The organism is Halobellus rarus (assembly GCF_024494595.1).
Taxonomy (GTDB): Archaea; Halobacteriota; Halobacteria; order Halobacteriales; family Haloferacaceae; genus Haloquadratum; species Haloquadratum rarum.
Genome location: NZ_JANHDI010000015.1, coordinates 1 through 112498, shown reverse-complemented (window position 1 = coordinate 112498; position 112498 = coordinate 1). Strand labels below are relative to the sequence as shown.

Genomic DNA, 112498 nt, shown 5'->3' with positions numbered 1-112498 from the left:
GCCGAAGAGGTTCCGCTCCTCGGAGACGTGCACGAACCCGCGGTCGACGATGTCGCTCGCGGCGATGCTCGTGACGTCAGCCCCGAGGACTTCGACGCGGCCGCTCGTCGGCGTGAGGATGCCCGAGAGCGTCTTGAGGAGGGTCGTCTTGCCGGCCCCGTTCGGCCCCACGATCGTGACGACCGAATCGTCGTCGCGGACCTCGAGAGAGAGGTCCCACAGAACCTGTAGATCGCCGTAGTGGACGTTCAACCCGTCGACGTCGATCAGGTTCACGATTCGACCTCCCCGAGATACGCCTCGGTGACTCTGTCGTCGGATCGGATCTCTGCCGGCGTTCCGTCCGCGATCTTCTCGCCTTGGTTGAGGACGATAATTCGGTCGGTGACGCTCATGATCGCCTCCATAATGTGTTCGATCCAGAACACCGACACGCCGCGCTCGTCGCGTGCGCGTTCGAGCGTTCGGGTGATCTCGTCGATCTCGGTCGGGGTCAGCCCCGCGCCGATCTCGTCGACGAGGATGAGCTCGGGCTCGGCCGCGAGCGCCTTCGCGAGCTCGAGCTGCTTTCGGTCGGCGATCGTCAGGCCGCCGGCCTCCTCGTCCCGTCGATCGTCGAGCCCGACGAACGCGAGCGCTTCTCGGGCGCGGTCGGTCGCCTCCGTTTTCGAGACCGACTCGTCGGTGCCGAAGATGGCACCGATCATCGCGTTGTCGAGGACCGTCGATTCGTTGAACGTCCGAACCGCCTGAAACGTTCGCGCGATCCCCAACTGGGCGACCTCGTTGGGCGTCTTCCCGATCAGTTCGGTGCCGTTGAACGTGATCGAACCGGTGTTTGGCGGGTGGACGCCGGTGACCGTGTTGAACAGGGTCGTCTTGCCGGCCCCGTTCGGCCCGATCAGCCCGACGATCTCCTCGTCGTCGATAGAGAAGTCGACGTCGTCGACAGCGACCAGACCGCCGAACTTCTTAGTGACGTTGGTGGCGGTTAACACGATCCGAGATTGCTGACGATTCTACATAAATAATTCGGTGACGTGGGGAGTAAGACTATCCACAATATTTATGGATACCCTCAAACGATGCAGATGTATGTTAGCAGAGGGCTTAGAACTGCTTATCGACGGCCTCGCGAGGGGTGTGATCCTGTCCCTGTTCGGACTCGGTATCACGCTCGTGTTCGGGTTGGGCGAGATTCTCAACCTGCTCCTCGGCGTATTCGCCGTCGTCGCCGTGATCGCGTGTTCGATTCTACTGGGAACGGTACCGGGGCTGGTGTTCGCCGGACTGATCGCCGTGGCACTGGTCGCGCTCTTCGCGCTGGTGTTAGACCGGACAGTCATTTCGCTGGTGTACAGAGAGGAGGGAGAAGACCGGATCCTGCTCGGGATCTTCGTCACGCTCGGACTGTCGCTGTTCTTCGAGGGACTGCTCTTCATCTACTACCCGGGGGGCGTGTTCCTCGACGTCGGCGTCCCGTCGATCACCCTCGCGGGCGCGAGCCTCACCGGGTCCTCGGTCGCGGTGATCGTGGCCGCGGCGGTGTTGTTCGGACTCATCTATTACTTCTTCAATCACACGTACCTGGGGATCGGAACGCGGACCGTGATTCAGGACGAGACCGGTGCCGTGCTCTGTGGGATCCCGCCCCGAAAGGTACAGGCGATCGTGTTCGTTCTGAGCGCCGCCATCGCGGGCGTCGCCGGCGTGTTCTACGCGCTCGATGCGGAGGTCACCCCGGCGAGTTCGTTCACGTTGACGTCGTTCGCGATCATGGTGTCGATCGTCGGCGGCGTCGACAGCATCTCGGGAACCGTCGCGGCCGGAATCGTCCTCGGATTCATCATGACGATCGCCGGGGCCCTGTTCGGATCGTACTTAGCGACCGTCACGCTCTTCGCGGCTGCGATCGCCGTGCTGATCTATAAACCGGAGCAGATATCATGAACGCCAACAACCCACTCTCGTCGATTCGCAGTCAACTGCCAGTCATCGCGGTGTTCGCCGCACTCCTACTGGTGCCGCCGCTGTTTTTCGATCCGTCGACCACCTACATCTCGCGGCGGTTCATCACCGTGATGACCTTCGCCATCTTCGCGATGGCGCTCAACATCATCTTCGGCGAGACCGATCAGTTGATCCTCTATATGGGAGGGATCGCCGCACTCGGGACGTACACGACCGTCCTGACGGCGCAGCACTTCGCCGTGTCGCCGTGGCTCACGCTCTTCGTTGGGGCGTTTGTCTCCGGCGTGTTCGGCGGGCTCATCTGCTATGTGGCCGCCCGTCGGCAGTTCACCGTGATCGTCCTCGCGATCGTGACCTTCGCGTTCCAGATGATCATTATGGAGGTGATCGTCGGCCTCCGAGACATCACCGGCGGAACCACCGGGATTCCGTTCCGCGATCTCGACCTCCCGGCCGTCGAGAGTGCGCTCGGAATCGGTCCGTTCGCGGTTCAATTCTACGTACTCGTCGGGGTCTTCGCCGTCGTGTTCGCCGTGTACACCTGGTTGACGAACTCGAAGTACGGCCTGGCGTTCGCCGCGATCCGGCAAGACGAGTTCGCGGCTCGCGCGACGGGCATCGACGTCATCAGGCTGAAGGTGTTCGCCGGCTTCCTCAGCACGTTCATCATCGGGTTCGTCGGACCCTTCTACGCGCAGACGACGGGAATCGTGATCCCGGGGCTGTTCAGTTTCAACGGCGTCGACGTGCTCGTGCTGATCATCCTCGTCCTCGGCGGTCTCCGGTCGCGGTTCGGTCCGCTCGTCGGCGCGGCCATCGTCATCTACCTCGACAACCTGCTCTCGCAGTTCGGTCAGTGGCGGACGGTCACGTTCGGACTGCTCCTCACGTTCCTGTTCATCTACTTCCAGGACGGGATTCTGCCGATGGCGCAGACGATGTACGAGGAAGGCGGCGTCCGCGACCGACTCGCGGGACTCCGAAGCGGCGAGTGAACGGATCCAGACGGGGGGAGTGAACCCGCTTTTTCGACGCGTCGCCCCTCGGTGGCGTCGATCGGCGCTGTTTGGCTGTTGGTAGCACACCGATACTTTCATTATCTGCGATTCGAACTCTTATACGATGACCGCTGATATCGAGAGCGTTGCGGTTCTCGGAGCCGGGAGTATGGGCCACGGCATCGCGGAAGTGGCCGCCATCGCCGGCTACGACGTCGTGATGCGAGACATCGAGGAGGAGTTCGTCGAGGACGGCTACGAACAGATCGAGTGGAGTCTCGGCAAGCTCGCGGAGAAAGGCCAGATCGACGAGGACCCCGACGACGTACTGGCGCGGGTTTCGACGACGGTCGATCTCGCCGACGCCGTCGACGACGCGGACCTCGTGATCGAGGCCGCACCGGAGGATCTAGAGCTCAAGCGAAACATCTTCGCCGAGGTCGACGCGGCGTCCGGAGACGAGACGATCATGGCGACGAACACCTCGAGTCTCCGCGTCGGCGACATCGCGGAAGCGACCGACCAGCCCGAGTACGTCTGCGGGATGCACTTTTTCAACCCGCCGGTGAAGATGGACCTCGTCGAGGTTGCCTCCGGCGAGGAGACCGATCCCGCTGTCGTCGACGCCGCGGTGGCGTTCGTCGAATCGCTCGATAAGACGCCGATCCGCGTTCGAAAAGACATCCCCCAGTTCGTCGTCAACAACGTCCTGACGCCGTATATGGGTGAGGCCGGCTTTATGTTGGACGAGGGCGACGTCGAGATCCAAGACGTCGACGCCGCGATGGTGTTCCAGCGCGGCTACCCGATGGGGCCGTTCGAGCTCAACGACTTCGGCGGCCTCGACATCTTCACGCACTCGCGAGACCAGTGGGATCTCCCCGTCCCCGGGTCGATTCGCTCCCGAGTCGAGGCGGAGAACCTGGGACGGAAGACGGGCAAGGGCTTCTACGACTACGAGGACGGCAACGGGGTCGACTACGAACCCACCGACGGAGAGGGGATCGACACGCTCCGAATCGAGGCGCGGATGATCAACGAGGCGGCGCGACTCGTCGGCGACGACGTCGCCGACCCCGAGGACATCGACATCGGAATGCGCCTCGGCGGCGGCCTCCCCGAGGGGACGTGCCGAACCGCGGACAAGCTCGGTCTCGACAGGGTGTTGGAGAAGCTGGAATCGCTCCACGAGCGGACCGGCGCGGAACGGTACGAACCCGACGACTACCTCGTCGAACTCGTCGAGGCGGGCCACACCGGCGAGAAAGCAGGCAGGGGGTTCTACGACTACAGCGACGGCGGGCCGTACCACTTCATCTCCCACGAACTGACCGACGAGGGCGTGCTCAACGTGGTCTTCGACCGCGAGGAGCGACTCAACGCCTTCTCGACGGATATGTTCGACGAGGTGAGGCGGGTCCTCGAATCGGCCGACGAGGACGAGGTCGCCTGCGTCGTCTTCGAGGGCGCGGGCGAGCGCGCGTTCAGCGCGGGCGCGGACATCACCGGCTTCACGACCGCGGAACCGACCGACCTGGCGGGCGTCGACGAGACCGTTCAGGCGATCTACGAGTACCCCCGTCCGACCATCGCCAAGATCGACGGCTTCTGCCTCGGTGCGGGGCTGGAGATCACCCTCGCGTGCGACCTCCGCTACGCCACCGAGGGCTCGACGCTGGGCAGCCCGGAGATCGACCTCGGGCTGATCCCCGGCGGCGGCGGCACCCAGCGACTCGTCCGACTCATCGGCGAACCGCGGACGAAGGAGATGGTCTACCGCGGGATGCAACTGTCCGCCGAGCGCGCCGAGGAGTGGGGCATCCTCAACCGGGCCGTCGAGGCCGAGGAGTTCGAAGGGCTGATCGACGACGTCGTCGACGACCTTTCGAACGGCCCCCAGACCGCGCTGGAAGTCGCGAAGAACGTCATCCAGGAGGGGCAGAACGCGAGCCTCGATACCGGCCTGACGCTGGAGAGCCAGGGCTTCGGCCTGCTCGCGACGACGGACGATATGCTCGAAGGCGTGGCGGCGTTCAACCAGGATCGCGAACCCGACTTCGGGGGCGAGTGAGATGACGCGAAACGTCGGTATCGTCGGCGGCGGGCACACGAAGTGGGGCGTCCGCGAGGCGAGCTACAAAGATCTGATCCAGGAGGCCGGCAAGGCGACCTTCGAGGACGTGCCAGACGTCACCCCAGAGGACATCGAGGGGCTCTTCGTGGGCTCCGTCCAGCCGGAGCGGTTCGCCTTCCAGACGCACGTCGCGCCGATGGTCGCGGAACTGCTCGGCGTCGACGTCGACAGTATGATCGCGCGGACGGAACTCGCCTGCGCGAGCGGGCAGGCCGCGCTGCGCTACGCGTGGCTCGCGATCGCCGCCGGGCAGATCGACACGGCGCTGGTGCTCGGGGTCGAGAAGATGAACCTCCCGCGGGAGTACACTCCCGAGGCGCAGACCAGTATGGCCAACGTGATGGATCGGGAGTTCGACGGCGTCAACGGCTTCAACGCGCCGCCGTACTTCGCGATGATCGCTCAGCGGCACATGCACGAGTACGACACCACGCGCGAGCAACTCGCGCAGGTCGCCGCGAAGAACAAGACCCACGCCGCCAACAACGCGTTCGCGCACTTCCAGAAGGAGGTGTCCGTCGACGACGTCTACGACTCCTTCGAGCTGTCGCCGCCGCTGTGTCTGTACGACTGCAGCGGCGTCACCGACGGCGCGGCGGGGCTGATCCTGATGAGCGAGGAGAAGGCCCGCGAGGTCACGGACGAGGCCGCCTGGATCACCGGCAGCGGCCAGACGTGTCTCGGCAGCAACTCCATCAACAACCTCCCGTCGATGTCGGCGTGGCCGCAGGCGACGAAGGCGGCCGAGCAGGCCTACGAGCAGGCCGGGATCGACGACCCCGTCGCCGAACTCGACGTCGCGGAGGTCCACGACTGCTTCTCGATCAGCGAGATCGTCGAGTACGAGGACCTCGGCTGGGTCGAGAAGGGCGAGGGCGGGAAATTCATGGAGGAGGGCCGCAGCGAACTCGACGGCGACATCGCCGTCAACCCCCGCGGCGGGCTGCTCGGCTGCGGACACCCGCTCGGGGCGACCGGCGTCTCGCAGGCCCTGGAAGTGTTCAACCAGTTCCGCGGGACCGTCGAACCCGAGCGGCAGGTGCCGGACCCGGAAACGGGGTTGATCCACAACCTCAGCGGCAGCGCCTCGGTGCACAGCGTGATGACCCTCGCGCGAGGTCGACTATGAACGAGAACCAGGGAGACAACGCAGACGACGAGCGGACGGAGCGAGCCGCTCCCGACCAGCGGGCGGGAGTGGAACCGATCACCGACGGCGGGACCGACAGGGACGTCGTCGAGATCCCGAAGACGATCGAGTTGCCTCGACTGCTCGACTTCTACGAGCTACAGAACGCGGAGACGACGGAGATCGTCGAGTTCTACGACAACCTCCGGGACGGACAGTTGACGACGACAGAGTGCCGCGAGTGCGGCGAGTTGCACTTCCCGCCGCGGATCGTCTGTCCGGAGTGTCGAAGCGAGGACCTGGAGTACGTCGACCTCCCGCACGAGGGAGAGCTGTTCGCCTTCTCGACGGTTCGAGCGGGCGCGCCGATGGGGATGGAAGACGAGGTCCCGTTCGTCACGGGCATCGTCGACCTCGGCGACGTCCAATTGTCCGGTCGGATCGACGACGCGGAGTACGACGACCTCGAGATCGGCGATCCCGTCGAGCTGAAGATCGTCGAGATCGACGGCCCGGTCGACCACGAACGGGTTTTTTACCGATTCGAGCCACAGGAGTAGGCAGATGAAAGACTACGAACTCACGATCACGAAGTTCCTGCAACGGGCGGTCGATCTCTTCGACCACAAGGAGATCGTCTCGAAGCTCTCGGACGGATCGATCCACCGCTACACCTACGCGGACGCCTACGACCGGATCTGTCAGCTCGCCCACGCGCTCGACGACTACGGCCTCGAAGGGGGCGACCGCGTGTCGGTGATGGCGGTCAACCACTACCGCCATTACGAGTTGTACTTCGGCCCCTCCTGCAGCGGTCGGAGCATCCACACGACGAACCACCGACTGCCCGAGCACCACCTCGTCGAGATCATCAACGAGGCCGAGGACCGGATGCTGTTCGTCGACCCCGAGTTCCTCGACACCGTCGAGGCAATCGCCCCAGACCTCGAGACCGTCGAGCGGTACGTCGTGCTCGACGACGAGGTCCCAGACACGGACCTCGACGAGGTCGTCGACTACGAGTCGTTCATCTCGGGGTACGACACCGAGTACGACTGGCCCGAACTCGACGAGGAGCGGGAGTTCGCGCTGTGTTACACCTCCGGCACGACCGGCCTCCCGAAGGGCGTCCAGTACCGCCACCGACGGATGTTCCTCCACACGCTGGTGCACGGCCACGTCGACGTCTTCGGCGTCGGCGAGAACGACACCGTGATGCCGGTCGTCCCGATGTTCCACGTCAACGGCTGGGGCTTCCCGTACTCCGGGACGTTCTACGGGTCGAAGCTCGTGCTCCCGGGTCAGCACACGTCTCCGCAGGCGGTCGCGGACCTGATCGACGCCGAGGACGTGACCGTCGCCGCGGCGGTGCCGACCGTCTGGATCGAGATGGACAGCTATCTCGAATCGACCGAGGGCGAACCGCTCGACACCCTCGATCGCGTTCTCACGGGCGGGAGCGCCCCGCCGGCGTCGCTGATGCAGAAGTTCGAGGAGGTGTACGAGGCCCCGATCTACCAGGGCTACGGGATGACCGAGGCGTCGCCGCACCTCGCGAACACCTTCGAGACGACGGAGATGCAGGGGCTCCCCGAGGAGAAGCGCTACGAACTCAAGCGGAAGGCCGGGATTCCCGCACCGGGCGCGCGGATTCGGCTGCGTGACACGGACGGCGAGCCGGTGCCGCACGACGGGGAGACGCCCGGAGAGATCCACGCGCGGTCGCCGTGGCTCACCGACGGCTACTTCAAACGACCCGAGGCGAACGAGTCGTCGTTCTCCGAGGACGGGTGGTTCAAGACCGGCGACGTCGGCACCATCGACGAGTACGGGTACCTCGACATCGTCGACCGCATCGACGACGCGATCAAGAGCGGCGGCGAGTGGATCTCCTCGGTCGAACTGGAGAACTCCCTCATCGACGCCGAGGGCGTCGCCGAGGCGGCCGTGATCAGCGTCCCCCACGAGAAGTGGCAGGAGCGCCCGGTCGCCTTCGTCGTGACCGACGATCCGAGCGTGGACGAGGAGACGCTGCGGGAGCATCTGCTGGAGACGTTCCCGAAGTGGTGGCTTCCAGACGTATTCCGTTTCGTCGATGAGATTCCGAAAACGACGACCCACAAGTTCAACAAGAAGAGCCTTCGAGACCAGTTCACCGACGAACACGGTTCGCTTCCGCTAGAGAACTGATTCCGAGGATCCCGGACAGATATTCCTGATAAACGACACTACCGAAAAAAGATATGCAATCAGATATACTCTCAGAAACGGTCGTCCCCGAAGCGGCCCGAGAACCGAAAGACCGTGCGCGGGCGTTCGCCGAAGCGCAGATGGCCCCCGTCGCGGCCGAGTACTTCGACTCCGGGGAGTACCCCGTCGACGTCGTCGAGGCCGCGCACGACGCGGGACTGGTGGCCCAAGAGATAGACGCCGAATACGGCGGTCCGGGCCGTTCGCTCGACGAGATCGTCGCGACCGTCGAGGAGTTCTTCCGCGCGGACGCGGGGCTCGGACTCGGAATCGTCAGCCAGAGTTTCGGCACCGAGATCCTCCAGGAGTTCGGCACCGAGGCACAGAAGGAGGAGTACCTCCGCGCGGTCGCCGAAGGCGAGAAACGGACCGGAATGGCCATCTCCGAACCCGACACGGGTAGCGACCTCGCGGGAATGGAGACGAGCGCCCGCCTCGACGGCGACGAGTGGGTGCTCAACGGAGAGAAGTACTGGATCGGCAACGGCGTCTCCGGCGATTACATCACCGTCTACGCACGGACAGAGGAGAGCGACGATCGCCACAGCAACCACTCGCTGCTCCTCGTCCCGACCGACGCACCGGGCTACGAGGCGGAGCCGATCCCCGAGAAGATGGCCTACCGGGCCTCCGAGCAGGCGCGCATCGTCTTCGACGACTGCCGCGTACCGGAGGAGAATCTCGTCGGCCAGCGCGGTAACGGGTTCAAGATGGTCGCGGAGTTCTTCAACACCGGTCGAGTCCGGGTGGCGGCCCACGGGATCGGCCTCGCGGCCGCCGCCATCGAGGAGGCCTGGGAGTTCGTCCACGGACGGGAGGAGTTCGGCCGACAGGTTGCGGACTTCCAGTCGGTCCAGCACGACCTCGCGGAGATGCGGATGGAGTTCGAGAGCGCCCGCGCGCTGCTGTGGCAGGCGGTCGACCACGTGATGGCGGGCGAGGACGCCGAGCGGTGGGCCGCGATGGCGAAAGCGAAGGCCACCGAGGTGGCCGCCGAGTGCGCGGAGACGGCGATGAAACTCCACGGCGGACGGGCGCTGCTGAACGACGAGCGGGTCACCCGGGTCTACCGCGACGTCCGGATGCCGATGGCTTACGAGGGCGTCGGCGCGGTCCAGCGCGACCTCATCTACCGGAACTACTGAGCGGCGTCGTCCGCTCGGCATTCTGTCGAACCGAAACGCTCGTCCGACCGATTGCGGCCTGTCGGAGACGACGATGGCCTGTGCGGCACTGCCGCTGTGGGAGTCGGCTGCGGCGTGAAAAAAGACGAAGTCCGTGGATGATGCCCTGCTCAGTAGTTGCCCGTCGCCGCGATCGGCGGGGCGTCGTGGGGGCCGTACGGCGCGTCGTCGAGGTACTCGCCGGCCGACTCGAAGTGGTCCGCCAGCGACGCGGCGACCTCCTTGCGGAGGACGGTGACCGGGGTGTCGCCCTGCAGGTAGTCCAGGGCCTGTCCTGCGGCGTCGATGTTGTACTCCGCGGCGCGTTCGCGGCGGGCGGCGTACAGTTCGACCTCGTTGCGCGCGACGGCGTCCCGTCGGGCCCGTGCGGCGACGGCGACGGCCGAGGCGGCCTCGTCGGCGTCGGCGACGCAGGAGTTCATCCCGCGGGCACCGAAGGGAGCCAGCAGGTGCGCGGCCTCGCCGGCCAGGAGCACGCGGCGGTGCTCGTCGACGAACGAGTCGGCGATGACCTGGAGGAACTTGTACGTAGAGGTCCACTGGATGTTGTCGACGTACTCCTCGCCCATGATCTCGCGGACGAACTCGCGCATCTGTTCGTCGCTCGCGATCTCCTCGGGATCGTCGTCACCGAGACACTGGATGTCGAGCCGCCAGCCGCCGGAGAAGGGCACGAGCATCACGTTACGGCCGCCCGCCTCGGGCGCGTCGTAGTGGAACAGCCGTTCGAACGGGATGGGTTCCTCCTCGATCGTGTTTCCGTCGAGCGTCTCCACGTCGACGATGATGAAGGAGTTCTCCGACTGGTCGCCCTCGAACTCGGAGCCGATCTCGTTGCGGACCGCCGAGCCGCCGCCGTCCGCGCCGATGAGGTACGGTGTCTCCCACTCTCGACCGTCGGCCGTCTCGACGTGGACGCCGTCGGGGGTCGACTCGACGGACTCGACGCCGGCATCCCAGTGGATGTCGATGCCGAGTTCCTCCAACGCCTCGTGCATGTACTTCTCGGTGGTGACCTGCGGGAGGCTGGTGAAGTGGGGGAACTCGCCGCTGCCGCCGGGGTTGTCGTAGGTCCGCTTGAAGACGTCCTTGCCGCGCCAGACAGTCCGGCGGGTCGGCCAGACGAGCCCCTCGTCGACGAGGTCCTTCCCGAGACCCGGGTAGTTCCGTTCGAGCGTCTTGAGCGTCGATCCGTGGACGTAGATCGCACGGCTCCCGGCGCGGTCGCGGTCCTCGGAGTCGGCCTCGAGGATCGCTGCGGGAATGCCACGTGCGTGCAGCGCGAGCGCCGCGGTCATCCCGGTCGGCCCCGCACCGGCGACTAACACTGGTTGGTCGATGTCAGTTGAGCTCATCGTGTCTGTTCGTACCTTGCCACACGTACCTCATAATCGTTGTGGTTGCATCGGCTGGAGACCGTCGAACGCGGCGGTTCCGACGGTAGAGCGGTCGCTCAGCGAATCCGATTCGAACGCCGGCGGACGCAGATTCGGTGTCAGTTCAGCCCGAGTTTCTTCGCGACCCAGTGGTCGCGGGCGGCGAAGACGAACTCCTCTTCGTCCTCGAAGTTCGTCGTCTCCGCGATGAACTCGTCCCACTCGTCGCGGGGGACCCGGCCGAGCTCGTCAGCGGAGGTCGCCTCGGAGGGACTCGCAGCCACCATCTCGTCGAAGGTGTCGAAGTCGGTGTTCTCGGTCATAAACGTCTCGTCGAAGACCTCCTCGAGCGGTACCTCTTCGTCTTTCTCGACGACGTCCCGGGGATCCGGCAGGTCATCCGCCGCTTCGGCAGCCTGTTCCAGATTTGACTGTCGCGCCATACTCGGGTCTTCGACGTGCGGTACATAAATCCTTGCGGTACGTTGGTGTGCCACCCGCAGATGCGTCGTGGAGCCTGAAACCGTAGCGAGGGAGGACCCCTGCTGCAGCGCCGGACCGTTCCTCCTCGCGTCCGCGGTCACCACCCCCCGGGCGTCGAAGGGTTTTCTACACCGCCGAGTGTGCATCGGGTATGCGATATTTCGAGGACGTCGAGGTCGGATCGACCGCGGCGTTCGGATCCTACGACGTGACGGCCGAAGAGATCAAAGAGTTCGGTACAAAGTACGACCCGCAGCCGTTTCACACCGACGAGGAGGCCGCCGCAGACTCCTTCTTCGGCGAACTCGTCGCCTCGGGCTGGCACACGATGGCGATGTGTATGCGGATGATCGCCGAACAGCCCGAGCCGCTCGCGGCGCTGGCCGGCGTCGAGGTCGAACACATCCGGTGGCGAAAGCCGGTTCGACCGGGCGATACGTTGCACCTCCGCACCGAGGTACTGGACAAGCAACCCTCGACGAAACACGGCGACCGCGGCTACGTCACCACAGCGGGAGAGGCGGTCAACGGTGACGACGAGGTCGTCACGACGTTCGAGGTCGTCGCCCTCGTCAAGGGCAGGGCGTACGACTGACAGTCGGCGGGTTCGACCGGTCGGCTCGGCCGGTGGGTTCGATATCATTCGTGAAAACCGGGCGAATCAGTTATGTAGGGACACGATGGACTCGTTCGCAATGGCAACCCAAAACCCGGTTCCCGAAAACGCCACCCTCGCTCCGGACCTCCCGGAAGGGATGAGCGACACTGAGCGGTACAAAGCCGAGCGCGACCACTGGCGTCACATGTTCGACCAGCTCGCCGCGGAGTTCCCGGAGCCGATCATCGTCGTCGACGACGACGGTCGGCTGACGCACTGGAACGAAGAGCAGGCGTCGTTCGTCGGTCTCTCGGCCGAGGACGCGCTGGGTCGCGAAGCCCACGAAGTGATCGGGACCGAGGACGTGACCGAGACCCTCGCCGAGAAGGTCGCACGCACCGGCGAGACGATTCGCGAGACGGAAGTACGAACGATCACCAATACCGACGGCGAGAAGGGACACGGCCGAGCGATGGGGGTCCCCCTCACTGGGCCCGACGGATCCGTCGCCGGGGCCTTCGAGGTCCTCTATCAAGTAACGGACCTCGTCGAACAGCGCCAGTCGATGCAGAGCGTCCAGCAGCAGGTGCGCGAGGACTTGGAATCGAATGTCGGGGAACTGGAGGCGGCGTCCTCACAGGTCACCGAGAACGTCGACGTGATCGCCGAGGTCGCAGAGCAGGAGGCCGAACACGTCCGCGAGGTCGACGACGAGATCCAGACGTTCAGCGCCACGACCGAGGAGGTGGCCGCGAGCGTCGAGACGATAAGCACCCAGAGCGCAGACACCGCTGACCTCGCTACCGACTCCGAGGAGTCGACGACCGAACTCCTGCGGACCGTCGAGGACGTCGCGAGCGCGAGCGACCGGATGGCTTCGGACGCGGAGAATCTCGCCGACCGGGTCGAGGAGATCGACGAGGTCGTCGCTCTGATCGACGACATCGCCGACCAGATCAACATCCTGGCACTGAACGCATCGATCGAGGCCGCTCGGGCGGGCGACGCGGGAGAGGGCTTCGCCGTCGTCGCCGACGAGGTGAAATCGCTCGCTTCCGAGTCGAAGACGGAGGCGGATCGCATCGAGGGACTCGTCGAGTCCATCTCGGAGATCGCGAACGACACCATCGAGGGCATCGAGCAGACGACCGAACAGGTCGAGGAGATCGAGACCCAGATCGAGGCCGTCAACGAGAACCAACGCGAGATCCAGTCGTCGATCGCGGACGTCTCGGACCAGCTCGAACAGATCGCGACGGCGACCGACGAGCAGGCGACGAGCGCGGAGGACATCTCGGCGATGCTCGGGACGACTGTCGAGGGCGTCGAACGGATCGCAGACGAGGTCGCAGAACTCGCCGCGGCGAACCAACAGCAGACCGAACAGGTCGCAGAGATCAGCCGGAGCGTTACAGCGCTCGAACGGAACCTCGACTCGGCGATCAACAACGAGTAGCGGTCGGTCGGCCTCGAAAAGCGTAGTCGGCTGTCCGTTCTCTCCGAACGAACAGTCGGAGATTCCTTACTCTTCGGTGCTCCCGCAGACGAGCACCGGACGGTGTGTACCGAGGATCACGTCCTGGGTGACGCTTCCGAAAAGCGCCTTGCCGGCGGGCGAGCGCTTCCGGCCGCCGACACAGATCTGATCGACGTCCTGCTCGTCGGCGTACCGCAGGATCTCGTCCGCCGGTGAACCGCTGGCTTCGAGGAGTTGAACGTCGACGCCGGCCTCCTCCAGTCGGTCGGACGCCTCCCGGACCGCTTCGACCTGCTGGACGGACGCCCCTTCGGGATTGTCCCCGAACACGTGGAGGATGAACACCTCCGCACCGGTGGCCGTCTCGACCATATCCTCGATGGCGTTCGTCTGTGCGTGCGACTGCGCGATGTCGTCGTCGAGTGCGAGCAGTACTCGGACCATACGCACACTCCTCCGGCCACCTACTTATATTTCCGCGCCGATTCCAGGAACTGTGGCGGTGACCGTTCGAGTGGTCGGCGATCGATCGCAGAGAGACGACCATTCCGTTCTATGAAGTCGAACAACCGGTCGGTCCACCGCCCTCCGACGGCCGGCCAACGACCGAGGGACAGTGAGATTAATCACCGATGCCGACAGTTACCTCGTATGTTACGTGCGTTCGAAGGTACGGAACCGGCCGTCGCGAACGAGGCGTTCGTCTCCGAGATGGCGTACCTCGTCGGGGAGGTCGCGGTCGGCGCCCGGGCGAGCGTCTGGCCGTTCGCCTGTCTCCGCGGACACGGAACGGCGGTGACGGTCGGCGAAGAGACGAACGTGCAGGAGTTCGCGATGCTTCACGGGGCGACGCTCGGCGACGCCGTCACGGTCGGCCACGGAGCAGTCGTCGACTACGCGGACGTCGGTGACCACACGCTCGTCGGAATGCAGAGCGCCGTACTGGGAGGGGCGACCGTCGAGGACCACTGTATAATCGCCGCGAACGCGGTAGTACGGAAAGATCAGACGGTTCCGTCGGAGCACCTGGCGTACGGCACGCCCGCCGAGACGCGACCGTTGACCGACGGACAACTCGCACAGATCGATCAGACCCACGAGACGTACGTCGAACTGGCCGCCCGGTTCCGTGATGCGGGACTGGATACTCGCGCGGTCGAATGATCGACACAAGTCTATTCGATGATGTCGAACGGAGGTTGTCGGGACGTTCGGCAACGTCCACCGGGAAGCCCAATGGCGTAGTCCGTTCGCCCCGGTCTCCCGAGCCACCGGTTATTTTCCATCTGAAAATCCGACGCGGTCGTGGTAACATCCGTACGGTTGTTATGTTTCCTACGGATCAGAGTGTATTCGATACTGTCGAACACTGTACTGCAGTCTCGTCGACTACCGGGTGGATATACCGGTCGAACGTACACGACAAATACTTGTTTCCGGTTCGAAGAGTACGCGTATGGGAAAGAAATCGGGGAAAAGTCAGGGGATCAAGTCCGACGAGACGCTGTTCGACGTCGTCGAACTCCTGCGACGCCTCGACGGGGCTGGGGTCACCGAGCTCGCAGACCGCCTCGGCATCGCCAAGAGCACCGTCCACGGGCACCTGACGACGCTCGTGGAGCGCGGTTTCGTCGTCAAGCGGGGCGGGGAGTACCACCTGGGGCTCCGGTTTTTCCAGTACGGCCAGTACGTCCGCAGTCAACTCGAAATATTCCAGTCCGGCCTCGCCGCCGTCGACCGGATCGAGCGAGAGACCGGGGAGATGTCGTGGCTCATCGCCCACCAGAACGGGAAGGCGATCTACGTCTACGGGCGCGGGGGCGACAACGACATCAACGTCAACACCATCCTCGGGACGCAGGATCACATGCACTACAACTCCGGCGGCAAGGCGATTCTCGCCCACTTGCCCGAGGCGGATGTCGACCGGATCGTCGAGCGACACGGACTGCCCGCCCGAACCGAGAACACGATCACCGACCGGGAGCGACTCGACGAGGAATTAGAACAGATCCGCGAGCAGGGCTACGCGCTCAATCTCAGTGAGGACTTGGAGGGGATACAGGCGATCGGCGTCCCGTTGACCGTCGATGGGGACGTTCAGGGCGCGTTGAGCGTGGCGGGGCCCGCACACCGGATGTCGAAGGAGCGCTGTGAGGGCGAGATCCTCGAGCACCTGCGGGCAGCCACCGACGAGATCGACCTCACGATCGCGTATCGGTGATTCGATCAGCCGCTGATCGAACCGGAGAGCGCGTCGAAGGCGCGTTCGGCGACCGCGACCCCCGCACACTGCGGATCGCATACAGACAGAAAGAGCAGTGCGGCGAAGGCGTACGTCAGCGCCATTTGAACCCGGACAGCGCGCTCGGGGGGCAACTGGACCGTCGCGAGGAGACACGCGACGGGAACGGAGGCCGCGCCGACGGCGAGCCCGGGAGAGACACTGAGGAGTCCCGCCGCTCCGGAGAGCCCGACGCCGACGGACGCGGCCGCCGTGAGCAGGAAGATGCCGGCCGCGATCCGCTCTGCCCGCGCCGCTCCGAACGCGACCGGAAGGGTCCGTTTGCCGATCGACCGATCGAACGATTCGTCGAGGCGGTCGATACCGACCTTGATTCCCGCGAGCAGACCGGCGACGAGCGCGGCGACGGCGGCGACGGTCCCGGAAACTGTCGCCTGCGCCGCGTGAGCACCGATCAGGGCGACGCCGATTCCGATCGGATAATCGACGGTGACCGTCAGCGGATGCCGGTCGAAATAGGGAGCGTGCAGGAGCGCGAGTCCGAGCAGCAAGAGCGTCGAGAACGCCGGGATCGGTCCCGAAAGAGTCGCCAGAATAGCGGAGAGCACGATCACGGCGGCGGACCCTAGCCGGATTCCCCCGCGGAACGTCGCCACGGAGAGCCGCGGGGCCTCTTCGCCGCGCAGATGGCCGTCGACGAAGCCGTCGCGGAGGTGCGCGACGAACAGGGCCAGCCCGACGGTGCCGGCGTGGAGGGCGGCAGTGCCCCACTCGAACTCCGCGGCGGGTGCCAGCGTTCCGCCGTAGGCCGATATCCCGACTGCGGGGAGCATAAACGTGGGCCGAACGTACGCGAGGATGCCAGCGATTCCGTCGCGCACTCGTGCCATATCGCCTCGGTACCGCCCGATCTGTAATAAATTCGCCGTCGTCGCTGTCCCCTCCACTGGCGGGCGTCCCGTCTCCTGACGACGTTTTCAATCTCACAAGGCTAGCATCCTGATATCGACACGTCCGTCGACAGGAACCGCATCACGAATCGTCACCGATCAAAACAATTAATGCTGCAGTTGGCCTGTTGATGCCTAACACGAGACTATGAAACTAGGAGATGCCCTCGCGCGCTCGGCCCGCTGCTATCCCGACAAACCGGCGCTCGTAACCGACGACGGCCGTTCGTTCACGTACGCCGAACTGGACGACCGGAGCACACGACTGGCGAACGCCGTCACCGAACGGGTCGGGACGGAGCGGTTCGCCGTGCTCGCGATAAATCACTTCTCAGCTATCGAATCGATGTGGGCCGGGAACAAGCGCGGCCTCGCGACGGTGCAACTCTCCTACCGGGCGACGGTGAGTGAGTTACAGCAGATGGCCGACACCGCGGAGGCGGAGGCGCTGGTCTTCGACGACCACAACGTCGACGACGCCCTCGACCTCCTCGATCGCGGCGCGTTCGACGCAGCCCTCCACGCCGGCGACCGCGACGTCGACCACGAGGCCGTCGAGTCCTACGAGGCCGTCCTCGACGACTCGGATCCGAGCCTCGACGGGTCGCTGCCGGCCGACGACGAGTGCGCGGTGCTGCACACCAGCGGGACCACGAGCGTCCCGAAGACCGTCGCGTTCGACCAGGATCAGCTCTGGTACGGCGCGGCGCAGGTCATCATGGAGCACGGCATCGACGAGACCGACACCGCGCTTTGCACCTCGCCGTGGTACCACATGGTGACGACCGACGCGTGGCTGTATCCGCACTTCGTCGCGGGCGCGACGGTCGTCCTGCACTCGACGTTCGATCCGGAGGAGGCACTGGACCTGATCGAGACCCACGAGGTCACGGGGCTGCTCGCCGTGCCGACCCAGCTGAAGGCGCTCAACGACATCCAGCGCGGGGCGGAGATGCCCTACGACACCGACACGCTGTCGTACATCCGGACCGGTGGGGCCATCGTCACGGAGAACCTCATCGAGGAGACCCACGAGCACCTCTCAGAGCACGTCTACAACACCTACGGGATGACCGAGGCGGGGCCCGACCTCTCCTTCGCACACCCGAGCGTCCAGGAGGAGCATCCCGGAACCATCGGGAAGGAGTCGTTCACCTGGGAGATCCGCGTCGTCGAGACCGCGCCCCTCTCGGAGGACCCCGACCCCGACGCCACCGTCGACGCCGGCGAGCGCGGGGAGATCATCGCCCGCGGTCCGGGGATGTCCCACGAGTACATCGACAACGAGGAGGCGACCGAGAAGTCCTACTTCGACGGCTGGCTCCGCACCCGCGACGTCGCACGGATCGACGAGGAGGGCTATCTCTACATCGTCGATCGCGTCGACAACATGATCAACAGCGGCGGCGAGAACGTCTACCCCGCGGAGGTCGAACGCGTCCTCGGTAACCATCCCGACGTGGCAGAGGCCTGCGTCTTCGGCCTCGACGACGAGGACTGGGGACAGGTCGTGACGGCCGTCGTCGTCACAGAAGACGGCGTGGAACTCACGGAAGACGAACTCGAGGAGTACTGCCTCCAGCACGACGGCCTGGCCGACTTCAAGCGTCCGCGGGCGTACGCGATAACGGACGAGGAACTCCCCCGCACCGACACGGGGACGATCCAGCGTGAGGACCTCGTCGAGAAGTACTTCTCGTAACGAGGGCTGCGGATTTTCTATTTCAAAACACGCTCGTCGGTCGACTGTGGCGGAGGTGTCCTCCGAACGACACCGACGGTGTTCAGAACAGGAAGGTGAACATCGCGATCTGAATCGGCAGCAGGAACACGAGCGTCGCGACCGTACAGAGTCCCGCCATCCGGCTCAGCTCCATCGTGTCGACCACGCCGAGCCCGAGCATCGCGACCAGGACGGCCGACTGGTACGGGAAGAAGTACGCGTTCAGCGCGACGCTCTCGATCATCGCGACGGGGACGAGCGGGATCCCCGCGCTCGTCGCGAAGGAGACGAAGACGGGCGTGATCACGCTCGCGACGGCCATCCCCTCCATCACGAACGCCAGCGACATCGAGACGACGACGACGAACACTAAGACGAGCGGCAGCGACGGATCGCTCGGCAGGTACGAGAGCATCGTGTCGGCCGCCAGGTCGGTGAACGCGGTCTGCTGGAGTCCCTCGGCGATGGCGAAGATCGCGCCGAGGAAGAAGAGGATCGAGAAGTCGGTCTCGCCGATCGCCCCGTGGTCGATGACCCCGATCCGGGGGGAAAACGACAGGAGCGCGACGACGACCGCGCCGAAGAGCGGGTGGAGCCCGTGGACGAAGTCCGTCGCCCAGACCGCGACGCCGACGAGGAGAAAGAGGAGCATCCGCCGCTCTTTGGGCGACGCGGAGACGGATTCGAGGCCCTCGGGGACGTCGATCGCGTCCGGGTCCCGGGGGCGATACAGGAGATACGTGACGGCGACGACGACGACGACGCGGCCGACGCCCATCACCGGGCCCATCCAGAGCGTCCACTCCGTCCAGGTGATCGCCGGTCCGCCGCTGGACTCGACGAGTCCAGTCACGATGATGTTCGCGAGCGAGCCGGTCAGAATGCCGGACGCTCCGTAGTAGGTCGCAAACAGCGGCCCGAGAAAGATCCCGATCTTCGCGCTCCGCTCGGTGAACAGGTCGCCGAGGGATTTGAGGATCGGCGCGAGGATCAGCACTCGCACGAGCGAGGAGGGGACCAACACCGCGAGCGCCAGGCTCCCGACCGAGAGGACCACGAGCAGGTAGCGGTAGACGGCGACGGCGTCGGTGGCGATCCGGTCCGGCATCCGGTGCAGCGAGGTCCGCTCGACGAGGCCGGCCAGTCCGCTCGCGGTCGCGGCCTCCCCGATGAGGAGCCCGACGACCACGAGCCACGTCGCGGGCGACTGGAAGCCGGTCAGCGCGAGCTCCGCCGAGAAGCCCACGCCGATCAGACCGATCCCGATCAGCGCGGTGAACCACGGGTCCACCGGCGACCCGATCCACATCGCGACGCAGAACAGCGTGATCGCGAGCATCCGAGCGGCCTCGGCCGACAGCGGCGCGAACTGGAGAACCGCACCGGCGACGAGGACCCCCGCGGGCAGGGCGAGCCAGGAGGGATCCACCGGGAGCGCCCCGCGAGCACGCGCCGGAATTCCATCAGTCATCGTTCGTGTCCGTCGTGTCACCGTGGACCACAATAGGGATGTCGATGCGTCCGCAGTGTGCGAATCATAAGCCGAACCGGTTCGGTTCTGACGGTATACTTTAACATCCGTGCCGGCGTATCGACGGCCGATGACCGACACCGATCCGACCGTGACGGAGATCGCACCGGACGTCTACGACATCACCGTGAAAGAGGCCCCCGACGCCCGCTGGCGCGTCTTCTGCGTCGACGGCGAGACGCCGACGCTCGTCGACGCCGGCTTCGAGGACACCGTCGACGTCGTCGCCGCCGCGCTCGACTCGCTGGGTATCACACCCGAACGGATCGTGATCACGCACGGCGACCCGGACCACGTGGGCGGACTGGCGGGTCTCGTCGAGCGCTTCGACTTGGAGGCGTGGGTCCCCGAGGGCGTCGACGTCGACGTCGCGGTGGATCACCGCTTCGCGGACGGCGATCAAGTGGGGCAGTTCACGGCCGTGCACGTCCCGGGTCACACCGACGCGCATCACGCACTCGTCGACGAGGCGACCGGCGTCGCCGTCCTCGGGGACGCGCTGTTCGGTTCGGACGCCAGGGGACTTCCGGCGGGGCACTTCGTCCTCCCGACGGCGCACTACTCTGCGGACGTCGCGGTCGCCGACGAGTCGCTCGCCCGGCTGCTCGACTACGAGTTCGAGATCGGCCTCGTGTACCACGGTTCGAGCGTGACCGAGGGCGCGAGCGAGAAGATCGCGGCGTTCGTCGATTTCGCCGGAAAGCGGTAGAGAGTCGAAAAAGCGCGTCGTTCGGAGCTGACGACCGACTTCAGCTCTCGGCGATCGCGTCCGAGAGGTCCTTTCCGGCGTGTTCGCCCAGGTAGGCCTCGATGACCTGGTCGTCGTTCTGGATCTCCTCCGGCGTTCCCTCCGCGATGAGTTTCCCGTTGTCGAGTACCATCACGCGCTCGCTCACGGTCATCAGTGCGCGCATCACGTGGTCGATGAGGAACACCGTTTTCCCCTCGTCGACGATGTCGCCGACGAGGTCGATGATGCCTTCGGTCTCCTCGGGATCGAGTCCGCCGGCGACCTCGTCGAAGAGGACCATCTCGGGATCGGTCGCGAGAACGCGGGCGATCTCGAGGCGCTTGAGTTGGCCGACGCTGAGTTCCCCCGTGTCGGCGTGCATCTGCTCTTCGAGTCCGACGAACTCCAGCATCTCCGCGGCCCGTTCGCGCGGATCGTCGAACTTTCGCCCGCCGAACGACGCGCCGACGGCGACGTTCTCGAGGAGCGAGAGGCTCCCGAACGGTCGGACGATCTGGTGGGTCTTCGCCAAGCCGCGGTGACAGATCTCGTGTTGCGTCTCGCCGGTGATGTTCTCGCCGTCGAAGAACACCTCTCCCTCCGTCGGCGGGTGAACGCCGGTTATCGTCCGAAACAGCGTGCTCTTTCCGGCCCCGTTCGGACCGATGAGCCCGACGGCCTCGCCGCGCTCGACAGTGAAGGAGACGTCTTCGATGGCGACGACCCCACCGAACTTCTTCGTCAGCCCTCGACCTTCCAGTAACGTCATTATCGATCGATATCCAACCCACGATGATAAACTTACGGAATAGTCGAGCAGACTCCGTGAGTCGGAGTAACCGGTCGCGGTCGGTATCACGGAACGTCCGCCTCCGGCCGAAACGCGTCGGTGGGAAGTCGACTGCGGGGGAAAACGCTTTGACGGTATTCGGTTTACGTGAGACCGTGACTCTCAAACAGCTCTTCGAACCCTCGGGGATCGCCGTCGTCGGCGCGTCGGCGACCGAGGGGAAGATCGGGTACGAAGCGATGGCGAACGCCGCGGAGTTCGACGGGCCGGTGTATCCGGTGAACCCGTCGGCCACGGGAGAACTGTTCGGGTCGGAGTTCGTCTCGTCGGTGACCGAAATCGACGGCGACGTCGACCTCGCGCTCTGCTGCGTTCCAGGGCCTGCCACGCCGGACGTACTGGAGGAGTGCGGGGAGGCGGGCATCGGTGCGGCCGTCATTTACGCCAGCGGGTTCGCCGAGGCCGGCGAGGACGGCGAGAAGCTACAGGAGGCCATCGTCGAGGTCGCCAGGGAGTACGACATCTCGTTGCTCGGGCCGAACACCAGCGGCTTTCTGGTCCCCGGGATCGACCTCCGGTGTACGTTCGCCAGCGGTGCCGAGGAAGTCCCACCGGGGAACACCGCGGTCATCGCCCAGAGCGGCGGGGTCGCACACGTCCTGGCGTTCCAGTCTCGTCGGCAGGGCCGCGGCATCTCCGCGATGGTCGGCCTCGGGAACCGGGCCAACGTCGGCTTCGCCGAGACCGTCGAGTACTTCGACGGCGACGACCGGACGGACGCCATCGTCCTCCACGTCGAGGGGACAGACGACGGCCGAGGCCTGCTCGAAGCCTGTCGAGAGAGCGACACACCGGTGATCGCGTACAAGGTCGGCCAGTCCGACGTCGGCGACTTCGCGGAGTCCCACACGGGGGCGCTCACGGGCGATCACGAACTGTACACCGCGGGCTTCGCCCAGTACGGCGTCCCGACGGTCGACGCCACTGACGACCTGCTGGACGCCGCTGCGGCGCTCGGGAACTCCCCGACTCCCGACGGCCCGAACGTCGGAGTCGTCACCGCCCAGGCCGGACCGGGGATCATCATCACGGACCGCATCCAGCGCGCCGGCGGGCGGCTCCCGGAGCTGACCGAAGCGACCCAGGAACGCGTCGACGAGATCCTCCCCGGGATCACCTACGCCGACAATCCCGTCGACACCGGCCGACCGATGCCCGAGTTCGGGGATATCGTGACCGCCGTCGCCGAGGACGACCGGATCGACATCGTCCTCGTCTACGAACTGTTCGAGGCGGCGCTCGGCCTGCCGGTCGACGCACTCGACGGTCTCGCAGAACGCGTCGACAAGCCCGTGCTGTTCGCGACCGAGGGCATCGAGGAGGCGCTGGCCGGCCAGCGCGAGGAGCTGAAAGACGTCGGCGTGCCGTTCTTCGAGACGCCCGAACGCGCGGCCGACGCCGCCGGCGCGCTCGCTCGCTACGCGCAGTTGCACGGCGGCGACCGCGTCGCTGACGGCGGGTCGATCCCCGCCGGAGCCGTCGCCGACGGTGACGTGTCTGCCGGAGCCGGTGCCGACGGTGACGTGTCTCCTGGCGTCGTCGACGAGGAGGTGGCAGCCGATGAGTGAGTCCCTCCCGGACCCGATCGCCGCCGCTCGCGCCGACGGCCGCGACACCCTGACCGAGGCCGAGGGGAAGCGGCTCCTCGCGTCGGTCGGCGTCGACACGACAGCCTTCGAGGTGTGTTCGGACGTCGACGAGGCGGTCGACGCGGCCGATCGAATCGGCTATCCGGTGGTCGTCAAGGTGTCCTCACCGGACGTCACGCACAAGAGCGACTGGGCCGGCGGCGTCGGCGTCGCTGTCGGACTCGACACCCCCGAGACGGTCAGAGAAGCCGCCGAGGCGATCTTCGACGCCGCCTCCGAGCGGGGAATCGAGGCCGACGTCCTCGTCGAAGAGGCGATGGATCTCGAGCGCGGCACCGAGGTTATCGTCGGCGGGGTCCGCGACCCGTCCTTCGGTCCGGTCGTGCTCACCGGACTCGGCGGCGTGTTCACCGAGATATTCGAGGACACCAGCCACCGGATCGCACCGATCGACGCCGAGGAGGCTCGCGCGATGATCGAGGAACTGCAGTCCGCGCCGCTGCTCTCGGGCTACCGCGGGAGCGACCCCGCCGACGTCGGGAGCCTCGCCGAGGCGATCGCGTCCGTCGGCGATCTGGTCGACGACTACCCGATCGCGGAACTCGACGTCAACCCAGTTCTTGCGACGACCGATGGAGTGATTGCGCTCGACGCGCTGGTCGTACTCGAGGAACGATAATGTACGAACGCACCTGGACGGTCCGGTTCTCGGACACCGACCCGCACGGCATCGCTCACTACCCCCGTATCGTGGACGCGCTCCACGAGACCTCGGATATGTTTATGCAGGAGATCGGCTACCCGTTCTGGGAGCTCACGGAGAACTACGACTTCGGGTTCCCGCTCGTCGATATGCAGTTCGAGTTCAAGGCCCCGCTCCACGCGGGCGACGACGTCCGGATGACGCTGACCCCGGATCCGAGCACGCGGGCCGTCAGGTTCGAGTACGAAGCGTACAACGGCGACACGCTGGCCTTCTCGGGGTACGAACAGCGTGTCTGTGCCGAAACCGGCGGCGGCGGCGCAGTCGAGATCCCCGACGAGATCCACTCGAAGTTCGTCGAGTACGCCGAGGAGTAATCACGGCGAGCGGACGCGACGGCTCTTTCGGACCGCGGGCGGAGTCGCGACGCCGACTCGTTCCGCGATGGAGGCGGCCGCGGTCGGTCGATAGGGTACCGATGGCGGACAGTCGGCACTCGCTCGCGAGGACTTCTCCAGCGGCGTTGCCGCCGGTTCCGCGCCGTCCTCTTGCTCCCCGCGCCGACGTGCCGAGCAACCGCGATCCGGCGCGGGGTCGTTCTCATCGCACAGCGCAGGTGGTCCCGTCTTCGTATATAAACCCTCGACCGGGAGCGTCGAGTCTGGCGATACGCTTTTAGGAATTACGCGAGTAGCGTGTGGTATGGCGGAGTTCGAGAACCCGTACGCAACCAATGATCCGTTCGTCGAGGCGCACTTCGACTGTCTGAACTGCGGCGGTAAGCTCTGGGAGTACGCGATTCAGCGACAGATGGTGTGTGAGGAGTGCCGGTCGCTCTTCAGCACCGAAGAGGTCTTCGAGGCGCAAGCCACAGAGACCGCCGAAGCGACCGCATAAGTAGCGCGTCCCGTCGTCGTCCCGTTCAGGGTTCACGGCCGTTCTGAGGGGTATCTACGTCGTTCTGTGGCGTGCGGGCGTCCAACACACTTATTATCGAGTTTCACGAATAATCGCGTATGGCACAGCAAGAGCCAGAGGAACTCCTAGAGATGAGTTCCAACACCCGGGACATCCTCGAGGAGCACGACCTCCGTCCGCTCTGGGAAGTCGAAGACGAGATGGGGACCGTCCTCGACGACCCCGAGGCGGACATCTGGAAGTGGGACGACATCAAGGAGTCCATCGACGCGATCGAGCGCGACGTGCCGATCGCGGACCTGCCGCCGGGGTTCCAGCGGCGAGTCGCCGTTCCGATCAACACGGCGAACGCGATCTCGAACACCATCTACGTCGGAATCCAGACGGTTTCGCCGGGCGAGACCGCGCCGTCACACCGCCACGGGGCGAACGCCCTGCGATTCACCATCGACGGCCACGAGGACATGAAGACGGTCGTCGCCGGTGAGGAGTTCCCGATGAAGGACAACGACCTCATCACGACGCCGCAGTGGGAGTGGCACGACCACGTCAACGAGAGCGACGAGACCGCCGCGTGGCTCGACGTGCTCGACCTCCCGCTCGTCCTCGACTCGCTGAACGCCAAGAACACCTTCGAGTACCACGAACTCGAACGGCAGCCGGTCACGAAGAGCCAGGGCTACTGGGCCTCCCAGTACGGCCGCGGCCGCGCGGAGGAGGACCTGAAGGAAGACGGGATCCCAGGTCCCTTCGAGGGGAACCAGGAGCCGACGCCGCCCTATCGCTTCCAGTGGGCGGAGATGGTCGAGTCGCTGCACCAGCGCGCCGACAACAACGACCCGAACCCGAACGACGGCTACAGCCTCTCGTACGTCAACCCCGCCAGCGGCGAACCGCCGCTGTTCCCGACGATGTCGTTCCGCGCGCAGTTGATGCAGGAGGACACCGACCCGCACTTCCACAACATGACCGAGGTGTTCTTCGTCATCGACGGCGAGGGTATCACCCACATCGGCGACGAGGCCTTCGAGTGGAGCCAGTGGGACATCTTCATCGTCCCGCCGGACGAGATCCACCACCACGAGCCCCACGGCGAGGCGACGCTGCTCGCGATGACCGATCGGCCGGTGTTCGAGGCGTTCAACCTCTACGCCGAGGCCGAACCGTCGTCGTAGTCACGGCCCGAATTCCGCCGCCAGGGTCGTCTGCGAATTTGTGCTCTGCGCTCTCTACTGTCCGAAACGAGAGTGGCTGGCATACCGCTTCTGGACCATACACTTTTATATTCCATTATAATTATTGTGTCACACGGTATGGCTCGTGATGACACCTCAATTCGACGACGGACGTATCTAAAGGGAGCCGGAGCGACCGGCACACTTGCGATCACCGGTCTCGCCGGTTGTACGCTCGGCGGGGGCGGCGACGACGGCGGTGACAGCGGAGACGGCGGCGGCGATAGCGGTGGGGACAGCGGCGGCGATAGCGGTGGGGACAGCGGCGGCGACACGACGCCGCTCACCATCGCCGGGACCGTTCCGGAGACGGGGAGCTTCTCCTCGCTCGGCGAAGACCTCCGACGCGGCTACGAACTCGGCGTCGCACGGATGAACGACGAACTCGACCGCGACGTCGAACTCATCCTCCGCGACGACGAGAGCGACGCACAGACGCTCCGCGAACAGCTCCAGGCCATCGTGAGCAACAACGACGTCAATATGATCTGGGGGAGCTTCTCCAGCCTGCTCGTCACGGCCGGGAGCGCCTTCGCGGAGAACCAGGGGCTTCCGTTCCTGGGGATCGCGTTCGCCTACGAGGCCCCGCACCGCAACGACAACTACGAGTGGACCTTCTCGCCCTTCCCGAAGTCCCGCGACGTCGCCCGCTCGACGCTCGGGACGCTCGAACTGATCGAGGAGGAGGAGCGCCCGACCAACGTCGGGATCTGGGAGCCGAACTCCGGGTGGGGCGAAGAGCAGGCCGACTACTGGGAGGACACGCTCAGCGAGGCGGGCTACGACGTCGTGATGCGCGAGGTCTTCGAGCTCGGTTCCTCGGACTTCTCGACGCTCATCTCGCAGGCGCAGAGCAACGAGGTCGAGGTGCTGCTCTCGAACCCGTCGCCGCCGGGCGGCATCACCGCGGTCAACCAGATGCGCGACAGCAACTGGGCCCCGAAGATGCTGAAGTTCGTCCGCGGCGCGGACCCCTCCGCCTGGTGGTCGGCGCTCGGCGAGGACGGCGCGTACGCGCTGATGTGTCCCGGCTGGGTGCCGGGGCTGACCGGCAACGGAAACGCGGCGCTCCGGGAGGCGTTCTTCGCCGAGTACGACATCGAGGCCGAGTACATGCCCGCGAACGTCGGCGGCTCGTACAACCTGACGCAGGTCGCCCAGCAGGCCGTCGAGGCGGCCGGATCCGTCGATCCCACGGCCGTTCGCGACGCGCTCCGGAGCACGGAGTTCGAGACCGTGATCGGCTCGTTCACCTTCGAGGAGAACGGGCTGCCCACCGAGGGCGAACTGACCGCGCCGACCGGTCAGTGGTGGGAGGGCGCACAGCGGCTCGCGTTCCCGGACACCGACTCCGAGCGCGCGATCGACTTCCAGTACCCGATCCCGCCGTGGAGCGAGCGATGACCGGCCGGACGGATAGCAGACACGCCTAACGATGGTCGCAACCGACCTCCTCACCCAGTCGGTAATCAACGGTCTGCTGCTCGGGGGCATTTACGCCCTCGCAGCCCTGGGTCTCTCGCTCGTCTTCGGTATTATGGACATCGTGAACCTCGCGCACGGCCACATGCTGATGGTCGGCGCGTACATCGCGATCCTCGTCTTCGCGGCGACGGGAATCACGCCGCTCGTGGGGATGTTGCTCGCGATGGTCCTGATGTTCGGACTCGGCGTGCTGCTGCAGAAGGTGCTGTTGAAGCACGTCGTCGACGAGGGGATCGAACAGCCGATCATCGTGCTGTTCGGTCTCGCGTTGATCCTGCAGAACCTCGGTCGCGTGCTCCTCGGCGGCGACTCCCGAACCGCCGATATCGGACTCCCCGGCAGCGGAATCGACATCGGGATCGCCTATATGTCGTTCCCGCGCACGGTGACGTTCGTCGTCAGTGTCCTGCTCATCGTCCTCACCTGGGCGTTCCTGCAGTACACGAAGACCGGACAGGCGATCCGCGCGACCGCGCAGAACCGAACGGCCGCGAAGTACATGGGGATCAACACCGATCAGATCTACGTCATCACGCTCGGTATCGGGACGGCGCTGGCCGGCGCGGCCGGCGCGCTGCTCTCGATGCTGTTCCCCATCGACCCGTACGTCGGGTGGTCCTACCTGCTGAAGACGTTCGCCGTGGTCGTCCTCGGCGGCGTCGGCAGCGTGCTCGGCACGCTCGTGGGCGGCCTCGTATTGGGCGTCTCCGAGAACCTCGGCGCACTGTACCTCGGCGGCGGCTACCGCAACATCGTGAGCCTGCTCATCTTCCTGGGCGTCCTGCTCGTCAAACCCGAGGGCCTGTTCGGTAGCTCGGGGGGTGGTGAGTAGTGGCGCTCCTCGAGAAGGCACCCGGCGAGACGCTCGCTACGGATCGCCGCGTCCTCGGTGCGGCAGCCCTCGTCGTGCTGTGGCTGCTGACCGTGCCGTTCACCACGACGGACTCGCTGACGGGGCTCGTCCTGACCGGCCTCGTCTTCGTGATGCTCGGCGTCTCCTGGAACCTGCTCGCCGGCTACGCCGGGCAGATCTCGCTCGGCCACGCCGCGTTCTTCGGGATGGGCGCGTTCGTCTCCGCGTGGTTGACGACGCCGTCGGCCGCCGGTTTCCCCGCGTCGATCCAGTTGCCCATCATCCCGGCGCTCGTGGTCGGCGCGCTGGCGTCGGCGCTCATCGCCCTTGTGATCGGGCCGATCATCTTCCGACTCACCGGCCACTACTTCGCCATCGGGACGCTCGCGCTCGCGGCCGTCATCGAACTCATTATGCTCGACCGCCGAGATCTAACCGGCGGCGCGACCGGGTATTACGTGCAGGGTGACCTCTCGCTGAGCGAAACCGTCTCGCACGGCGACGTGATGTTCTTGCTCACGCTCGTCGCGACGATCGTCACGGTGGTCGTCACCTACCTGATCGTCCGCGGGCCGACCGGCCTCGGGATGAAGGCGATCCACGACGACGAGGACGCCGCGAGCAGCCTCGGCGTCAACCCGCTGAAGTACAAGATGTACGCGTTCGTCGTCTCGTCGTTCTTCGCGGGACTGGCCGGGGCGCTGTACGGCCACTACACGCTGTACCTCAATCCCCAGTCGACGCTCGCGGTGACGTGGACGATCGACTCGCTCGTCATCGTCATCCTCGGTGGAATGGGAACGTTCGCCGGGCCGATTCTCGGCTCCGGACTGTTCCTGCTGCTCGACAACGGGCTTTCGGCGGTCGTCGGCGGGTTCTCCTCGGCGGTGGAGGGGATCTTGATCATCCTCTTCATCATCTTCCTCCCGAAGGGACTCTACGGAATCCTCAAGGAGTACCTCGTCGAGGAGACGGGCGAAACCGACACCGCCCACGACTGAACCGGGTCGGTCTCTCTTTTTCGTATCCGCTGTGAGAAAAGCTGGCGTAGTCGTGGCCTACGCGCCGAGGTAGGATTCTTCGACGCGCTTGTCCTGTGCGAGTTCTTCTGCCGTCCCCGACAGCGTGATCTCGCCGGTCTTTATGACGTAGCCGCGGTCTGCCACGCGGAGCGCGTTGTAGATGTCCTGCTCGACGAGGAGGACCGTCGTCCCCTCGTCGTTGATCCGCTGGATGGCCTCGAAGACGTCGTCGACGAGCACCGGTGCGAGTCCGAGGCTGGCCTCGTCGAGGAGCAGCAGGTCGGGGTCGCTCATCAGCCCGCGGCCGATCGCGAGCATCTGCTGTTCGCCGCCCGACAGCGTCCCGGCTTGCTGCTTTGCTCGCTCTTCGAGGCGCGGGAAGATATCGTAGACGCGTTCGAGGCGCTCGTCCATCCCGCTCCGGTCGAGGTAGGCACCCAGTTCGAGGTTCTCGCGGACGCTGCTCTCGGTGAACACCTCGCGTCCCTCCGGAACGTGGGCGACGCCCTTCGCGACGACGTCCTCGTGCGGCATATCGCCGATCGACTCCCCCTTGTATCTGATCTCCCCATCCGTCGGGGAGAGGTCCCCACAGATCGTCTTCAGCGTCGTCGTCTTCCCCGCGCCGTTGGCCCCAAGCAACGCCACTGTCTCGCCTTTCTCGACGGAGAGGCTCACGTCCCAGAGGACCTGCACGTTGCCGTACGCGACGTCTATCGAATCTACTTCGAGCAGTGACATCGATTGCCACGTGGTACGTCGGCGGCTTTCTTAAGCCTACCTTTCGGGCGGCGTCGGATCGAGGCGAGCGAGCGACTGACGGCCGTATCCAAAAGCGTACACTCGTTGCTATCGGCGGCGTTCCCGCGTCGCGAGCGAGCCTACTCCTGGCCGCCCTTCGTGACGTTGGCGTCGGCGTAGGAGACGTCGCGACCCGTGACGTCGACGGTCATCGAGCCGACGTCCTCGATCTCGGCGTCGATGGTGTCGCCGTCGTGGAGCTCGCTCACGCCTTCCGGCGTCCCCGTCGTGATGACGTCGCCGACTTCCAGCGTCGCGCCGAGTGACGCGTACTGCACGACGTCGGCGCACGTGTAGACCATATCGCCGGTGTTCTCGTACTGGCGGCGCTCGCCGTTCAGTTCCAGTTCCATCTGGAGGTCCTGCGGGTCGTCGATCTCGTCGGCGGTGACGACGCACGGCCCGATGACGGTGAACGTGTCGTAGGACTTGCGGTTCGAGCGGTCCTGATCGCCGCGCAGCGAGATGTCGAGCAGGATCGTGTACCCGAAGATGTGATCCCAGGCTTCCTCGGCGGAGACGTCCTTGGCCTCCTCGCCCATCACGAACGCGAGTTCGACCTCGTGGTCGGTCCGGCGGTCGTTGAACGGCAGTTCGATCCCGTGGTCGGGACCGACGACGCTGGAGGGGGCCTTCAGGAAGTAGCCCTTGTCCTTGATCGAGAACCACTCTTCCGTGGTGATGTCCTTGTCCGCGATGGCCTCCTCGATGTGGTTCTCGTAGTTCAGCGGCGCGGCGATGACTTTGCCCGGTCGCCCGACGGGCGAGCCGATATCGACGTCCTCGACGTCGTGGTCGGGCTCTTCGTCCTCGTATTCGGAGGCGTCGTAGTCGCCCTCGATGTACTCGACGAGCGGTTCGTCGCCGTCGAGTCCGAGGCGGTCCGAGAGGTCGATGACGCCGGTGCCGTCGTCGGTGAGCAGTCCGAGCTGATCGTCGTCGTAGCGGACGAATCGCATACGGGAATCATCGGCGGAATCCGTGATAAAAGATGCCTTTCGGCGCGACCGTCGGATCGAATCCGAGGAGTGCCGGCGGCAAGCGCCCGGCCTACAGGTAGCTCTCCGTCCGCGAAAGTTCGACGTCGCTCGCGACGTCCTCGCGGAAGTGCTCCGAAAGCGACTCCAGCGTCCAGCCGTCGGGACTGACGCCGACGGCCTCCATCGCCGGATCGGAGAAGACGCCGACGCGGTCGCCGCCGGCGTACAGCGTACAGCCCGTGATGTCCTCGGCCGCCTCGCTGGCCAGGTAGGCGACGAGCGGGGCGACCTTCTCGGGCGGCATCTCCGATTCGGTGTACGGCCGGTGTTTCTCGGGCACCGTCTCGGTCATCCTCGTGTACCCGTTCGGCACCAGGGCGTTCACCCGAACGTTCGAGCGGACCAGTTCGTTCGAGACCGAGCGGACCATTCCGAGGATGCCGGCCTTCGCGGCGGCGTAGTTCGCCTGTCCGAGGCTTCCGCGCGCCGCTCCGGCGCTGACGGCGAGATACGAGCGCTGGCGGTCGAAGCCGCCGTCGCCGTCTTCGCCGTTGCTGCCATCAGCGTCGCCGTCTTCGCTGTCACCTCCGTCGGCGTTCTGTGTCTCACTCGTCTCCCGCCAGTGCTTCGCCGCCGCTCGAAGCGGCGCGAACTGACCGGTGAGGTTCGTGTCGATGACCTCCCGCCAGTCCTCTTCGGTGAGTTTGTAACTGATTCCGTCACGGAGGATGCCCGCGAAGTTGCAGACGAAGTCCACGCGACCGTGCGCCTCGACGGTGTCCGCGATCAGGCGCTCCGCGTACTCGAAGTCGCTCACGTCGCCAGGGTGAGCGGTCGCGGCTCCGCCCCGGTCGCGAATCTCGGTCGCGACCTCCTCGGCGACGGACGCGTCGCTACCCGTTCCGTCGACCTCGCAACCGAGATCGTTGACGACCACGCGAGCGCCGTGTGAGGCCAGTTCGTGGGCCGCGGCCCGTCCGAGGCCGTTGCCCCCGCCGGCGACGATACAGACCGTCCCGTCTACCATCTCAGAACGGGAACTCACGCGGCTCGTGCTGCAGCGAGATCCACTTCTTCTCGGTCACCTCGTCGAGGAAGTCCGTGGAGTTGTAGCCGCCGAGGCCCGAGGCCTTCGTGCCGCTGAAGGGGACGTGCGCCTCGTCGTTGATGCCCTGATCGTTGACGTGGATGTTTCCGGAGTCGATCCGCTTGGCGATCTGGAGCCCCGTCCCGATGTCGCCGGCGTGGACCGAGCCGGCCAGGCCGTACTCGGTGTCGTTCGCCATCTCGACGGCCTCGTCGACGTCCGAGAACGGAATCACGGGCGCGATGGGACCGAAGTGCTCGTTGCAGGCGGCCGCCATGTCGTTCGTGGCGTCCGAGAGCACCGTTGGCCTGACGACCAGCGAGTCCTCGACGCCGTCGAGTTCGACCGTCTCACCGCCGGTTTCGAGCGTCGCACCAGCCTCGATCGTCTCCTCGACGAAGCCGAGCATCTGATCGCGCTGTGACTCGTTGATGATGGGTCCGAGGACGACCTCGTCGTGAGCACTGCCGGCGGGGAGTGCCTCCGCGCGCTCGGTCAGCCGCTCGACGTACTCGTCGTAGACGTCCTCGTGGACGAGGTGGCGGTTGATCGAGATGCAGACCTGACCCTGGTGGATGAACGAGCCGAACACCGCGGCGTCGATCGCCTGATCGAGATCGGCGTCCTCGGTGACGATGTGCGCGTTGTTGCCGCCGAGTTCCATCGCCGGGACCGCGAGGTTCTCCGCGGCGAGGCCGGCGACGTGCTGGCCGACCTCGGTCGATCCGGTGAACGCGACGACGTCGCTGTCGGAGTGACCGGCGATGTGGTCGCCGATCTCTGACCCCTTGCCGGTGACGACGTTGATCACGCCGTCGGGGAAGCCGGCCTCTTCGGCCAGCCGAGCCCAGACGAGTCCGCCGACGATCGGCGCGTCGGTCGCCGGCTTGACGACGACCGAGTTACCGGCTGCCACGGCGGGGGCGAGCGCCCGGGCCGTGAGGTTCAGCGGGAAGTTCCACGGCGAGATGACCGTGACGACGCCCTCGGGTTCGCGGTAGACGATGTTCTCCTTGCCGGGGATGTTCGAGGCGGCGGTCTCGCCCTTCATCCGTCGCGGGAGCGTCGCGGCCTCCGCGAGGTGGTCCTGCGTGATCTGGACCGAGGTCTCGCCGACGCCGTGGATGCCGCCGATCTCGGTCGTGATCAGATCGATGACCTCCTCTTGGTGCTCGTCGAGGGCGTGGATGAGACCCTGTACGAGTTCCTCGCGCGCTGCGGGCGGCTGTTCGCCCCACTCCTCCTGCGCCTCGACGGCCGCCTCGTAGGCGGCGTCGACGTCGCCTTCGGTCCCGCGGGGTACCTCTGTGACTACTTCCCGCGTGGACGGGTCTTCGACGGGCGTGGACTCGCCGCTTTCGGATTCGACCCACTCACCGTCGATATAGAGTTTGTTCCAGTCCGCGTCGATGCTGTATCGTGACTGGCCTTCGAGTGCCATACGTCACACTTACCGTGATTCACTAATGAAAGTTTGGTCAGATTGCGGAGTTTACCGGTAGTAGCCGGGTTACACCGATGATATTGGGGTTCACTGGGGGCGCTTTTTTGCTCCCGCGACGAGAGAAAACACTAAACGGTGCTGGTGACACGCTCTGATCGAACGACGGCGTCGCCGGCGGTCCGGATTCGGGCGACCGGCGCTCGTGACACACTGGTATGACTGACGTGCAAGACTCCGCGCTCGACTCGCTCACCAGTTGGCTCATCGTCGCGCTAGGCGTACTCCTGCTCGTGCTCGTCTGGGGTATCGTCTTCACGTTCACCGTGTACTCGCAGGCGCTGGAGAGCGCGTTCGGACTCACGAGCCTTCGGGTCTCGTCGGTCTTCTCGATCACGACGGCGGCGTTTTACGTCGCCGGCGGCGCGATCGGCGTCGTCATCGCCCGGGTGCCGCTGCGGCCGGTCGTCGCGGCCGCCGGTGTCGTCTTCGCCACGGCCGTCGCGCTGTTGCAGGTCTCTGCCTCCTACCCGGGACTCGTGCTCGCGTTCGGACTGCTCGGGACGGCCGGCGGCACGGTGTTCGTCGTCGTCATCTCGCTCGTCCCACAGTGGTTCGACGAGTACCAGGGCCGGGCGATGGGAGTCACGATGACCGGAAACGGGCTCGGCGTCTTCGCCCTGCCGCCGGTGTGGCTGTGGCTGCTCGAACGGACCTCGATCAGGGGAGCGTTCGTCGTCGTCGGCGGAGCGACGGTGGGTGTCATCCTGCTCGCGAGCCTCCTGTACCGTCGGCCGCCGGGGCGGCGAGGAACGGACGTCTCGCCGGTCGACTCGACGTGGCTCCGGTCGAACCTGACAGATCGCGCGTTCCTGGCGTCGCTCGCGGGGTTTGCACTGATCTGGAGTTGGTACTTCGTGCTCTCGGCGGACTTCGTCGGCATCCTCACGGAGAACGGCATCCGTCGGACGCTCGCCGCCACGGCGTTCGGGATCGTGGGCGGCGTGAGCGTCGCCGCCCGCGTGGCCAGCGGGGAGTTCGCCGACCGGATCGGGATGCGGGTGACGCTCGCCGCGGGCGTCGCCCTCGCGGCGCTCGGGATGGTCGCGCTCCCGCTGGTGACGACGCCGCTTCCGATGTACGCGCTGCTCGTGTGCTTCGGCGTCGGCCTCGGTGCGGTCGCGCCGCTGTTCTCGCCGATCATCATCGAGCGGTTCGGTCCGGCGAACGCGACCGCTATCGTCGGCATCTTCACGGTCGCGGAGGCGACGACGGCGTTTTCGATTCCGATCGTGCTGAACGTGCTGACGGGGATCACCGGTGGGTACGCCCCGCCGCTGGTCCTGATCGGCGGCCTGACGCTCCTCGGCGCGTGGCTGTTCTATCGGGGGACGGCCCCACAGGCGGGGTGACGCGTTCGCGGCGGTTCTGGGGATGTGGCTCCGTGGCCGCGGCTCACGGCGACTGTGACAGTCCTCGTCAACGGTGGCGAGCAGTCGGCACCCGCGCCAGTGCGCCCGCTGGATCCAGCGAACGCGACCGTACCCCGCACCGGTGTGCCGAGCAACCGCGGAGCGGTGCGGGGAAGCACTCAGGTCACGGGGGCGTTGGCCCCGGTATCGTACATAAACCCTCGGCGGGTGCAGAAAGGCAGTTCCGTCGGCGCCGACTCGGTTATCGCCCGTTCGCCAACCCGGCCGCGAGCGCCTCGATCGGCGTCGGCGGCTCTTCTCGATCCGCGTCGCCGTCGGGCAACAGCGAGCGGTCGACCGTCGCCCCGAGATCGTTGAGTTGAGTGCGGCAGGACGCGCCGGGCGCGACGACCGACTCCGCCTCGCTGTCGTCGACCTGGCCTTTCAGGGTGTCGCCGATGGCCTGACTCATCGCGCGGTGTTCGGCCTCGTAGCCGAAGGAGCCGGCCATCCCGCAGCACCCCGAATCGAGCGGGTCGACGCGGTAGCCGGCCCGGCGGAGGACGCCGACGGCGTGGTGGTCCTTCTTCGTCGCCTTCTGGTGGCAGTGGCCGTGGTAGGCGATCGAGCGGTCCGGCGTCTCGAAGTCGATCGCCTCGTCGAGCCGGAAGGTGTCGAGGTACTCGCAGACTCCGTAGCTGTTCGCCTGGACGGTCTCGACGTCGGATCCGGAAAGGAGGTCCCCGTAGTCGGACTGGAGCATCACCGCGTCCGAGGGCTCGGCGACGACGACGTCCCACCCGTTCTTGATCCGCGGGGCGAGCGCGTCCACGGTCTCTTTCGCCGTCTCGCGTGCGATGTCGAGGTACCCCTTCGAGAACGCGGGACGACCGCTGTCGGTCACGTCGGCGACGTCGACGTGGACGCCGGCGGCCTCCAGGACCTCGACCGCGGCCTTCCCAACGTCGGGGTGGCTGTAGTTCGTGTAGGTGTCCGGAAGCAGAACGACGTGTCGGTCCGCCTCGCCGACCGTGACGCGGGAGCCGCCGCGCGCGTCGAACCAGTCCTGCAGCGTCTCGCGCTCGAACGTGGGGAGCGTGCGGTCGCTGGCGATGCCGATCGTGCGCTCAAGCACCGTGCGTGCGCCGGGAACCTTCGCGGCCCAGTTCGAGACCGGCGCGAACGCGCTGCCGACTTTCGCCAACGTGTCGACGTTCGCGAACAGCTTCGAGCGGAACGAGGAGCCGTGTTCCTCGTGGTGGGCGTGCGTCACCTCGGCCTTCAGCTTCGCCATATCGACCTCGCTCGGGCAGTCGTTCGCACAGCCCTTACAGCCGATGCAGAGGTCCATCACCTCGGTGACGAACTCGTCGTCGGTGGGATCGTCCGGGAGGTCGCCGCTCATCGCCTGGCGGAGCATGTTCGCCCGACCGCGCGTCGCCTGGATCTCCTCGTCGGCCGCGCGGTAGGTGGGGCACATCACACCGCCTTCGGTCTGCTGGGTGCGGCAGCCGCCGCAGCCGTGACAGAGTTCGACCATCCCCTGCATCCCGTTCTCGTTGTCCCACACCAGCGCCGAATCGAACCCGGCCTCGAACTCGTACTCGGGGTCGAATCGGAGGTTCTCCGTGAGCGAGACGTCGCCGCAGACCTGCCCCGGATTCAGGAGCCAGTCGGGGTCGAACGCGGTCTTGAGGTCCCGGAACGCCTCCCAGAGCTGATCGCCGTACAGCTTCCGGTTCCACTGGGTCCGCGCGCGGCCGTCGCCGTGCTCCCCGGAGACCGAGCCGCCGAGTTCCACGACGAGGTCGGTGACGGCCTCGCCGATGGCCTGCATCGCGTCGAGGTCCGTCTGCGACTTGGTATTTATGAGCGGGCGGACGTGCAGGACGCCAGGGCCGGCGTGGGCGTAGAAGGACGCGAACGTGTCGTGTTCTTCGAGGACCGACTGGAACTCCGTGACGAACCGGGGGAGGCGCTCCGGCGGGACGGCGCAGTCTTCGAGGAAGCTGATGTGCTTGGCGTCGCTCGTCCGGCTCAGGAGGATCGGGAGGCCGGACTTCCGGAGCTTCCAGAGCTCCTTTCGATCCTCGTCGTCGTGGGCCTCCAGGGCGTCGAAGGCGTAGCGGTCGGGATCGGCGTCGGAGGCCGACCCGCTCTCGTCGGCGTCTCCGCCGTCGCCCCAATCGGGGACGCGGTCCGCCAGGAGCTTCTGCACTTTCTCGCGGCCGTCCGCGTCGCTCTCGGCGTAGAACTCGACGAGGAGCGCCGCCTCCGTGCGGTCGGGGAGCTTTCCGGCGACCTCCTCGAACTCGCTCGTGTTCGACGCCAACTCGATCAGCACGTCGTCGATGAGCTCGACCGCCGCCGGGTCGTGTTCGAGCACGTGAACGACGTCGCTGACGGTGTCGACGACGCTGTCGTACGTCAGGAGCGCGACCGATTTCGCCTCGGGAAGCGGCTCCAGGGAGACGGTCGCTTCCGTGACGACCGCGAGCGTGCCCTCCGAGCCCGCGAGCAGATGCGCGAGGTTGACGACGCCCTCCTCGCCGTACTCGCCCTCGGCCTCGGCGACGAGTCGATCGAGGTTGTATCCGGAGACGTTCCGCTTCATCTCGGGGTAGCGCTCGTGGACCTCCTCGGACTGCTCGTCGAGGACGGCGACGACGCCCGCGGCGACCCGGGCCTCGGCGTCACCGTCGGGGTCGGCGCGCTCGCGGAGTTCCTCGATCGCGACCTCGCCGAACGTCGCGACCGTCCCGTCTGCGAGGACGACCTCCGCCTCCTCGACGTAGTGATCGGTCTTCTCGTAGACGAGCGAGTGCGCGCCCGTGGAGTTGTTGCCGATCGCCCCGCCGATGGCGCTGCGGTTGCCCGCCGCCGGGTCCGGGCCGAACGTCAGGCCGTACTCGGCGGCGCGGTCGTTGAGCGTCGCGAGCACCGTCCCCGCCTGGACGTGCGCCTCCCGGGCGTCGGAGTCGACGTCGTAGACCGAATCCATGTAGCGCGTGAAGTCGAGGACGACGGCCTCGTTGACCGTCTGGCCGGCCAGGCTGGTGCCGCCGCCGCGCGGGAGCACCGGGATCCCCTCGTCGGCGCAGTAGGAGACCACGCTCGCGACGTCCTCGGTCGAGGTCGGGAAGACCACGCCGATGGGGGTCACCTCGTAGGCGCTGGCGTCGGTCGCGTACATCTGTCGGGTGTAGGTGTCGAAGCGGACCTCGCCGTCGACACGCGGTTCGAGCGCGTCGACCAAGTCGGGTCGCTCGACCGACTCGGAGACGTACTGGTAATCCGATCGGTCGTCTCTCGCCGGTGCGGCGCGGGCTACGCCGCCGTCGGGAACGGCATCGCTGTCGCGGTCAGGCATATACGTACTACTGTGTGTAACTATCACTTATACCCCCCGTTGTCGGTCACCGAAGCGGGGAACTGGGCCCCCGATGAGGAACCGTTATGCCGCTCGATTCAGTCAGATATGGTACCGTGACACAGACTGACCGAACCTCGGCGGAGCGACTCCGGTGGCTGACCGAGCAGTTGCTCGTCCGTGACGCCGACGTGCACGCGACGACGGTCGCCGCGCTCGCCGAGGAGGGCGACGAACGCGTCGTCCCCCACCTCGTCGAACTGCTGGTGATCGACAGCATCGCGAACGACTGGGAGCGGTTCGGCTTCCCCGCCGTGCTCAGAGACCGCGATCCGCCGCGCTACCTCGAACTCCCGGAGGTTCGCTGGCCGGGCGTCCGCGGCGCGCTCGCGGACCTCGCGGAACCGGACTTCGACTCGGATCACGCGTGGGTCGAGTGGGAGACGTGGTACTCCCAGCAGGACATCGACCCGCTGGCGGGGTTCGACGAGTGGAAACTGCGGTTGTACCGCTCGTACCTCCCGCCCGTCGGCGGCCTCCTCGACTGCGAGCCGAGGGCGTTCGATCTGCAGGGGATCCGGTGGGGCAACACCGATCGCTCGTTCCTCGCCGCGATGAACGCCCCGACGTTCGTCCCCGGCGACGCCGTCGACGCGAGCACCGACGCGAGCGACACCGACGCATCTGATGGCGACTCCCCCGAACGCTACCTCGAAGACGACCACCTCGTCTTCGGTTTCGAACTCGAGGGGACGGCCTACGCCGTCCCGCGGTGGGTGCTGTTCCCGCACGAACTTCTGAACGCCGAACTTCAGGGGGTCCCGGTGAGTCTCACCTACTGCACGCTGTGTAACGCGCCGATCCTCTACGACCGGCGGGTCCCGACCGGTGGCGGAGCGGCCGCCGACGGGGACGAAACCGAGGGGCTCGGCGGATCCGACGAGACCAGCGAGGCCGGCGACGTGGACGTCCGGACCTTCGGCAGCACCGGGATGCTCGCCTCGGGCAACAAGGTGATGTACGACGAGGAGACCGAGACGCTGTGGGACCAACACGCCGGCACGCCGATCGGCGGCGAGACGCTCGAATCGGACCCGGACCTCTTCCTCGATCAGTTCGCCGTCACGCAGACCGAGTGGGGCGACTGGAAGGCGGAGTACCCGGACACGCTCGCACTCGACGTCGACACGGGCTACGGGTACGACTACTCGTACTACGACGGCAACGTCGACTTCTTCGAGCACTACTGGAACCGCGAGGAGATCGTCCAGCCCGGCGTGCGGCGCGAGGAGGGGCCGCTCCCGGAGAAGGCGTCCGTGTACGGGATCGTCGACGACGACCCCGACGAGGTGTGGGTGATCTCGATCGACGACCTGCGCGAGCGCGAGAGCGGCCTGATCGAGGGCGAGATCGCCGGCCGCGACGTCGTCGCCCTGCTGGATGCGACGGGCGACGTCGCCGTCTACGAGTCCCCGCCGACGCCCGTCGAGCGCGTCGAAACCGACGACGGAATCGCGCTCGTCGACGAGACGGGAACGGAGTGGCAGGTGGCGCGGAACGAACTCCGCTCGGCGAGCGACGAGACGCGCGAGCGGCTCCCCGGTCGGCACGGCCTCTGGTTCGCGTTCCGCACGCACTACGAAACGGCGCACGTGCTGGAGTAAGCATACTCACAAACTTATTAATAGTTTATATACGTACACTGAAGCGTATCTGTGCACGATCTCGAAGAGACTGACGGCTTACGGGTTATCTATACTGTATCCTGATGGGTGAATAAACTATATATCTGTTTTTCACACCGGCGAGTAGGAGCAACGACAGCGGGTCCGAACGGCTCAGTTCCGATCCGCCAGCGCCGCTTCGAGGTCGTCGATCAGTTCCTCGTTGCCGACGTACACCGGCGTCCGCGCGTGGAGGTCGTCCTTCTCGACGTCGAGCAGCGATTGTCGGCCGTCCGAGGACGCCCCGCCGGCCTTCTCGAGGATGTAGCCGACCGGATAGCCCTCGAACTGCACTCGGAGTTTGCCCTCCGGCGCGTTCGTGAGCGTCGGATAGCCGAAGATGCCGCCGTAGGTGAGCACCTGGTTCACGTCGCCGATCATCGCGCCGCCGTACCGGAGTTTCATCGAGGGATCCGACTCGACTTCCGAGACGTACTCCTCGAACTCCTCGACCCAGTGGGGGACCCGACCGCCGAAGCCGTACACTGAGGGGTCATCGGGGAGCGTCAACTCCTCGTGGACGACCTGATAGTCGCCGCTGTCGTGGATGAGGTACTCGGTGACCGTCTCCTTGTTCGCCCGGGCGACGGCCATCGTCGTCGTCGCCCCGTAGAGGACGTAGGCGGCGGCGACGATGTCCCGACCCGACGCCGGCAGATCGTCGTCGTAGATGGCGACGATGGTCCCCATCGCGGCGTTGGGTTCGAGGTTCGAAGAGCCGTCGAGGGGGTCGACGCAGACCGAGAGACCCGAGCCGACGTCCACGCCCGAAGCCCGCTCCTCGCTGGCGTAGACGCCGACGTTCGAGATGGAACCGATCCGCTCACAGAGGAGTTCGTCGGCGTACACGTCTGCGGCCTTCTGCTCCTCGCCGGAGGGGTTCGTGCCCGCGACTGCGACGCGACGGCCCGGAAGACCGCGACGGACCTCCGGGGCGGTGCGCGCGACGGCGTCGAGGACGTCGTTGACGGTCTTTTGGATCGATTCGGCATCGGTCGGCGCGGAATTTTCTTTCGTAGCCATCGGAGTACTCGTGTCAGTAACGGGGGTATTCGTTAGTTGGATATGCGGTGACTATATACATAAACTCTTTGTTGGCGTATCTCCGGATTCGTCCGTCTAACCGCCGGAAAACGGCGTACTAATCGGCTATACATTCCATTCGCTCCAATACATAAATATTTACTCGAAAAGTTAATAGTGATCTCGAAGCGCGGTATCGACGTCCTTCTCGACGTCGACCGTCACTCGTGTTCGCGCGCGAGTCGACACCAGGTCTCGACGCGGTCGCGGTCCAGTTCGAGCGCGTCTGCGACGCTCTCGGGGTCGGCCGTCGCGAGCCGCCGGACCGACCCGATGCCCGCTCGGCGCAGCGTCGCGGCGGCACGCTCGTCGACGTCGTCGAGCGCCGTCACCGGCGTCGGCACGCTCTGTTCTCGCCAGGCCGACTCGGCGTCGATGCCGGACCGCTCCACACGGTCTTCGGACTGCGCTGTACCGACCCCGTCACCGGTTCCGTCGCGCCACGCGGCTTCGCCGGCTGTCTCGGGAGTTTCGCTGTCGCTCGCCGGTGTCTCCTCGGAGCCGGTCCGCGCCCGCCAGGCCGCCTCTGCCTCCGTCGCGTCCCCGGACCCGTCGGTCTCGGTCGCGGCCGACTCTTCGGACCATCCGGACGACGCCGCGATCCACGCCCGTTCGTCGTCGTCGAGGCCGCGGACCTGCGTGGAGCGTCGGTCGAGGTCCGTCCCGCCCCCGTCCAGCGACCACGACAGCGAGTGTTCGCGCCTGATCTTGGCGGCGACGCCGGGGTTGACGCCGGCTTCCTTCAGGTCTCGGTAAGCGATCCGCTTCTCGACGAGATCGGCGAGCGACACCCGGGAGTCGCGGAGGGCGGCCGCGCTCTTCGGCCCGACGAACCGGAGGTCCTCGAAGCGCTCGGGTTCGTTCGACTCCTCCTCGGTCTCTGTCGGTCCCGCGTCGTCCGTTCCCTCCTCACCAGTGGTCTCCTCGTCGGCTTCGCCGGCGTTCCCAGTCTCGATATCGCCGGCGTCGGGATCGTCGCTGGAGACGGTGTTCCACGGGAGCGGGATATCGAGGTCGTCGTCGCCGCGGTCGGGGACCGCTGCCCAGTCGGATCCCTCCTCGGCGGCCGCGTCGCTTTCGCCCGCGTCGAGCGCGCCTTCGCCCCCCTCGTCCTCGGTCACGCTTGCCTCCGTTCGGTTGTAACTCCACGGTGGAGAACTTCATACTGTCGACTGTATAGTGTCACCAGATGACACGCCACCGGGAAAACCGAGGCACAACCCGTATCAGAATCGATACCCGGCGGTCAGGTTTTATTCCCACCGGATCCGTGGCGCTGGATAATGACGATGATACGCGCCGAGGGGCTCCGCAAGACCTACGGCGACTTCCCCGCCGTGGTCGGCAGCGACTTCGCCGTCGAGGGGGGCGAGATCTTCGGCATCGTCGGCCCGAACGGTGCCGGGAAGACGACGACGCTGAAGATGCTCTCGGGGCTGGTCGAACCGACCGACGGCGTCGCCGAGGTGGCCGGATACGACGCCGGCGACCCGGAGATGCGTCGGAACCTCGGGTTCCTCCCCGAGGAATCCCCCCTGTACGAGGATATGACGCCGCGGTCGTACCTGCGTTTCTTCGCCGATCTCTACGACGTCCCGCGCGCGGAGGCGACAGAGCGGACCGAACGGACGCTGGACCGCCTCGAATTAGCGCACAGAGAGCGCCGCCTCGGCGATATGTCGAAGGGGATGAAGCGGAAGGTAGCCATCGCCCGCTCGCTGGTCAACGATCCCGACCTCCTGATCTACGACGAACCCGCGTCGGGGCTGGACCCGCTGACGACGAACTACGTCCTCGAGTTCACCCGCGAACTCGCCGATCGGGGCAAGACCGTCGTCTTCAGCGCGCACAACCTCTATCACGTCGAGAGCGTCTGCGACCGGATCGTGATCATGAACCGCGGGGAGATCATCGCCCGCGGGACCGTCCCCGAGATCCGCGAAGAATACGGCGAGACGACATACCACGTCTTCACGACCGTCCCGGTGGAGGGCTCGGAGCCAGACACGTCAGCGGGGAGTGCCACCGTCGAAGCTGGGCGTCACCGAAGCGTCGTGTCGGATATGGCCGCCGTCGATCGGGTTCGCGAGCGGGCCGCCGCCGACGGCGGCGAGGTGGTCGACATCCGGACGCGAGAACAGAGCCTCGAAGACATCTTCCTCGACCTCGCCAGCGGGACGACGCCAGAAGCCGGTTCCGAGCGTGGGCGACAGCAGACAGAACCGTCGGCGGACGGCGTCCGAGCGCCGTCGGGGGGAGAGCGGCCCGAGACGGAGACCGTCCAAGCGACACCGGAGGGTAGTCGGACCGAGCGGGACGGGGGCAGCGAGCGGTGAAGCGTTCGCTTCGAGACCACCTCTCGTCGATCCGCCGAATCGCCCGCTGGGAAGTGTCGCGCTCGGCAGGGATCGTCGACAGACGGACGGCCGTTCTGGGTGTTCTCGCGCTCCTTCTGGCCGGTACGATCCTCGGAGCCGGGCTGCTCGGGGGCGGCGTCGCGCTCGATCGGGACGTCTACCGCGTGGGCGTCGCCGCCGACAGTCCGTACCGTGCACCGGTCGAGCGGAGCGTCGCCCTCGACGCTCGCTCCCCCGACGCCGACGCGCTCCGCGACGGCGACGTCGAGGTGCTGATCCGGGACGGGGAGTTCCGCGCCGTCGACACGCCGAAGGGTCGCGCGGCGCTCTCGGAGCTCCGATCGGCCGTTCGGAGTCACAACTTCGAGCAGATGCGCGGCGAGGAGAACGGCTCCGCGGCCTTCCCCGTCGTGACCGTCCTCCAGTACGTCTCGCGCGACGACACGCTACCCGACGAGGCGTTCGCCGACGACGGCGGCGACGGCGAGGTCGTCGTCGGTTCCGGCGGGGACGGCTCCGGCGGGGACGGCTCCGGCGGGGACGCAGACGGGAGCGGCGACGGCGACGACGCGGCGGCGACGGGCGGCGGGGGCGGGCCGCTGGGCGTGCCCGCGCTCTCGGGAATCAACCCCCTCGGCGGCGGGGGCTCGGGGTCGCCGGCGGAGATCCAGCCCCCGTTCCCGTTCGGATCGCTCGTGCTCGCGTTCGTATTCCTCGTCCCGATGAACTTCGTCGTGCAGGCGTACGGCAGCACGATGCTCAACGAGCGGATCAACCGCCGCGGCGAACTGCTGCTCGTCGCGCCCGTCTCCCCGGGCGACATCGTCGCCGGAAAGACGCTGCCGTATCTCGTCGCGATGATCGCGCTCACGGCGCTCATCGCCCTCGGGGTCGGCGGGAGTCTCGTCTCCGTCGCGGCCGTGCTGCCGATCGCGCTCCTCTTCCTCGCGGCGACGTTCGCCGGGGCGATGTTCGCCCGGTCGTTCAAGGAACTCACCTTCGTCACGGTCACGGTCTCGGTCTTCCTGACGGCCTACACGTTCGTCCCGGCCATCTTCGCGAACGTCACGCCGATCGCGCTCATCTCGCCGCTGACGGTCGTGGTTCGCGATCTCCAGCCGCTGGAATCCGTCTCGTCCGGCGCGTTCGCGTTCGCGACAGCGCCCTTCGTCCTCTGTGCGGGCGTGCTGTTCCTGCTCGGCATCGGTATCTACCGCGAGGAGGACCTCTTCACACAGCGCGCGGTCCCGCTGAAGCTTCTGGACGCGCTCGACGCCCGCGTGTCGCGTCCGCGGGACGTCGCGGTCCTCTCGGGGCTGTCGATCCCGTTCGTGTTCGTCGCGGAACTGCTCGCCGTCGCCGTGCTGTTCGCGCTACCCGTCTCGCTCACCGTTCCCCTGCTCCTCTTCGTCGTCGCGCTCGTCGAGGAGGTCGCGAAAAGCCTCCATATCTACGCCGCCTTCGAGAGCGGGACGTTCCCGCGCGTCCGACGCGTCGCCCTGGTGCTCGGCGCGCTCTCGGGGCTGGGCTTCTTCGTCGGCGAGAAGTTCACCGCCGTCTCGCAGGTCGTGGGGCTCCCCGAGCTGGCGCTCGGACAGGCCGCCTTCGCGCCGTCCGGCATCGGCGTGTTTTCGGCGGCCGGCCTGCTGTTCGCCCCGCTCGTACTCCACGTCGTCACCGCGGGCCTGACCTCGCTCGGTGCGATGCGCGACCTCCGGTGGTACGGCGTCGCGTTCGTCGGCAGCGTGGCCGTTCACACGGCTTACAACCTCACGGTGGTGAGCTACTTTGGTTGACCGCCCTGACCCGCACGGAGGAGAGCGCCGAGACGGTCGTCCGAACCGAGATGATCGTCCGAGCCGTGACGATCGGCCGAGTCGAGACGATCGACCAGATCCACAGCCGGGAGCCAGCGGGCGAACGCGGACCGATCCCCGGATCACGATCGCCGGCCGCGAGTTCAACAGCCTGCGGAAGGAGAAGACCATCCTCCTTGCGCTCGCGCTGCAGCTGTTCATCGCGGCGTTCTCGTCGTTCCTCGTCGTCGGCCTCGTCTCGCTGTACGACCCGGGACAGGTCGAGGGCTACGAGGTCGACGTCGCGGTGACGGGCGACGCCTCCGAGGAACTGATCCGGGCCTCGCGGGAGGTCCGCGGCGTCGACGCGGAGTTCTACCGCTCCGAGGAGACGGCGATGCGGGCGTTCCACGAGTACCGGGCGACCGGCGTCGACGCGGTGCTCGTCGCGGAGACGCGCGACGACCGGGTGTTCGTCAGGGCCGTCGCGCCCGACTCGAACGTCCAGACGACGATCGTCGTCGTCCAGTTGCGGGACGTGGTCCGGTCGTTCGAGCGGGCCGAGCGGACCGATAGAGCGGCGTATCTCGACTCGCTGCCGCTCGAACTGCCGCCGGAGGCGTCGTCCAGTCCGTACTTCGGGTTCACGTACACGGTGTTGCTCCCGCTGTTGCTCTTCCTCCCGGTCTTCATCTCGGGCTCCGTCGCCGTCGACTCGCTGACCGAAGAGATCGAACGCGGGACGCTCGAACTGCTGCGGGTCGCGCCCCTCTCGCTGACGGACGTCGTCGACGGGAAACTCCTCACGGCAGCCGGGCTCGCACCGGTTCAGGCCGCCCTGTGGATCGGTCTCCTCGAACTCAACGGCACGAGCGTCGCGAACGTCCCCGCGCTCCTCGCGCTGGTCGCGGCGCTCGCGCTCCTGATCTGCGGGCTGGGGGCCGCGCTCGCGCTCCTGACGCCCGAACGGCGCGCGGCGCAGTTCCTCTACTCGATCGCCGTGCTCTTCGTCTTCGGCGGCACGGCGCTACTCCCGAACGGGCCGATCAACGCCGCCGCGCGACTCGCCATCGGCAGCGGCGGAGTTGCCGAGTACCTCTCCGTGGCCGCCGTGGTCGTCGGTTCGGTCGTCGTCTATGGTGCGCTCCGCCACCTCGTCGCACGGCTCGACGCCGACGACTTGGCGTGAGGCGGTCGGGCGCTCCGGAAACGGTCGGCCCCACCGGAAGCAGTCGGACGCTTCTTCGAGGCGCGGGCGCTATCCCGTCCGGTCGAAGCCGGAACGCACACAAGGCCTGGTCCAGAACTGAGTCCTATGGGACTCGGAGGCACGGCGAGGAAGCTCCAGAAAGTGACAGATATGGCCGAGGACGTCTACACGCGGCTCAACGACCTCCGCGATCAGATCGTCGAGATGCGTGAGACGACACAGGAGACGAGCGACCGCGTCGACCGACTCGAACGGGAGAGCGCGGAGATGCGCGCCCTCCTGGAAGCGCTCGCAGAGAAGGAGGGAATCGACGTCGAGAGCGTCACCGCCGACGCCCACATCGTCGAGGCAGAGGAATCCGGCGACGACGTCGAGAGCGAGGAGGAAGCGGCAGGGAGCACAGGCGAAGACGAGTCGAAATCTGTGGCGGCTGGCGACACCGAGTAGTCGGCGCGAAATGGAGGATTACGTTCGGTTATCGAACGAATCGTTCTCTGTGGCGTGATAGGGACTTGTCCCCGATGATCTCTGTCGTAGGAGTCACAATCACCAGTGAGAGATCACAACAGTCCGTATGAAGCGGCCGAAGTCGCGGGTCTACAAGCTGTGGGCCCTCAGCTCTGCTCGTACAACCCGTGCAAGAGACGAGTCGGGTCTGTCCCCCGGTCGCTGTGTTCACTCGGTTACTCAAAATCCTTATTGAAGTGACAATATCACCTATTCAAATAATTTCATCGCGTATCTTATAAGCGTGATCCGAAAGTGTCGCTAGAAACAACTATATTAACTGACGAATCTATCGGCGAATTCGCCGGAACGCTGCGTGGGTCGATCGTCCGGCCGGACGACGAGGGATACGACGAGGCACGGTCAGTCTGGAACGCGACGGTAGACAAGCGCCCCGCGCTTATCGTCCAGTGCGCCGGCACCGCAGACGTCATCAGTGCGGTGGCGTTCGCAAAGGAGCATGGGGTCCCTATTTCAGTGAGAGGCGGCGGCCACAACATCGCTGGCAGGGCCGTCGAAGACGACGCCCTGATGATCGACCTGTCGCCGATGAACGCAGTTCGCGTCGATCCGGACGCGCAGACGGCCCGCGTCGAACCCGGTGTCGTGCTCAACGAACTGGACCACGAGACCCAGGCGTTCGGTCTCGCCACGCCGGTCGGATACAATTCGACGACTGGTGTCGCCGGGCTCACACTCGGCGGCGGTTGGGGATGGCTCTCGCGGAGGCACGGATTGACTGTCGATAACCTGATTTCGGTCGACGTCGTCACCGCGGCAGGCGAACTCGTCCACGCGAGCGAGACCGAAAACGAAGACCTGTTCTGGGGTCTCAGGGGCGGCGGCGGCAACTTTGGGATCGTCACGTCCTTCCAGTTCCAACTGCACGAGGTCGGTCCGACGGTGTTGTCCGGGCCGATCGTCCATCCTTTCGAGGATACAGCAGCCGTCCTCTCAGAGTATCGGGAGTTCACTGCGACGGCCCCCGATGACGCGACAGTGTGGTTCGTCATCCGGCACGCGCCACCGCTGCCGTTCATCCCCGAGGAGTGGCACGGCCGGAAGGTACTCATCTTGGCGGCGTTCTACGCCGGCGAGATGAGCGAGGGCGAGACGGTACTCCAACCGCTACGCGATATCGGGGATCCGATCGTCGACGCGGTCGGACCGCACCCGTACGCGGGCTGGCAACAGGCGTTCGACGGCCTCGCCCCGGCCGGAAACCGGAACTACTGGAAGTCCCACAACTTCGTCGAGATGACTGACGGCATGATCGAAAACTTCGTCGAATACGGGGAGACGATCCCCACCGAGGCCACCGAAATCGCCTGCGCCCAATTAGGCGGTGCGATAAACGACGTGGGCGTTCAAGAGACCGCTTACCCCCACCGCGACGCCGAATTCACGATGGTCCTGCACACCCAGTGGACTGATCCGGAGAGGGACGAGGAGTGTATCGCGTGGGCCCGGGACGTGCACCAAGCGATGGCTCCCCACGCGACCGGCGGCGTCTACGCCAACTTCGTTCCCGAGGAGGTCGGCGACCAACAGGCCGCCTACCGCGAAAACTACGACCGGTTGGTCGAGGTGAAAAACCAGTGGGACCCGGAGAACCTGTTCCGACTCAACCATAACGTCGAACCGACGAATTGACGTTCTCCCACGGCTGATGCTGTGAGTTTTCTCCTTGAGACTCTATAACTGATGTAGTTTTCTCCTTGCGACCCTATAACTGATGTCGGGACCGAAACCTACTCCGCGAGACGTGCGTGCTCGACTTTCATACACTTGTCCTGGACGAACTTGAGATCCGCGTCCGCCGCCCGTTCGCCGGCCTCGTCGTCGGTGATGCCGAGTTGGAGCCACACCGAATCGACGTCGCCGACGGATCCGTGTCGCTCGATCGCCTCGTCGACGATCCCACCGGCTTCGTCGCTCGGCCTGAACACGTCGACGATATCGATCTCGACGTCCTCGGGCACGCCCGCGAGCGAGTCGTAGGCGGTCTCGCCGAGGATCTCGTCGGCGAAGGGGTTCACCGGGACGATCCGATACCCGTTGCGCTGGAGGTATGCGGGGATGTCGTGGGCGGCCTTCCCGGCCGTGGTCGAGCAGCCGACAACCGCGACAGTCTCGGCGTCCAGTACCGCTCGGAGGTCGTCGTCGTCAGTAATCGCCATACTTGAGCGGATGTCCGGCAAACGTAAAATACTGCTGCGGCAGTGGGGACAGGGCGCACGCCTCGGGGGGCGCAGACGCGTCGTCAGCCGATCGTTCCGACGAACGGATCGCCGTTTTTCGTGGTCGCCCGGCGACGTTATCTGGCGTTCCGACCGAGCAGCACGTACAGGAGGAGTCCCAAAATCGGGGCCAGAAAGACGACGACTGCCCAGAGGAACGCGGGGTGCGTGCTGTTCTTCTTCGCGTCGGTGTACGTCCACACGATCATCGCGATCCCGACGAGCAGAAAGAGGAGTCCGATCGCCACGCCGACCGCCCCGACGGCACCTTGAAGTAGCACGGTGGAGGACATACCGGTCTCGACGGAATTACGCCGAAAATAGCTTCTGGTTCTCGGTGGTCGGAACCGGGCCACTGCGGCGTCGGAACCGTCAGTCGCCCGCCAGCCGAACCGACGGTTCGCCGTCCTCGTAGGTCGTGACGATGCCGTCGAACAGCTGTTTCAGCGTGTTCATCGTCTGGTCGTCGTGGGCGCTCGCGTCGATGGCGAACACGCCGAGGCCGTCGACGCTCTGGATCCGGCCGGTGAACACGTGGAGGAAGCGGAACACCGTCTGCAGGTCCGCGTACATCAGAAGCGTCGACAGCGAGTGCAACATCACGCGGTTCCGCTCGATGCCGCGATCCTGGTAGAAGGCCTGCAGGAACTCAGAGAGTTTGATCCCGATCCCCGTCATATCCACCGGTGAAGAGGTGTATTTGATCCGGTCGTCGTCGCGGACGTCGCCGACGCCTTGCTGGCGTGTGACGCAGTCGACGACGGCTACCGGCCGGTCTTCGTACGCGGTCCGCTTCGCGAAGTCGTTCAGCACGCGATCGGCTCCGTCCTTCGTGGTGACGATGATCGCACCCTCGTCTTGGTCGGTTCCCGAGGCCAGGATGTCCAGACAGAGGGACCGTTTCCCCGACAGCGGCGGCCCGCTCACCAGGATGTTCGTCCCCGGAGGGACCTCTCTGTCGAGGTCCGGGCCGAGGTCATACATCCGGGTTCCTCGGCGTCGAGCCGGCTGCAGGAGCGACAGTGGTCGTTCGATGGATCGACTCGCCGGGAGTCATTTGACGAGTATACCATACTGGGTGCACATAATATTCTTTTTGATTGTGGTGGGTTTCCTCGCGAGAAACTCCGCTACCGGATCCACGTTCCCGCCGGACGGTTTCTGCCCCAAACCAGGCCGTGAGGTGTCTGTTCGGCGACGCACTCAGCGTCGATACTCACAGGATTCCGACGATCTCGACGGCGCGTCCGGCGACGAACGCGGCCGCGGCCAGGAACATCCCGCGTTTCAGTCGCCGCTGAGCGACCGACGGCGTCGAAAACGACGCCCGAACCGCCGCGAGCATCACGCCGTCCGCCGGGAGCACGAGCAGCAGATAGACGATCCCGAGAGTTCCCATCAGAAACGGGACGGCGCTCGCGACCACGGCGACGCCCATCACGACGGCACCGGCTCGCAGCGCCGCCCGCTCGCCGGCGACGATCGGAAGGGTTCTGAGGCCCTCCTCGCGGTCGCCCGAGACGTCCTCGACGTCCTTGACGATCTCGCGCGTCAGCGTCGCCAGCGCGGCGAGCGCGAACAACACCAGAACGGCGGGGTCCGCGAGTCGGGCGACCGCCGCGGCACCGAAGAGGAACGTCGATCCGGTCAGATACGCGACGACCGCGTTTCCGACGCCCGGTAGTCCCTTGAAAACCTCCGTGTACGCGACGAGCGCGAGGAGGTTCACCACGGCGATGGCGATCGCCAGGAGCGGCAGGGCCAGCGCGGCGACGACGGCACCGAGGAACAGCGCGACGCTGAACGCGAGCGCCCCGCGGGCGGAGACCGCCCCGCGAGGGATCGGCCTGTCGGGGCGGTTGATCCGATCGATGTCGCGGTCGAAGTAGTCGTTGACCGCGTTGCCCGCGGCGGTCGCGAAGACCGTCGCCGCCACGGCAGCGACGACCGCGATCGGGTCCGAACCGACGCCGGCGGCGACGAACGCGCCGGTGAACGTGAGCACGCCCGCGGCGACCGCGTTCCCGGGACGCGTGAGTTCGAGCAGCCCGCGAACGGTCGCTCGGTCCGGACCGGATGTGGCCATACCTGTCCGGTGACCGCGGCTTCGAGATAAAGGACGCGGACTGGACCGCACTCTCCCCTCCGCCGTTCGCTGCGCCCCAATCCTTAGGCCGATGTCGGTGGTAGCAGACGCAACGAGATCCCGGGCGTCGGCAGACCCACCGCTCGCGACGGCCGAGGCGGATTCCACCGCTCGCGACGCTTCCCCGGCGGTTTCCAGACCGATGACTCACGACTTCCACCCGCGGACGCCCGTCGATTCCCACCACCCCGGCCCGCCGCGGTTCGTCCACGTCGGGGAACCGCTCCGCGATCCGATCTTCGTCCTCGGGGCCGACACCACCGGGACGGGCGTCGAGGTCGCGGCCGGACCGACCGATCGGGACGGCCTCGCACCGCGCGTCCCGGAACCGCGACGAACCCCCGAACCGTACGCCCGGGACGACTTCGAGTGGGACGTCGTCTCCACTCCCGCCGGAAGCGACGGCGACGTGCTGTCTTTCGCCACGTCGACGACGCTACCCAGGTACGATCACGGCCTCGACCACGTCGCCGAGTTCGAAGCCGACGTTCCCGGAGAGTACGTCCTCGCGCTCGACGCGCCGGACGGCGTCCACGAACTGACCGTCTTCGCGTTTCCCGAACGCGAAACCACCGGATCGCGGCCGCGGCTGGAGCTCGATGGGCGGTTCGATTCGTCGACCGAGCAGTTTCACGTCGAATCGAACGCCGCGCTCGCCCCGGAGAGCGGCGTGGCGATCGAGGCTCCGGTCGTGGTCTTCCTGGCGGACGACCGCGACCCGCTCGCGGACGACTCGATCGAAACCGCGGCGGACGGCCGGTCCGCGACGGTCTCGCTCGACGCCCTCGACGGCGAACGGGGTCGAATCCACGCGGCGGCGTACGACGGCCGTTGCGCGAGCGTCCAGGACGTGCTCGAACTGTCGCCCGACGGGGCGGTCGAACGTCCGAACCGGCCTCCGGAGTGGCTTCGGGACGCGGTCCTGTACCAGATCTTCCCGCGTTCGTGGGCCGGAACGCGCGGTGAGACGACGTTCGAGACGCTGATCGAGGGCGACGAATCGACCGGGGCGCGGGGGGTAGAGTACCTCTCGCGACTCGGCGTCGACGTCGTCTGGCTCACGCCGGTCGTCCCCGCGGTGAGTCCGACGCGGGAGTACCCGCCCGGCGGCCCGCACGGGTACGGAACGACCGACTACTTCGACATCGCGCCCGACCTCGTGCCCCCGGGGACAGATCCGCTCGACGCCTACGGCGAGTTCGTCGAGGCCTGCCACGAGCGAGGAATCAGAGTCGTCTTCGATCTGGTGGTCAGTCACGCGGGGCTCGGAATCGACGAGTTCGCGTCGTCGATCGCGTGGTCGACCGGAACGATCCCGGACGACGGCGATCTCGACGGGTTCCGGATCCTGCAGTGGAACGAGGACGCCCGCACGTTCGACTGGTGGGACCGCGCGGACGTTCCCCGATTGGCCCCCGACGGCACGACCCTCGAAGCGGCCCCCCGTTCGACCGGTTTCGCGGGCAGTCGATGGATGCCGAACTGGAACTACGACAACGTCGCGCTGCGGGAGTACGTGCTCACAGTCGCGGACTTCTGGTCCCGCGAGGTCGGCGTCGACGGCTTCCGGTGCGACATCGCCTTCGGCGTCCAGCACGGATTCTGGAAGGAACTCCGGGAGCTGGTCAGGGCGAACGACGGCGAGTTCGTCCTGCTCGACGAGGCGATCCCGAACGATCCGGCCTTCTCGGCGTCGGAGTTCGACGTGCATTGCGACACGACCGGGTTCACCGACGCCGCTCGGGACGTCGCTCGCTCGCGCTCGGTGGGGACGGACGATAACGGGGGCGAGACCGCGTTCGAGGCCGCCCGCAGATCACACCTCGACTCCACCGACAGCCCGCACCCACAGGACCTCGTCGAGGCCGTCCTCGACCGCCGGGAGCAGGGCCACCCGGACTACTCTCTGCTTCTCAACAGCATCGAGAACCACGACGAACACCGCCTGCTCAACGCCGCCGCGGTCGATCCGCTGGATCCCGACCACGACGACCTCACGGAGTCTGCGTGGGAGCGCGCTGCCGCGCTCCAACGGGCGTGCTTCGCTGCCGCCGTGACGCTCCCGGGAATCCCGACCGTCTACTACGGCGCGGAGCGGGCGATCAGCCGCTACGGGACGGGACGCGTGGACGAAGGCGACGACGCCGACGACCGCGGCCTGAAACCGAGTGGCGACGTCGATCCCGCGGCCGACGTCCGCCCCGGCGGCCGACAGCGGGCGTTTATGAACTGGAACGACTACGACGAGGACCACTTGGCGTTCTACGAGCGCCTGATCGGTCGCTACCACGACCTCGACGCGCTTCACACCGATGCCGGGATCGAACCGCTCGACCGGCCGACTGACGCGGCCGCGACGCTCTTCGTCCGGGACGCGAGCGACCCCGACGACGCCGACCCCGAACGAGTGCTCGTCGTGCTCAACTTCGAGGCCGAACCGATCCTGGTCGACCTCCCCGACAGCGTCGACGCGACGAATCTGTTAGCCGGCGTCGACGCGACGAACCCGCTCGGAGGCGACGGCGAACGGGACGGGCACGGGTCGACCGCGGCCGTCGGAACGGTCGGCGTCTTCGAGGTCGAAGGGTCGCTCGACGAGACGCCCGCCGTTCGGCGGGCCTCGAAGGAGCGGTAACGGACGGCTACGGGACGCGGGAATACCTCGTTTGAGAGCGGTCGCCCCCCGGCCGAACGACTTTGTCCGCTGCGCACGCTGTTTCTGGTATGAGTTCGCCCTTCGAACGCTCGGAGGTCCGCAACGGTATGGGGATCGGGAGCGCTCTGATCATCGCGTTCGTCGCGTTCACGTTCTTCGAGGGCACGACCCGGTGGCTCCTCCTCGGCGTCGCCGTCGTCGAATTGGTAGTCGTGCCGCGGGTGTTGAGGGGGGCGTAGCGACTGGCGCGGCCCCGTGTTTTCACGACGTTCAGTAAAAAGAGCCGTAGGAGAGATTGTGAACCACGGTCGGAGCAAAGCTCCTCCCTGGTTCAAATCCTCCGTGGCTTCCGCTGCTCACCGTGGTTCGCAGTAGAAAGCCGGTGGAGGGATTTGAACCCTCGGCCTATTCCTTACGAAGGAATCGCTCTGCCAGCTGAGCTACACCGGCGCGGTCGTCGAGACGCACTCGTCCGTACTGCGATGAGTAAGAAAAGGCTTCCGAATCAGCGTGCGGTGAGGCGAACGTCGAGACAGACGTTGTACTCGTGCGGGGCGTACGAGCGCACGACGCGCTCGGTTTCGACCGCGACGTCGTAGTCGGCGTCGGCGTCCGCGACGGCCTCGCGGATGGCGCGCTCGCCCGGGCCGAACGGGTCGTCCTCGTGCTGGATGTCGTAGTAGTGGAGGACGCACTCCTCGCCCGCGAGTTCGACGGCCGTCTCGAGGAAGTCGCCGGCGCTGTGCGGGAGGTTCATCACCAGTCGATCCGCCCAGCCGGCGTACTCCTCCGCGAGGTCGCGGACGTCGCCGTGGATCGCCGTCACGCGGTCTTCGACGCCGTTGCGACGGGCGTTCTCGCGGAGGTACTCCACTGCGACCTGATTGAGATCGCAGCCGACGACCGCCGCGCCGCGGCCGGCCATCGGGACCGCGAACGGGCCGACGCCGGCGAACATGTCGATCACCCGCTCGTCGCTCGCGACCTGCGAGATCACGCGGTGGCGCTCGGTCGCGAGCCGCGGCGAGAAGTACACCGCCGCGATGTCGAGGGCGAACTCGTAGCCGTACTCGCGGTGGACCGTCTCCGTCGACTCGCCGACCAGGACGTCCCACTCGCGCACCCGAAGTTCGCCCTTGACTTTCGAGGCTCGATTCACCACCGTCCGCGCGCGGAGGTCGGACTCGACGATGGCGTCGGCGATCCGGCGCGCCCGCTGGGTGTCGTCCTCGTCGAGGATCACGACGTCGCCGAGTCGCTCGTAGGAGGGTTCGAACCCCAGCAGGTCCGCGGGCGTCGTCTGCGTCTCGCGAGCGGGGACGTCGCGGTCGACGACCTCGTATTCCTCGGGGACCGCATCCGGGTCGGCCACGGGGATGTAGAGGTCGCCGGACTCGACCGTGATCTCGTGCTCGCGGTCGACGAGGTCGCGATCCGCCAGCGCCGTGCGGGTCGCCTCGCCCTCGCTGGTCGGGACGCGGACGCAGGGAACTCCCATACTCGGGGCTGGCGAGCGACGGGAGTAAGCGTGACGTTTCCCGGCTCACCGGGAGGGGACGACGAGCACCGGCGTCTCCGAGAGGCGGACGACCTTCTCCGCGACGCTGCCGAGGACGAACCGCTCGACGCCGGTCCGGCCGTGCGTGCCGAGCACCACGAGGTCGGCGTCCGCGTTCTCGCAGTAGTCCACGATGGTTCGGTGCGGGATGCCGTGGTCGACCGTCTCGGAAGTCCGGACGCCGGTCGATTTCCCGCGTGCGACGACGCGGTCGACCGCCTTCCGTGCCGCCTCCTCGTGAGCCGCGACCGTCTCGCTCGACCGGATGCGGCCCTTCGGGACGACCGACAGCGCGTGAACGACGGCGTCGAACTGACCGGCCAGATCGACGCCCAAACGCTCGGCGGGTTCGGCTGCCTCGCTTCCGTCCGTCGGCACGACGATGTCCTCGTAGGGGCGTGTTCCGGTTGCATCCGTTCGCACGGTGAGCACGGGTACCGGCGAGAGGCGGACGACCTTCTCCGCGACGCTGCCGAGGACGAACCGCTGGAGTCCGCTCCGTCCGTGCGTCCCCATCACGACGAGGTCGATTCCGTCGTCCGCGACCGCGTCGAGGATCTCCTCGTGGGGGAAGCCCACCTCGACTGTCGTACTGGCTTCGACGTCGGCGTCCCGAACGCGGGCCGCCGCGTCCTGGACGATTCCCTCGAGTTCCACTTCGACTTCCTTGCGCTCGACCACCGTGGAGAGCACGTACGGATCCACCACCGAGAGGAGGTGGATCTCGGCACCCACCGCTTTGGCGAGGGACACCGCGTGATCGAGCGCCGAGTCCGCACTCTCGCTTCCGTCGACCGGGACCAGGATTCGTCGGAGTTCGACGGCCGCGTACTCACTCATATCGGGGGCTTCGCGTGGCATCGAAAAAAATCCGACCCATCCGAGGGTCCGGAAATCCTTCCCCGTCCGAACGCTCGGAAGCCGCCGCTCGGCCTGGTCGGTCTCTCCGCGCGGTAGACTCATCACCGGAGCGATCACTCAGCATCGAAGCCGTCACTCGACACCGACCGTCCGCTCGACGCGGAACCGTCACCGACCGTCGCAACCCGTCTCGCTGTCGACGCGGTCGAGATACGACTCGACGGCCGCGGCGGCCTCCTCGGGATCGGTGTGACTGTCCCCGAGGCCGACCTCCAATCGACGCCACTCGGCTCCGTCGCGGACGAAGACGTCGACCCACCAGTACAGCGACAACCCCCTCGAGAACTCGACGAGGCGGACGCGGTGGTCGCCACCGTCGCTCTCGTACACCGTCGTCTGGTCGCGCGAGCGCGCCGACCACCCGGCTGGAAGGTCCACCTCGTAGGGATCCGTCGGCTGTGTGTCGCTCCCCTCGATTTCGATAGGGCCGTCGATGTCGACCGAGGGGGCCTCTTCGACCGAAGAGGCCTCGTCGCCGACGAACCGGTCCGAAGAATCGATCGCGCTCTCCTCGTGGCTCATCGGAGTCACTCGTCGGTGGCGGTCCCGGGATTTGTAGCTCTCGGTTCGTCGCTCGAGGCGGCGGGAGATCGGAGGATCGATCGGGAGGAGTTGGTGACGACGAGCAGGCTGCTCGCGCCCATCGCGACGGCGGCCAAGAGCGGGTTGAGCAGGCCGGCGATCGCCAGCGGGACCGCGACGAGGTTGTACACAAACGCCCACCCGAGGTTCTCCCGGATGCGGCGGTGGGTCCCGCCGGCGACGTCGAACACGTCCGAGACGGCGTCGAGCCCGCGGTCGACGATCACCGCGTCGGCCGCGCTGCCGGCGAGGTCGGTGCCGGAGCCGAGCGCGATCCCGACGTCCGCCGTCGCGAGCGCCGGCGCGTCGTTCGAGCCGTCGCCGACCATCGCGACGGTGCCGCGAGCGCGGAGCCGACCCACCGTCTCGGCCTTCGCCTCCGGCGGCACGCCGGCGAACACCTCGTCGACGGCCTCGTGACGTTCGAACTGTGCCGCCGCCCGCTCGTCGTCGCCGGTCAGGACGACGATCTCTCGCCCCGCTCCGAGGTCGGTGACGACGGCGTCCCACTCGGTCCGCGGCGCATCGCCGACCGAGAGGAGGGCGCGCGCACGTCCGTCCCACCCGACGAAGGTCGGCACGCTCCCGTCCGCGCGGATCGCTTTTGCTGACATCGCGAGGTCGTCGGAGACCTCCATGCCGCGCGATTCCAGAAGCTCGGGGTGGCCGACGGCGACCTCTGTCTCCCCGTCGGCGTCCGCCGCCCGGCCGCCGCAGTCCGTCAGGTCGACGCGTCCCGTCACCCCCTTCGGGTGCGAGGCGGCGTCGCGTACCTCGGGGAGCGCGTCCGGGCCGGCGTCGACGACCGCCGCGGCGATCGGGTGCGAGTCGTACCGCTCGACCGCGGCCGCGAGTTCGAGCGCCACACCGACGTCGGCGTCGCGATCACCGAGACTTCCCTCGGCTTCGCCGCCGTCGGGGTCATTGAAGCCGTTCTCGACCTCGCCGCCGTCGGGCGCGGCCCCGACCCGGGACGGCGTTTCGGTGTCGCCCGGACGGCTCCCGCCGACGACGTCCACGACGCGCATCCGGCCGTCGGTCAACGTCCCGGTCTTGTCGAAGACCACGACGTCGGCGTCAGGGACCTCCTCGAAGACGGCGTCTGACCCGACGACGATACCCGCGTCGGCGGCGTCGCGGACGCCCGCGGCGACGGCCAGGGGAGTCGCGAGCCCCAGCGCACAGGGGCAGGAGACGACGAGCACGGTGAGCCCGGTCAGGATCGACCCCGCGAGCGGCGTGCCGGTCGCGAGGAGGCCGACCGTGGTCAGCGCCGCGAGCGTCAGGACGAGCGGGACGAACACCGTCGCGAGCTTGTCCGCGAGGCGCTGGGCCCCCGAGCGCGAGGACTGGATCTGCCAGAGCCGTTCGACCAGCCGATCCAGCGTGCTGTCGGCGCTCTCGCCCACTTCTACGGTGATTGGATCGTCGGTGACGACGGTCCCCCCGAGGACGTCGTCGCCGGCGGTCCGACGGTCCGGCAGCGACTCGCCCGTGACGAGCGACTCGTCGATCGCGGCGCTCCCCTCGACCACGACGCCGTCGACGGGGATCCGTTCGCCCGGTCTGACGAGCACCCGGTCGCCGGACGCTAGGTCCTCGACCGGGACGGTCTCCGTCGCGCCGTCCGCCGCGAGCCGGGTCGCGTCGTCGACGCGGGCGCTCGTCAGGTCCGTCAGCCGACTCGCCGCGCCGCGTTTGATCCGGTCCTCGTAGTAGTTGCCCAGGGTGACGACGAGCACGATGGCGACGCTCACGTCGAAGTAGACGTGCGTCCGTCCGACGACCATCGCGCCGACGCTGAAGACGTACGCCGAGACGGCAGCGAGGGCGACGAGGAGGTCCATGTTCGGCTGCCCCGCGCGGACGCTGACGTACGCCCCGCGGAGGATCGGGTAGCCGGTGTAGAACAGCACGATGGAGGACATCACCCAGACGTTCCCGAGGACGTAGAGGCCGTCGAAGCCGCCGAGGTCGACGAGCGGTTCGAAGCCGAGGTAGGTGGGGTACAGGAAGACGGCGTACCAGACCATCACCATCATCCCGAAGACGCCGCCGCCGATGAGGAACGACGCCAGTCCCGACCGGTCGTCTTCGCCCGTCGCCTCCGGGTCGCCGACGTCGTACCCGTAGCGGTGGAGGTGCTGGCCGAGTTCGTCGACGTCGGTGCGCTCGGGATCGTAGGTGACAGAGAGCATATCCGTCGCGTAGGACGCCTCGGCGGCGTAGACGCCGTCGTCGCTCGCGGCGGTGGACTCGATGAACGTCTCGCAGGTCGCACAGTGCATCCCGTCGACCGAGAGGTACGTCTGTTCGGCGTCCTCCGGCGGGCCCGGGTCGTCGACGTCGTCGTGCTCCGCCCCGGGAGAGTTTCCCGTCTCGTCCGCACCGAGCGCCGCCGCCACGTCGGCCTCCTCGGCATCGTCGATCGCATCCGGGCCGCCGAGCGCCCGCGAGACCTCCAGACAGCCGCGACAGCAGTACGTCCCCGAAACCGCGCCGTCGCTCACCGGCGGGTCCGGCGTCGGCAGATCGCAGAGCGAACACGTCGCTGCGTCGTCGTCATCGCTCATCGATCGGCTCCGGCACGCGTCGTGTGTGTCTGCCATTCGCTCTCTCGTGTGGTCCCGGCTGTCGGGTGCGCAGTGCTCGTTTCCGTTCGCCTCGATACGCTGTTTGCGCGCTTTGCCATACGTATCTCTCCGCCCAAGAGCATAGTGTTACCCCAGCGGTTGGTAGATCGGAACCATCGGGTGCGGGATGTGGATGCCGACGAGCATCAGCCCGTGTGCCAGGGGCAGATACCCCAGGAGGAGGAACGCCGCGCCGAGGACCCGGTGCAGCGACCGGCGGCGGCCCGCCGACAGCGACCCCAGCGCCGTCCCGTAGACGAACAGCGTCGGGAACGTCCCGAGTCCAAGGAGCGACAGCAGGAAGGCCGCCCGCAGTGGATCGCCGATCACGAACGCGTACAGGTACGCGGGGAACGTGATCGGGCAGGGCAGAAAGGCGTGCCCGAACCCGAGGCCGGCGATCCGGGCGTCGCCCACGAGCGTGTCGACCCGACTCGTGAGCGCGGTGCTGACCCGGGTGAACACGGCCGAGACCCGCCCGGGCAGGCGCACCGCTCCACCGGTCCCGCCGCGGAGGTAGGAGACGCCAGTCACCATTATGAGCGCGCCGACGACGATGCCGGTCGCCGCCCTGATACCGTTTCCGAACGCGACGACCGAGTCCGCCGCGCCGACGGCGACCGCACCGACGAGTGCGAGCACGGCACCGACCACCGCGTAGCCGCCGGCCCGCCCGAGGTTGAACAGGGCGTGCTGTCGGACCTGCCGGAGCGACAGTCCGACGCCGGTGTCCTCGGTCGCTTCGAGCCGGTCGGCGTAGACGCTCACGAGCGGTCCGCACATCCCCAGACAGTGTGCGCCGCCGAGCGCGCCGATGACGAGGAAGACGCCCGCTTCGACGTTCGTGGCAGCGAGTTCTCCGATTTCGACCGACGAGAGCGGGATCACGACCGTTCAGAGGGCCTCGTCGCCGGCACTCTCCACGTCGTCGCCGTGTGCCGCGTGCGCCTCGCTCTCCGTCGGCGACATCAGGAGGTAGAGGCTCACGGCGATGATGACGACGTTGACCAACGTGATCGCGCCCGCCCACCACGTCCGGAAGACTCCGAAGGCGACGACGGGTAAGAACGCGAGTAGCGCGACCATCCCAGCGAGCCGTGGCGTCAGTTCCATACGCCTACGTTCGACCCAGTTTGATTCGGCATTTCGCCGATTCCCACAACGTAGGAATCTATCGACTCGTTCAAGAATGTCGAGTCGATACCCAGCAGTATGTCAGCGGAGCCGGACACAGAGGCAGGCGACGTTGCGACCCCGTCGGGGGACGCAGCCAGCGAGAACGGACCACCGATTCCCGACCCTGAGTCGGTCGACGACGAGGGGTACGTCATCGGATCGGGGCGGTCCGGGATCGTCAGGCGGATCGGCCACGACGACTTCGATCCCGTCGGGACGCTCGTCCTCATCGCGATCTATATGGTGATCGTGGGCGCGATGTGGATCTTTATGTACTTCGTCGAGTTCTTGGGCGGCGATCTCACGGTGATCGGGTGATACGATGGAGATACACAGGTACGAAAAGATCTGGCTCGCGGGCGCATTGCTTCTCATCGTCGGCTTCATCGCCACCGTCTCCTACGGCGCGGTCGGCGCGGGAATCGCGATGGTCGACGACGAGGGGGGACAGGTGGATCCGGCCTCCCTGGACGACCACCCGAAGTTCGGGGAACCCGGGACCTACCAGGCAGGTGAGAACGAGTACGACGTCTACGTCGTCGCCAGGCAGTTCCTCTTCGAGCCGGGCACGTCAGAGCCGATTCGCGTGCCCGCACACTCGACCGTGACGTTCCACGTGACCTCTCCCGACGTGATCCACGGCTTCGAGGTCGTCGGGACGAACGCCAACACGATGGCGATTCCCGGGCAGGTCGCGACGATAACCGTCGAGTTCGGCGAACCGACGGAGTACGGACTCCTCTGTCACGAGTACTGCGGGAGCGCCCACCACGCGATGGAGGGCAAAATCGAGGTCGTCCCGCAGAGTGAGTGGAACGAGAGCATGGTGGTGAACTGAGATGGCTACGTTCGTCGACAAATTCCCGGACGAGGCGAAGGTCGTACAGGCGTCGTTCGCGGTCGCGTTCATCGCACTCGGCATCGGCGCGCTCTTCGGACTGATTCAGGCGCTCCACCGCACGAACGTGCTCCGCGTCATCGACTCGGTCGATTACTATACCCTGCTGACGGCCCACGGGGTTCTGCTCGCGCTGGTGTTCACGATCTTCTTCCTCGTCGGGCTGTTCACCTGGGCGGTCACGCGGAGCTTCGGCCGAGCGCTCCCGGACATTCGGCTCACCTGGGCGTGGTTCGGGCTGATGACCACTGGCACGGTGCTCGCCACGGTCGCCATCGTCGCCGGACTGTTCCCGCAGATACCGATGAGCGCGGACGTGCTCTACACGTTCTACGCGCCGCTGCAGGCGCACCCGATCTTCTACATCGGACTGGCGATGTTCATCATCGGCACGTGGATGGCGGGGGCGGACTGGTTCCTCGCCTACCGCGAGTGGCGGGGCGAGAACCCGGACAGCCGGATCCCGCTGCAGGCGTTCATGGTCCTGACGACGATGATTATGTGGTACGTCTCGACGCTCGGGGTCGCCGTCTCGGTCGTGTTCTTTCTCATCCCGTGGTCGCTCGGCCTCATCGAGACGGTCAATCCGCTGCTCACGCGGACGCTGTTCTGGTACTTCGGCCACCCGGTCGTCTACTTCTGGCTGATGCCCGCGTACCTGCTGTGGTACACGGTGCTGCCGAAACTCGCGGGCGGACGGCTCTTCAGCGACCCGCTCGCGCGCGTCGTCTTCGTCCTGTTCGTGCTGCTGTCGACGCCTGTCGGGATCCACCACCAGTACGTCGACCCCGGCATCGCGGAGGGCTTCAAGTTCATCGCGATGACGAACACGATGTTCCTGCTCCTGCCGTCGCTCCTGACGGCGTTCACCGTCGTCGCGAGCGTCGAACACGGGGCGCGCCAGCGCGGCGGTGAAGGCTACCTCAGCTGGCTCGGCGCGCTGCCGTGGCGCGACCCCGCCTTCGCCGGGATGGCGCTCGCCGGACTGATGTTCGCCGCCGGCGGCTTCTCGGGGATGATCAACGCCGGGATGAACATCAACTACCTCGTCCACAACACGCTGTGGGTCCCCGGGCACTTCCACATGACCGTCGGGACCGCCGTGGCGCTGACGATGATGGCGGGGACCTATTGGCTGCTGCCGCAGCTCACCGGAAAGGCGGTGTACAGCCGTCCGATCGGCCTCTTGCAGGTGATTATGTGGTTCATCGGGATGGTGTTTATGTCCAACGCGATGCACCGCGCGGGCCTCTTCGGCGTCCCGCGGCGGACCGCCGAACCGCAGTACCAGAACTTCGACTTCGTGGCGGCCGTCGGCAGCGTCGGCGAGATCAGGATGCAGATCGCGTTCGGTAGCCTGCTCCTGTTCCTCAGCGTCGTGTTGTTCCTGTTCAACGTCGCCGCGACGTGGGCGGACGACCGCGTCGACACGCCCGTCGACGACACGATCCCCGAACCGCTCTCGCCGTCGAGCGGCGCACCGCTCGTCCTCGACAACCTCGCGCTGTGGACCGGCATCGCGGTCCTCCTGGTCGTGCTCGCCTACACGTTGCCGCTCGCGAGCATCGTCAACGACGCCGGCCTCCTCGGTGGCAGTCCCACCTTCCCGGTCACGGTCTCCCTGGAGTGGGTGGTCGACGTCACGGTCGGAGCGCTCGGAAACCTCTCGCTCGACTCGCTGGCCGGCGTCGCGCCGGCGGACGCCGTCGCGGATCTCGTCAGGGAGGTGCGGCGCTGATGCGACGGATTTCGCCCGCGCTCTTCCTGGTGCTCGTCGCCTTCACTGTCCCGCTCGCGGTCGAGTTCCGGACGTTCGCGGGGTTCTTCGGCATCGAACTGCCGTTCATCGCCGTGATCGTCTTCGAGGCGGTGTTGCTGGCGGTGCTGACCGCGATCTACGTCCTCGGGAGAATCACGCCTGACGAGGAGGAAGAGGAGGGCGCAGCAACGCCGTAGTCGATCGTCGAAGAGCCTCCTGGGCTAGCGACTCAGATGTTCTCGCACTCGAACTATCCGGCTTCACCGACACAGACCACCCCGAACTGTTCGATCCGATCGAGACAGACCCGAGCGACACAAACCCGATCGATGATCCAACGCCCGACGCTTCGCGAATCGTTTCCGCGACCGGCACAGCCGACCGTGCTGTTCCTGGGTTCCCTGTTGGCCGTCGAATCCGTTCTCGTGGGTGCGCATCTCCTCGCGACCGACGCCGCAGTGCTGTCGGTTCGGTACCTGCTCTACCCGTTCGTCTGGATCAACCTCGGCGTCCTCGCGGTCCGCGCCGTCGACGTCCCGGTACCGGCGGATCGCCGCTCGGTCGGCGCGGCGGCCGTCGCCGCCGGCTACCTGCTCGTCCTCGCGTGGACGAGCGGTCTGGTCGGGGCGGGATCGGGCGGCGCACTCACGCTGCGAGTCGCGCCGGCGATGCCGGGATGGGGACCGGTACTGCTCGTCGGCGGCCCGGTGTCCATCGCGCTGGTCCCGTTCGAGACGATCGGCTACGTCGCGCTCGCGGTCCTCGTCTACGTGGGCGTCGGCCGCGCCGCGGCCGGCGTTCTCTCGGGACTCGTCGGGCTCGTGACCTGCGTGAGTTGCGTGGGTCCCGTCATCGCCGCGGTGATTTCCGGACTCCTCGGCGGCGCTTCGACGGCGGCCGCCGGTGGCGCGTCGTCGACGATCCTCGGCGTGACGACCGGGGCGTACGCCTACGACCTCTCGACGGGACTGTTCGTCCTCACGATCGCCGCGCTGTGGGCGACGCTCCGGTGACCTGCGAGGCCCCGGCCGTCTGCATCAGGATCGCTGAACGCCGTCGAGGGACTCGGCCAGCGTTCGCATCGCCTCGGTCTTCTCGTCGACGTAGACGGGACAGCTACGGGTGTCGTCGACGGTCTGCAGGACCGACTGCCGAAAGTCGTGGGTACACGAGGCCGTGAAGGAGTTGCGGTGGGGGCAGGCCGAACAGCACTGCGGGAACGGGAGGTCGGCACTCGCCATAGGTTGTCAATCGATACCACGACACAGTAAGTAAGCCTTACGCCGCGACGGGCGGACTCACGACTCCGACCTCAGTGACGCTTCGGGACGGCGCGACGGGCTGCGACCCCCGTCAGGAGGAGTGCCGCGCCGAAGACGACGGTCATCGCCAACTCGGGAGGCAGCGCGCTCAGCGCACCGAACGAATTCAAGAGCGCGTACCCGGCGACCGCCGTCAACACGAGGCCGAGGACGACGAAGACGCCGAGCGCGATCTTGAGGGGATCGATTCCGACCGAGCGGGTGGGACGTGAGTGGCTCATCTCAGTTACGGATACGGCACGAAATGGTATATAAATAGAAACTGCTTCCCAATCACCGAGAATCGGGGAGACGCGGCTCAATCGGCCGCCGATCCGGGAGCGTCGACGGCGCTTCCGAGCCGCTCCTCGCGGGTCAGATAACACTGCGGGTCGGGGCCGAACACGTCGCCGCTGCCCGCGAGCGCCCGCAGGCGGGACCCGCCGCGGCAGATGTCCCGATACCGGCACTCCGCGCACTTGCCCGTGAGGTGCTCTTCGCGGTTCCGAAGCGCCGAGAGCAGCGGGTTCGACTCGTCCTCCCAGATCGCGCCGAACGGTCGGTCGCGAACGTTTCCGAGGCTGTAGCCCTGCCAGAACTGGGTGAGGTGGACGTTGCCCTGGTAGTCGACGTCGGCGACGCGCTCGCCGGTCGGGTCGCCGCCGTTGACTTCGAGGTACCGACGAACCGCGTCGGCCTTCGCGTCGCCGAACCGCTCTCTGGCGAATTCGACGAGGAACGCGGCGTCGGAGTAGTTGCCGACGAGCAGGGTCTCGATCTCCTCGCCCTCGTCGTGGTACTCCAGCGTCGTCTCGCAGAGCCGTTCGACGGCCTCGCGGCGGTCCGACGGGGTGAGGTCGGCGTCGGCGATCTCGCCGCCGCGGCCGCCGTAGTCCAGATGGTAGAAGCAGAACCGATCGACGCCGACCTCCGAGAGCAGGTCGACCACGGACTCCATGTCCGCGGCGTTCTTCTCGGTGATCGTGTATCGGAGGCCGGTCTTCAGGCCGGCGTCGAGGAAGTTCTCGATCCCGCGGACGGCGGCGTCGAACGCGCCCTCTTCGCCGCGGAACTCGTCGTTGCGCTCGGGCATCCCGTCGACGGAGACGCCGGCGTACTTCAGCCCCGCTTCCCGGAGCGCGGCGGCCCGTTCGGGGGTCGCGAGCGTCCCGTTCGTCGAGAGCACCGGACGGATCCCGGCGTCCGCGGCGTGGGCGACAAGCTCCTCGAGGTCCTCGCGCACGAGCGGTTCGCCGCCGGAGAAGAGCACGACCGGAACGCCGTACTCGGCGAGTTCGTCGAGCAGCTGTTTGCCCTCGGCGGTCGTCAGTTCTCCCGGCGCAGCGTCGAGGTCCGCGCCGGCGTAGCAGTGCTGACAGTAGAGGTTACACCGTCGGGTGAGGTTCCAGACGACCACCGGCTTCGTCGTCCGGTCCTCGGTGATCTGCTCGCGCGCGGAGCCGCGGCCGTCGTCGTACCGGAGGCCGTCGCCCTCGGCGTCGAGGTCGCAGAGGAGTTTGCTGATCGAGATCATCGCGACGCCCCCTCGGTGTCGGCGACGGTCGACGTTCGGCCGTCGGTTGCCTTGTCCGCCGACTCCGGCTCCGCGGCCGCTCCCGTCCGTCCGTCGCCCAGTTCCCGCTCGGTGAACCGCGCGACGTCCTCGGCGGGACAGACCCACAGGGTGTGTGCGATCCACCCGAAGAGGCTGCTCGCTTGCTCCCGTGCGACGTCCGCGCTCGGCGCCGACACACTCCCGACGTGTCGCATCGATTCGCTCCGGTCAGCGCGGAGGAACACTTCCCACTCCGGCGTCGTATCTCCCCGCGGCTCGGTCACGCGCATTCTCTTCGAGTCGCTCATCGTTCGATACAGGTAGTTCGACCCCCGAACGGGTTCCGCCCGTTTTCGCTGAGTGAGAACGGATCGGATCCCCTTAATGTGGTGACCCCCTAGCGAGGCTGATGTCACGATCTACCCCCACTCGCCGGAGGTTTCTGGGCGTAACCGCAGCGATCACCGCCGGTCTCGCCGGCTGTTCGGGCGGGTCCGGCGGCGGGTCGGGAGACGGAAGCAGCGGTTCCGACGAATCTAGCGGCGATAGCGGCGGTGACGGCTCCGGCGACGGCGGTTCGACGCCCTCGTTCGACGGCTACCTCGCGGAGACGTCCAACTACGACGGCGTCGCCGACCGGACGGGCAACGACGAGGTGACCGTCACCGTCGGGGCCGAGGCCAACGGGGGCAACTTCGGGTACGGACCGGCGGCGGTTCGCGTCTCGCCCGGGACCACGGTCGTCTGGGAGTGGAACGGACGCGGGAGCCTCCACAACGTCGCCGCCGAGGACGGGTCCTTCGAGTCCGAACAGGTGCAGGAGTCCGGACACACCTTCTCACAGACCTTCGAGGAGACGGGGACGGTCAAGTACTACTGCACGCCCCACGAGACGATCGGAATGAAGGGCGTCGTGGTCGTCGAAGAGTAGCCACCGACAGAGAGGGACGACAGCCGTTCGTATCGAACGTCGGGACTACTCCCGGATCGAGATCAGTTCGTCCCGTTCGCCGCTTCTCGTCTCGACGTAGTCCAGCACCTCTTCGTACGCCGCGACCTTGCACGTCGCCTCGAGGGCCGCCTCGTGACGGTCCTCCTTCACGGCAGCGGCCCGGTCCGTCTCCGCTTCCTCCTTCCGCTCTCGAACGAATTCGCGGAGACGGTCGGCTCTGACTCGGGTGACGTCGCGGTCGAGCATACGAACGCGATCGGCTGCCAGCGCCTTCAAAATGGTCTTGCCGGTCCGCTGGTCTTTCTTACGCTTCCGCGGCGCTCTGTCGGCCGCCGCGCGGCGAGTCGAGGTCCCACGCTTCCAGCAGCTCCTGATACCGGTTGCGGATCGTGACCTCCGAGATGTCCGTCACGTCGCTCACTTCCGCCTGCGTCAGCTCCACGTTCGTCAGCTGTGCCGCGGCGTACAGCGCCGCGGCGGCGAGGCCGACCGGCGACTTGCCCGAGTGGACGTTCTTCCGCTTCGCGTTCTCCAGCAGCTCTCGGGCCGTCCGCTCGGTCTCCTTGGGGATCTCGAGGTCCGAGGCGAACCGGGGGACGTACTCCGAGGGGTCCGCCGGCTGGATCTCTAAGGAGAGCTCCCGGACCACGTAGCGGTAGGCACGCTCGAACTCGTCCTCGTCGACTCGGGAGACGCGGGCGACCTCGTCGATGCTCCGGGGGACCTGCGCCATTCGGGCGGCGGCGTGCAGCGACGCAGTCGCGATTCCCTCGATGGAGCGGCCGGGCAACAGGTCCTCGTCGAGCGCGCGACGGTAGATGACGGAGGCCGTTTCCCGAACGTTGTCGGGAAGGCCGAGCGCGGAGGCCATCCGGTCGATCTCGCCGAGGGCCTGCTTGAGGTTGCGCTCCTTCGAGTCGCGCGTGCGGAACCGCTCGTTCCAGGTGCGCAGCCGCTGCATCTTCTGTCGTTGCGTCGACGACAGGGAGTTGCCGTAGGCGTCCTTGTTCTGCCAGCCGATGTTGGTCGACAGCCCCTTGTCGTGCATCAGGTTCGTCGTCGGCGCGCCGACGCGCGACTTCTCGTCTCGCTCGGCGCTGTCGAAGGCGCGCCACTCGGGGCCGCGGTCGATCGAGTCCTCGTCGACGACCAGACCGCAGGCTCCGCAGACGGTCTCTCCCCGTTCGTCGTCCGTCTGGAGGTCCGTCGATCCGCACTCGGGGCACTTCAGCGTCTCTTCTTCCGTCGAGTCTTCCGTCCGTTCCTCGTTTTCAGTGGCGGCGTTCTCGGTCGCGTCAGCGTCGTGATCACGCCACTCTCGTTCTCGCTCAGTTCCGTCTCGCGCGCGCGTGTGAAGGGCGTCACTCATTTTGGTTCACGGGAGGCCGGTGAGAACCGAACCACCGCCTCGCTCTCGTTAACGCATTTGTAGGCGCGCCTAAAAAATGTGTCGGCCGTGTGCGAACACAATACCGAGCCGATACGTCCGGTAACCGAAACCCGCTCGCGAAAACGCTCTCGACGGGGCGATACGTCGCAGCGAAACCCCGGACAATGCCGACCGCTGACGCGCATTCGGAGCCGCAGACGGGGAAACACGCCGACCTAGCGGGCGCTGTCGTCACCGGCAACGCCACCGTTCGTCGGTGACTGGTGTGCTGACTGGAACGTGGAGCCGTCGGACGCCGACGCTTCGATAGCCGCGGCGACGGCAGCGGGTACGGCGGAAGGGTCGACGACGTGCCCCCGGGTGCGAAGTTCGTCGTAGACGTCCCGTGCCTCCGGACCGGCGTAGTTCCGCTCCGCGAACGGCCGCTCCTCGACGAGGACGACGCTGTCGGCGTCCGCCGCCGCCCGGAGGTTCGGGAGGTTTCCGGTGCCGACCTCCACATCGGCGACGAGGACGCAGTCGGCGGCGTCGATGCGCGTCTCGACCGCCTCGCGGGCCTCGCTGTCGACGCCGGCGAACGGGTCGACAGTCACGAGGTCGAGCGCGAGGCTTCTGGCGGCTTCCGCGTCGGTGTCGCCCTCGTTCAGCACCCCCGCGGTAACCTCGAACCCCGCGGCGTCGAGGACGTAGAGGTACCGCGCGGCGGTGCCCCCGCCGCCGACGACGTGAACCCGACCGCTCTGCGCTCGGGAGTCCGAGCGCCGTCCCTCCGGCAGCGCAGTGACGTACACCGACCCCGTGACCGGATGCCTGGAGACGACGGCGTTGGCGTCGAAAGCCGCGCCGAGTGTGTCCTCGGTGAGGACCGTCTCCGGGGGTCCGAAGCCAGCCACGTCGCCGTCGGAGAGCAAGAGCAGTTCGTCGCAGTACTGTGCGGCGAGGTTCAGGTCGTGGATCGCCGCGATCGCCGTCTTGCCGCGGGCGACGAGCTCCCGGACCAGTTCGAGCGTCCGGACCTGGTGGTTGATGTCGAGGCTCGCCGTCGGTTCGTCCAGGAGCAGGAGCGGGCTCTCCTGTGCGAGCGCTCGCGCGAGCAGGACGCGCTGTCGCTCCCCGCCGGAGAGGGTCGCGATCCCGCGGTCGGCGAACTGGCGGGTGTCGGTCCACTCGAAGGCGCGTTCGACGGCCTCGGTGTCCGCCTCGCTCCAGCCGCCGAACCGCGATCGGTGGGGGTTTCGCCCCATCTCGACGACGGTCCGGACGTCGAACTCGAAGGCGACGGTCGTGTCCTGCGGGACTGTCGCGACGAGGCGGCTCGCGGCCTTCGAGGAGAGGTCGTGGACGCGCTCGCCGTCGACCGTGACCGTCCCCGAGTCCGGTTTCAGCGTGCCGTTGAGCGTCCGGAGGAGGGTCGTCTTTCCCGCCCCGTTGGGGCCGACGAGTCCGACGAACGCGCCGCGGTCGATCGCGGCGTCGACGCCGTCGAGGACGGTCGTCCCACCGAAGCCGACGTGCAGGTCCTCGGCGGCGACGAGCGGGGCGGCGGCGAACGAACCGGACGGGTCGGGACCGTCGTTCACAGTCCCGTCACCTCCCGCGAGCGGAGGAGATACAGGAAGAAGGGCGCGCCGAGCGCCGCCGTCACGATGCCGACGGGGATCTCCGTGGGACCCGAGCGCGCCAGCGTGTCGGTCGCGACGAGGAACGAGGCCCCCGCGAGCGCGCTCGTCGGGAGCAGGATCCGGTGGTCGGGACCGACGAGCAGTCGCATCGCGTGCGGGACGATGAGGCCGACGAAGCCGATCACGCCGGTCACCGCCACGGCCGCCGCGGTGACGACGCTCGACGCCGCCAACAGCAGCCGTTTCGTCCGCTCGACCTCGATCCCGAGCGCGTGGGCGTCCTCCTCACCGAGCAGTAGGACGTTCAGATCGCGGGCGTACAGGAGCAAGAGGAGGAACAGCGGGGGAAGGACGAGGGCGATCACACGCACCTCCGCCCACGTCGTCCCGCCGAGGTGTCCCATCAGCCAGTAGACGACGCGCCGGATGCTCTGGCCGCTGTGGAGGAGCAGCAGCGAGATGACCGCACCCAGGAACGTCTGGACGGCGACGCCCGCGAGAAGCAGCGTCGCTGTCGGCGTCCGACCGTCGCGGGTCGCGATGAGGTAGACGCCGAACGCCGTGATGACCGCCGAGACGAACGCCGCGCCCTGGAGTTCCAGGCCGAACGGCAGCGCGTAGGGCACGACGATGGTCGCGACGGCCCCGACGGCCGCGCCCGAGGAGACGCCGACGATCGAGGGATCCGCCATCGGATTCCGGAAGAACCCCTGCATCACGGTCCCGGCGGTCGCGAGCGCGAAGCCGACGAACGCGGCCAGCGCGATCCGCGGGAGGCGGACGTCGCGGACGATGATCCGGTTCGTCCGACCGACGTCGAAGGCGAACGGGAGCGGGTCCGCCGAGAGCAGCACCTTCGCGACCGTCGCCGGCGGGATCGACACCGGACCGATGCCGGCGCTGGCGACGCCGACGGCGACGAGCGCGCCGGAGAGCGCGACCGACCACGCGACGGTCCGCGTTCGGATGCTCACGAGTATCTCAACTTGAGTTGGATTAGGCAAATACTTGTTGCGATAACGTCCAGTCCCGGGTATGCAACGCAGCGCAGTCGTTCTCTCGATGCTCCTCGTCGTCGCCGCAGTCGGCGTGGCCGTCGTGCCCGCTGCGGGCGCGACAGCCGCTCAGTCTCCCGGTTCCGCGGGACACGCGGCCGACGATGCGGCGGTTCCGGCGAGCGATGTCGAGGACCTCGACGACGCACCGCCCTACGACCACCAGTCGGACTCCGGAGCCGATTCCGACTCCGAGACCTGCACGTTCCCGTACAACACCACCGACGCGACCGGAGCCGAGGTGAATCTCACGTCCGATCCCGATCGGATCGTGACCCTCAACCCGAGCGCCGCCCAGACGATGTGGGAGATCGGCGCGCGCGAGGAAGTCGTCGGCGTCTCCCAGTACGCGTCGTATCTGGAGGGAGCCGACGAGAGGACGAACGTCTCCGGGGCGGGCGGGCCCAGCGTGGAGGCGGTTCTGAACGCGACGCCTGATCTCGTTCTCGTCCCCAACAGTTCCTACGGCGCGGCCTCCGAGCGCGTCGAACAGATCCGCGCACAGGGAGTCCCGGTGTACGTGTTCGGCCAGCCGGAATCCCTCGAATTCGTCGCGGACAAGACCGAGCGGATCGGTCGACTCACCGGCAACTGCGAGGCCGGAACCGAGCGCGCCGACGAGATCCGCCAGTCAGTGAGCGATATGGAGCAGGCGCTCGAAGGCACCGAGAAGCCGGTCGGACTCAACGTCTTTTATGGTTATACCTCGGGCGCGAACACGTTCATCGGCGATCTGATGACGACTGGCGGACTGCAGAACGGCGCCGCGGAGAACTTCACCGGCTTTCAGATGATCAACGACGAGGCCGTCGTCCAGATCAACCCCGAGTGGATCGTCGTGCCTGTGGGGAGTTCGGTCCCCGAGACCGCCGCCTACGAAAGCACGGACGCCGTGCGTGAGGACAACGTGATCCGGGTCGAGACGAACCTCCTCCAGCAGCCGGCCCCGCGTTCGGTCCAGGCCGCCGAGACGATTCTGGAGAGCGTCCACCCCGAGGCCTACGAGGAGTACCGGCGTCTCCAGTCAGAGGAGTCGACGGTGACGACGACTGGCGGCGGAGAGCGGACGGCGGAGACGCGGACGACGGCCGAGACCGTCACCGAGCCGTCGCCGTCGACGACGACTGACTCGCCCGGCTTCGGACCCGCGGCGGCGCTCGTCGCGTTCGTCGTCGGGACGCTGTTCGCGACGCGCCGGGACTGACGGTCGGCCTCGTCAGTGGGCGTCGCAGTCGGGATATCCGCGCCGACCGACGGCGGACACTCGACAGTAAGTATCATACCCTCGCCACCGAGAACGACCCGTATGGACGTCACCATCTCGCAGTCGCGCGTCGAGGGGCGGGTCCGCGCGCCGCCCTCGAAGAGCTACACCCATCGAGCGATCCTCGCGGCGGGCTACGGCGACGAGGCCGTCGTCACCGACCCGCTCGTCAGCGCGGACACCCGCGCGACGATGCGCGCGGTCGAGGCGTTCGGCGGCTCCGTCGACCGGGCCGGCGACGACTCGCGGCTGGACGTCTCGGGTTTCGGGGGTCGACCCGACGTCCCCGACGACGTGGTCGACTGTGCGAACTCCGGGACGACCACGCGGCTCGTCACCGCCTGCGGCGCGCTGGCGGACGGCCTCTGCGTCTTCACCGGCGACGACTCGCTGCGTTCGCGACCCCAGGGGCCGCTGCTCGACGCCATCGGCCAACTCGGGGGGCGGGCGGAGTCGACGCGCGGGAACGGCCAGGCACCGCTCGTCGTCGGCGGCGACACCGGCGGCGGGAGGGTGTCGATCCCGGGCGACGTCTCCTCGCAGTACATCACCGCGCTGCTGATGGCCGGCGCGGTGACCGACGAGGGGATCGAGATCGACCTGGAAACCGAACTGAAGTCAGCACCGTACGTCGATATCACCGTAGAGGTCCTCCGCGACTTCGGCGTCGACGCCGAGCGGACGGCGGAGGGGTTCGCCGTTCCGGGCGGGCAGTCCTACGACCCCGTCGGCGGCGAGTACGCCGTCCCCGGCGACTTCTCGTCGATGTCGTACCTGCTCGCCGCGGGCGCGGTCGCCGCCGCGGACGGGACATCCGTGGTCGTCGAGGGCGCGCGTCCGAGCGCGCAGGGCGACAGCGCCATCGTCGAGATCCTGGAGTCGATGGGCGCGTCGATCGACTGGGACCGCGAGGCGGGCGAGATCACCGTCCCGCGGGCGTCGCTCTCGGGGACGACAGTCGACGTCGGCGACACCCCGGATCTGCTCCCGACGATCGCTGCGCTCGGGGCGATCGCCGACGGTGACACGACCATCGAGAACTGCGAGCACGTCCGCTACAAGGAGACCGACCGCGTGAGCGCGATGGCCGAGGAGTTGGCGAAGCTGGGCGCGTCGGTCACCGAGGATCGGGATCGGCTGACGGTCCACGGCGGCGAGAGCGACCTCGTCGGCGCGCGCGTCGACGGTCGGGCCGACCACCGGATCGTGATGTCGCTGGCGGTCGCCGGCCTCGTCGCCGACGGCGAGACCGTCATCGAGGGCGGCGAGCACGTCGACGTCTCGTTCCCGGACTTCTTCGACGCGATGGCGTCGCTCGGCGTCGACGTCGAGCGGAGCGAGTGATTCGGACGGCGGCGCCGACAACTGGATCGGAAACCCGCCGCCATCCAGGCAGCGCGTGCGCCCTCGACGGACGGGCGCAAGCACGTCACGACGATGCGCCCAGCCACGTCACGACGACTCCGAGGTCTCTCGGCCCGTCATCGACTCGATTTCGAATTCGAAGATGCGGATCTCGATCTCGTCGATCTCCTCGCCGAAGACGCGGATGGGAGAGAACTGACGGTTGATCTCCGCGGTGTCGAACCGGTCGTATTCCGCGTTCGGTATCTCGCTGAGCGCACCGCTGATGACGATGCTCCACGAATCGATCTCTCGTGGATCCGTGGTGGGCTCGGTGCCGTAGAGGACGTACGTGGCCGTCTCCGTCGCGTCCAGAAACTCTCGACTTCTGCTCTCCTCCGTCACGCCGAGTCGGAAGTAGAGCCCCTCGCCGTCGTAGTAGTGCGCCAGTGGGACGGCGTAGCTGTCGTTCTCTTTCGAGAGCGCCAACACGCCCGTCTCGGTCGTTTCGAGCCGCTCTCGAACCGCTTCGTCGTCCATTCCGCACGTATACGCGTACTCGATGTGTTCCATAATGTCCCGGAGCGTCGGTTTCGAGCGAACCGGGCGTAGAACTACGTCGCACGTGGGCAAAGTTGTTCCTGCGATCGAGGATAGCTGGCTCCCCTCCGGTAGAAGGCGGATCGGAACTTCTGCGGTCCACGGCGGAGCCGAACAGTCGTTCCCGCGCCGAACCCTTCGATTGCGCATTTCTGCAACGTATATATGCCCGGAACCACGACGGCGAGGTAATGAACGGGAACAGATTCGGCCGGCTCTTCCAGGTCACCACCTACGGCGAGAGCCACGGCGATGCGATGGGTGTGACGGTGTCCGGTTGTCCGGCCGGGCTCGAACTCGACGAGGACGACGTTCAGGCGGAACTGGATCGGCGCAAGCCGGGCCAGTCGATGATCACGACTTCGAGAGGCGAACCCGACGCGGTCTCGATCAACTCCGGGGTCCAGGACGGCTACACGACGGGGACGCCGATCGGGATGGTCATCGAGAACAAGGACGCTCGCTCGGGGAAGTACGAACCGTACGTGACGGCTCCGCGGCCCAGCCACGGCGACTTCACCTACTCGGCGAAGTTCGGCACGCGCAACTGGGGCGGCGGCGGCCGCTCCTCGGCGCGCGAGACGGTGAACTGGGTCGCCGCGGGCGCGGTCGCGAAGAAGATCCTGGAGACGCGGGACGTCCGGGTGAAGGCGCACGTGAACCAGATCGGCGACGTCGAAGCGCCCGAGGTCGGCTTCGAGCAGATGCTCGAACATACGGAGGAGAACCCGGTGCGGTGCGCCGATCCCGAGACCGCCGAGGAGATGCGAGAACTGATCGACGAGTACCAGGAGGCCGGCGACTCCATCGGCGGGTCGATCTACTTCGAGATACGGGGCGTTCCGCGAGGGCTCGGCGCGCCTCGGTTCGATTCGGTTCCCTCGCGTCTCGGACAGGCGATGATGTCGATTCCGGCGACGACCGCCTTCGAGTTCGGACTGGGTCGTGAGGCCCGCGAGTGGACCGGGAAGAACCGAAACGAGGACTGGGAGTTCAGCTCCGACGGCGACCCGATTCCCGAGGGCAACAAACACGGCGGCCTCCAGGGCGGTATCACGACCGGGCAACCGATCTACGGCGAGATCACCTGGCACGCGCCGACGTCGATCCCGAAGAAGCAGCAGACCGTCGACTGGGAGACCGGCGAGGAGAAGGAGATCCAGGTAGTCGGTCGGCACGATCCCGTTCTGCCGCCGCGTGCGGTGCCGGTCGTCGAGGCGATGTTGAACCTCACGATCCTCGACTTCATGCTCCTCGGCGGACGGATCAACCCCGATCGCCTCGACGACGACCCCGGCGAGTACGACACCGACTACCACCCGTCGAGCCCGGACAACGAGTAGCCGCTGCGATCGGAGACCGCCGATTGTTTTCTCGAATATGAGTACCGTTTTTTACGGTCATATCGGATCTGAGTCCGAATATTCCAGAAACGGCCGGGAAAACCACGTTCGACACGGACACCGTTGTGCCGTTCCGCATAGGGTTTCGTGCTGTGATTCGAACCCGTTGAATTCTACTTCTAGATATTGGACATATTATAACTGAATCCCGGTATATCGTGTGTTGTAGACACATATTAGGAACTTCATCATCTTTCCTTGGTAACTTATAGCAAAGGCTTTAATCGATTCCTGCCGAAAGATTTCGGTAGTGGCCCACACGGGCCGTGAGCTCAGATATGACTGACGACGAACTCATCTGGCGAATCGCGGGTGGTTCCGGAGACGGGATCGCCTCGACGAGCCAGAACTTCGCAAAGGCCCTGATGCGAGCGGGCCTACACGTATTCACGCATCGTCACTACCCGTCGCGCATCCGCGGAGGCCACACCTACACGGAGGTTCGGGTCTCGTCGGAACCCGTGAAATCGCGCGGCGACGGGTACAACTTCCTCCTCGCGCTGGGAGACTCCTTCGCCCGGAATCCCCAGGAGAGCGCCTACTACGGCAACGAGGAGGTCAAGCCGCTGTCGGAGAACCTCGACGAACTGGACGAGGGCGGCGTCATCGTCTACGACTCGGGGCTGCTCGACACCGACGACATCCCGGACTTCGACGAGCGAGTCGAGGAGAACAACTGGTACGTCTACGACATCGACCTCCGGACGATGGCCCGCGAGCACGGCCGCGAAGTGATGCGGAACACCGCGGGCGTCGCCGTCACCTGCGCCATCGCCGGCATCGAACCCGACGTCATCAAGAGCCTGATGGAGGACACGATGCCGGAGAAGGTGTTCGATCCGAATATGTCGGTGTTCGACGACGCCTACGAGACCATCCAGGAGGAGTTCGACGCCGACGCGCCCGACGTGTCGGTGCCGGAGGGCGAGCACGACGAGGAACAGGTGCTCATCTCCGGTTCCGATTCCATCGCCTACGGCGCGCTCGACGAGGGCTGTCGCTTCATCGCCGGCTATCCGATGACGCCGTGGACCGAGGTCTTCACGATTATGTCGCAGAACCTCCCGGAGGTCGGCGGGATCTCCGAGCAGGTCGAAGACGAGATCGCGGCCGCGGCGCTCGCCGTCGGGGCCTCCCACGCCGGCGTCAAGGCGATGTCCGGCTCCTCGGGCGGCGGCTTCGCGCTGATGTCGGAACCGCTCGGCCTCGCGGAGATGACCGAGACGCCGGTCGTCCTCGTCGAGGCGATGCGCGCCGGTCCGTCGACCGGGATGCCGACGAAGCCCGAACAGGCCGACCTCGAACACGTCCTCTACACGTCGCAGGGCGACTCCCATCGGGTCGTCTTCGCGCCTGCAGACGCCGAGGAGGCGTACAAGCAGACCCGACGGGCGTTCCAGATCGCCTACGAGTACCAGATTCCGTCGATCGTCCTCTACGATCAGAAGAACGGCGGCGAGATGCGGAACGTGCCCGCCAGCGTCTTCGACGAGGAGCCGAACCCCGATCTCGGTTCTGTTATTTCAGAAGCCGAACTCGCGGACGCGCCGCACGATCCATCGGGCAAGTACAACCGCTTCCAGCACGACGTCGAAGACGGCGTGAGCCCGCGGTCGATCCCGGGACAGAAGGGCGGCCGCTACCTCGCGACCGGCAACGAGCACATGCCCGCCGGTCACATCGCCGAGAGTCCCGACAACCGCGTCAACCAGGTCAACCGACGGATGCAGAAGATGGAAGCCATCCGCGCCGACCTCGACGGCGACGAGGGGACGAACACCCACTACGGTCCCGAGGAGGCCGAGTACGGGATTATGACGTTCGGCTCCCAGCAGGGAACCGCCGAGGAGGCGGTCGACCGACTCAACGAGTCGGGTCACTCGGTGAAGATGCTCGGCGTCTCCGAACTCGCGCCGTACCCGGTCGAGGAAGTCACCGAGTTCATCCAGAGCGTCGACGAGGTGCTCGTCATCGAGATGAACGCCTCGGCGCAGTTCCGCGGCCTGACGCAGAAGGAGCTCGGTCGCTTCGGCGAGAAGCTTTCGAGCCTCCTGAAGTACAACGGCAACCCCTTCGAACCCGCCGAGATCGTCGACGGGTTCGTCACCAGCATCGTCGAGGACGGGACGCTGCCCGGCCACGAGACCAAGTTCGTCCCCGCAGCGAGTGATTAACAATGAGCGCATTCAGTGCAATCGGCGAAGACGCCGAACGCGACCGTAACGAGTACACGCCCGGCCTCGAACCCCAGCCGACCTGGTGTCCCGGCTGTGGCGACTTCGGGGTCCTGAAGGCCCTGAAAGGGGCGGCAGCCGAACTGGGCCTCTCCCCCGAGGAGATGCTCGTCTGCACGGGCATCGGCTGCTCGGGCAAGTTGAACAGCTACTTCGAGAGCTACGGTTTCCACACGATCCACGGCCGATCGCTGCCGATCGCCCGGGCGGCCAAACTGGCCAACCCCGGGCTGACCGTCGTCGCCGCCGGCGGCGACGGCGACGGCTACGGGATCGGCGGCAACCACTTCACCCACACGGCCCGCGAGAACCACGACTTTACGTACATCGTGTTCAACAACGAGATCTTCGGGCTGACGAAGGGCCAGACCTCGCCGACGTCGCCGAAGGGTCACAAGTCGAAGACCCAGCCCCACGGGTCCGCGAAGGATCCGATCCGGCCGCTGTCGCTGTCGCTGACGGCCGGCGCGTCCTACATCGCCCGGACGGCCGCCGTCAATCCGAACCAGGCGAAGGACATCATCGTGGAGGCGATCGAGCACGACGGGTTCTCCCACGTCGACTTCCTCACGCAGTGTCCGACCTGGAACAAGGACGCCAAGCAGTACGTCCCCTACATCGACATCAACGAATCAGAGGACTACGAGTTCGACAACACCGACCGCTCGGAGGCCTCCGAGATGATGTACGAGACGGAGAACGTCCTCCACGAGGGGACCGTCCTCACCGGCCGGTACTACGTCGACGAGGACCGTCCCTCCTACCAGCAGGAGAAGCGCCAGATCGGCGAGATGCCCGAGGAACCGCTCGCAGAGCGGTACTTCGACGACGACTACGAGTGGGAGCGCGTCTACGACACGTTCCTCGACAAGCACAAATAGACACTCTGCAGCCATCTGTGGGCGTGTCACCCCTCAGTATCCGATGGTCGACCGGCTCGGTTTGACGGCCGATGTCCGTCGACGTTGGTGACGCGTGTGCATTGATCCACTGACGGTTTCGTCGTCGGAAGTTCGCTTTTCAGGTTCGGAAGGTATTTTTTCTGCCACCCGAAAGATAGGGGTATGGAAGCCACTTCGACGGAAGGGCGCATCCTCGACGTTCTCGAGGAGGACGCTCAGGCGTCGTACGCCGAGATCGCAGAGCGGGCGGACGTCTCGAAGCCGACCGTCCGGAAGTACATTCGACAGATGGAGGAGGAAGGAATCATCGTGGGCTACTCCGCGGACGTGGATCCGAAGAAGCTCTCGGAGACCTCGATCGCGCTCGTTGGCCTCGACGTGGCCTCGGAGCGCTACGTCGAGGCGACGCGAGAACTGAAGGAACTCGAAGCCGTCGAGTCGCTGTACACCTCCTCGGGCGACCATATGCTGATGGCGGAGGTCCGCGCCCCCGACGGTGACGCCCTCGGCGAGGTCATCGCCGAGACGCTGCTGTCGATCGACGGTATCACCGCCGCGCACCCGTCGTTCCTGCAGGAACGGCTGAAATAGGACGACTGCCCGCTCCCGTCCCGATCGGTATTCCAGCCTGTCCGTCGATCTCCGCCGCTCCGCTCTACTTCCGCCCCGCTTTGAGAACGCTATTGTGAGTGCTCCTCGATGGTAGAACCGTCACCGACGACAGACGAGCACAGATGCCACTCCCGAACCCGACCGCGGTCCCGACGGCGAGCCGACGATGAGCGGGGAGACGCTTCCCGGCGTCGAGGAGTCGACGCCCTCCCGCATCGTCCTCCACGTCGATATGGACTGCTTTTACGCCTCCTGTGAGCGACTGCGCGAACCGGCGCTCCGGGGTGAGCCGGTCGTCGTCGGGATGGGATACGAGTCCGGCGAGACGTTCGGCGCGGTCGCGACTGCGAGCTACGAGGCGCGTGAGTACGGCGTCGAGAGCGCCCAACCGATCTCCGAGGCGTTGGAACGGCTTCCGCGCGCTGGGGCAGACACCGCAGCGTCCGCCGCCGACGTGGGGCACTACCGACCGGTCGACCTGGACTTTTACAAGTCTGTCGCGGCGTCGGTGAAGGAGATCCTCCACGACTGCGCGGACGTCGTCCGCGAGGTCAGCATCGACGAGGCGTACCTCGACGTCACCGAGGAGACCGCCTGGAAACGGACGCCCGACGGCGACCGGACGCTCGCGGAGGGCTACGCGCGACACGTGAAGCAGCGGATCGCTCGGGAAGTCGGAGTTCCGGCGAGCGTCGGCGTCGCGCCGAATATGTCCGCCGCGAAGATCGCCTCCGACCACGACAAGCCGGACGGACTCGTCGTCGTCGAGCCCGGCGACGTCAGCGAGTTCCTGGCACCGCTTCCCGTCGACGCGGTCCACGGCGTCGGGCCGGTGACCGCCGACCGGCTCGCGGAGATGGACGTCGAGACCGCCGGCGACCTCGCGGCCGCGGACCCGACGGCACTCCGATCGGCGTTCGGTTCCCGGGGCGTCGAACTGCACGACCGGGCCCGCGGGATCGACGACCGCAAGGTGACGCCGACCGGCCGGCCGAAGAGCCTCTCCCGGGAGTCGGCGTTCGCCGAGGCGACCGAGGAGTCGGGCGAGAAACGCGAGGCGCTCGCGGCGCTCGCAGCCGACGTCGCGGCCCGCGCCCGGAGTCGGGACGCGACCTACCGGACGATCGGCATCAAGGCCGTCGTGCCGCCGTACGACGTCAACACCCGAGAGCGGTCGCTCCCGGGACCGGTCGACGATCCGGACCTCGTCGAGGAGGTCGCGCTCGAACTCCTCTCGGAGTTCGACGACGTGGCCGTCCGCAAACTCGGCGTCCGCGTCTCGAATCTCTCGTTCGCGTCTGGGGAGCAGTCCCGACTCGACGGGTGGGACGGAGCCGCAGCGGACGACGGTGCGGGAGTGGCGAGGTGGTCCGAACCCATCGACGAGGACGACGCGGTGAACGCGGGGCCGGAGGGACAACTCTCGTTCGACGATCTCGGCGGCGAGGGGTGAGGTCCGGAACTCGACGGACGGACGAGTCGCGGTCGCGCGGCTCGAAGACGCCAGATAGCGAACAGTCGGCACCAGCAGTGGGGCGTCTCGTCCCCCCGCTCCCGCGTCGGCGTGCCGAACGACCGCTCTCCGACGCGGGGCAGCTGTTACGTCATAGGAGTCCTGGTCCCGCTCTGGTACATAAACGTACACACCGAACCCGATCCCGGCGGAGTCCCCGTCGTTCGACGGGGAAGGAACTATGCCCCGCGGGGGCGAGCAACCGATAGATGACCGAGGATACCGAGACCATCGGCGTCGCGACCGTCAGCGAGGGCCCGGGGGGTGACCGGAGCCAGAGCCCGGGGACGGAAGTCGAACTTCCGGTCGTAGACATCCTCACCGGGCGCGGCTTCGTCACCGGCAAGTCCGGATCCGGGAAGTCGAATACCGCGTCGGTGCTCATCGAGAACCTCCTCTCGAATAACTTCCCGGTGCTAGTTGTTGACACAGACGGGGAGTACTACGGCCTGAAGGAGCAGTTCGAACTCCTCCACGCGGGTGCTGACGACGAGTGCGACATCGTCGTCAGCCCCGAACACGCCGAGAAACTCGCACACCTCGCACTCGAACAGAACGTGCCCATCATCCTCGACGTCTCGGGATACCTCGAAGAGGATGAAGCCCAAGAGCTGCTGACTGAGGTCGCGAAGAAGCTATTCGCGAAGGAAAAGAAGCTCAAGAAGCCCTTCCTGATGTTCGTCGAGGAGTGTCACGAGTACATCCCGGAGGGCGGCGGGATGACCGAAGCGGGCAAGATGCTGATCAAGATCGGCAAGCGCGGCCGGAAACACGGCCTGGGGATCGTCGGCATCAGCCAGCGACCCGCGAACGTGAAGAAGGACTTCATCACGCAGTGTGACTGGCTCGTCTGGCACCGGTTGACCTGGAACAACGACACGAAGGTCGTCGGGCGGATCCTCGGCTCGGAGTACGCCGACGCCATCGAGGATATGGGCGACGGTGAGGCGTTCGTTATGACCGACTGGGACGAGTCGATCCGTCGCGTCCAGTTCCACCGCAAACAGACGTTCGACGCGGGCGCGACGCCCGGCCTGGACGACTTCCAGCGCCCCGAGTTGAAATCGATCGATGGCGACCTCGTCTCGGAACTGCAGGACATCTCCGACGAGAAGGCGCGCCGGGAGAGCGAGATCGCGGATTTAAAACAGGAATTGGAGAAGAAAGAGGCGAAGATCCGACAGCTCGAATCCGAACTCGAAGAGGCGCGCGACCTCTCGCAGATGGCCGAGCAGTTCACGCAGGCGATGTTTCAGAGCGCGGAGTCGCCCTACCGCGGCGGCGACGGGCGAAACCTCAGCCGACCCGAGGAGCAGCAGGCCGCACTCGATCAGTACGACCGGGGCGCCTCCGTCTCCGAAAGCGGCGGAAACGAGGACGGCGAACCGGCGGCTGCCGACGTCGACAACGAGGAAGTCGCCGTCAGCGAGGCCGCCGCCGGCGCGTATCCCGGACTCGATATGGACATCGGCAGCGACGGCGAGGTTCACCTCGGCGGGGTATCCGAGAGCGACGAGAACAGCGACGGCTCCGATCCCGACGTCGCTCCCGAGCGCACCCACGAAGCGACGGCGGCCCTGACCGGCCGCTCGGACGTGATCGAGCGACTTCGCGACGTCGTGCGGTCGCTGCCGTCAGCGTCGAGACGGATGCTCGCATTCTACCGCGAGATCGACGCCTGCGACCCGGTCGACGCGCACGTCGCCGCCGGCGAAGTCGGCGACAAACAGCTCGCCTACAGTCGGAACAGACTCCTCCGACGAGCGGGGTTCGTCGAACACGTCGGTCGCGGACGGTACGCCTACGCGCTGCCGAAGCTCGTCCGCGACGAGTTCGCCGACCGACTCGACGCCGAGGAGTTGCGCGAGGTCGTCGCCGCCGTCGAATCCGCGTTCAGGCCCGACGAGAGCGCCGGGGACGGCGCGGACGCAACGGTCGGAGCCGAGACGGAGCGCGGGGAGCGAGAAAGGGGCGGGAGGGAGAAACGTGAAACGGGCGAGAGTAGAGAGCGGGAGACGGACGCCGAGGCCGCAGACGACTGAGCGGAGTCACAGTCGCCGCATAATGTACTCGTTGATGTCCTGTACCAGCGACCGCCGGTAGGTCCAAAAGCCCGACCACTCGTTCGCGCTCTCTTCGAGCGCGAGCAGTGCGATATGCTCGTCGCCCTCCGGGGGCGTGTACACCACGAACCACGAGTCGAGGAAGTCTTCCTCGTACCCGGCGTGGATCGTGATCGTCGAATCCCGCGGGGGTTCCCAACCGGGCGTGCCGTACACGTGGACGTCCACCGGTGACTCGTCCAGCGTGCGGTACACCCTGTTGGTTCCGACCTCGTCTTCGATCCGAGAGAGGTCTTGAAACGACGCCCGAAGCGTCCCGGCCTGTTGCTCCCAGGCCCGTCGTTCGATGTACCGAGACAGCAGGATCAACAGCAGTTTTTCGGAGTGCGACTGGGGATACCCCCGCAGGAAGAACGGCACGTCGTCGAGTTCCCTTATCGCGGACGGCAGTTCGATCTCCTCTAATCCGCGCGCGCCGGTGACGAACAGATCGGAGTTGATCAACAGGATCGAATCCTGCAGTTCCTCCATCGGCGACTGCGCGACGACCGAGCCGTCTTCGACGACGAGAACGACATCCTCGTCGCCGCCCGGGACGTCGATCTCCTCGATCGAAATCGGCTGGTTTCCGAAGAGGTTCCCCAGCATCCGCTGGATGGGGTCCGGAGCCTGCCTGTTGAGCACGACGAGTGAGCGCTCCGGATCTTCGATTCGATCGAGGAATCGCCGGAGCGTCATACTGGGTCTCTCATCGGCGGTCCGTTCAGAGAGGAGCGACGAGGTCTTCGAGCGCCGCGCGGGGATCGTCGGCTTTCGCGACGCCGGAGGCGAGGAGGATGCCCGTCGCACCCAGCTCGCCCGCGGTCGCGACGTCCTCGCCGGAGGAGATGCCCGCGCCGCAGTAGACGTCCACGGATTCGTCGACGTTCGCCGCGGCGGCGACGGCGTCCTCGACGATTCCGGGGTCGGCGGTCGCGACGGAGACGTCGCCGCCGATCAGTTCCGGTGGCTCGACGGCGACGCTGTCGGGGCCGAGCGCCGCGACTGCGCCGATCTGCGCCGGGTTGTTCGCGCAGACGCAGGTCTCGAGGCCGGCGCGTTCGGCGGCCCGGACCGAGCCGTCGATGTCCGCGAGTTTCAGCCGTTTCTCGGAGTGGTTGATGAGCGTTCCGACCGCGCCGGACTCGGCGACCGACTCTGCGAGCGTACTGCCGGTATGGCTCCCGTGACCGTTCGGGTCGACGTGCTGGGCCCACGTCTCGACGCCGGTCCCGGAGACGCGGGCGACGTCGGCCGCCTGCGGGGAGACGGCGATGCGGACGTCTGACTCCTCGGCCACGTCGCGCGCGGCCGTCGCTACCTCGATCGGATCACAGGGGTAGGCTTTCAGATTGACTAAGATGAACACGTGTTTGGTTGGAACTCCCGCCACGAAATAAATTACTGGTCGGAATCAATACCGATATTTTCGTCGGGCCGGACCCGGAAGATCAGTCTTTCCGCTTGACGACGTCGCCGAGCGTCGTCGTCGTCGACGAGCCCCCGGACCAGTCGTTGTCGTCGGTGTCGCCGCCTTCGACGAGAGAGATCTCGAGTTTCCGTTCGACCTTCTTCCGGACGTCGTCGGAGGGGAGAATGTCGCCGCGTTCGAGTTTGCGGATCAGACTCGCCTTCTCGTTGAGCGACTGCGCGAGTTCCTCCTGACTCAGCCCGAGACCTTCGCGTGCCTCGCGGATCTGCTGGTCGTAATCCGCGGCGATCTCGTCCATATCGTCGAACATATCGCGGCGGCGGGTCGAACCACCGGAGGAACCGCCCCCCGCCGAAGACGACGTGCTCGAAGAGCCGCTCGAACCCGAGGACTGCGAGGAACTGGACGTCGAGTACTTCGTCGACTGAGAGGAACTCGACTCAGTGCGGACCTCGGTGCCGAACTCCTTGCAGTCGTCGCACAGTTCGAGTTCGGCCCCCTCGACCTTGACCGTCGTCAGGGACGGCCGCTCACTGCCGCACATCTCGCACTGGGGCATACTCCGTCGTAGTCGAGGGGGCGATATAAAGCACACGCCGCGGGAAACGGCGGCACTTCGTTCCGACGGCGTGGCTACTTCGGTCGAGTTCCCAGTTCGACGTCGACCGACGTCACGAATCCGTCTCTGCGGACGGTCAACGTCACCGTGTCACCCGGCCGCGTCTCCAGGGCGAGGTGGCTACTGAGGTCCTCCGTCGTCCGGAGCGTCTCGCCGTCGATCGACAGGAGCACGTCGCCGCCGACACTGACGCGGGAGCCGTCGTCGAAACGCGTCTCGTCGCCGCCGCGGAGGCGTCCGGCCGACGGTCCGTCGTCGAGGACGGAGGTGACGAGTATCCCCTGCGGTCGGGACAGTCCGAGCGCTCGAGCCAGATCGGGAGTCACGCCAGCTAACGTGACGCCCAGGAACGGGTGATCGTAGGCACCGTTCTCGACGAGTCGCGGCACCACGCGCCGGGCGAGCGCGGCCGAGATACCGAACCCGATGTTCTCCCCCGTTTCGGAGTTGATGACCGCGACGACGTGACCGCCCAGCGACATCAGCGGTCCGCCGCTGTTCCCCGGGTTGACCGCGGCGTCAGTCTGGATCGCGTCCGGGATCTGCGCCCCGGTGGGCGCGGGCGCGGATCTGTCGACGCCGCTCACGATGCCGGTCGTGACCGTCCCGTCGAGGTCGAACGGGTTGCCGATAGCGACGACCTCCTGCCCGACGGTCGGATCGCCGGCAGCGAAGGCCAGCGGTTCCGGCTTCGGTGCCGATTCCGGCAGTTCGACCACTGCGAGGTCGGTGCGCGGATCGGCGCCGACGACGTCGCCTTCGCTCCACCGGCCCTCGCTGAACCGGACGTCGACGGTCGACGCGTCCTCGACGACGTGAGCGTTGGTGACGACGTGCGACGATTCGACGACGAAGCCCGTCCCGCGACCCCCGTCGGTCCGGACCAGTACCACCGAATCCACGGCCTGTCGGTACACCCGAGCGTACGGACTGTTCACCGTCTCGGACTCGGACGGTCCTGCAGTGTCGGCAGTGTCCCCACTGGTCGCAGTCGTCGGCGACCTCGCCTCCGACGAAGAGCGCGTTCCGGCGCTCGGAGGGTCCGTGTTACAGCCCGCGAACGCGCCGAGAATCGCCGCTCCACCGAGTTCGAGGAACCGCCGTCGCGTCGGGGTCGGATCGTCCATCCCTGACCGCGTTTGGGGGGTGGGGCTTATCGGTCCACCGGACTCGATCAGGGGCGTCGGGTCTCGGAATCCTCTCGGGTGTCTCGTCGCGCCGCCCGCTCGGCGTCGCGCCGGTCCATCGTCGACCGCTGATCGTGCTCCGCACGGACCAGCACGTACAGAAGGAGCGGGGCTCCGACGGCGACCAGGAGAACGACGAGGAGGAACGCGCCCTCCGCCATCAGCCGAGGAAGACGTCGACGATGTCGCTGGCACCGGAAGTCGTGTCTCGATACAGCTCCGAATACCCGCAGTTCGTACACGAGACGACCTGGAAGCTGTTCGTCTGGATGTCGAACATCTTCGAGAGCCCGCCGCCGGTCGTCGAGATCGTTCCCACGTCGGTTTCGGTGTGACCGCACTTCGGGCAGCCGCGTTCGCTGTCGGGTTGGGGGACCATACGTGAAATCAGACGGGAATCCCGTATCAATTTTGTCCCGCTCCGTCGCCCGTCGGCGAGAGTTTATATCCGATAGCGGGACCACCCCCGGCGTGATCTGACAGCCACCCCGCGTCGGGTCGCGGTTGCTCGGCACGTCGACGCGGGGACGAGGCGGCGGCGTTGCGAGGGCGTCGCCGCGAGCGGGTGCCGACTGTCCGCCATCGTCCGAAGACCCATCTCCAACCCCGCTACGCCGACAGGTCCGACCACGCGCCCCAGAATCGCTGCAGCGCCGTGAGGTGACCGACGACGGCGAAGAAGACGAGGAGCCACCCCACGAGCGACAGCCCGAGCAGTTGAACGGGAACGGAAGCCACCGCCAGCGACAGCGCCGCGGCGAACGCGGCCACGCCGATGATCGCGAGGCGGTCCGCGCGGCCGACGAGGCCGCCGTAGGCGCGGCCGAGGCCGACGGCCTGGATCTGCGTCCCGAGGTAGGAGGTCATCAACACGCCGGTGACCGCAGCCAGTCCGAGCGCGTAGGCGTCGATGCCGGCCGCGAGACCGACGAGCATCGCGATGTCGGCGTAGCGGTCGAGGACGTGATCGAGGAGGTCGCCGCCGTCGCTCTCGACGCCCTGTGCCCTGGCCAGTGCACCGTCCACGAGGTCGAGCCACCCGTTGCAGAGGACGAACAGCGCGCCGGCGGCGTACCACGCCGGGGTCGCGAGCGCGAACGCGCCCCCGGCGGCGATCGCGAAGCCGAACGCGACGACGCTGACACCGTCGGGGGTCAACCCCACCCGATCGGCGGCGGCGACGAACGGGCCGAGCAGCCGGTCCGCGAGGTCGCGGTACTGATCGAGCGTCATAGGTACTCGACGAAGTCGACGACGCCGACGCGGGGTTCGGTGTCGCCCTCGATAGCGGCCGCCACGTCGTCGGCGACTGTCTCGGGAGCGCGACCGGTCGTGTCGATCTCCCAGACCGACTCCGCGCCGTGCCGTTCGACCGCCTCCGCGAGAATCACGTCGAGCGCCTCGCTCTCGGCGTTCTCGGCGATCGAGGCCTCGGACTCGCCGCGCTCACGGAGCCGCGGGTTCAGCTCGTCCGGGTGACAGCGGAGCACGATCACGCGGTCGACGTCGAGGAGGTGAGCGAGGTGCGACTCGACGAGGACGTCGCGTTCGGTTCCCTCGTCGGCGTGACCTCCGGAGCTGGCCTCCCGCTCGTCGAGCCACGCCTCGACGGCGTCGAGGTCGGCCACCAGCGAGTCGCGCTCGACGTCGCGCTCTTCGAAGAGTTCGGCCTCTCGGATCGCGTCGTTCAGGTGGACGACCTCGACGTCCACCGCCTCGGCGACGAGTTCCGAGACGGTCGTCTTCCCCGTTCCGGGCGTTCCGGTGAGGGCGATTCGGCTCACGGCTCGGAGGCCTCCGGGCGGAGATCGGCGACGACCTCGTTGAGCACCGCGACCGCCGTTTTCGTCTCCTCGCGCGTCCCGCAGGAGACCCGCACGCACTCGGGGAGACCGAAACTGGAGGTGTCGCGGACGATGACGCCCCGTTCCTGCGTCGCCTCGGCGACGGCGGTCCCGTCGCCCACCTCACAGAGGACGAAGTTGCCGCCGGAGCCCCACGTCGGCACGTCGAGTTCCTCGCGATAGTACTCGCGGGCCCATCGAGCCGTCGCGACGGAACGTTCGAGGTGTTCCTCGTCGTCGATCGCAGCCAGCGCGGCGCGGCACGCGAGTTCGTTGGCCGCGAACGGGGTGTTCACCCGGGCGTAGGCGTCGGCCCACGCTGACGGGACGGCCGCGTAGCCGATTCGCAGCCCCGCGAGACCGTAGGCTTTCGAGAACGTGCGGAGCACCGCGAGGTTGTCGTACTCGTCGAGCAGATCGATAGACGAGGGCACTTCCGCGTACTCGGCGTACGCCTCGTCGACGACGACGAGCGTCTGCTCGTCGACCTCCTCCGCGAGCGTCCGGATCTCCTCCCGCGGAAGCACCGATCCCGTGGGATTGTGCGGCGTCGTCGCGTAGACGATCCGTTCGCCGTCGTACGCCGACAGGATCGTTTCGGCGCTCTGTTCGAAGTCGTCGCCCTTCGAGATGGAATACGTCGACGCGTCGCCGTGGTGGTACCGCGCCGACATCGAGTAGTAGGAGAATCCCGGTTTCGGGACGAGGATGTCGTCGTTGGGTTCCAGAAAGGCGCGAGAGAGATAGTCGATCGAACCGTCCGCGCCGGCGCTCACCCACACCTGAGAGTCGCCCAGTCCCCACTTCTCGGCGATCCGCGCGGTGAGATCAGTGTGGGAGGCCTTCGGATAGACGTTCACGTCGGGCGCGGCGGCCTCGACGGCCGCGACCGCAGCGGGGCTCGGCCCGTGCGGGTTCTCGTTCGACGACAGTTTCGTCAGCTCCTCGGAGTCCATCCCGAGGTCGCGGGCCACCTCCTCGGCCCCGCGGCCGGGTACGTACGCCTCGTGTGCGGAGAGGTCCCTCGGTTCCATACGCGTACGCTGTCGCCCGCGGGTCTTTAAGGGTGCGTCTCCGGAGCGGAGTCGGCGCACCGACGTCGACCGCGTTTGGGCAGTTACCGGAGACGACCGCCTTCGGGAGGCCGTCGGGAGCTACAGCGACGCCGACAGCGATTCCGCCGCGCGAAGCGAGAGGGCGGCGATGGTGAGCGTCGGGTTCATCGCGCCGCCGGTCGGAAACACCGAAGAGCCGACGACCCAGAGGTTCGAGAGGTCGTGCGTCCGGCAGTCGGCGTCGACGACGCTCTCGTCGGGGTCCCCTCCCATCCGCGTCGTACCCATCTGATGGTACGCCGGACCCGTCGCCTCCGGGCCGACCGTCCACTCGATCGACGCGCCGAGCTCTTCCAAAATCGCGTGCTGGACGTCGTTCGCCCGCCGAATCGCTCGTTTCGTCCGATCGGAAAGGGACCACTCGACGTGCGGGACGGGGTTGCCGTGGTCGTCCCGTCGGTTCGGATCCAGCGTGATCCGGTTCTCGGCGTCGGGTAACTGCTCGACGAGCCCACCCATCGCGATGTGCGTCCCGTAGGAGTCTCGAAGTTGGGTCAGCAGTTCGTCGCCCCACGTCTCCGCGTGCAGCGCCTCGATCACCGGCGACGGCCCCGCGTAGTTGAGAAACTCCAGTTTCGTCCCCTCGATCGGGTTCTCGTCGTCGTAGAACTGATGGCACTCGCTGGTGATGAACCCGACGTGGTTCTGTCGAGTGGGTTCGTCGAGGCGAGCGCCAGCGCCGGCGAACAGGTGATCCATAAAGAAGCGTCCGACGGCGTCCGAGGAGTTCGCCAGGCCGCCGGGGTACTGCTCGGATTCGGAGAGCAGCAGCAGGCGAGCGTTCTCGACCCCGCCGCAGGCGAGGACGAACCGCCGCGCGCGCTGGTGATGTTCGGTGCCGTCGGGAGTCGCATAGACCGCGCGTTCGACGACCTCGCCCGTGTCGTCGTGTTCGAGTCGCTGGACGGGCGCGTGGTCGATCACGCGCGCGCCGGCGGACTCGGCCTTCGTCACGTGGGATTCGGCCGTGTACTTCGCGCCCGAGGGGCAGACCGGCCGGCACGTCCCGTACCCCTGACAGGGGGCGCGGCCGTCGTACGGCTCGGAGTTGCGGGCGTTCGGAACGGAGTGCATATCGATTCCCAGCCGTTCGCAGGCCTCCGCGAACAGCGAGTCCGAGTATGAGGGCGGAAAGGCCGACAGTGGGAACGGTTCCTCTCGCGGCGGCGCGTAGGGATTGTCCATCGCGCCCGCGACGCCGAGGGCGCGCTCGGCCTCGGCGTAGTACGGCCGCAGGTCGTCGTAGTCGATCGGCCAGTCGGCACCGACGCCGTGGCGCGTCTCCATCTCGAAGTCGCGTTCGTGTAGGCGCATCACCATCCCCTGCCAGTGCAGGGTCGATCCCCCGACGCCCTTCACGCGCGCGGCGTTCAGCGGGTAGTGGCGACCGGCGGTCGTGTAGTCGTCGCGCGGACCGCCCATCTCCCAGGGGTCGCCCATCCCCGGCCGGATGTGCTCTTCCTGCTGCTCCCGTCGGCCCGCGAAGTCGAATCGGGGGCCCGCTTCGAGGACGACGACGTCGGCACCCTGCGCCGCGAGCCGGTGCGCGACGAGCGCGCCCGCGGGACCGGAGCCGACGACGCAGACGTCCGCGCTGGAGGCAGGCGTACGGTCGATACTGTCGCCGACGCCGCCGTCCTCAGCCATCGCTCTCACCGCCGTTCGTGTTGCCGGGTGCGTCGGGCATCGTCCCGCGCTGGTAGCTCTCGATGCCGCCCGGGTGACCGATCGGGTTCTCGATGCCCACGAGACGGCCGCCCGCGGGCGACGAGTAGAAGGCGAAGAGCAGGTCGTCGACCAGGTAGAACCGGATCCGGTCCGAGATCGGTCCCTCGGGATCGGGATCGGCGGTCTCGACGCCGAGGTTCCGGAGTATTCGGTCGCGAGCGTCGGCATCGAGTTCGGCGTACGGGGAGCCCTCCCAGTCGCGGGCGACGGCGTCGAGCTGGGCGGCCGCCTCCCGGAGTCCGTCGCGGTAGTCCGACCGGTCCGAGACCCGGCCCAGGACGTACGTCTCGACGAAGTCGCGGCGTCCCTCGACGCCGTCCGGGTAGAGAACCTCGGCCGTGGCGTCCAGCAGGTCGAGGAGGTCACTCGACAGCGACGGCGCTGCGGACGGATCCCGTCCGTCGGATGCGGCCCCACCGCCGTCCGAGCGCGGCGGGACCATCCGCCCGAAGAGCACGCCCCCACCGACCGTTGCGCCCGCGGCAGCGAGCGCTGCCATCGCGTCGCGTCGCGTCAGTTCCACGGCGACAGATTAGGTAAGCCTAAACTTAGGGGTTGCCCTTTCGGAGTAGTCGAGGAGACGAGGCTGCCTGTTCGGTCGCAACGGGTGAACTGCCGAGCCTCGTCAGCTGTACTGGGAGTCGATCCGGGGTTCGCTCTCGCTACCCGTGAGTCGCATCTACTCCGGGATCCGGACGTCGTGTTCGAGGGTGCCCACGCCCGCCAGTTCCACTTCGACGGTGTCGCCGTCTTCCAGCGGACCGACGCCGCCGGGGGTCCCGGTCGCGATGACGTCGCCCGGTTCCAGCGTCATGTAGGTCGTGATCTCCTCGATGAGTGTCGGAACGTCGAACGCGAGGTGGTCCCGCGAGGAGGACTGTCTCGTCTCCCCGTTCACGCGCAGTTCGATGTCGGCGTCGTCGGGTACCTCGTCGGGAGTCGCGAGCACCGGCCCCATCGGTGCGGCGTTGTCGAACGCCTTCCCGCGGACCCAGTTCGTCTCCCGCCGCTGATCGTCGCGGTTCGAGAGGTCGTTCAGGCAGGTGAACCCCGCGACGTGGTCCATCGCGTCGGCGGCGTCGACGTTCCGAGCGGCCTCGCCGATCACGACGGCGATCTCGGCCTCGTGGTCGAGTCGGTCCTTGCCGGCGGGCAGCGTCACCGTGTCGCCGTGAGCCGACAGCGTGTTCGGCGGCTTCAGAAAGAGCAGCGGTCGATCTGGGATCTCGTTGTCCATCTCCGCGGCGTGGTCGGCGTAGTTGCGGCCGACACAGACGATCTTCGTCGGTTCCGACGGCGGCAGCACGTCGACGTCGTCGATGTCGTACGTCGCCCCACCGAAGGAGACACTGTCACCGTGCCACTCGCCCTCTCGAACCGATCCCGCCGGGTCTCTGAACCTGACCGTGTGCATAACCGGGGCGTCGTCCGCGCGGCGCTTCGTTCTTTCCATCGAGTCGTGGGGTCCGTTTCGGATCCCCTCCGCGGTGGCGGTCAGTCGCTCGACTGCGTCGGCAATTGTGGGGCGAGCCACGAGATGAGGGCGTCCGCGCTCCGCGACTGGAGCCAGACCCTCCCGGTGCCCTCGAACTCGCAGACCAACCCCTCGCCGCTCGCGAGCGTCGATCGCAGGCCGCCGACGCGGCGCACCGAGAACGAAAGCGAGTCCTCGAACGCGACGATGTGTCCCGTGTCGACGACGAACGGTCGCTCCTCGGAGACGTCGACGGCGTGAATCGCGCCGTAACTCGACAGAAACAGCGGGCCGCTGCCGCTCACCTTCAGGAGGAACAACCCCTCACCTCCGAAGAACGTTCGGCCGCCGCCGAACTCGGTGTCGACGTCGAGTTCGGCGTCTCCCGCGAGGTACGACCCCGACTGGACGTACACCGCCTCGTCTCGGAGACCGAGGTGGGTGATGTCGCCCGGCAGCGGCGGGGCCAACTGCACGTCGCCGGCGTCGTTCGCGGTGAAGGTGTTCTGAAAGAAGCTCTCCCCGCCGAGCGACCGCTTGATCGACGAGAGGAACCCCCCCGTGGCGGCCGTTTCCATCCCGATGGTCGTGTCGTGTGACACCATCGCTCCCGCCTCGGCGCGTATCGATTCGTCGGCGTCGAGCGAGACGGTCAGGAGGGCGAACGACGGCTGATAGTCGATGTCGAAATCCATAGGGAGAAAATGTCGTCTGAGAATAAATACGTGCGCGCAGCACTCGACACTTCCCGGGAGGATTCAACGACACGCAGCGGGATGCAACGACTTCCGGACAGGGATGACAGGCCCCCCGCGCAGTGGTCGGTTGCGGGTCCGCGCGCCCGACGACAGTACGCTTTATTGTCGTTCCTGTAGAATGTACAGATGGATATGACGATAGAACTCACGTGGCACGGCCACTCGACGTGGCACGTCGACGTCGACGGCACAACCTTCCTGATCGACCCGTTCTTCGACAACCCGAAGACAGACCTCTCGGCGGCGGACGTCGAGACGCCGGACTACCTCCTCCTGACACACGGTCACGCAGATCACATCAGCGACGCCGGGGAATTCACCGACGCGACGGTCGTCGGCGTCCCCGAGATGACCGGCTACATGGAGGCCGAAGTCGGCTTCGACGAGAGCGTCGGGATGAACATCGGCGGCACCGTCGAGTGCGGCGACGCCTTCGTGACGATGCACCGCGCGGACCACACGAACGGGCTCAACACGGGCTATGAGACCAGCCTCGGCGTCCCCGTCGGTTTCCTGATCAGCGACAAGAAGCCCACCCAGGAGTCCGACGCCGACGCGACGACGTTCTATCACGCCGGCGACACCGGACTGATGTCGGAGATGAAAGACGTCATCGGCCCGTATCTGGAGCCCGACGCCGCGGCGCTGCCGGTCGGGGACCACTTCACGATGGGGCCGGTGCAGGCCGCCATCGCCACGGACTGGCTGGACGTCGATCACGTCTTCCCGATGCACTACGACTCGTTCCCGCCGATCGAGATCGACACCGACGACTTCGTCCGCGAGGTGAAAGCGACGGGCTCCCCGACGGAAGTCCACGTTCTCGGCGGCGACGAGTCGTTCACGCTGGAGTAGCGCCGGGACCGACCGCTCCCCGACGTTTCGCTCCACCTCTCCTCGGTCACAGATCGGGGCGAAAACGACCCGGTAGCCAACCTTTAGGACGCTCCCGATCCTCCCTTTCGATAGAATGAGCGACATTCAGACTTCGACCGTCAGCGAGGAAGGTTTCGCGAGCACGAGCCAGGTGGGCGACTTCGAACTCACCATCGACGCGACCGACGAGAAGGGTCCGAACCCCAACGCGGTCCTCGTCGCCGACTACGCCGCCTGTTTCCTGCCGGCGTTCCGCGTCGGCGGCCAGCAGCGCGGCCACGACGACCTGGGTAAGGTCCAGATCGACGCCGACGCGGACCTCGACGAAGACGACGATCTGGAGGCGATCCGGTTCGACATCTACGTCGAGGCCGACCTCGACGAGGAGACGTTCGAAGAGGTTCTCGATCGAGCGGAAGGCATCTGCCACGTCCACTCGGCGCTCCGCGAGGAACTCCACGCGGACGCGACGGTCCACGGCGACGCGTTCTAGGGCGGGCCGCTGTCACCGCCGATCGTGAACAGTTCGGGAGAACAGACTCAGCGCCGGTGATACGCCCGGTAGCTCATCGCCTGGCCGTCCGCGATGATCACGTCCCGGCCCTCGGGGTCGGGCAGGGCTGCTTCTTCGACTTCGTCGTGTGAGACGTACGGTTCGGCCGGCTCCGAGGCGTCCTCGGAGTAGACGTACGGACTGTTCGGCTGACTTTCCATACTCCAAGGAACGCGTCGATAGTATATAAATGTTTGTCAGACGTTACCACACCACTCGATACGACTGTGGAGCGTGTTCACTAGCTCTCACGTACCGGCCGTGCGATCCTCGCCTCGGCTGCCGTGTCCGCCATCGACGACGCATCACTCATCTCGATCGGCGGCGACGGCGACCACCCGCTCTCCTCAGTCATCGGCGACGGCGGCCTCACCCGTCTCGATCTCCGTCCCGAGGAGATCGAGGAACGCCGCCAGCCACTCGGGGTGGTCGGGCCAGGCCTGCCCCGTCACGAGATTCCCGTCGACGGTGGTCTCGTCGACCCACGAGCAGCCGGCGGCCTCGACCTCCGCCCGGACTGCGGGATACGCCGTCATCTCGTAACCGTCGAGGACGCCCGCGGCGGCGAGGATCTGGGGGCCGTGGCAGACCGCCGCGACCGGTTTGTCCTCCTCGAAGAAGTGTCTGACCGCGTCCAGGACCTCGTCGTACGTGCGAAGGTACTCCGGAGCCCGGCCGCCGGGGACGACGAGCGCGTCGTAGTCGGCCGGGTCGATCTCGTCCATCGTCGCGTTCACCTCGAAGTCGTGCCCGCGCGTCTCGAGGTACGTCTGATCCCCGCGGAAGTCGTGGATCGCCGTCTTGATCGTGTCGCCGGCCTCCTTCTCAGGACAGACGGTGTCGACGTCGTGGCCGACCATCTCCAGGGCCTGGTACGGTACCATCGTCTCGTAGTCCTCGCCGAAGTCGCCGACGATCATCAGGATCTGTTTGCTCATCGTTTTACCTCACTGAACGTTTCGTCGCACGGTCAATAACTATTGTTGCTCACAGTCAGCCGGATTCTCCGGTCAGGACGTCGAGAGATCGTCGAGAACGGAACCGAGTCCCGCGAGGGAGTCGAGCACGTGATCGGGTTCGATCGGAGAAGCGTCCAGATGGCTCGCGCGGGCGATCCCGGTTCGGACCAGCGCCGTCGTCATCCCGGCGCGTTCCCCGAACGCGATGTCGGTATCGAGTCGGTCGCCGACGACGAGGACGTCCTCCGCCGGGAGCCCGAGCCGTTCGAGCGCCATCTCCCGGGCGGTCTCGCTCGGCTTTCCGAGGACGGCCGCCGGATCTCGGCCCGCGACGTTCGCGATGGCGTCGATGATGGCACCCGATCCCGGCGCGTCGCCGTCCGCGGCGGGGATGACGACGTCCGGATCGGTCCCGACGAACGTGACGGACCCGTCTTCGAGGACCCGTAAACAACGCCGGAGCGTCTCGTACGAGAACTTCCGGTCGACGGAGGCGACGAGGACGTCCGGGCCGCGCGCCGAATCGCCGCCGTCGGCGCCGAGGGAGTCGACTGAGAGGCCGGCCGCCCGGAGCAACTCGACGAGACCGGACTCGCCGACGACGGCTATCTCGTCGTCGGAGTGATTGGCGGAGAGGTACCGCGCGGTCACCGTCCCGGCGGTGACGACTTCGCTCGGATCGACGGCGAAGCCCGCGCGGCGGAGTCGGCGCTCGTACGCCTCGGGCGGCTTCGTCGGGTTGTTCGAGACCAGGAGGCGACGGAGACCCGCAGCGTCGACGGCGTCGAGTCCGGCCCCAGCGCCCGCTATCGGTTCGTTCCCTCGCACCAGCGTCCCGTCCACGTCGAAGATGACTCCGCGAACGCCCATCGGGCCCCGTAAGGGGGTAGGAATATTGAACGTGGCGGGCGTGCCCGCGTTCGTTGCGCTCCGTTCGGTGGGGGTGGGTGGCAGGTTCGGCCCCAGACCATCTCAAAACTGAGAAGGTAATCTGATCTGATACGGAAAGAGGCATATATGCGAGGTCCCAGGAAACGACTGTGACGAACTCCCAGCTCACTCTCGTTCAGATCGACAACTACGGGCCGTGGACCGTGACGCCGGAGCCCCGCCGGGAGATGGATCTCCAGACGCTCCAGTCTCGGCTCTTCGCCGACCTGGCACAGTTCGTGGGGAGCCGCGACGGGTACGTCTTCTTCACGCGCTTCGATAATATGGTCGCGATCACCAACGGGCTCGACGCCGACGACCACCGCCTGCTCCAGGAGACGATCGGGAACCGGTACCCGGTCACGATCAGCCTCGGGACCGGGATCGACGCCTCCCCGGTCGAGGCGCTCGAAGCGGCGACGGCCGGGCTCCAACACGCGGGATCGGCACAGGACGGCGACCGCCGCGAAGTGCTATCGGGGGAGTTCCTCGCCGAAGCAGAGCGGACGGGTTCCGACGTCCAGATCGCCCATTTCGACGTCAACGACGCGACCGGCAAGTACACCGACCAACTCAACGAGTTCGACTCGTTCATCCAGATCGAGCAGGGCTACGCGGCGCTGATGCGGTACCTCCGCGAGGAGTACGGCGCGCTCTCCTTCTTCGTCGGCGGCGACAACATCATCTCGATCTGCCCGGCGATGGACGGCGACGACTACCGGGACGCGATCGACCACGTCGAAGCCGAGGCGGGGGTCGAACTCAAGGTCGGCGTCGGCGTCGCTGCGAATCCGCACGTCGCCGGAATGGACGCGAAACACGCGCTCGAGACGTGTCGACACGAGGGAACGATCGTCGAACTCGCCCGTCCCGTTGACGAGGTCGGAATCACGACCGACTGAGTTCGCTCGGGCGAGCAATCGATCGCAGATACTACTGTAGACGTGAGTCGTGACCGCCAAATCACGGACATCAGGCGGGCTTCGATTCTATCGTTCGATCGGGGACGTCAGTTCCGCGCTGACCGAGATCCAGCCGTCGCTATTTCCGTCCTCGGTGAAGACGACGCGATCCGGCGACGACCGGAGGGCCGACACAGCCGGGGGCTCCGTCCGCTGTTCCTCATCGGTATTCAGATTCGTCCTCGCTCCGTCGACGCCGTCTCTCAGGTCCATACCGAAGCGTGACCGTGGGCCGAATATAACGCTTTTGGTGGGCCTAAACAATGGCGGTCCGTCCGAGATTCCGCGGACGTCAAACGTATGAGCCCTCGAGACGTGGGGCGGACGATGACCGACTCGCTCTTCACCCCGTTGGAGCTCCGTGGGACGGAACTCCCGAACCGCGTGATGGTTTCGCCGATGTGTCAGTACTCGGCCGAGGACGGGGTCGCGACGGAGTGGCACCGGGTCCACCTGGGGAGCCGCGCCGTCGGCGGCGCGGGCGTCGTGATGACGGAGGCGACGGCGGTCTCTCCGGCCGGTCGGATCTCCCCCGGCGACCTGGGGATCTGGTCCGACGATCACGCCGAGGCCCTCTCGGACACGGTCGAATTTATCCGCGAACAGGGAGCGCTTCCGGGAATTCAGCTGGCTCACGCCGGACGTAAGGCCAGCGTCGAGCGCCCCTGGGACGGCGGCGGGCCGATCCCCGAGTCCGAGGGCGGCTGGCAGACGCTCGCGCCGAGCGCCGTTCCGTACCCGCACCCCGACGGCGACCCGGTTCCGACCCGCGAGATGACGCGAGACGACATAGACCGGGTGACCGAGCAGTTCCGGCTGGCGGCCGAGCGCGCCCGCCACGTCGGATTCCGGATCGCCGAGGTCCACCTGGCGCACGGCTATCTCCTCCACGAGTTCCTCTCGCCGATCGCCAACGACCGGGACGACGAGTACGGCGGGTCCTTCGAGAACCGCGCCCGATTCCCGCTCGAAGTCGTCGAGGCGGTCCGGGAGGTTTGGCCCGACGATCGGCCGGTGTTCGCGCGGATCTCCGCGACCGATTGGCTCCCCGACCGCCCGTCGTGGGACCTCGACGACTCGGCGCGGCTCGCGCCGCTGCTCGCCGAGGCGGGCGCGGACCTGATCGACGTCAGTTCGGGCGGGATCCACCCCGATCAACAGGTCCCCGAGAGCGGCCCCGGTTATCAGGTCCCGTACGCCGAGCGCGTGAACGGGGCCACCGACGCCGCCGTCGGTGCCGTCGGCGGCATCACGACGCCGGAACAGGCCGACCAGTTGATCCGCAACGACCGCGCGGACCTGGCGGTCATCGGGCGCGAACACCTCCGGAACCCCTACTTTACGCTGGAGGCCGCCCACGAACTCGGCGTCGACGTCGAGTGGCCGAGACAGTACGAGCGCGGTCGGTTCCGGTGACGTACGGGCGCGTCGGTTCCGGAGAAACACGTCCGAAGCTGGCGCGGGGTGTACGGGCGCCGGCGGCGCACACGTTTTTGCCCGCACGAACCCAATGTCGGGTATGCCCACCGCCGACCGCGACGACGACCTCCGTGATCTGGTGGATGAACTCGAAGCGACGCTCACGGACCTCCGCGGGGAACTGCGCCGGAACGAGGGTGGAGACGACGGCCGGCCCGAACCGACGCGGGACCGTGGCGGCCGGCAGTACGGTTCTGCTCGTCGATCGGTTCCGGAGCGTCCGCGACCGCCGTCGCTCTCGGAACTGTTTCGGTTCACCGAACAGTACACGTTGCCGACACTCATCGCGACGCTGGAGGCGGCGATCCAATCGCTGGAGTTGCTCCGCGGCGTGCTCCGACTGGCCGACCCGGAGCGCTCGGCGTTCGATCAGGAGGCCCGTACGAGCCGGTCCGCCGCCACGCGGATGACCGACGGTGTCGCGGGCGTCGGCCGAGACGCGGTCACCGGCGTCGGACGCGGCGCGGTCACGGGAGTCGAGCGCGCGCTCTCGGAGCTCCAGACGGCGTTGTCGGAGTCGGATCTCCCCGAAGACGAACCCGCCAGCGACCTCCTCGAAGACGCCAGACGACTCTCCGAAGAGGTGTCCGAGCGCCTCTCCGAAGCCTCTGAGGGGCGTGAGCGCGGTCGTTCCGGACCTCGGTACCCCTCGGAAGCCCGAGGAACGGCCGAGTCCCACTCGGCGGGCGACGCTGTCGCGAGCAGTGGCTCCGGCGGGATCGAAATCGAAGTCACGGACGCGGGCACGGGGTTCGGCCCGGAGGACGGGAGTTCCGAGGAGACGAGTGAGGACACCTCCGGGTCCAGCACGGGAGCGGAGCGCGTCTCAGATGACGAACCGGAGGTCGACGTGGAGGCGGAGTTGGCGTCGATCAAGGACGAGGTCGAACTGCGGGAAGCCCGTGGCGACTCCAGAGGCGGCGAGGCGGCCGACGCGGTCGATGCGACAGCGAACGGCGACACTGACGACGCTCGCGAGGAAGGAGACGTCGACGTCGACGAAACAGGTGAGACGGGGGACGTCGACGCCGACGACACCGGCAACGGAGAACAGATCGACAGCGACGAAGCGGACGGTGTGGCCGGTGAGAAAGCGGACCTCGACGGCGGCGACTCCGGAACTGACGCGGAGCGCTGACGAGGCTGGGAGACGAGCACGCGCTGACGACGCCGGGTGACGACGCGGGGCGGAACGGACCCATCGCGGGCGTTACTCGTCCAATCGTCCGAAATCAGGGAGCGGTCAGTCGCGCCACCGCGCCGGTGCTGCCGTCGCCCCCGCTCTCGTCGGTCGTGAGGACGTACACTGCTCCCTCCTGATCGCGGCCGAACCCGAGGACGAACCGCCCGAGGGCGTCGTCGCCGACGACCGGGACCGTCTCGATCTCCCAGGGCGTCTCAGCGCCCGGATCGACGGCGAACAACCGGCCCTGTGCGACGTAGTCCGCGAAGAGGTACGCGCCCCCGAGGTCCGGTATGGAATCGTCCTCGACGACGACGCCGCCGATGACCGAGATGCCGGTGACGTCGCCGCCGTCGTGCGGGTACTCCGCGACGGGATCGACGAACGGATCTCCCTCGGGGGTCGCGGTCGGGCACTCGTCCGCTCGGAAGCAGTGTGCACCCTCGCGGACGTTCCAGCCGTAGTTGCCGCCGGCTTCGAGCAGGTTCACCTCCTCCCAGGCGTTCTGTCCGACGTCGGCGACGTAGCAGTCCCGGCCGTCGAAGGAGAACCGCCAGGGGTTCCGGAACCCCCAGGCGTACTGCTCGTCGAGGCCCTCCCGGCCGACGAGCGGGTTGTCCTCGGGAATCGCGTACGGCCGATCTCCCGCTCCGTCGACCCCGCCGCGGCCGTCCACGTCGATCCGGAGGATACTCCCGAGCAGGTTCTCGGTCACGTCCTGTCCGTTGCCGCCGTCGACGGCGTCGTACCAGTCGTCGGCGTGTCCCGATCCGACGTCGTTCGCCCCGCCGCCGTCGCCGAACCCGACGTAGAGGTACCCGTCGGGCCCGAACGCGAGCGCGCCGGCGTTGTGGTTCGACTGCGGCTGCGGGACTTCGAGGAGCGTCCGTTCCCCGGGGTCTGCCGCGACGTCCCCAGCGGGATCGACGGTGAACTCCGCGAGCACCGACGTGTGGCTGTAGTCGCTCGGCGTCCCCGACCGGGCGGGAGCGCTGTAGCGGACGTACAGCCGTCCGTTGTCGGCGAAACCGGGGTGGGCGGCCGCGCCCAGGAGGCCGCGCTCGCCGCCGAGCACGATCCGATTCGAGAGATCGAGGAAGGGAGCGGAGCGTCGGCCGCCGTCGGTGACTTCCCAGACTCGACCGTCGCGGTCGACGACGAACCGCCGGTCGGTTCCGGCGGGGGCGAGGAAGTCGAGCGGTGCGGCGAGTCCGGACGCCACGGGTTCGAGCGCGACCGACGCGTCGTCGAGTTCGGGACGGGGACCGCCGGTCTCCCTCGGCGTGGGAACCCGGGTGGCAGTTCCCGAGTCGTCCGGACCATCGCCGACTGTCGTCCCCGGCGTCGCATCGACCGTTTCTGGACTCGACGACTGTCCCGTTTCTTCGCCCGTCTCGAAGGTCGTGCACCCGGCGAGCGACGCGATTCCGGCGGCGAGTCCGGTTCGGATGAGTCGGCGTCGACGGAGACGGTCCATACCCCCGGAACGGTCCCCGGACACAAGGACGGTTCGGCCACCGACCCGTAGTGGAGAGCCGCGAAGCGGTGGTACCCCGATAGGTATCGAGAGACCGGATCCGAACGGCTTACCACCGGACGGTCCCGACTGGCGGGTATGACAGCGGCACTCGTCGCCGAGGACGTCGCGAAGTCCTACGGCGGCGTGACGGCGCTCGACGGCGTCTCGCTCTCGGTCGATACCGGAGAGGTGTTCGGACTCGTCGGCCCGAACGGCGCGGGCAAGACGACGCTGGTCCGGGCGCTCACGGGAACGACGACGACAGACGGCCGAGTCTCGGTCTTGGGAGCGCGGCCCGAGGCGATCGAGAAGTCCCGAATCGGCCTCCTGCCGCAGTCGTTCTCCCCCGCGGCCCGCCTCACCGCACGCGAACTCCTCGCACAGTACGCCGGCCTCTACGACGACGCCCGCGACCCCGACGCGGTGCTCGCGGACGTCGGCATCGAGGGCGATGCCGCCGAGCAGTGGTACGAGACGCTTTCTGGGGGACAACAGCGCCGGGTCTGCGTCGCGATCGCGCTCGTGAACGACCCGGAGGTGCTCTTTCTGGACGAACCGACGACCGGGATCGACCCCGCCGGCCGCCGCGACCTGTGGACGCTCTTGGAAGGGCTCGCCGCGGACGGGACGACGGTGTTTCTCACCAGCCACTCGATGGCCGAGGTCGAACGGCTCGCCGACCGGGTCGGGTTCCTGAGAGACGGTCGACTCGTCACGGTCGGCTCCCCGCGGGACCTGATCGAGGCCCACGGGGGTCGGAGTCGCCTGCTCGTCGAGACCGGCGATCCGGCGGATGAGTCCGGCGACGAGTTCGGGGCCGCGGGTGACGGACGGGAGAGTGGATTCGAGTTCGACGTCCGCGACGTCGACGTCTCGACGGTCGGCGGTCGACTCGTCGTCGAGGGCGTCGGACCCAGGGAAATCGGCGACGTCGTCGACGCACTCGAGGCCAGCGGCGTCCGGTTCGAGTCGCTGACGTGGAAACAGCCCGACCTCGAAGACGTCTACCTCGAACTCACTGGCGAGTCCTTCGAGGGGGGCGGTGCCGGCGTCGACGCGGGTTCGGCGGGGGTGGACCGATGACCCGTTTCGGACGCGTCCGCGCGGAGTTCACGGCGTCGTGGCACGCGTTCCTCCGGCGGCGGACGGCTGTCTTCTTCACGTTCTTCTTCCCGGCGATCATCGTGGTGATATTCGGCGCGCTGGTGCAGACCCAGCCGACCGGTGGGGGCCTCTTCGCCGAGCCGAAAGACTACTACATCGCGGGTTACCTCGCCGTCGTCGTCCTGTTCACGCCGCTCTCGCGGATCGGGAGCACCGTGGCTCGCTACCGCGAGGGGAGCCGGTTCGAGAAGCTGGCGACGACGCCGCTGACGCGGACTGAGTGGCTACTCGCTCAGTCGCTCGTCAACGTCGTCGTCATCGGGGTCGCCGCGCTGCTGCTGCTTGCGCTCTCGGTTGCGGTCACCGGAACGTCGCTCTCGACGACGCCTGAGACGTTGCTCGTCGTGCCGTTCGTCGCGCTCGGCGTCGTGTTGTTTTGCGGCCTCGGCGCGGTGATCGGTCGCCTGGCGGACTCACAGGACGGCGTCATCGCGGCCTCGAACGCTATCGCACTGCCGCTGCTCTTTCTCTCGGAGACGTTCGTCACGCCCGACCTGTTGCCCGGGTGGTTCCGTCCCGCGCTCGAACTCTCGCCGCTGACCTACGTCGCCCGCGGGATCCGCGCAGTGACGTACGCCGACGCGACGACGGTCGCGCTCCCGAACCTCCTCGTGGTGTCTGTCCTCGCGGTCGCGTTCTTCGTCGCTGGCGCGCTCGCGGTCCCACGGACGGACTGATCCGGTCGGCGTCGTTCGCGGGAGGCGTTGCTGGTGGGCGTCCGCTCGCCGGCGAAACTCGGGATTTATTCTTCCGGCGGGCGATATCCGGACGAGATGGTCACACACGACGCGAGCGGTGATCTGCAGCGGCTGGTGGACAGCGGCGTCGTCGCGGTGATGCGCGGCGCGGACGCGGACACGATCATCGAGGTGGCAGACGCGCTGGCGGCGGGCGGCGTCACGGCCTTCGAGATCACCGCCGACAACCCCGACGCGATGGCCCTGATCGAGGAGGTGTCGGCGTCGTTCTCGGCGGACGAGGCCATCGTCGGCGCGGGCACCGTCCTCGACGCCGAGACCGCCCGGTCGGCCATCGCGAGCGGCGCGGAGTTCGTCGTCGGCCCGACCGTCGACGAGGGCGTCGTCGAGACGTGCAACCGCTACGGGACGCTCGTCGCACCCGGCGCGCTCACCCCGACGGAGGCGATCAGCGCCTACGAGGCGGGCGCCGATCTCGTGAAAATATTCCCCGCGTCGTCGATGGGGCCCTCCCACCTGTCGAGCGTCGCCGGACCCCTCCCGCAGATCCCGTTGATGCCGACCGGCGGGATCGACCTCGACAACGTCGCCGACTACGTCGAGGCCGGCGCGGTGGTCGTCGGCGCGGGCAGCGCGATTATGGACGACGAGGCGATCGCCGCGGGCGACTTCGAGGCGATCACCGAGACGGCCAGGGAGTTCACGCGGGTGATCGAAAACGCCCGCGGAGAATAGCGGTTCACTCCCGTTCGTTCGGCGTCACTCCAGCAGCGAACCGACGTGGTCGTGGTACGCCGGATCGAGTCGGTCGCGAAGCCGGTCCGAATCGGTCTCGCCGTCGAGCGAGACGAGGTGTGCCGCGCCGTCATCGTCGCCGTAGGCGCGCTGGAAGTCGTAGACGAGGCCCGCGACGGCGACGTCGTCGGGGACGGCTCCGTCGTCGACGAGGAACGTCGTCTGCTCGCGGACCGCGTACTCGACCAGCCGATTGACCGCCGCCTTCGTCGGCGTCGCGTCGCCCACGACGTCCTCCTCGCGGGCGGCCTCGACGACCGGAACGAGACGCCCGACGGCCGCCTCGACCGCCGGCGGGAGGTCCCCGCTATCCTCTTCTTCGAACACCGCCCCGTAGGCGGCTGTGACCGCCCCGCAGCCGGTGTGTCCGAGCACCGCGACGAGGTCGACGTCGAGCGCGGAGACGGCGTATCCGACGGCGTCGTTGACGACGCGCTCGCCGTCGACGTCGGTCCAGGCCTGGTTGCCGACGTTGACCGAGGTGAACAGGTCGCCGTCTGATCGGGCGTTCCAGACGCCCTGGGCGGGAACCCGGGAGTCGGAGCAGGACACGGAGACCACCGGTGGGTCCTGCCCGTCGCGGACATCCGCGAAGTGGTCGTCGTCGATCTGTGCGACGTGCTCGTCGTTGCCGGCCAGGATCCGTTCGAGCGACTCCATACGTCCCGGGTCTCCCGTGGGCAGTATCAATCGTCCGGATCGTCTCGACCCCTTGACGTGTCCGGATCCTCACCTTCCTGCCCGTCTCGCGTCCGATCGACGGGCGACCCTGATCGGGAGCTCTCGTCTTCGGCGGTTGAGTCTCTCCTTACGCCGGGCTCGTCATCGGCGATCGATCTCCCTCCGCTCTCTCCGTCGTCGAGCGAGGCGGATTCTGACCCGCGCGATCCGGACTCCGAGTCGTCACCGTTCTGTTCGTACTCGTCCTCGATACCGATCCCGGCGCGGCCGACGCGGTAGGCGTCGACGGCCAGTCCGAGCCGCGCTTCGAGTTCCGTCCGGACGTGGTCGGCGGTCGCCCCCGACACGTCGACCGCCGCGGCGTCACCCCCGCCCAGCGAGAGCGATCCGGCGGTGTCGACGGTGACGGTCGCGAGGTCGAGTCGGCGCTGGAAGACGCTCCGGGAGTCGATGATCGTCTGGATCCGGTAGTAGGGGACGATCTTCGTCTTCCGTCTGAGCACGCCGTTGCGCGTGACGACGTGGTGCTCGCCCAACCAGCGACCGCGGTGACGCCAGGTCGCGTGCGCGTACAGGACCGCGACCGGGACCAGGAGCAGCGGCGGCCACCACGGGATCGAGAGCGACAGCAGCGAGTCCGCGGCGTAGAGGATCCCCGTCAGGACGCCGACGGCGAGGAGCGAGCGGACGAGGTACCGACGCCGCGCGCGACGCGGCGGGCGCTCGAAGTCGACGTCGCCGACCGGTTCGAGTTCCTCGACCAGGTCGAGGACGTGCTCGCGCTTGGCCAGCGGGATCGCCGCCTCGGACCCGCGCGATCCGGACGAGCCGCCGGGCGTGTAGCCCGCGGTCTCGATGTACAGCGTCGCGTACCCGAAGTGTCGTTTGAGCGGGTTGTCGGCGACAGTCAACGTCTGGATCTTGTCGAACGGGATCGACCCGTCGTACCGCTGGAGCAGGCCGCGCTCGTACTGCAGTTCGTCGCCGGAGCGGACGAGCCTGAAGTCGTAGTACTCGACGATCGCCGCGGCGGCCCCGACGATCCAGGAGACGACCGCGACGGCCGCGAAGAGGACGCCGGCGAGGACGACCAGCGCGACGCCGGGGACCGCCGAGAGGTACGACGAGACGACGGTGGAACCGAGCGTCGAGACGAGCAGAAAGAGGATCCCGGGCACCCGGAAGTCGATCGACAGCGCGCCGAGGATCGCGAGTTCGCTCCGGTCGAGGGCGAACAGTTCGGTCGACTCCGGCTCGGTCGGGGCGGCTGCGGGTTCTTCGCCCACCGAACCCTCCGCATCTGCCGTACCGCCCCGTTTCAACCGCGCGAGTTCTTTTTGAAGACGCTTGGCCTCCTCGAAGGTGACGTACCGGAACTGTGCCTCGGTCTCGCCGCCGCCGGCGGTCTCGAAGGAGACGACGGCGATACCGAGTAGTCGCTGGATCACGTTCCGCGATATATCGACGTTTTGGATCCGACGGAGCGGGATCTCGCGGCTCCGGCGCGAGAGGACGCCGGAATCGATATCGAGCGTGTCGGCGGTGAGTTCGTAACTGAACCGCCGGACGTACGCCGTCTCGTAGCCGACGAGCGCGACCGCCGCGACGCCGGCGACGGCCAGGACGATCAGCGGTCCGGCGGGGCCGAGGAACGGGAGGTTGACGCCGCCACCGAGCACGAACGCGAGACCGATAGCGAGACCGCCGCCGCGCTGGAGCACGCGGTACGGGACCGACAGCGGCGAGAGCGATCGGGGCATCTCAGACGGCGTCCTCGCCCTCCGAGCGGATCGCCAGTCGCTTCAGCCGCTCTCTGAGGTCGTCGGCGTCGCCCGGCGTGAGCCCCGGGACCGAGACGTCGGCGCCGCGGGATCCGGCCGTGTAGACCACGGTGCTCGCGAGGCCGGCGAGTCGCTCCGTGGGCGAACGCGAGGTGTCGACGTGCTGGATGCGGACGAACGGGACCACCGTCCGGACCCGCGTGAGGACGCCGCGTTCGAGGTACAGCGAGTCCTCGCGGACCTCGAAGCGCCAGGATCGATATCTGAGCACGGCGAAGGTTGCTCCGAGCCCGCCGAACGCGACGAAGACCGCCAGCGGGGCCCACGCGGGGAGCCAGGCGGGATCGACGACGCGGCCGACCCCGAAGGCGATGCCGGCGAAGATCGCCGCCGTCAGGAGGGAGCGACCGATCCAGAGCAGTCGGATACGGGGATGGAGTCGGTTCATACGATCGATCAGTAGAGCGTGGTTCCGGAAGCGAGCAGTCCCGCGTCGACGAGAAGCAGGACCCCGACGACGGCCGCGACGCGGAAGATCGTCGTCGCCTCGGCCGCGGGCGTGCGGACGCGCTTCTCCTGTAACCCGTCGACGAGTCGGCTCCGCCCGACCTCGACGAGCGCCGAGAGGACGAGCCACAGCGCGAGCATCGCGAGGACGAGGTGACCGCGGCCGGTGCCGGTGAGCGTCCCGACCGTGTATCTCGTGCCGGCGAGGTGGCCGCCGGTGAGGAACATCACGACGGAGGAGCCGCGAGAGAGGTAGACGAGCCGGTCTGCGATCTTCTCCAGCGGGGCCGCGTCCAGGGCTCCCTCGACCGCGGCGGGGAGAATCGCTCCGGCGACGAAGACGACGCTGCCGACCCACAGCGCCCCGACGAGGACGTGCAGGGTCGTCATCACGGTGTCGAGTACCATAGCGTGCGAGAAGGACCGACGGCGCTTGAAACCCGGCGGTTCGGTCGCGGGTCGCCACCGCTCGTCGCGACGATCCGATCGCCGAGCGTCGCCGGGGAGTCACGCTGAACCGCCGGTACCACACGTGATGCGGCTCCGATCTCACCGGACGTCGTGGAGCCGCCCAGCCGTCACCTCGGTTCCGGGCGCGTAGTGAACGGGTTCTTTGTGCGGGCGGGACGTCCCTGCGAACCACGCCCGGATGCGTCCGCCGCTGTCGGAGGGTTACCGCGTCGTCCTCACGTGTCGCCGCGTCGTCGTCGTCGGCCGTCGCCGCATCGTCGCCGCGGTCCACGGGAATCTCCGTACGATCCGTCGAGCGGCCGACCCCGACCGAGGAGACCCTCCGATTCGAGTTCATCGAGAAGGTAGTCCCTGATGGGGGATGTGTTACATCTACCCGAGATCGCGGGCCCCGCGCTCATTCGCTGAGGGACGCGGAACGATTCGCCGGAGTAGCACGTACATCCGGACGAGGATCGAGATCGAAGCCGGACAGAGCAGCGTGAACTGTCCAGACTAACTCAGGATGGATCTTGTCGACGTGCTCGCTCCGGTCGAGGACGGGGACCGAGTGACAGGATTCACACTCGCGATACCTGGTACGCGAGTATGTCCGAGGATCGATACACCCCGTCGCACAGATCCGGCAATAGTACTGGGTGTACCCAGAAACCGGTGTGTTATCCATCGAAATCCCCCCGATTTGCTGAGGAAATCGCCCGACATCGACGGGGTGCGTTTAGATTCCACTTGGTCGCAGTTTGAGGCGGATTTTTTGAAACGCTAAAAACGGAGAATACGACCGAATAGACGCCTCTACGAAGTGATTTGATTTTACTCCGGTTCAGGCAAAGTTCGCATGGGCGCTGCAGGTTTCTGGATTCGGACCGCGCGCTACCCCTTCGATACCGAGTTGTATACTAATCATTCTTGGAAAAACCTCCATCGTCGATCTGCCTTCTCGCGCTTCGAAGCGCGATCATAGTGCTTGTCGAGAACCTGTTCAGACGCGTCCAACCGATCCGAAACCGCCGCTCGAGGAACGCCGTCGTTCCGATACTTCGTCACCCGAGCCTTCCGCGCATCGTGCGGCGATCGCGACGACGGGCACTTACTCATATGGTAGAACTCCGTCGCCTCGCACGTCTCCGGATCCCGATCGTGCGGACACTCCTTCCCGATGAAACACGGACGAGTCCACCGATAGAACGAATCCCGAATCGAGCCGCCCGAAGCCCGTCCGTGACTCGTCGTCACCAACGGAGCCCTACCGTGATCGTCGAGGACGTCCTTCCGCGGACCGTCGATGTACGCCCGAAGAACCTCCGCCACGCGGTCAGTGATCCGATTAAATCGCTCGCCGCCCTCGTCATTCTTCAGCGGCGTTCCCGTCTCCGGACGGTGAACGTAATCGAGGCCGGGCTTCCGTCCCTCTAGGTCGACGTCCTCCAGATCGAGCGCCCGAACCGCACCCACGCGAGCGCCCGTATGCCAGATCAGCGACCAGACCACGTGATCCCGGCTCGCGTACTCGTAGCGATCGAGATACTCGAGGATATCCAGGACGCGCTCCGGAGCGATCGTCGAGTCCGAGACCTCCTCGGAATCCGACAGCGACGGGAGCGGCACCTTCTCGTAGAGATCACTCGGCACCGCCTCGATCTGTGCACAGAACCGGAGGAACGACCGGATCGTCGCGAGCGCCGAGTGGAGCGTCTTCGGGGCGATCTCCTCGTCCATCCCCTTCGAGTAGCCGCCCTCACGACGCCAGACGCGGAACTCGTAGAGATCCCGTCCGGTCAGATCGTTCATATTGTCGATCCCACCCTCCTCGCGGCACCACTCGACGAACGCCCGGAGATGGCTCCGGTGTGACGTCCGAGTCCAAGCGGCCGAATCGTCCTCCATCGACTCAAGGTGTAGATCTCGCGCCCTCGCCGGAGAGATCGGAACGAGATCGTCACTCTCCACTCAGATCACCCGGGCTGATCTCCGCGTACTCGACAGCGTGATCCGTCCGCTTCCGGTGGACGATCTCGCTCGTCGCTGCGAGCACACGATCGTTCTCGAAGACGTCCTCGTACTCGCACCCGTGACAGACGACGTGATAGACGGAGTCTCCAGATCGCTCAGACAAGATTACTCACCCGGATTCCTTCGACGTTGAACTCGTGTGGCTGACCGCACTCGGGGCACTCCCAGTTGAAGCCGGGGAGCGTGATCCGCGCGGTATCCGGGTCGAATTCCGCGGGCTCGTCAAGTTCGATCGTGGCGCTCCACCCGTCGCAGTACCCCGGCTCATCGGGCGTCTCGATCGCGACGGCGCACTCGACTTCGATCTCCTCGAGGCCGTCGATGTCTTCCAGCGGGTGCCGATACTCTCCGCCGTCAGCGACGAGCCGAGTCTGTTCCGCACTCTCCGCGGCGATGCGCTCGGAGAGCCATCCCATCTGCTCACCGATTCCGCCGAGATCGTTCGTCTGAAGCGGGAACGTGACGGTCGGATCGATACCCGCAGAGAACGCCTCTCGCTCTCGAAGCGGATCGAGGTAGCTCCGCCCCGCGAGAACGATGATCTCCTCGATCTCGACGCCCTTCCCGACCTCGTTCGCGATCCAGTCGATCAGCGACATCCCGACCGTATGCGCGAGCGCGTCGAGGCGGTCCTCGTCGAGATCGTCGATGCTCGTCTCGTAGGGATCGAGTTCCCGATCGGGAGTGACGAGCGCGTGCTCCGCCGAGAGGATCAGCCACTCGTCGCCGATCGTCTCGGCGTACTCGCGCTTCTTCGCAAAGTACGTCGACGTGTACAGGTCCTTTGCCGGTGCCGACTCGTCGCGCTTCGCCGCGCCGCAGCCGACGAGAACGAGCGTCTTCGAGTGGGTCACTGTGATCCCTCCGAAGCGCGATCGACAGCGTTCAGATCGACCCGTTCGTCCAGGTCCAGCGCCGCGTCTTCGACCCACCCGGCGAGACTGCGACCGGATCGAGGCGACGTCGGTTCCGCCGGCGGATGATCGTGCAGCTCGGGAAGCCGGTGATCGAGCGTCCGGATCAACTCCAGCAGCGCCGCGTTCTGGATCCGCTGCTGCTCCGCGATCTCTTCGAGCGCGTCGGCCTGGCGCTCCAGGGCGTTCAGTTCCTCGAAGGACCCGCCGTCCGTCGCGACGCCGTCACCTCTATCGATCTCTTCGTCGTCTTCGACGTGCTTCGGACAGACGGGCTTCATCTGCGGGTAGTAGTCGTCCTCGGCGGAGACGTCGATCCCCTCGACGCGCGAGAAGTCCTCGATGACCTGCCCGCAGATCCAGCACTCGACCCAGTTGACCTGGGGGCCGATGAACGCCGGGCGCTCGTGCTCACTCATCGAGCATCGCCTCCTCGGCCTCAACGATTCGTTTGAACTCCTGCTCGTCCCCGCCCGAATCCGGATGGGTCTCGGCCTTCTTCTGCCGAGCGGCCGCCTTCACGACAGCCTCACCGGCGTCGGGAGCGACTTCGAGGATCTCGTGCGGTGGAGCCGTCGCCACGACCGCCTCCTCGTCAGCCGACGGGAGCCTCGCAGCAGCGAACTCCGTATCGCCCGTTCGGACCGGTCGCTGACCGCGCATCCGCGTCTCGTGAACCCACAGATAGACCGCCCGGACGTTGTCTCGAAGGCGCGAGTACGCGTCGCACGCTACGGCGAACTGCTCACCGTCCTCGGTCCACCGGAGCACGAACCCCGGATCGTCGGGATTCGCGTTGTACTTCGGGAGACCGTTCGACTTCGTGTACGATCCGCCGGAGGCCGTCGACGCGCGCCACTCATCGGGATCGAGGCGGTCCATCTCCGTCGAGAGATCCTCCGTTGTCGTCCCGAGACTCGCCTGAAAACTCCGATTCGGCGAGCGATCCGAGGAGGGCGTCCGCTCCCACTCCGGCGGCCACTGGAGGCTCATCGTCGATCACCGTCCTTCCCGCCGCAGTGCGGACACTGCTCTTTCAGACACCACACGGTCGACCCGACCGCCTCGCAGAAGTGCGACGCCGCCCGATCACGGCGACGCGTCGGATTCTCGCACGTCAGCGTAATTCAAGGTGGAGCCTCCGGCCTCAAGGAGCGACCGAAGAGAGCGAGTAGGCCGGAGAGGAAACCGACATGGTACGACACAACCGACACACTCCAACCGATCGACTCCCAA

The 112498-nt window shown here is 66.9% G+C and carries 114 protein-coding genes and 1 tRNA gene (1 of these 115 cut by a window edge); 53 read left to right on the top strand and 62 right to left on the bottom strand.

Translation table 11 applies throughout. The annotated features are described in order from the left end of the window. Together NO876_RS17115 and NO876_RS17110 are read right to left on the bottom strand one after the other, a co-directional pair. Positions 1-276 carry the 5' portion of an ABC transporter ATP-binding protein gene (locus NO876_RS17115; RefSeq protein WP_256422887.1) on the bottom strand. The gene continues 429 nt to the left of window position 1, outside the view, so 276 of the gene's 705 nt are visible here — the first part of the coding sequence; the start codon lies at positions 274-276; the stop codon falls past the left edge of the window. Beyond that, a complete protein-coding gene (locus NO876_RS17110) occupies positions 273-998 on the bottom strand; it encodes an ABC transporter ATP-binding protein (RefSeq protein ID WP_256422886.1) in 726 nt (241 codons plus the stop codon). Before NO876_RS17110 ends, NO876_RS17115 begins: the two co-directional genes overlap by 4 nt. A gap of 97 nt (positions 999-1095) precedes the next feature. On the opposite strand from NO876_RS17110, the gene NO876_RS17105 reads away from it, so the two are divergent. The 7 genes from NO876_RS17105 to NO876_RS17075 all read left to right on the top strand — a co-directional run bounded on the left by NO876_RS17105 (position 1096) and on the right by NO876_RS17075 (position 9627). Further along, positions 1096-1950, top strand: coding sequence for a branched-chain amino acid ABC transporter permease (locus NO876_RS17105; RefSeq protein ID WP_256422885.1), 855 nt, complete (start codon positions 1096-1098; stop codon positions 1948-1950). Then, positions 1947-2966 carry a branched-chain amino acid ABC transporter permease gene (locus tag NO876_RS17100; RefSeq protein ID WP_256422884.1) on the top strand — a complete coding sequence of 340 codons (1020 nt, stop codon included), beginning with the start codon at positions 1947-1949 and terminating at the stop codon, positions 2964-2966. The genes NO876_RS17105 and NO876_RS17100 overlap by 4 nt, the downstream gene beginning before the upstream one ends. 127 nt (positions 2967-3093) lie before the next feature. After that, on the top strand, positions 3094-5040 hold the full coding sequence (locus NO876_RS17095) for a 3-hydroxyacyl-CoA dehydrogenase/enoyl-CoA hydratase family protein (protein WP_256422882.1): 1947 nt from the start codon (positions 3094-3096) through the stop codon (positions 5038-5040). Position 5041: 1 nt separating this feature from the next. Next, entirely contained in the window at positions 5042-6232 is a 1191-nt protein-coding gene (locus tag NO876_RS17090) for a thiolase C-terminal domain-containing protein (RefSeq protein WP_256422881.1), read from the top strand. Between the two features lie 77 nt (positions 6233-6309). Then, positions 6310-6792, top strand: coding sequence for a Zn-ribbon domain-containing OB-fold protein (locus NO876_RS17085; RefSeq protein WP_345780773.1), 483 nt, complete (start codon positions 6310-6312; stop codon positions 6790-6792). Between the two features lie 4 nt (positions 6793-6796). Next, positions 6797-8422 (top strand): long-chain fatty acid--CoA ligase, encoded by a 1626-nt coding sequence (locus tag NO876_RS17080; protein WP_256422879.1) that lies wholly within the window; start codon positions 6797-6799, stop codon positions 8420-8422. 53 nt (positions 8423-8475) lie between these two features. Continuing rightward, a complete protein-coding gene (locus tag NO876_RS17075) occupies positions 8476-9627 on the top strand; it encodes an acyl-CoA dehydrogenase family protein (protein ID WP_256422878.1) in 1152 nt (383 codons plus the stop codon). Positions 9628-9776: 149 nt separating this feature from the next. Here the strand turns inward: NO876_RS17075 and NO876_RS17070 are convergent, their stop codons facing one another. Both NO876_RS17070 and NO876_RS17065 read right to left on the bottom strand, forming a co-directional pair. After that, the gene (locus NO876_RS17070; RefSeq protein ID WP_256422877.1) at positions 9777-11021 is read right to left on the bottom strand and encodes an FAD-dependent monooxygenase; all 1245 of its coding nucleotides are present in this window, start codon (positions 11019-11021) and stop codon (positions 9777-9779) included. A 140-nt stretch (positions 11022-11161) separates the two neighbouring features. After that, the gene (locus NO876_RS17065) at positions 11162-11485 is read right to left on the bottom strand and encodes a hypothetical protein (protein WP_256422876.1); all 324 of its coding nucleotides are present in this window, start codon (positions 11483-11485) and stop codon (positions 11162-11164) included. A gap of 191 nt (positions 11486-11676) precedes the next feature. On the opposite strand from NO876_RS17065, the gene NO876_RS17060 reads away from it, so the two are divergent. Then, the gene (locus tag NO876_RS17060; RefSeq protein ID WP_256422875.1) at positions 11677-12120 is read left to right on the top strand and encodes a MaoC family dehydratase; all 444 of its coding nucleotides are present in this window, start codon (positions 11677-11679) and stop codon (positions 12118-12120) included. 100 nt (positions 12121-12220) lie between these two features. Beyond that, positions 12221-13579 (top strand): methyl-accepting chemotaxis protein, encoded by a 1359-nt coding sequence (locus NO876_RS17055; RefSeq protein ID WP_256422874.1) that lies wholly within the window; start codon positions 12221-12223, stop codon positions 13577-13579. Positions 13580-13645: 66 nt separating this feature from the next. Here the strand turns inward: NO876_RS17055 and NO876_RS17050 are convergent, their stop codons facing one another. After that, the gene (locus tag NO876_RS17050; RefSeq protein WP_256422873.1) at positions 13646-14044 is read right to left on the bottom strand and encodes a universal stress protein; all 399 of its coding nucleotides are present in this window, start codon (positions 14042-14044) and stop codon (positions 13646-13648) included. A 207-nt stretch (positions 14045-14251) separates the two neighbouring features. On the opposite strand from NO876_RS17050, the gene NO876_RS17045 reads away from it, so the two are divergent. Together NO876_RS17045 and NO876_RS17040 are read left to right on the top strand one after the other, a co-directional pair. Beyond that, complete coding sequence (locus NO876_RS17045) at positions 14252-14764, top strand: gamma carbonic anhydrase family protein (protein ID WP_256422872.1); 513 nt, start codon at positions 14252-14254, stop codon at positions 14762-14764. Between the two features lie 292 nt (positions 14765-15056). After that, positions 15057-15824 (top strand): IclR family transcriptional regulator, encoded by a 768-nt coding sequence (locus tag NO876_RS17040; protein ID WP_256422871.1) that lies wholly within the window; start codon positions 15057-15059, stop codon positions 15822-15824. 5 nt (positions 15825-15829) lie between these two features. Here NO876_RS17040 and NO876_RS17035 read toward each other — a convergent pair whose 3' ends face one another. After that, positions 15830-16735: a UbiA prenyltransferase family protein gene (locus NO876_RS17035; RefSeq protein WP_256422870.1), complete on the bottom strand. Its 906-nt coding sequence runs from the start codon at positions 16733-16735 to the stop codon at positions 15830-15832. A 208-nt stretch (positions 16736-16943) separates the two neighbouring features. Between NO876_RS17035 and NO876_RS17030 the strand changes: the two genes are divergently transcribed. Further along, complete coding sequence (locus NO876_RS17030; RefSeq protein ID WP_256422869.1) at positions 16944-18497, top strand: class I adenylate-forming enzyme family protein; 1554 nt, start codon at positions 16944-16946, stop codon at positions 18495-18497. Between the two features lie 82 nt (positions 18498-18579). Here NO876_RS17030 and NO876_RS17025 read toward each other — a convergent pair whose 3' ends face one another. Then, positions 18580-19989 carry an SLC13 family permease gene (locus NO876_RS17025; protein ID WP_256422868.1) on the bottom strand — a complete coding sequence of 470 codons (1410 nt, stop codon included), beginning with the start codon at positions 19987-19989 and terminating at the stop codon, positions 18580-18582. Positions 19990-20119: 130 nt separating this feature from the next. Between NO876_RS17025 and NO876_RS17020 the strand changes: the two genes are divergently transcribed. Beyond that, on the top strand, positions 20120-20758 hold the full coding sequence (locus tag NO876_RS17020) for an MBL fold metallo-hydrolase (RefSeq protein ID WP_256422867.1): 639 nt from the start codon (positions 20120-20122) through the stop codon (positions 20756-20758). Positions 20759-20798: 40 nt separating this feature from the next. On the opposite strand, the gene NO876_RS17015 is transcribed toward NO876_RS17020, so the two are convergent. Next, on the bottom strand, positions 20799-21548 hold the full coding sequence (locus NO876_RS17015) for an ABC transporter ATP-binding protein (RefSeq protein WP_256422866.1): 750 nt from the start codon (positions 21546-21548) through the stop codon (positions 20799-20801). 176 nt (positions 21549-21724) lie between these two features. Between NO876_RS17015 and NO876_RS17010 the strand changes: the two genes are divergently transcribed. From NO876_RS17010 to NO876_RS16975, 8 genes are all read left to right on the top strand, one after another. Then, positions 21725-23197 carry a CoA-binding protein gene (locus NO876_RS17010; protein ID WP_256422865.1) on the top strand — a complete coding sequence of 491 codons (1473 nt, stop codon included), beginning with the start codon at positions 21725-21727 and terminating at the stop codon, positions 23195-23197. Then, the gene (locus NO876_RS17005) at positions 23190-23897 is read left to right on the top strand and encodes an acetate--CoA ligase family protein (RefSeq protein WP_256422864.1); all 708 of its coding nucleotides are present in this window, start codon (positions 23190-23192) and stop codon (positions 23895-23897) included. Before NO876_RS17010 ends, NO876_RS17005 begins: the two co-directional genes overlap by 8 nt. Beyond that, the gene (locus tag NO876_RS17000; protein ID WP_256422863.1) at positions 23897-24298 is read left to right on the top strand and encodes an acyl-CoA thioesterase; all 402 of its coding nucleotides are present in this window, start codon (positions 23897-23899) and stop codon (positions 24296-24298) included. The genes NO876_RS17005 and NO876_RS17000 overlap by 1 nt, the downstream gene beginning before the upstream one ends. Before the next feature lie 325 nt (positions 24299-24623). Next, the gene (locus tag NO876_RS16995) at positions 24624-24818 is read left to right on the top strand and encodes a hypothetical protein (RefSeq protein ID WP_256422862.1); all 195 of its coding nucleotides are present in this window, start codon (positions 24624-24626) and stop codon (positions 24816-24818) included. 119 nt (positions 24819-24937) lie between these two features. Then, on the top strand, positions 24938-26014 hold the full coding sequence (locus tag NO876_RS16990; RefSeq protein WP_256422861.1) for a cupin domain-containing protein: 1077 nt from the start codon (positions 24938-24940) through the stop codon (positions 26012-26014). A 138-nt stretch (positions 26015-26152) separates the two neighbouring features. After that, a complete protein-coding gene (locus NO876_RS16985) occupies positions 26153-27478 on the top strand; it encodes an amino acid ABC transporter substrate-binding protein (protein WP_256422860.1) in 1326 nt (441 codons plus the stop codon). A 31-nt stretch (positions 27479-27509) separates the two neighbouring features. Beyond that, the gene (locus tag NO876_RS16980) at positions 27510-28391 is read left to right on the top strand and encodes a branched-chain amino acid ABC transporter permease (protein ID WP_256422859.1); all 882 of its coding nucleotides are present in this window, start codon (positions 27510-27512) and stop codon (positions 28389-28391) included. Then, complete coding sequence (locus tag NO876_RS16975; RefSeq protein WP_256422858.1) at positions 28391-29413, top strand: branched-chain amino acid ABC transporter permease; 1023 nt, start codon at positions 28391-28393, stop codon at positions 29411-29413. The genes NO876_RS16980 and NO876_RS16975 overlap by 1 nt, the downstream gene beginning before the upstream one ends. 57 nt (positions 29414-29470) lie before the next feature. Here the strand turns inward: NO876_RS16975 and NO876_RS16970 are convergent, their stop codons facing one another. The 4 genes from NO876_RS16970 to NO876_RS16955 form a co-directional block, all read right to left on the bottom strand. Next, entirely contained in the window at positions 29471-30175 is a 705-nt protein-coding gene (locus tag NO876_RS16970; protein ID WP_256422857.1) for an ABC transporter ATP-binding protein, read from the bottom strand. A gap of 140 nt (positions 30176-30315) precedes the next feature. After that, positions 30316-31194 carry a fumarylacetoacetate hydrolase family protein gene (locus NO876_RS16965; RefSeq protein ID WP_256422856.1) on the bottom strand — a complete coding sequence of 293 codons (879 nt, stop codon included), beginning with the start codon at positions 31192-31194 and terminating at the stop codon, positions 30316-30318. Between the two features lie 91 nt (positions 31195-31285). After that, the gene (locus tag NO876_RS16960; RefSeq protein WP_256422855.1) at positions 31286-32242 is read right to left on the bottom strand and encodes an SDR family oxidoreductase; all 957 of its coding nucleotides are present in this window, start codon (positions 32240-32242) and stop codon (positions 31286-31288) included. Between the two features lies 1 nt (position 32243). Further along, positions 32244-33743 (bottom strand): aldehyde dehydrogenase family protein, encoded by a 1500-nt coding sequence (locus NO876_RS16955; protein WP_256422854.1) that lies wholly within the window; start codon positions 33741-33743, stop codon positions 32244-32246. A 218-nt stretch (positions 33744-33961) separates the two neighbouring features. Between NO876_RS16955 and NO876_RS16950 the strand changes: the two genes are divergently transcribed. Next, positions 33962-35155, top strand: coding sequence for an MFS transporter (locus tag NO876_RS16950; protein WP_256422853.1), 1194 nt, complete (start codon positions 33962-33964; stop codon positions 35153-35155). Positions 35156-35417: 262 nt separating this feature from the next. Here NO876_RS16950 and NO876_RS16945 read toward each other — a convergent pair whose 3' ends face one another. Further along, positions 35418-38525: an FAD-binding and (Fe-S)-binding domain-containing protein gene (locus tag NO876_RS16945; protein WP_256422852.1), complete on the bottom strand. Its 3108-nt coding sequence runs from the start codon at positions 38523-38525 to the stop codon at positions 35418-35420. Between the two features lie 116 nt (positions 38526-38641). Between NO876_RS16945 and NO876_RS16940 the strand changes: the two genes are divergently transcribed. Beyond that, entirely contained in the window at positions 38642-40189 is a 1548-nt protein-coding gene (locus NO876_RS16940) for a DUF3179 domain-containing (seleno)protein (protein WP_256422851.1), read from the top strand. Between the two features lie 174 nt (positions 40190-40363). On the opposite strand, the gene NO876_RS16935 is transcribed toward NO876_RS16940, so the two are convergent. Beyond that, on the bottom strand, positions 40364-41272 hold the full coding sequence (locus tag NO876_RS16935; protein WP_256422850.1) for a class 1 fructose-bisphosphatase: 909 nt from the start codon (positions 41270-41272) through the stop codon (positions 40364-40366). 221 nt (positions 41273-41493) lie between these two features. Beyond that, positions 41494-42453 carry a DUF7409 domain-containing protein gene (locus tag NO876_RS16930; RefSeq protein WP_256422848.1) on the bottom strand — a complete coding sequence of 320 codons (960 nt, stop codon included), beginning with the start codon at positions 42451-42453 and terminating at the stop codon, positions 41494-41496. 168 nt (positions 42454-42621) lie between these two features. Here NO876_RS16930 and NO876_RS16925 point away from each other — a divergent pair, with 168 nt between their 5' ends. The 5 genes from NO876_RS16925 (at position 42622) to NO876_RS16905 (ending at position 48855) form a co-directional block, all read left to right on the top strand. Next, a complete protein-coding gene (locus tag NO876_RS16925; protein ID WP_256422897.1) occupies positions 42622-43668 on the top strand; it encodes an ABC transporter ATP-binding protein in 1047 nt (348 codons plus the stop codon). Continuing rightward, positions 43665-45485, top strand: coding sequence for an ABC transporter permease family protein (locus NO876_RS16920; protein WP_256422847.1), 1821 nt, complete (start codon positions 43665-43667; stop codon positions 45483-45485). The genes NO876_RS16925 and NO876_RS16920 overlap by 4 nt, the downstream gene beginning before the upstream one ends. 142 nt (positions 45486-45627) lie before the next feature. Next, complete coding sequence (locus NO876_RS16915; RefSeq protein WP_256422896.1) at positions 45628-46674, top strand: ABC transporter permease; 1047 nt, start codon at positions 45628-45630, stop codon at positions 46672-46674. Between the two features lie 126 nt (positions 46675-46800). Then, complete coding sequence (locus NO876_RS16910; RefSeq protein WP_256422846.1) at positions 46801-47142, top strand: DUF5798 family protein; 342 nt, start codon at positions 46801-46803, stop codon at positions 47140-47142. A 315-nt stretch (positions 47143-47457) separates the two neighbouring features. Continuing rightward, positions 47458-48855 (top strand): FAD-binding oxidoreductase, encoded by a 1398-nt coding sequence (locus tag NO876_RS16905; protein WP_256422845.1) that lies wholly within the window; start codon positions 47458-47460, stop codon positions 48853-48855. A 98-nt stretch (positions 48856-48953) separates the two neighbouring features. On the opposite strand, the gene NO876_RS16900 is transcribed toward NO876_RS16905, so the two are convergent. The 4 genes from NO876_RS16900 to NO876_RS16885 all read right to left on the bottom strand — a co-directional run bounded on the left by NO876_RS16900 (position 48954) and on the right by NO876_RS16885 (position 51528). Beyond that, on the bottom strand, positions 48954-49382 hold the full coding sequence (locus tag NO876_RS16900) for a CoA-binding protein (protein WP_256422844.1): 429 nt from the start codon (positions 49380-49382) through the stop codon (positions 48954-48956). 137 nt (positions 49383-49519) lie between these two features. Then, positions 49520-49735 (bottom strand): PLDc N-terminal domain-containing protein, encoded by a 216-nt coding sequence (locus NO876_RS16895; protein ID WP_256422843.1) that lies wholly within the window; start codon positions 49733-49735, stop codon positions 49520-49522. 79 nt (positions 49736-49814) lie between these two features. Then, the gene (locus NO876_RS16890) at positions 49815-50426 is read right to left on the bottom strand and encodes an RAD55 family ATPase (RefSeq protein ID WP_256422842.1); all 612 of its coding nucleotides are present in this window, start codon (positions 50424-50426) and stop codon (positions 49815-49817) included. A 232-nt stretch (positions 50427-50658) separates the two neighbouring features. Further along, complete coding sequence (locus tag NO876_RS16885) at positions 50659-51528, bottom strand: geranylgeranylglycerol-phosphate geranylgeranyltransferase (RefSeq protein ID WP_256422841.1); 870 nt, start codon at positions 51526-51528, stop codon at positions 50659-50661. A 202-nt stretch (positions 51529-51730) separates the two neighbouring features. On the opposite strand from NO876_RS16885, the gene NO876_RS16880 reads away from it, so the two are divergent. Next, positions 51731-54223, top strand: coding sequence for an alpha-amylase family glycosyl hydrolase (locus NO876_RS16880; protein WP_256422840.1), 2493 nt, complete (start codon positions 51731-51733; stop codon positions 54221-54223). An 89-nt stretch (positions 54224-54312) separates the two neighbouring features. After that, the gene (locus tag NO876_RS16875; protein WP_256422839.1) at positions 54313-54483 is read left to right on the top strand and encodes a hypothetical protein; all 171 of its coding nucleotides are present in this window, start codon (positions 54313-54315) and stop codon (positions 54481-54483) included. 138 nt (positions 54484-54621) lie between these two features. Here NO876_RS16875 and NO876_RS16870 read toward each other — a convergent pair. From NO876_RS16870 to NO876_RS16840, 7 genes are all read right to left on the bottom strand, one after another. Further along, positions 54622-54694 (bottom strand) — tRNA-Thr (locus tag NO876_RS16870). Positions 54695-54749: 55 nt separating this feature from the next. Next, entirely contained in the window at positions 54750-55742 is a 993-nt protein-coding gene (locus NO876_RS16865; RefSeq protein ID WP_256422837.1) for a class I SAM-dependent methyltransferase, read from the bottom strand. A gap of 45 nt (positions 55743-55787) precedes the next feature. Beyond that, positions 55788-56642: a universal stress protein gene (locus tag NO876_RS16860; protein ID WP_256422836.1), complete on the bottom strand. Its 855-nt coding sequence runs from the start codon at positions 56640-56642 to the stop codon at positions 55788-55790. Positions 56643-56831: 189 nt separating this feature from the next. Beyond that, positions 56832-57245 carry a hypothetical protein gene (locus tag NO876_RS16855; protein WP_256422835.1) on the bottom strand — a complete coding sequence of 138 codons (414 nt, stop codon included), beginning with the start codon at positions 57243-57245 and terminating at the stop codon, positions 56832-56834. Between the two features lie 5 nt (positions 57246-57250). After that, positions 57251-59914 carry a heavy metal translocating P-type ATPase gene (locus NO876_RS16850; protein ID WP_256422834.1) on the bottom strand — a complete coding sequence of 888 codons (2664 nt, stop codon included), beginning with the start codon at positions 59912-59914 and terminating at the stop codon, positions 57251-57253. Between the two features lie 111 nt (positions 59915-60025). Continuing rightward, the gene (locus NO876_RS16845; protein ID WP_256422833.1) at positions 60026-60826 is read right to left on the bottom strand and encodes a sulfite exporter TauE/SafE family protein; all 801 of its coding nucleotides are present in this window, start codon (positions 60824-60826) and stop codon (positions 60026-60028) included. Between the two features lie 6 nt (positions 60827-60832). Next, on the bottom strand, positions 60833-61051 hold the full coding sequence (locus NO876_RS16840) for a DUF8131 family protein (RefSeq protein ID WP_256422832.1): 219 nt from the start codon (positions 61049-61051) through the stop codon (positions 60833-60835). A 177-nt stretch (positions 61052-61228) separates the two neighbouring features. Between NO876_RS16840 and NO876_RS16835 the strand changes: the two genes are divergently transcribed. The 5 genes from NO876_RS16835 (at position 61229) to NO876_RS16815 (ending at position 64784) form a co-directional block, all read left to right on the top strand. Then, the gene (locus NO876_RS16835) at positions 61229-61432 is read left to right on the top strand and encodes a hypothetical protein (protein WP_390278716.1); all 204 of its coding nucleotides are present in this window, start codon (positions 61229-61231) and stop codon (positions 61430-61432) included. Between the two features lie 4 nt (positions 61433-61436). Further along, positions 61437-61952, top strand: a complete 516-nt coding sequence (locus tag NO876_RS16830; RefSeq protein ID WP_256422830.1) for a cytochrome c oxidase subunit II — start codon at positions 61437-61439, stop codon at positions 61950-61952. Between the two features lies 1 nt (position 61953). Beyond that, positions 61954-63750 (top strand): b(o/a)3-type cytochrome-c oxidase subunit 1, encoded by a 1797-nt coding sequence (locus NO876_RS16825; RefSeq protein WP_256422829.1) that lies wholly within the window; start codon positions 61954-61956, stop codon positions 63748-63750. Beyond that, a complete protein-coding gene (locus NO876_RS16820) occupies positions 63750-63968 on the top strand; it encodes a CbaC protein (protein ID WP_256422828.1) in 219 nt (72 codons plus the stop codon). Before NO876_RS16825 ends, NO876_RS16820 begins: the two co-directional genes overlap by 1 nt. 132 nt (positions 63969-64100) lie before the next feature. Then, entirely contained in the window at positions 64101-64784 is a 684-nt protein-coding gene (locus NO876_RS16815) for a DUF7546 family protein (RefSeq protein ID WP_256422827.1), read from the top strand. 24 nt (positions 64785-64808) lie between these two features. On the opposite strand, the gene NO876_RS16810 is transcribed toward NO876_RS16815, so the two are convergent. The 4 genes from NO876_RS16810 to NO876_RS16795 form a co-directional block, all read right to left on the bottom strand. Further along, positions 64809-65012, bottom strand: a complete 204-nt coding sequence (locus NO876_RS16810) for a hypothetical protein (RefSeq protein ID WP_256422826.1) — start codon at positions 65010-65012, stop codon at positions 64809-64811. Positions 65013-65083: 71 nt separating this feature from the next. After that, positions 65084-65314 carry a hypothetical protein gene (locus tag NO876_RS16805; protein ID WP_256422825.1) on the bottom strand — a complete coding sequence of 77 codons (231 nt, stop codon included), beginning with the start codon at positions 65312-65314 and terminating at the stop codon, positions 65084-65086. A gap of 77 nt (positions 65315-65391) precedes the next feature. Continuing rightward, the gene (locus tag NO876_RS16800) at positions 65392-66606 is read right to left on the bottom strand and encodes a TIGR04347 family pseudo-SAM/SPASM protein (RefSeq protein WP_256422824.1); all 1215 of its coding nucleotides are present in this window, start codon (positions 66604-66606) and stop codon (positions 65392-65394) included. Next, positions 66603-66935, bottom strand: a complete 333-nt coding sequence (locus NO876_RS16795) for an Htur_1727 family rSAM-partnered candidate RiPP (protein ID WP_256422823.1) — start codon at positions 66933-66935, stop codon at positions 66603-66605. Before NO876_RS16795 ends, NO876_RS16800 begins: the two co-directional genes overlap by 4 nt. A 101-nt stretch (positions 66936-67036) precedes the next feature. Between NO876_RS16795 and NO876_RS16790 the strand changes: the two genes are divergently transcribed. After that, on the top strand, positions 67037-67558 hold the full coding sequence (locus NO876_RS16790; RefSeq protein ID WP_256422822.1) for a halocyanin domain-containing protein: 522 nt from the start codon (positions 67037-67039) through the stop codon (positions 67556-67558). Between the two features lie 45 nt (positions 67559-67603). Here the strand turns inward: NO876_RS16790 and NO876_RS16785 are convergent, their stop codons facing one another. From NO876_RS16785 to btuC, 4 genes are all read right to left on the bottom strand, one after another. Further along, positions 67604-67825 (bottom strand): hypothetical protein, encoded by a 222-nt coding sequence (locus NO876_RS16785; RefSeq protein ID WP_256422821.1) that lies wholly within the window; start codon positions 67823-67825, stop codon positions 67604-67606. Between the two features lie 58 nt (positions 67826-67883). Beyond that, on the bottom strand, positions 67884-68948 hold the full coding sequence (locus tag NO876_RS16780) for a transcription initiation factor IIB (RefSeq protein WP_256422820.1): 1065 nt from the start codon (positions 68946-68948) through the stop codon (positions 67884-67886). A gap of 236 nt (positions 68949-69184) precedes the next feature. Further along, positions 69185-70549 (bottom strand): ATP-binding cassette domain-containing protein, encoded by a 1365-nt coding sequence (locus NO876_RS16775; RefSeq protein WP_256422819.1) that lies wholly within the window; start codon positions 70547-70549, stop codon positions 69185-69187. Further along, positions 70546-71565 (bottom strand): vitamin B12 ABC transporter permease BtuC, encoded by a 1020-nt coding sequence (gene btuC / locus NO876_RS16770; RefSeq protein ID WP_256422818.1) that lies wholly within the window; start codon positions 71563-71565, stop codon positions 70546-70548. The genes NO876_RS16775 and btuC overlap by 4 nt, the downstream gene beginning before the upstream one ends. A 61-nt stretch (positions 71566-71626) precedes the next feature. On the opposite strand from btuC, the gene NO876_RS16765 reads away from it, so the two are divergent. Continuing rightward, complete coding sequence (locus NO876_RS16765) at positions 71627-72850, top strand: PGF-CTERM-anchored ABC transporter substrate-binding protein (RefSeq protein ID WP_256422817.1); 1224 nt, start codon at positions 71627-71629, stop codon at positions 72848-72850. Between the two features lie 102 nt (positions 72851-72952). After that, complete coding sequence (gene aroA / locus NO876_RS16760) at positions 72953-74254, top strand: 3-phosphoshikimate 1-carboxyvinyltransferase (protein ID WP_256422816.1); 1302 nt, start codon at positions 72953-72955, stop codon at positions 74252-74254. Between the two features lie 108 nt (positions 74255-74362). Here aroA and NO876_RS16755 read toward each other — a convergent pair whose 3' ends face one another. Continuing rightward, a complete protein-coding gene (locus NO876_RS16755; protein ID WP_256422815.1) occupies positions 74363-74827 on the bottom strand; it encodes a pyridoxamine 5'-phosphate oxidase family protein in 465 nt (154 codons plus the stop codon). Between the two features lie 218 nt (positions 74828-75045). Between NO876_RS16755 and aroC the strand changes: the two genes are divergently transcribed. The 6 genes from aroC (at position 75046) to NO876_RS16725 (ending at position 83560) form a co-directional block, all read left to right on the top strand. Beyond that, positions 75046-76197, top strand: a complete 1152-nt coding sequence (aroC, locus tag NO876_RS16750; protein ID WP_256422814.1) for a chorismate synthase — start codon at positions 75046-75048, stop codon at positions 76195-76197. 338 nt (positions 76198-76535) lie between these two features. After that, complete coding sequence (locus NO876_RS16745; protein ID WP_256422813.1) at positions 76536-78431, top strand: 2-oxoacid:acceptor oxidoreductase subunit alpha; 1896 nt, start codon at positions 76536-76538, stop codon at positions 78429-78431. Between the two features lie 2 nt (positions 78432-78433). Further along, positions 78434-79372, top strand: coding sequence for a thiamine pyrophosphate-dependent enzyme (locus NO876_RS16740; RefSeq protein WP_256422812.1), 939 nt, complete (start codon positions 78434-78436; stop codon positions 79370-79372). 183 nt (positions 79373-79555) lie between these two features. After that, positions 79556-79984: an HTH-type transcriptional regulator LrpA1 gene (gene lrpA1, locus NO876_RS16735; RefSeq protein WP_256422811.1), complete on the top strand. Its 429-nt coding sequence runs from the start codon at positions 79556-79558 to the stop codon at positions 79982-79984. Positions 79985-80171: 187 nt separating this feature from the next. Next, positions 80172-81458, top strand: a complete 1287-nt coding sequence (dinB, locus tag NO876_RS16730) for a DNA polymerase IV (RefSeq protein ID WP_256422810.1) — start codon at positions 80172-80174, stop codon at positions 81456-81458. A gap of 269 nt (positions 81459-81727) precedes the next feature. Further along, positions 81728-83560: a helicase HerA domain-containing protein gene (locus NO876_RS16725; protein ID WP_256422809.1), complete on the top strand. Its 1833-nt coding sequence runs from the start codon at positions 81728-81730 to the stop codon at positions 83558-83560. A 6-nt stretch (positions 83561-83566) separates the two neighbouring features. Here NO876_RS16725 and NO876_RS16720 read toward each other — a convergent pair whose 3' ends face one another. The 3 genes from NO876_RS16720 to NO876_RS16710 all read right to left on the bottom strand — a co-directional run bounded on the left by NO876_RS16720 (position 83567) and on the right by NO876_RS16710 (position 85611). Continuing rightward, entirely contained in the window at positions 83567-84319 is a 753-nt protein-coding gene (locus NO876_RS16720; protein ID WP_256422808.1) for a DICT sensory domain-containing protein, read from the bottom strand. A 25-nt stretch (positions 84320-84344) separates the two neighbouring features. Then, positions 84345-84989, bottom strand: coding sequence for a triose-phosphate isomerase (gene tpiA, locus NO876_RS16715; RefSeq protein ID WP_256422895.1), 645 nt, complete (start codon positions 84987-84989; stop codon positions 84345-84347). An 82-nt stretch (positions 84990-85071) separates the two neighbouring features. Next, on the bottom strand, positions 85072-85611 hold the full coding sequence (locus NO876_RS16710; protein WP_256422806.1) for a multiprotein bridging factor aMBF1: 540 nt from the start codon (positions 85609-85611) through the stop codon (positions 85072-85074). Here NO876_RS16710 and NO876_RS18225 point away from each other — a divergent pair. Continuing rightward, positions 85496-85798 (top strand): DUF8138 family protein, encoded by a 303-nt coding sequence (locus NO876_RS18225; RefSeq protein WP_486606394.1) that lies wholly within the window; start codon positions 85496-85498, stop codon positions 85796-85798. The two genes, NO876_RS16710 and NO876_RS18225, sit on opposite strands and share 116 nt — an antisense overlap. Here the strand turns inward: NO876_RS18225 and NO876_RS16705 are convergent. The 10 genes from NO876_RS16705 to NO876_RS16660 form a co-directional block, all read right to left on the bottom strand. Then, positions 85686-86798, bottom strand: coding sequence for a S1C family serine protease (locus tag NO876_RS16705; RefSeq protein WP_256422805.1), 1113 nt, complete (start codon positions 86796-86798; stop codon positions 85686-85688). The two genes, NO876_RS18225 and NO876_RS16705, sit on opposite strands and share 113 nt — an antisense overlap. Positions 86799-86845: 47 nt before the next feature. Next, positions 86846-87019 carry a DUF8143 family protein gene (locus tag NO876_RS16700; RefSeq protein WP_256422804.1) on the bottom strand — a complete coding sequence of 58 codons (174 nt, stop codon included), beginning with the start codon at positions 87017-87019 and terminating at the stop codon, positions 86846-86848. Then, positions 87019-87237, bottom strand: a complete 219-nt coding sequence (locus tag NO876_RS16695; protein WP_256422803.1) for a zinc ribbon domain-containing protein — start codon at positions 87235-87237, stop codon at positions 87019-87021. Before NO876_RS16695 ends, NO876_RS16700 begins: the two co-directional genes overlap by 1 nt. A gap of 230 nt (positions 87238-87467) precedes the next feature. Next, complete coding sequence (locus NO876_RS16690) at positions 87468-88091, bottom strand: CDP-alcohol phosphatidyltransferase family protein (RefSeq protein ID WP_256422802.1); 624 nt, start codon at positions 88089-88091, stop codon at positions 87468-87470. Further along, complete coding sequence (locus NO876_RS16685; protein ID WP_256422801.1) at positions 88088-88642, bottom strand: adenylate kinase family protein; 555 nt, start codon at positions 88640-88642, stop codon at positions 88088-88090. The genes NO876_RS16690 and NO876_RS16685 overlap by 4 nt, the downstream gene beginning before the upstream one ends. After that, complete coding sequence (hisC, locus tag NO876_RS16680; RefSeq protein ID WP_256422800.1) at positions 88639-89736, bottom strand: histidinol-phosphate transaminase; 1098 nt, start codon at positions 89734-89736, stop codon at positions 88639-88641. Before hisC ends, NO876_RS16685 begins: the two co-directional genes overlap by 4 nt. A 120-nt stretch (positions 89737-89856) precedes the next feature. Continuing rightward, positions 89857-91464: a GMC family oxidoreductase gene (locus NO876_RS16675; protein ID WP_256422799.1), complete on the bottom strand. Its 1608-nt coding sequence runs from the start codon at positions 91462-91464 to the stop codon at positions 89857-89859. After that, on the bottom strand, positions 91457-92068 hold the full coding sequence (locus NO876_RS16670) for a gluconate 2-dehydrogenase subunit 3 family protein (RefSeq protein ID WP_256422798.1): 612 nt from the start codon (positions 92066-92068) through the stop codon (positions 91457-91459). The genes NO876_RS16675 and NO876_RS16670 overlap by 8 nt, the downstream gene beginning before the upstream one ends. A gap of 156 nt (positions 92069-92224) precedes the next feature. Then, entirely contained in the window at positions 92225-92959 is a 735-nt protein-coding gene (locus NO876_RS16665; protein WP_256422894.1) for a fumarylacetoacetate hydrolase family protein, read from the bottom strand. Between the two features lie 80 nt (positions 92960-93039). Next, positions 93040-93714: a TIGR00266 family protein gene (locus tag NO876_RS16660; protein ID WP_256422797.1), complete on the bottom strand. Its 675-nt coding sequence runs from the start codon at positions 93712-93714 to the stop codon at positions 93040-93042. A gap of 201 nt (positions 93715-93915) precedes the next feature. On the opposite strand from NO876_RS16660, the gene NO876_RS16655 reads away from it, so the two are divergent. Then, on the top strand, positions 93916-94632 hold the full coding sequence (locus NO876_RS16655) for a metal-dependent hydrolase (protein ID WP_256422893.1): 717 nt from the start codon (positions 93916-93918) through the stop codon (positions 94630-94632). A gap of 115 nt (positions 94633-94747) precedes the next feature. Then, positions 94748-95146 carry an OsmC family protein gene (locus tag NO876_RS16650; RefSeq protein ID WP_256422796.1) on the top strand — a complete coding sequence of 133 codons (399 nt, stop codon included), beginning with the start codon at positions 94748-94750 and terminating at the stop codon, positions 95144-95146. 47 nt (positions 95147-95193) lie between these two features. Here the strand turns inward: NO876_RS16650 and NO876_RS16645 are convergent, their stop codons facing one another. The 3 genes from NO876_RS16645 to NO876_RS16635 all read right to left on the bottom strand — a co-directional run bounded on the left by NO876_RS16645 (position 95194) and on the right by NO876_RS16635 (position 97035). Then, a complete protein-coding gene (locus NO876_RS16645) occupies positions 95194-95367 on the bottom strand; it encodes a hypothetical protein (protein ID WP_256422795.1) in 174 nt (57 codons plus the stop codon). Positions 95368-95553: 186 nt separating this feature from the next. Continuing rightward, entirely contained in the window at positions 95554-96144 is a 591-nt protein-coding gene (locus NO876_RS16640) for a DJ-1/PfpI family protein (RefSeq protein ID WP_256422794.1), read from the bottom strand. Between the two features lie 72 nt (positions 96145-96216). Then, positions 96217-97035 carry an HAD-IIA family hydrolase gene (locus NO876_RS16635; RefSeq protein WP_256422793.1) on the bottom strand — a complete coding sequence of 273 codons (819 nt, stop codon included), beginning with the start codon at positions 97033-97035 and terminating at the stop codon, positions 96217-96219. Positions 97036-97205: 170 nt separating this feature from the next. Between NO876_RS16635 and NO876_RS16630 the strand changes: the two genes are divergently transcribed. Then, on the top strand, positions 97206-97997 hold the full coding sequence (locus NO876_RS16630) for a GTP cyclohydrolase III (protein WP_256422792.1): 792 nt from the start codon (positions 97206-97208) through the stop codon (positions 97995-97997). Positions 97998-98084: 87 nt separating this feature from the next. Here the strand turns inward: NO876_RS16630 and NO876_RS16625 are convergent, their stop codons facing one another. Next, positions 98085-98270: a hypothetical protein gene (locus NO876_RS16625; protein ID WP_256422791.1), complete on the bottom strand. Its 186-nt coding sequence runs from the start codon at positions 98268-98270 to the stop codon at positions 98085-98087. A 114-nt stretch (positions 98271-98384) separates the two neighbouring features. On the opposite strand from NO876_RS16625, the gene NO876_RS16620 reads away from it, so the two are divergent. Then, positions 98385-99473 carry an NADH:flavin oxidoreductase/NADH oxidase gene (locus NO876_RS16620; protein WP_256422892.1) on the top strand — a complete coding sequence of 363 codons (1089 nt, stop codon included), beginning with the start codon at positions 98385-98387 and terminating at the stop codon, positions 99471-99473. A 103-nt stretch (positions 99474-99576) separates the two neighbouring features. Next, positions 99577-100674 carry a DUF7547 family protein gene (locus NO876_RS16615; protein ID WP_256422790.1) on the top strand — a complete coding sequence of 366 codons (1098 nt, stop codon included), beginning with the start codon at positions 99577-99579 and terminating at the stop codon, positions 100672-100674. 94 nt (positions 100675-100768) lie between these two features. Here the strand turns inward: NO876_RS16615 and NO876_RS16610 are convergent, their stop codons facing one another. Then, complete coding sequence (locus NO876_RS16610) at positions 100769-102196, bottom strand: PQQ-dependent sugar dehydrogenase (protein ID WP_256422789.1); 1428 nt, start codon at positions 102194-102196, stop codon at positions 100769-100771. Between the two features lie 138 nt (positions 102197-102334). Here NO876_RS16610 and NO876_RS16605 point away from each other — a divergent pair, with 138 nt between their 5' ends. The 3 genes from NO876_RS16605 to NO876_RS16595 all read left to right on the top strand — a co-directional run bounded on the left by NO876_RS16605 (position 102335) and on the right by NO876_RS16595 (position 104835). Further along, a complete protein-coding gene (locus tag NO876_RS16605; RefSeq protein WP_256422788.1) occupies positions 102335-103321 on the top strand; it encodes an ABC transporter ATP-binding protein in 987 nt (328 codons plus the stop codon). Further along, positions 103318-104079, top strand: a complete 762-nt coding sequence (locus NO876_RS16600; protein WP_256422787.1) for an ABC transporter permease — start codon at positions 103318-103320, stop codon at positions 104077-104079. Before NO876_RS16605 ends, NO876_RS16600 begins: the two co-directional genes overlap by 4 nt. Positions 104080-104175: 96 nt before the next feature. Further along, positions 104176-104835 carry a bifunctional 4-hydroxy-2-oxoglutarate aldolase/2-dehydro-3-deoxy-phosphogluconate aldolase gene (locus NO876_RS16595; protein ID WP_256422786.1) on the top strand — a complete coding sequence of 220 codons (660 nt, stop codon included), beginning with the start codon at positions 104176-104178 and terminating at the stop codon, positions 104833-104835. A 24-nt stretch (positions 104836-104859) separates the two neighbouring features. Here NO876_RS16595 and NO876_RS16590 read toward each other — a convergent pair whose 3' ends face one another. The 9 genes from NO876_RS16590 to NO876_RS16550 form a co-directional block, all read right to left on the bottom strand. Beyond that, positions 104860-105555, bottom strand: a complete 696-nt coding sequence (locus NO876_RS16590; RefSeq protein ID WP_256422785.1) for a carbonic anhydrase — start codon at positions 105553-105555, stop codon at positions 104860-104862. 26 nt (positions 105556-105581) lie between these two features. Further along, on the bottom strand, positions 105582-107336 hold the full coding sequence (locus NO876_RS16585; RefSeq protein ID WP_256422784.1) for a PH domain-containing protein: 1755 nt from the start codon (positions 107334-107336) through the stop codon (positions 105582-105584). A 1-nt stretch (position 107337) separates the two neighbouring features. Beyond that, the gene (locus NO876_RS16580) at positions 107338-107805 is read right to left on the bottom strand and encodes a PH domain-containing protein (RefSeq protein ID WP_256422783.1); all 468 of its coding nucleotides are present in this window, start codon (positions 107803-107805) and stop codon (positions 107338-107340) included. Between the two features lie 8 nt (positions 107806-107813). Next, positions 107814-108272 carry a CopD family protein gene (locus tag NO876_RS16575; RefSeq protein ID WP_256422782.1) on the bottom strand — a complete coding sequence of 153 codons (459 nt, stop codon included), beginning with the start codon at positions 108270-108272 and terminating at the stop codon, positions 107814-107816. A 966-nt stretch (positions 108273-109238) separates the two neighbouring features. Next, on the bottom strand, positions 109239-110222 hold the full coding sequence (locus NO876_RS16570; protein ID WP_256422781.1) for a tyrosine-type recombinase/integrase: 984 nt from the start codon (positions 110220-110222) through the stop codon (positions 109239-109241). Between the two features lie 52 nt (positions 110223-110274). Further along, complete coding sequence (locus NO876_RS16565) at positions 110275-110451, bottom strand: hypothetical protein (RefSeq protein ID WP_256422780.1); 177 nt, start codon at positions 110449-110451, stop codon at positions 110275-110277. Further along, the gene (locus NO876_RS16560) at positions 110444-111202 is read right to left on the bottom strand and encodes a DUF6884 domain-containing protein (protein WP_256422779.1); all 759 of its coding nucleotides are present in this window, start codon (positions 111200-111202) and stop codon (positions 110444-110446) included. Before NO876_RS16560 ends, NO876_RS16565 begins: the two co-directional genes overlap by 8 nt. Continuing rightward, positions 111199-111681 (bottom strand): hypothetical protein, encoded by a 483-nt coding sequence (locus tag NO876_RS16555; RefSeq protein WP_256422778.1) that lies wholly within the window; start codon positions 111679-111681, stop codon positions 111199-111201. The genes NO876_RS16560 and NO876_RS16555 overlap by 4 nt, the downstream gene beginning before the upstream one ends. Beyond that, the gene (locus NO876_RS16550) at positions 111674-112255 is read right to left on the bottom strand and encodes a J domain-containing protein (protein ID WP_256422777.1); all 582 of its coding nucleotides are present in this window, start codon (positions 112253-112255) and stop codon (positions 111674-111676) included. Before NO876_RS16550 ends, NO876_RS16555 begins: the two co-directional genes overlap by 8 nt. Between the last annotated feature and the right edge of the window lie 243 nt (positions 112256-112498).

What these genes read in the sequence shown, in the direction of transcription:
- NO876_RS16720 (WP_256422808.1), bottom strand. Translation starts at nt 84,319, where the DNA reads ATGACGCTCCGGCGATTCCTCGATCGAATCGAAGATCCGGAGCGCTCA.
- NO876_RS16755 (WP_256422815.1), bottom strand. Translation starts at nt 74,827, where the DNA reads ATGGAACACATCGAGTACGCGTATACGTGCGGAATGGACGACGAAGCG.
- NO876_RS17005 (WP_256422864.1), top strand. Translation starts at nt 23,190, where the DNA reads ATGAGTGAGTCCCTCCCGGACCCGATCGCCGCCGCTCGCGCCGACGGC.
- NO876_RS17025 (WP_256422868.1), bottom strand. Translation starts at nt 19,989, where the DNA reads ATGACTGATGGAATTCCGGCGCGTGCTCGCGGGGCGCTCCCGGTGGAT.
- NO876_RS16950 (WP_256422853.1), top strand. Translation starts at nt 33,962, where the DNA reads ATGACTGACGTGCAAGACTCCGCGCTCGACTCGCTCACCAGTTGGCTC.
- NO876_RS16705 (WP_256422805.1), bottom strand. Translation starts at nt 86,798, where the DNA reads ATGGACGATCCGACCCCGACGCGACGGCGGTTCCTCGAACTCGGTGGA.
- NO876_RS17000 (WP_256422863.1), top strand. Translation starts at nt 23,897, where the DNA reads ATGTACGAACGCACCTGGACGGTCCGGTTCTCGGACACCGACCCGCAC.
- NO876_RS16840 (WP_256422832.1), bottom strand. Translation starts at nt 61,051, where the DNA reads ATGGAACTGACGCCACGGCTCGCTGGGATGGTCGCGCTACTCGCGTTC.
- NO876_RS16970 (WP_256422857.1), bottom strand. Translation starts at nt 30,175, where the DNA reads ATGTCACTGCTCGAAGTAGATTCGATAGACGTCGCGTACGGCAACGTG.
- NO876_RS17095 (WP_256422882.1), top strand. Translation starts at nt 3,094, where the DNA reads ATGACCGCTGATATCGAGAGCGTTGCGGTTCTCGGAGCCGGGAGTATG.
- NO876_RS16965 (WP_256422856.1), bottom strand. Translation starts at nt 31,194, where the DNA reads ATGCGATTCGTCCGCTACGACGACGATCAGCTCGGACTGCTCACCGAC.
- NO876_RS16710 (WP_256422806.1), bottom strand. Translation starts at nt 85,611, where the DNA reads ATGCCCCAGTGCGAGATGTGCGGCAGTGAGCGGCCGTCCCTGACGACG.
- NO876_RS16995 (WP_256422862.1), top strand. Translation starts at nt 24,624, where the DNA reads ATGGCGGAGTTCGAGAACCCGTACGCAACCAATGATCCGTTCGTCGAG.
- NO876_RS16980 (WP_256422859.1), top strand. Translation starts at nt 27,510, where the DNA reads ATGGTCGCAACCGACCTCCTCACCCAGTCGGTAATCAACGGTCTGCTG.
- NO876_RS16740 (WP_256422812.1), top strand. Translation starts at nt 78,434, where the DNA reads ATGAGCGCATTCAGTGCAATCGGCGAAGACGCCGAACGCGACCGTAAC.
- NO876_RS16645 (WP_256422795.1), bottom strand. Translation starts at nt 95,367, where the DNA reads ATGGAAAGTCAGCCGAACAGTCCGTACGTCTACTCCGAGGACGCCTCG.
- NO876_RS17100 (WP_256422884.1), top strand. Translation starts at nt 1,947, where the DNA reads ATGAACGCCAACAACCCACTCTCGTCGATTCGCAGTCAACTGCCAGTC.
- NO876_RS16880 (WP_256422840.1), top strand. Translation starts at nt 51,731, where the DNA reads ATGACTCACGACTTCCACCCGCGGACGCCCGTCGATTCCCACCACCCC.
- NO876_RS17030 (WP_256422869.1), top strand. Translation starts at nt 16,944, where the DNA reads ATGAAACTAGGAGATGCCCTCGCGCGCTCGGCCCGCTGCTATCCCGAC.
- NO876_RS16820 (WP_256422828.1), top strand. Translation starts at nt 63,750, where the DNA reads ATGCGACGGATTTCGCCCGCGCTCTTCCTGGTGCTCGTCGCCTTCACT.
- NO876_RS16800 (WP_256422824.1), bottom strand. Translation starts at nt 66,606, where the DNA reads ATGATCTCGATCAGCAAACTCCTCTGCGACCTCGACGCCGAGGGCGAC.
- NO876_RS16780 (WP_256422820.1), bottom strand. Translation starts at nt 68,948, where the DNA reads ATGAGTGACGCCCTTCACACGCGCGCGCGAGACGGAACTGAGCGAGAA.
- NO876_RS17045 (WP_256422872.1), top strand. Translation starts at nt 14,252, where the DNA reads ATGTTACGTGCGTTCGAAGGTACGGAACCGGCCGTCGCGAACGAGGCG.
- NO876_RS16985 (WP_256422860.1), top strand. Translation starts at nt 26,153, where the DNA reads ATGGCTCGTGATGACACCTCAATTCGACGACGGACGTATCTAAAGGGA.
- NO876_RS17055 (WP_256422874.1), top strand. Translation starts at nt 12,221, where the DNA reads ATGGCAACCCAAAACCCGGTTCCCGAAAACGCCACCCTCGCTCCGGAC.
- NO876_RS16690 (WP_256422802.1), bottom strand. Translation starts at nt 88,091, where the DNA reads ATGACGCTCGATCAGTACCGCGACCTCGCGGACCGGCTGCTCGGCCCG.
- NO876_RS16890 (WP_256422842.1), bottom strand. Translation starts at nt 50,426, where the DNA reads ATGTATGACCTCGGCCCGGACCTCGACAGAGAGGTCCCTCCGGGGACG.
- NO876_RS17060 (WP_256422875.1), top strand. Translation starts at nt 11,677, where the DNA reads ATGCGATATTTCGAGGACGTCGAGGTCGGATCGACCGCGGCGTTCGGA.
- NO876_RS16620 (WP_256422892.1), top strand. Translation starts at nt 98,385, where the DNA reads ATGACCGACTCGCTCTTCACCCCGTTGGAGCTCCGTGGGACGGAACTC.
- NO876_RS16665 (WP_256422894.1), bottom strand. Translation starts at nt 92,959, where the DNA reads ATGCACACGGTCAGGTTCAGAGACCCGGCGGGATCGGTTCGAGAGGGC.
- NO876_RS16875 (WP_256422839.1), top strand. Translation starts at nt 54,313, where the DNA reads ATGAGTTCGCCCTTCGAACGCTCGGAGGTCCGCAACGGTATGGGGATC.
- NO876_RS16675 (WP_256422799.1), bottom strand. Translation starts at nt 91,464, where the DNA reads ATGGCTGAGGACGGCGGCGTCGGCGACAGTATCGACCGTACGCCTGCC.
- NO876_RS16615 (WP_256422790.1), top strand. Translation starts at nt 99,577, where the DNA reads ATGCCCACCGCCGACCGCGACGACGACCTCCGTGATCTGGTGGATGAA.
- NO876_RS17015 (WP_256422866.1), bottom strand. Translation starts at nt 21,548, where the DNA reads ATGACGTTACTGGAAGGTCGAGGGCTGACGAAGAAGTTCGGTGGGGTC.
- NO876_RS17065 (WP_256422876.1), bottom strand. Translation starts at nt 11,485, where the DNA reads ATGGCGCGACAGTCAAATCTGGAACAGGCTGCCGAAGCGGCGGATGAC.
- NO876_RS16600 (WP_256422787.1), top strand. Translation starts at nt 103,318, where the DNA reads ATGACCCGTTTCGGACGCGTCCGCGCGGAGTTCACGGCGTCGTGGCAC.
- NO876_RS16555 (WP_256422778.1), bottom strand. Translation starts at nt 111,681, where the DNA reads ATGAGTGAGCACGAGCGCCCGGCGTTCATCGGCCCCCAGGTCAACTGG.
- NO876_RS16815 (WP_256422827.1), top strand. Translation starts at nt 64,101, where the DNA reads ATGATCCAACGCCCGACGCTTCGCGAATCGTTTCCGCGACCGGCACAG.
- NO876_RS16935 (WP_256422850.1), bottom strand. Translation starts at nt 41,272, where the DNA reads ATGGCTACGAAAGAAAATTCCGCGCCGACCGATGCCGAATCGATCCAA.
- NO876_RS16825 (WP_256422829.1), top strand. Translation starts at nt 61,954, where the DNA reads ATGGCTACGTTCGTCGACAAATTCCCGGACGAGGCGAAGGTCGTACAG.
- lrpA1 (WP_256422811.1), top strand. Translation starts at nt 79,556, where the DNA reads ATGGAAGCCACTTCGACGGAAGGGCGCATCCTCGACGTTCTCGAGGAG.
- NO876_RS16785 (WP_256422821.1), bottom strand. Translation starts at nt 67,825, where the DNA reads ATGCTCGACCGCGACGTCACCCGAGTCAGAGCCGACCGTCTCCGCGAA.
- aroA (WP_256422816.1), top strand. Translation starts at nt 72,953, where the DNA reads ATGGACGTCACCATCTCGCAGTCGCGCGTCGAGGGGCGGGTCCGCGCG.
- aroC (WP_256422814.1), top strand. Translation starts at nt 75,046, where the DNA reads ATGAACGGGAACAGATTCGGCCGGCTCTTCCAGGTCACCACCTACGGC.
- hisC (WP_256422800.1), bottom strand. Translation starts at nt 89,736, where the DNA reads ATGGAACCGAGGGACCTCTCCGCACACGAGGCGTACGTACCCGGCCGC.
- NO876_RS16640 (WP_256422794.1), bottom strand. Translation starts at nt 96,144, where the DNA reads ATGAGCAAACAGATCCTGATGATCGTCGGCGACTTCGGCGAGGACTAC.
- NO876_RS16900 (WP_256422844.1), bottom strand. Translation starts at nt 49,382, where the DNA reads ATGGCGATTACTGACGACGACGACCTCCGAGCGGTACTGGACGCCGAG.
- NO876_RS16945 (WP_256422852.1), bottom strand. Translation starts at nt 38,525, where the DNA reads ATGCCTGACCGCGACAGCGATGCCGTTCCCGACGGCGGCGTAGCCCGC.
- NO876_RS16765 (WP_256422817.1), top strand. Translation starts at nt 71,627, where the DNA reads ATGCAACGCAGCGCAGTCGTTCTCTCGATGCTCCTCGTCGTCGCCGCA.
- NO876_RS17050 (WP_256422873.1), bottom strand. Translation starts at nt 14,044, where the DNA reads ATGGTCCGAGTACTGCTCGCACTCGACGACGACATCGCGCAGTCGCAC.
- NO876_RS17035 (WP_256422870.1), bottom strand. Translation starts at nt 16,735, where the DNA reads ATGGCACGAGTGCGCGACGGAATCGCTGGCATCCTCGCGTACGTTCGG.
- NO876_RS16745 (WP_256422813.1), top strand. Translation starts at nt 76,536, where the DNA reads ATGACTGACGACGAACTCATCTGGCGAATCGCGGGTGGTTCCGGAGAC.
- NO876_RS17105 (WP_256422885.1), top strand. Translation starts at nt 1,096, where the DNA reads ATGTTAGCAGAGGGCTTAGAACTGCTTATCGACGGCCTCGCGAGGGGT.
- NO876_RS16860 (WP_256422836.1), bottom strand. Translation starts at nt 56,642, where the DNA reads ATGAGTGAGTACGCGGCCGTCGAACTCCGACGAATCCTGGTCCCGGTC.
- NO876_RS16550 (WP_256422777.1), bottom strand. Translation starts at nt 112,255, where the DNA reads ATGAGCCTCCAGTGGCCGCCGGAGTGGGAGCGGACGCCCTCCTCGGAT.
- NO876_RS16660 (WP_256422797.1), bottom strand. Translation starts at nt 93,714, where the DNA reads ATGGATTTCGACATCGACTATCAGCCGTCGTTCGCCCTCCTGACCGTC.
- NO876_RS16595 (WP_256422786.1), top strand. Translation starts at nt 104,176, where the DNA reads ATGGTCACACACGACGCGAGCGGTGATCTGCAGCGGCTGGTGGACAGC.
- NO876_RS16585 (WP_256422784.1), bottom strand. Translation starts at nt 107,336, where the DNA reads ATGCCCCGATCGCTCTCGCCGCTGTCGGTCCCGTACCGCGTGCTCCAG.
- NO876_RS16925 (WP_256422897.1), top strand. Translation starts at nt 42,622, where the DNA reads ATGATACGCGCCGAGGGGCTCCGCAAGACCTACGGCGACTTCCCCGCC.
- NO876_RS16580 (WP_256422783.1), bottom strand. Translation starts at nt 107,805, where the DNA reads ATGAACCGACTCCATCCCCGTATCCGACTGCTCTGGATCGGTCGCTCC.
- NO876_RS16990 (WP_256422861.1), top strand. Translation starts at nt 24,938, where the DNA reads ATGGCACAGCAAGAGCCAGAGGAACTCCTAGAGATGAGTTCCAACACC.
- NO876_RS16855 (WP_256422835.1), bottom strand. Translation starts at nt 57,245, where the DNA reads ATGAGCCACGAGGAGAGCGCGATCGATTCTTCGGACCGGTTCGTCGGC.
- NO876_RS16625 (WP_256422791.1), bottom strand. Translation starts at nt 98,270, where the DNA reads ATGGACCTGAGAGACGGCGTCGACGGAGCGAGGACGAATCTGAATACC.
- NO876_RS16895 (WP_256422843.1), bottom strand. Translation starts at nt 49,735, where the DNA reads ATGTCCTCCACCGTGCTACTTCAAGGTGCCGTCGGGGCGGTCGGCGTG.
- dinB (WP_256422810.1), top strand. Translation starts at nt 80,172, where the DNA reads ATGAGCGGGGAGACGCTTCCCGGCGTCGAGGAGTCGACGCCCTCCCGC.
- NO876_RS16885 (WP_256422841.1), bottom strand. Translation starts at nt 51,528, where the DNA reads ATGGCCACATCCGGTCCGGACCGAGCGACCGTTCGCGGGCTGCTCGAA.
- NO876_RS17080 (WP_256422879.1), top strand. Translation starts at nt 6,797, where the DNA reads ATGAAAGACTACGAACTCACGATCACGAAGTTCCTGCAACGGGCGGTC.
- NO876_RS16725 (WP_256422809.1), top strand. Translation starts at nt 81,728, where the DNA reads ATGACCGAGGATACCGAGACCATCGGCGTCGCGACCGTCAGCGAGGGC.
- NO876_RS16790 (WP_256422822.1), top strand. Translation starts at nt 67,037, where the DNA reads ATGTCACGATCTACCCCCACTCGCCGGAGGTTTCTGGGCGTAACCGCA.
- NO876_RS17070 (WP_256422877.1), bottom strand. Translation starts at nt 11,021, where the DNA reads ATGAGCTCAACTGACATCGACCAACCAGTGTTAGTCGCCGGTGCGGGG.
- NO876_RS16610 (WP_256422789.1), bottom strand. Translation starts at nt 102,196, where the DNA reads ATGGACCGTCTCCGTCGACGCCGACTCATCCGAACCGGACTCGCCGCC.
- NO876_RS17075 (WP_256422878.1), top strand. Translation starts at nt 8,476, where the DNA reads ATGCAATCAGATATACTCTCAGAAACGGTCGTCCCCGAAGCGGCCCGA.
- NO876_RS16865 (WP_256422837.1), bottom strand. Translation starts at nt 55,742, where the DNA reads ATGGGAGTTCCCTGCGTCCGCGTCCCGACCAGCGAGGGCGAGGCGACC.
- NO876_RS17090 (WP_256422881.1), top strand. Translation starts at nt 5,042, where the DNA reads ATGACGCGAAACGTCGGTATCGTCGGCGGCGGGCACACGAAGTGGGGC.
- NO876_RS16850 (WP_256422834.1), bottom strand. Translation starts at nt 59,914, where the DNA reads ATGGCAGACACACACGACGCGTGCCGGAGCCGATCGATGAGCGATGAC.
- NO876_RS16590 (WP_256422785.1), bottom strand. Translation starts at nt 105,555, where the DNA reads ATGGAGTCGCTCGAACGGATCCTGGCCGGCAACGACGAGCACGTCGCA.
- NO876_RS16695 (WP_256422803.1), bottom strand. Translation starts at nt 87,237, where the DNA reads ATGGTCCCCCAACCCGACAGCGAACGCGGCTGCCCGAAGTGCGGTCAC.
- NO876_RS16575 (WP_256422782.1), bottom strand. Translation starts at nt 108,272, where the DNA reads ATGGTACTCGACACCGTGATGACGACCCTGCACGTCCTCGTCGGGGCG.
- NO876_RS16830 (WP_256422830.1), top strand. Translation starts at nt 61,437, where the DNA reads ATGGAGATACACAGGTACGAAAAGATCTGGCTCGCGGGCGCATTGCTT.
- NO876_RS16635 (WP_256422793.1), bottom strand. Translation starts at nt 97,035, where the DNA reads ATGGGCGTTCGCGGAGTCATCTTCGACGTGGACGGGACGCTGGTGCGA.
- NO876_RS17020 (WP_256422867.1), top strand. Translation starts at nt 20,120, where the DNA reads ATGACCGACACCGATCCGACCGTGACGGAGATCGCACCGGACGTCTAC.
- NO876_RS16570 (WP_256422781.1), bottom strand. Translation starts at nt 110,222, where the DNA reads ATGGAGGACGATTCGGCCGCTTGGACTCGGACGTCACACCGGAGCCAT.
- NO876_RS16805 (WP_256422825.1), bottom strand. Translation starts at nt 65,314, where the DNA reads ATGAGCCACTCACGTCCCACCCGCTCGGTCGGAATCGATCCCCTCAAG.
- NO876_RS16605 (WP_256422788.1), top strand. Translation starts at nt 102,335, where the DNA reads ATGACAGCGGCACTCGTCGCCGAGGACGTCGCGAAGTCCTACGGCGGC.
- NO876_RS16810 (WP_256422826.1), bottom strand. Translation starts at nt 65,012, where the DNA reads ATGGCGAGTGCCGACCTCCCGTTCCCGCAGTGCTGTTCGGCCTGCCCC.
- NO876_RS17040 (WP_256422871.1), top strand. Translation starts at nt 15,057, where the DNA reads ATGGGAAAGAAATCGGGGAAAAGTCAGGGGATCAAGTCCGACGAGACG.
- NO876_RS16955 (WP_256422854.1), bottom strand. Translation starts at nt 33,743, where the DNA reads ATGGCACTCGAAGGCCAGTCACGATACAGCATCGACGCGGACTGGAAC.
- NO876_RS16795 (WP_256422823.1), bottom strand. Translation starts at nt 66,935, where the DNA reads ATGAGCGACTCGAAGAGAATGCGCGTGACCGAGCCGCGGGGAGATACG.
- NO876_RS16650 (WP_256422796.1), top strand. Translation starts at nt 94,748, where the DNA reads ATGAGCGACATTCAGACTTCGACCGTCAGCGAGGAAGGTTTCGCGAGC.
- NO876_RS16700 (WP_256422804.1), bottom strand. Translation starts at nt 87,019, where the DNA reads ATGGCGGAGGGCGCGTTCCTCCTCGTCGTTCTCCTGGTCGCCGTCGGA.
- NO876_RS16910 (WP_256422846.1), top strand. Translation starts at nt 46,801, where the DNA reads ATGGGACTCGGAGGCACGGCGAGGAAGCTCCAGAAAGTGACAGATATG.
- NO876_RS16960 (WP_256422855.1), bottom strand. Translation starts at nt 32,242, where the DNA reads ATGGTAGACGGGACGGTCTGTATCGTCGCCGGCGGGGGCAACGGCCTC.